Source organism: Hamadaea sp. (assembly GCF_013362815.1).
In the GTDB taxonomy this organism is placed as follows: Bacteria; Actinomycetota; Actinomycetes; order Mycobacteriales; family Micromonosporaceae; genus Hamadaea.
In genome coordinates, this window is sequence record NZ_JABFVK010000006.1 from 1 (window position 1) to 112,526 (window position 112,526).

Genomic DNA, 112,526 nt, shown 5'->3' on the forward strand with positions numbered 1-112,526 from the left:
GCCGGGGCAGAGGCGCGCCGCCGCCCGGGTTGGCGCGGCCGACACGGCATTGCGTGCCGAGGCGGGCGGAATCTAGCGAATTGACCCTAGGCTGGAGCTGTGCCCCAGGCGAACGGGAGGAATCACCGTCGGTGGCTGGCCGCCATCGTGGTGTTCGTCGCGCTGTGTGCCATGGCGGCCATGCCGCTGGTCTCGCATTCGACTCAGCGCGGCATATACCTCGCGTTCACCTGGCTCGCCCTGGTGTGCTCGTTCTACGGATTGCGGCACAGCCCGGCCAACCTGCGCGTCCAGTGGCGGTTGATCTTCGCGGCGATCCTGCTCGGTGCGGCCGGCAACACCTTGCACATCTGGCTGCCCAACCGGGGCCTGATCGACGCCGTCGCCAGTCTCCTGCTTCTCGCCGCCGCCGCGAGCTTGGTGGTCAAACGCGGGGGCAACGACTACAGCGGACTGATCGACGCCAGCCTTGCTGCGGTCTCCCTCGGCGGACTGTTCTGGGTGGTCGTCCTGCAACCACGGATCGCCAAGAACACCCTGACCTCGGCGCAGGCAGCGACCCTCGCCGTCATCATCCTGCTGCTGTGCGGCACCTGGGGCGCGCTGATCCGGCTGGTCGAGACCGACCGCCTGCGTACGCGGGCCCTGCGGCTGCTGCTCGTGGCGCTCACCTTCAACTTGGCGGGGTTCGTGCTGGCCGGATGGGGTGGCGACCCGGCTCGGATCGCTGCCGAGATGTCGTTCATGCTGGCTTACATCTCGTTGTCCGTGGTCGCGTTCGACCCGTCGATGCGCCGGCTCGGCCGACGCGGTCCACACCGGGACGATCGGCTGAGCTGGCCGCGCCTGGCGTTGCTGGGGATGGCGCTCAGCGTACCGGTGATCGTGAACGCGGTGCTGCTGGCGATCGGCAAGCCGGTCGACGCGACCGTCAGCATCCTCGTCGGCGTCGTGATCGTGCCGCTCGTCATGCTGCGTATCGGTCTGCTGGCCGCCAGCCGGGACCGGCTCGCCGCCGCCCTCGCCGTCGAGGCCGACCACGACCCGTTGACCGGCCTGCTCAACCGGCGCGCGTTCACCGAAGTCCTCGACCGCGAGCTCGCGTCCACCCGTGACTGCACCCTGATCTTCAGCGACCTCGACGGGTTCAAGCGGGTCAACGACCGGTTCGGGCACGCCGCCGGGGACCGGCTGCTCGTCGAGATCGCCGATCGGCTGCGGCGGAGCGTACGCGCCGACGACCCGGTCGGCCGCTTCGGCGGCGACGAGTTCCTGGCACTGCTCCGAGACTGTGGCGCCGACCGGGCCGGTGCTGCCGTGGAACGCGTACGCGCAGCCCTCGCCGAGCCTTTCGAGGAGTCCCTGGACGGCGTGAGCGTCGGTGCGAGCCTAGGCGCGGTCGTGAGCACAGCCGACACCCGGGACGGGACCGGAGTCGACGACTTGATCCGAGCCGCCGACGAGGCGATGTACGCCCAGAAGCAGATCGTGGCGATCGACGGCTCGTCCCGGTGACTCCCGTGGCTCAGTGCATACGCGGATCGTGCGTCGGGTCGGCGTACATCGCCGGGCAGCCGTTCTCGATCGCCTCCGGGCGCAGTTCGTAGTGCCACGGCTCGTTGCGATAGATCTGACACAGCCCGTACGCCGAACCGTGCTCGGACAGCCAGGTAGTGGCGGGGGCAGGCCCGAGGTCGACCGCCTTCCCGAGTACGTGCGCCGACTTCTCCGGCGTCGCGACCCAGCGGGCCGCCGCTTCGGCCGAGCCGTACTGCGCCACCGCCTCGCTGAGGAGCCGATCCTGGTAGGCGGGCGACCGCCAGCCGCTGTTGACGCGGAACTCGACGCCCTCGGCGCGTGCGTCCGCTGCCGCCCGGCGCAACGCCCCGAGCAGGTCGGGCTCGAGGTTCGCCACTCCGGGGTAGTCGTCGAACACCGTGGCGGTCTTGGGCAGCCCACCGTCCTCCTGGGCGGTGACGCCCTCGCTGAACGAGGGTGCGGAGGACGACGCCGATTGGTACGCGAGCGTGCCGGCGATCGCCGCGGTGACGACGACCAGGCCGACTCGGGCTGGGGTCTTTCGGTTCATGCCGGTCAGTCAAGGCCGCGGCGTGTTGTGAGCCCGTATGTGTTTTTCCGTATGCGGACGATATGTGCGGCCTCGTAGCATCGAGGGATGCGGGTGTTGATCGTGGAGGACGAGCCTTACATGGCCGAGGCCATCCGCGACGGGCTACGCCTGGAGGCGATCGCGGCCGACATCGCCGGGGACGGCCACACCGCGCTGGAACTGCTGAGCGTCAACGCGTACGACATCGTCGTCCTCGACCGCGACATTCCCGGGCCGTCGGGCGACGAGATCGCCAAAGGCATCGTCGCCTCCGGCAGCGGTACGCCGATCTTGATGCTCACCGCGGCCGACCGGCTCGACGACAAGGCCTCCGGGTTCGAACTGGGCGCCGACGATTACCTCACCAAACCCTTCGAGCTGCTCGAACTCGTACTGCGGCTGCGTGCCCTCGACCGCCGGCGCGCCCACAACCGCCCGCCCGTCCGGGAGCTGGCGGGGCTGCGACTGGACCCGTTCCGCCGGGAGGTCTACCGCGACGGGCGGTATGTCGCGTTGACTCGGAAGCAGTTCGCCGTGCTCGAAGTTCTCGTCGCGGCGGAAGGCGGCGTCGTCAGCGCGGAAGAGCTGCTGGAACGGGCCTGGGATGAGAACGCCGACCCTTTCACCAACGCCGTCCGCATCACCGTCTCGGCCCTGCGCAAACGCCTCGGGGAGCCGTGGGTGATCGCCACAGTGCCCGGGGTCGGCTACCGGATCGACGTCGCCGGCGGAGCCGGCGACGGAGAAGATCGTGGATAGAGCGCCGGGCGTCAGCGTACGCCTCAAACTCACCGTCAGTTACGCCGGATTCCTCATGGTGGCGGGCGCGCTGCTGATCGCCGTGGTGTGGGTGTTCCTGCTGCGCTACGTGCCCGACGTTTCCGGCCGCGGCATTCCCACGCCGACCCGCAGCGACTTGTGGCGCGCGTTCGCGCCGAAAGCCGCCGCCGCATTGGTCTTCCTGCTGTTCTTCGGCCTCGTCGGCGGATGGATTCTCGCGGGCAGCATGCTGGCGCCCCTCAACCGCATCACCGACGCCACCCGCCGGGCCGCCGGCGGTTCGCTCTCCCACCGGATACAGCTGGAGGGCCCGGAAGACGAGTTCCGGGAACTCGCCGACGCCTTCGACACCATGCTCGCCCGGTTGGAGGCCCAAGTCGCCGAGCAGCAGCGGTTCGCCGCCAACGCCTCGCACGAGCTGCGTACGCCGCTGGCCATCACGCAGATGCTGCTGGATGTGGCCGCCCGCAAGGAAACCGACCGGGACACCGGCGAACTCATCGATCGCCTGCACCACGTCAACACCCGGGCGATCGAGCTCACCGAAGCGCTGCTGCTCCTGAGCCGAGCCGACCAGCAGTCGTTCACCCGGGAACAGCTCGACCTCTCCCTCATCGCGGAAGAGGCCGCCGAGACCCTGCTTCCACTGGCAGAGAAGCGAGGCGTCACCATCGAGACCGCGGGCGTGGTCTCGCCCGCCCTGGGCTCCCACGCGCTGCTCTTGCAGCTGGCCACCAACCTGCTGCACAACGCCATCGTTCACAATCTCCCCGAACGCGGCTCCGTGTGGATCACGACCAGCGTCTACGGCAACGCCTCCGTGCTGACCGTCGAGAACACCGGCGAGCGGCTCAGCCCGCAGCTGGTGTCCACCCTCGCCGAGCCGTTCCGCCGGGGCACCGAGCGTATCCGGGGCGACCACGCGGGATTCGGCCTCGGCCTGGCGATCGTCCAGCGGATCACGCACGCCCATGACGGCGCGCTCACCCTCACGGCTCGGCCCGCCGGAGGCCTCCTCGTCACGGTGCGGCTGCCCCTCGGTTAGCTCTCGGTGCACGGTCAGCCGATGGGGAAGTCGAAGTAGGTGTCGGGAAAGGGTTCGTCCCGCAGCGTGTAGTGCCACCACTCGCTGTCGTAGCGGGTGAACCCGCACTTCTCCATGATGGAACAGAGCAGGCGGCGATTGCCTGCCTCGGCCACCGGGACGCCGGCCGCCCCGTGATGCGAGATCGGGTCCATCAGGTCGTGGTCGCCGCCCATCCGGGCCAGCTCGCCGGTGCTCAGGTGATAGAGCGTCAGGTCCACGGCGCTGCCGCGGCTGTGGCCCGATCGGGCGGCCACATATCCCTTCTCGATCATCTGCGAGCGGTCGATGTTCGGATAGTGCCGCCGTTTCGTCCGGCCGTTCTCCGAACGTGCCGACCAGCGCAGGAAGCACTCCACGGCACGCTGCGGCCGGTACGCGTCCCACAGCAGCAACCCGAAGCCGGCCGATCTCGCCTCCTGCTGCGCGTCGGCCAAGGCGTCGCACAACGCCCTCGTGCCGACGATCCGGTTCGCGACGTATCCGTCGACCGGCTTGCCGGTGAAGTTGTCCCAGGTGGCGTACTTCGCGTCCCAGCGAATGCCGGGCAGGAACTCGTCGACGAAGACGAACGCGGAGTTCATCGGCGGTCACCTGGCAACGCCAGGGCGACGATCCGGTCGATCACCTCGGTCAGCGGCATCCCGGCGGCCGCCATCATTCGCGGATAACGGCTGTAGGAGGTCATTCCGGGGAAGGTGTTGACCTCGTTGAGTACCACGGTCCCGTCGTCGGTGAGGAACAGGTCGACTCGGGCCAGTCCGCGACAGCCCAGCGCCCGGTAGAGGGCCTTGGCGGTCTCCGTCACGCGTACGCGTGATTCGGCCGGAATGTCGGCGGGGACGACGAAGGCCGAGTTCTCCGACCCGCTTTCCGGAGCGCTCTCCTGATGGATGCGGAAGAAGCCGTGCGAGAGGTCGATGCGATCGACCTCGCCGGTGATGAGTTCCGCACCGTTGCCGGCGACCGCGCAGCCGACCTCGTGACCGGCGACGGCCTGCTCGATCAGCACCTTCGAGTCGTACTGCCGGGCGGCCGCCAGCGCTTCCGGCAGGTCCGCGGGGTACGCGACCTTGCTGACGCCGAAGGAGGAACCGGAGCGGGCGGGTTTGACGAAGACGGGGTAGGTGAGCGAGTCGGCGTCGACGTCCTCGTCACGGGAAACGACCTGAAACTCCGGTGTCGCCACGCCCGCGCTCCGGGCGACGGCGTACGCCAGGGATTTGTCCATGCAGACGGCGGAGCTCTGGACGTCGCACCCGACGTAGGGAATTCCGGAGAGGTCCAGGAGTCCCTGCATCGCACCGTCCTCGCCGAACCGGCCGTGCAGCACGGGCAGCACGACGTCCAGCCGGACGGTCTCGTACCGTCCCTGTGCGAGGACAAGCAGGCCGTGGATGCTCGGATCGGGCGACAGCACTGCCGGACGGCCGTCGTCGCCGTCCCAGTCCGGGCTCGGCCCGTTGCATAGCCGCCACGCTCCGGTCTTCGTGATCCCGATCCAGAACGGCTCGTATCTGCCGTAGTCGAGGTTCGCCGCGATCTCCCGGGCGGACTTGACGGAGACCGGGTGTTCCTCGGACGCGCCGCCGAACAAGATTCCGAGCCTTGTCTTCACGCTAGCCACGGTGGTACCTGCTTTCGAAGTTCACGCAGTTCATCAGGGAGTTCTCGACGGCGTCCCGCAGCGCGTGGTCTGTGAAGTACGCCGTATGCGGGCTGACGAGCACGTTCGGCAGCTGTTGCAGCCGCAGCAGCGCTCGGTTCGGGACCGGCCGGTGGCGGAAGTCGGCGTAGAAGACGCCTTCTTCGCCTTCGAGGACGTCCAACGCCGCGCCGCCGAGCATGCCGTCTTCGAGCGCCGCCAGGAGCGCCTCGGTGTCGACGAGCCCGCCGCGTCCGGTGTTGACGAGAATCGCGCCGGGCCGCATCAGCCCGATGCGCCGCCGATCCAGCAGATGGCGGGTTTCGGCCGTCAGCGGAGTATGCAGAGTGACGATGTCGCTCTGCCGCACCAAGTCGTCGAGCGACACGTGGTCGGCGCCAGCCCGGGGATTCCGGTCGTGGGTCAGCACCCGGCTGCCGAATCCGGCCAGCCGGTCGATCACGGCACCGCCGATCCGGCCGGTTCCGACGACTCCGACGGTCAGGTCGCGCAGCTCCCGGCCGCGTACGTCGCCGAGCCGGTAGTCGTGCAGGCCGACTCGGCGGATCATGGCTTTGGCCTGGCGCAGCACCATCAGCGTCACCATCACCGTGTAGTCGGCCACGCTGTCCGGCGAATAGGCGATGCCCTCCACGGTCAGGCCGAGGCTCTCGGCGTACGCGACGTCGATGTGGTCCTGCCCGATGCTGCGCGTCGAGATGTACGCGACGCCGGCCAGGCGCAGAGCGCGAAGCGTGGCGTGGCCGACCGGGGTCTTATGGCCGACGCTGACGCACCGTCTGCCGGCCGCCGTGCCTACCGAATCTTCGGCGAGCGCCGCCTCGACGAGGGTCGGCGTGACTCCGAAGCGCGGCGCGAGCTCCCGGAACACCGCGGCTTCGTCGCGGTCGCAGCCGTAGATCGTGATGCCCACCGTCGGGACGGCCGGTGACCGGGTGCGACGGACCGCCGCGTGCGCTGGTTCGCGGTAGATCATGCACCCAGTCAAGGCGACGGCACGTTGTCAGCACGTATGCGCTTTTCGCGACACGGACGATATGTCCCGGCATACGCCGCCGAGGCGTCTCACAGCTCCCAAGTACGCGGCAACTCGCTGATCGCGCTCCGTTCAGCCGACTCCTGAATCGCCGTCATGACGTCCACGACGTGCGCCGCAAGTTCGCCGGAGGCTCGGTGGCGCTCGCCGGTGCGGATCGCGCGGGCGAGGTCGCAGACGCCGATGCCGCGTCCGTCGTCGGCCTGCGGCACAGGGACGTCCGTCCACTCCGGATCCCCAGCGCGCCGGATCTGGACCGGCCCGATGAACTTGTTGGGGTCCGGCGCGGCCAGCGTCGCTTCGGTGCCGGTGATCTCGAAGAAGCCCTGCCGGGACAGCGGCGAGTCGAAGCTGAACACGACGGTGGCGACTTGGCCGCCGGCGTACTCGAGGAGGGCCGTGACGTGGGTGTCCACCTCGACGGGAAAGGCCTGCCCGGCGCGCGGACCCTGCCCGATGACCCGCTCGGCGAATCCCTTGCACGCCAGAGCGGTGACCCGTCTGACCGATCCGAACATGACGGCCAGCGCGGTCAGGTAATAGGGCCCCATGTCGAACAACGGGCCGCCGCCCGGTCCGAACAGGAACTCCGGATCTGGGTGCCAGCGGTGCGGACCCGGCCCCTGCAGCAGGACGATCGCCGAGAGCGGCCGGCCGATCATTCCTTCGCTCACCACCCGCGCCGCCGTCTGAAGACCAGCGCCCAGGAACGTGTCGGGCGCGCCGCCCGTGAGCACTCCGGCGGCTTCCGCCTCCGCCAGCACCTCGGCGGCCTCGGCGGGCGTCGCGGCGAACGGCTTCTCGGTGTAGACGTGTTTGCCGGCCCGGATCGCCGCCAACGCAACCGGCGCGTGTGCGGACGGGATCGTGAGGTTGACCACCAGCTCGACCTCGGGATGGGCCAGCGCTGTCGCGAGATCGCCGTGGACCGGCACCGCGTGATCGAGCGCGACCTTCGCCGCCCGTTCGACGTCGAGGTCGGCGCAGGCGATGAGCCGGACTTCGGGCCGGGCGGCCAGGGTGGTGAGGTATTGGTGGCTGATCGTGCCGCATCCCACGACGGCGACGCCGACCGGCTTCACGGCAGCTCCTTGAGGTAGGCCAAGGACTCGGCGAGCGCGTCGAAGACGTCGCCGTCGCAGCGATCCAGCTCCACGATGCGAAGCGCCTTCGGGCTGGCCGCCAGGATCTCCGGGATGGCGAGGGTGCCCGACCCGACGGCGGTCATCGCGTCGTCGACCGTGGCCGGTCCGTCCTTGACGTGCAGCAGGCGTACGCGGTCACCCAGGTCACGTAAAAGCGCGGGCACGTCCGCACCGCCCACGGCCGCCCAATAGACGTCGACCTCCAGCGCCACCTCGGCCGGCAGCAGCGCGGCCAGCAACTCCAGACCGGCTTGGCCGCCCGGGTGGTTGGCCAGCTCCCAATGATGATTGTGGTATGCGAGCCGCAGTCCGAGAGCGGCGAGCGAGTCCGCCGCCTCGGCCAGCCGTTCCGCCGAGCGGGCCACCCCGGCGGCGGTCACGAAGTCGGCGTCGGGAATCGCCGGCACCACCACCGTATCCGCGCCGAGGACGTGGGCCGCCTCGGCGATTTGGGGACGCAACGGGCCCAAGGCGGGGCCATGGAGGGAGCTCACGGTCAAGCCGTGCTCGTCGAGCAGACGGCGAAAGCCGGGCGCGTCTCCGTTCACGAGCCCGAAGGTGGGCTCTACGAAGCCGTATCCCATTGCCGCCAAGCGCTCCAGCACGTCGTCCGGGCTGCCTTCCTGGAGGGCGGCTCGGACGGAATAAAGCTGTACGCCGATGGTCACTTGCCCGCCTTTCTGCGCGGCGGAGCCGCGACGGTCGTTCCCTCGGACAGCTCGCATTGGATACGAATCTGGTCCGGTTTCGATCCCGGCGCGTCGAGCCGGCGCAGCAGCGTGCGTACGGCCGTGGCGCCGATGAGCCGGCTCGGCGTATGCACGAGGGTCAACGCAGGGTCGGGCGAGAGCACGTTCTGCCGATCGCCGTGGTCGCCCAGCCCGACCAGGCTCAGATCGCCCGGGATACGCACGCCCGCGGCGAGCGCCACCTCGTAGATCCGGTGAATCACATAGGACGATTCCGCGATGACGGCCGTCGCCCCCGTCTCGCGGGCGAACCGTAGTACCTCGGTCTCGTCGGCGAGGCAAGTGGCGTCGGGCAGATCCGGATTGGGCTCGCCGAAGACCACCGTCTGCGCCCGGTCGCCCAGCCGATGCCGTCGTCGCGCCGCCTGGAACCCGGTACGCCGCTCCACCACCGTCTCGTGAGTACGCCTTCCGGCTACCAGCAGCATGGAGCGGTGTCCCAAGGCGTGCAGCCGATCGACGACCATCTGCGTGGCAGCGGCGTAATCGGCGGCGATCCACGAGACCTTCGGCCCGGCGGCGTCGCGCCGTCCGATCATCACGAAGGGATAGCCCTCCTCGGCCAGTCGCCGGATCTCGTCGCCGTCGATGCGGCCGCCGACGAGGATCGCCCCGTCGGCCAGCTCGAGCAGGTTGGCGTTGCGGTTGAAGATCGACCGCTCACCGGCGTCGTTACGCGCTCCGGTGAACAGCAGCAGGTTGTGCCCGGTCTGCTCCGCCTCCTCCTCTATACCGAGCAGGAACTCGTAGTAGAAGTCCCGGCTCTCCCACGGGAAGAGGCGTTGATAGGTGAACGCGCCGATGAGCCGGTTACGCCCACCGGCCAAGCTTTGGGCGGCCGCGTTGGGCACGTAGGCCAGGTCCTGGATGGCCTGCCAGACCCGGGCGCGGGTCTGCTCGCTGACCCGCAACGTGTCGGCCTTGTTGTTCACGACGGTCGAGACGATGGCGGTGGAGACGTTGGCCGCGCGGGCCACGTCCTGCTGGGTCACCCGCCGCCGGCCGACCCGTTGGCGCTCACTCATGCATGCCTGCCTGCTGTCGGGGGTCGCCGTGTCCATTCGGGAGACACGTCTGCATTGACAACGTCATGGGGTGAGCCTAGCATCCGCTAAAGCGCTTTAGCTAAGGGTCGAAGCGCTTTAGCAGCGAGCAGGGCCGAAGGCGGGAGGCTGACAGATGCAGATCGAAACGCCGATCCTGGTGGTGGGCGGCGGCACCGGTGGAGTCGCCGCAGCTCTCGCGGCCTTGCGCCTCGGACAGCGGGTGGTGCTCACCGAGGAGTCGTCGTGGCTCGGCGGCCAGCTCACGTCGCAGGCGGTGCCGCCGGACGAGAACCTCTGGATCGAGACCTTCGGTGGCACCAGCAGCTACCGCACGCTGCGCCGGGAGATCCGAGACTATTACCGGCGCTACTATCCGCTGAGCCGATCCGCTCGGGCGGAGGACGCCCTCAGTCCGGGCGCGGGCCGGGTCAGCCCGCTGTGCTTCGAACCCAAGGCGGCGCTCGCCGCGATCGACGGCCTGCTCGCGCCGTACGTGACCGGCGGCCGGCTCACAGTCCTCACCGGCACTCGACCACAGCACGTCACGACCGACGGTGACCGGATCACGTCCGTCACCTTCGCGTCTGAGGACCGGGACACGGTCACGGTCGTCGCCGATTACGTCCTGGACGCGACCGAACTCGGCGACCTGCTGGAACTGTCGGGTGCCGAATGGGTCACCGGAGCCGAAAGTCGGGCCACCACCGGTGAGCTGCACGCTCTCGAAGGGGAAGCGCAGCCGTTGGACCAGCAGGCCATCACGTGGTGTTTCGCCATGGATTACCGCGACGGCGAGAACTGGACCATCGACCGCCCGGCGAACTACGACTTCTGGCGGAGCTACACGCCCGAATTCTGGCCCGGACCACTGCTGTCGTGGACCGATGTCGTTCCGATCACCCTCGAGGCCAGAACTCAGCCGCTCGTCGCCGAAGCGGCGTCCCTCACCGGCGGTCACGCGATCGACCGCTGGACTTACCGGCGCATCCTGTCGGTACGCAGCCTGGAGCCGGGCTTCCTGACGAGCGACATCACTCTCGTGAACTGGCCGCAGAACGACTACTTCCTCGGCCCGCTGATCGGGGTCGACGCGGCTGAGAAGCAGCGGAACATCGACGCTTCCCAAGAATTGAGCCGGTCACTGCTCTACTGGATGCAGACCGAGGCACCCCGGCACGACGGCGGCACTGGCTATCCGGAGCTCCGGCTCCAGTGGTTCGCCCAGCGTCCGTACGTCCGGGAGGCCCGCCGCATCGCCGCCGAAGTCACCGTCGTCGAGGAGCATCTCGGCGTCGAAGCCCGGGCGGCGTCGGGCCGGCCGGCCGGTTCTGAGCTGTTCGAGGACTCCGTCGGCATCGGCTGCTACCGAATCGACCTGCATCCCAGCACCGGTTCGGGCACCCCACGCACCTATGTGGACATCGCGGTTCACCCCTTCCAGATTCCGCTGGGCGCGCTTCTTCCGGTACGCCTGGACAACCTCCTGCCGGCCGCGAAGAACATCGGCACCACCCACATCACCAACGGTTGCTATCGCACCCACCCGGTCGAATGGAACATCGGGGAAGCCGCCGGGGCTCTGGCGGCGTACTGCCTCACGACGGGGCAGCCACCACGCGCAGTACGCGGCAAGCCGGATCACCTCGCCGACTATCAGCGGGTGCTGACCGGACGCCTCGGTGTCGAGCTCGCCTGGCCGGACCGCGTACGCAAGAAGATCGTCTGACTCTCCGCTCCCTGAACTTCGACATTCCTGGAGTACGCCCATGCCGAAAAACGCCACCGTTTCCCGCCGGACGATGCTGCGGATGGCCGTCGTCCTACCGGCCCTCTATGGAGCCACCCGAGTAAGTGCCGCAGCCGCCGCGCCGGGCCAGGACGCCACCGTCGTCCGCGCCTCTCAGTTCGGCTTCGATCCGATCGACGCCACCGACGCCTTGACCGCCGCCCTGGACAGCGGCGCCGACGTGGTCGTCATCGACAACGTCGGGCAGGACTGGATCACGCGTCCATTGTGGATTCAGCGGGACGATCTCACCGTCATCCTCGCCGACGGCGTGGTGCTGCGGGGTCTGCCGGGTGGCTTCCCCGACACCCGGGACGGCCTCTGGCGCATCCACGGGCGGCACGACGTCAAGCTCGTCGGCTACGGCGCGACCTGCGTGATGAACAAGCCCGAGTACACCGGCGAGTGGCGGGCGATCGTCCGCATGGGCACCAGCGAGTCCGTCACCGTCGAGGGGATGACGCTGCGCGGAGCGCCCGGCGACGGCATCATCCTCGGCACCGGGTCGAAGGACGTCACGATCCGCAACGTCGTCTGCGACGACAACAAGCGCAACGCGATCAGCGTCATCGCCGCCGACGGACTGCTCATCGAGGGCTGTGCGCTGATCAACACCCAGGGCACCGCGCCGGAAGCCGGCATCGATTTCGAACCCGACACGCTGTCTCAGCCGATCCGCAACGTCGTCGTCCGCGACACGGTGTTCGCGGGCAACCGGAAGTACAGCTTCGAGATCAATCTGATGCGCTATCGGCCGGAGAGCACGCCCGCCTCCGTCCTGGTCGAGCGCTGCTACATGGGTCCCACCGGCGACGCGGTCGTGCACGTCCAGCCCGGCGCTCGCGGCCCGGCCGAGCAGGGCACGGTCGTGTTCCGCGACTGCGTCTTCGACGCCGGCGACTCGCCGGGCACCGTCAACATCTACGGACAGCGCGGCTACGACGGGTTGCGCACCACGTTCGAACGGGTCGCCTTCACCGCGCTCAGGGACACACCCCGCACGGATCCGTTCGTCAAGATCTGGTCCGGGCTGGTGACCGTCCTGCCCGAATACGGAAACGTCCAGTTCGACGACGCCGTGGTGCAGGGCAACCTCGCCGGGCCGTTCCTCGCGGGGGTCGAGGGAGCCGGTGACCCGACGTTGTGCAACGTCCAAGGCGATCTCTGGGCGGTCAGCCCGCAGGACCCGATCATCGACACCGCCGGCGTCACCAGGGACGTCGCGCTCGACATCCGCCCGCACACCGGCGCGGCCACGGTCGTGCTGTACGCCGACCGCCGGGTGGTACGCCCCGGCGACACCGCGACGGTAACGATCCGGCGACTGGGGGACGATCTTGCAGCGCCCCTAGTCGTAGGGTATGACCTCGACGGATCCGCCCGCCACCGGGTCGACTACGACGGCCTCAGCGGGACTGCGGTGATCGCTCCCGGCCAGCGCGAGGTGACCGTCCCCGTGCGGTTCCGGCCCACTGCGGCGGCACCGGCGGACCTGAACTTCATCCTGCGTCCGCTGCCGGGCACCACCGTCTCCGGCCGCGACGGCGTGACCGTCTCCCTCACCGCATGACCCGCCCGCACGAGACGAAAGGCAACGGACAGATGACCGACGACGCTCACCGACTGAACCGCCGATCCGTGCTGACGCTGGGCGCTGCCCTCGGCGCAGCCCTCACGACGAACGCCCTCGCCGGCTGCGCCACCTCCTCCGGCGGCGGAACCGGCACCGGCGCGGCCGGCAAACAGGCCGCCGTGACCGCAGAGAACCCGCTGGGCGTACCCGCTGACAAACCATTGGAGACCGTGATCTTCAAGGGCGGTTACGGCGACCAGTACGTGCTCGACGCCCACGCGGTCTACAAGCAGCGCTTCCCCAAGGCGGAGATCAAGCACACCGGTGGCCAGGACCTCGCCAAACAGCTGCAGCCGCGGTTCGTCTCGGGCGACGTGCCCGACCTGATCGACAACTCCGGCTCCGGGTCGCTGGCCTTCGCCCCGCTCGTGGACAACGGCCAGCTGATGGATCTCACCCAGCTCCTGGACGCCCCGGCGATCGACGGCGGCGGCAAGACCGTCCGCGACACGCTGCTGCCCGGGCTCGTCGAACAGGGCTCGTTCAAGGGCAAGCCGCACGTCCTCTACTACACCTACACGGTGCACGGCCTGTACTACAGCAAGTCGTTGTTCGCCGCGAAGGGCTGGACCTATCCGACGACGTGGGCCGAGATGCTCGACCTCTGCGCGGAGATCAAGGGGACGGGCATGTCGCCCTGGACCTACCAGGGCAAGACTCCCAGCTACATCCTCACCCCGCTGATCATGATGGCGATCAAGGCCGGTGGAGCGCCCGTCCGCAAGGCGCTGGACAGCCTGGCGCCGAACAGCTGGAAGCAGCCCGCGGTCCTGGCCGCCGCGCAAGCCTTGTATCAGCTGGCGGAGAAGGGCTACGTCATGCCCGGGACGTCCGGTCTGACGCATGTCCAGGCGCAGACCTATTGGGCCAAGGGCCGGGCGGCGTTCATCCCGTGCGGCTCGTGGCTGGAAAGCGAGCTGGGCGAGGTCACCCCGAAGGGCTTCGACATGGTGATCGCCTCCCCGCCGTCGCTGGACAAGAGCGACGCCCTGCCGCAGTCGGCCATTCGCGGCATGGGCAGCGAGGGCTACATCGTGCCGTCGGCGGCGAAGAACCCGTACGGCGGACTGGAGCTGCTGCGCATCCTGCTCTCACCGACCGCCTCGAAGAACTTCACCAAGCAGACGCAAACCCTCACCAGCCTCGCCGGATACACCCCGGAGCAGGCCGGCAGCGGGTTGCAGTCGATCCGCGACGCGCTCGCCGCGTCGGGCACCAACACCTTCTACTGGCGCTATGGCACCTGGTACGCCAAGCTCCAGCAGGAGGCGTCCGCAGCCACGAGCGCGTTGATGACCAAGGAGATCAACCCGGATCAGTGGGCCGAGCGCTGCCAGAAGATGGCCGACTCGTTGCGCGACGACCCGTCCGTGCCGAAGTACGAGGACGCCTGATCATGCGTGCGGGAAGTCGCGGCTTCATCGTCTCCGCCCTCGCGGTGCCGGTGATCCTCTACTGCGTGCTGGTCGTCTCGCCGTACGCCCAGTCGTTCTACATCTCCATGACCGACTGGAACGGCTTGTCACCGGAGCGGAACTTCGTCGGCCTCGCCAACTACACGCGGCTGGTGAAGGACGGCGTCTTCTGGACTTCGTTGTGGCACAACGTGATCGCCGTCGTCGTGATCCCGGTCGGGACGCTGACGCTCGGGCTGTTCTTCGCGACGATGATCCGGGTCGGGCGTTACCGCGCCCGCGGCGGCACGCTCAACGTACGCGGCGGCGCGTTCTACCGAGTCGCCTACTTCTTCCCGCACGTGCTCTCGATCGCCGTCATCGGCGTACTGTTCGCCAACGTCTACGACCCCACGCCGAGCGGGCTGCTCAACGGCCTGCTCGGCGTGGCCGGAATCGACCCGGTGAACTGGCTCGGCGACAAGTCGACGGCGTACGCCGCCATCCTCGCCGTCATCGTGTGGATGTCGGTCGGCTTCTACGTCGTGCTGTTCACCAGTTCGATGAGCGCGATCCCGGTGGAGCTGTTCGAGGCCGCCCGCCTCGACGGGGCCACCCGGTGGCAGACGTTCTGGCGGCTGACGCTGCCGCTGATCTGGGACACCGTCCAGGTGGCCGGGGTCTACCTCGGCATACACGCCCTGGACATGTTCGCCATCGTCAACGTCATGTCCGCCGCCGGCGGGTCGGGTGGTCCGGACAACGCCACCCAGGTCCTCGGCAACTACCTCTACCTCACTGCCTTCTCCGACAGCGAGTTCGGCTACGCCACCGCCGTAGGCGTCGCGCTGTTGCTGCTGACCCTGTTGTTCGCCTGGGTGTCGCTGCGGCTCACCCGGCGCGAACGCATCGAGTATTAGGAACCGCCATGAGCCTGAACGCACCCTCGGCGCCCGCCGTCGACGAGCGGAATCCCTTACCGCGGGACACTCCTGGCGACCTGAAGCGCCCCGCCGCCGGCCCGGCGAGCGACCGGACCCTCCGCGGCACGGTGCTGAACGTCTTCACCCACGGCATCCTGCTGACCTGGGCGGCGATGGTCGTGCTGCCACTGGCGTGGGCGGTGCTGTCCTCGTTCAAGACCAGCGACGAGGTGCTCGCCAATCCGTGGAGCCTGCCGGCCACCCCCCGGTGGGAGAACTTCGTGGAGGCGTGGACCACGGCCGAGATCGGCCGCTACTTCGTCAACACTGCCGTCGTGGTGACGCTCGGCTCGGCGTTGACGCTGAGCATGGGAGCCCTCGTCGCGTACGTCATCGCCCGCTACTCGTTCCGTGGCAACCGCGCCGTCTACTACTTGTTCGTTCTGGGGATGACGTTTCCGACGTTCCTGGCGATCGTCCCGCTCTTCTTCATCGCCCGCGGGCTCGGCCTGGCCGACTCGCTGATCGGGCTCGCGATCATCTACTCCGTCTACAGCCTGCCGTTCGCGGTGTTCTTCCTGACCGCGTACTTCCGCACCCTGCCCGCCGCGCTGGCCGAGGCCGCCTTCATCGACGGCTGCGGCCACTGGGGGACCTTCCTGCGGATCATGCTCCCGGTCGCCCGGCCGGGGCTGGTCAGCGTCGGCATCTTCGTCGTCCTCGGCCAGTGGAACCAATACCTGCTGCCGTTGATCCTGCAGTCCAGTCCGGACAACTACGTGCTCACGCAGGGCCTGGCCAACCTGGCGGTCAGCCAGGGCTACGCCGGGAACTGGAGCGCGCTGTTCGCCGGTCTCACCATCTCGATCCTGCCCGTCCTCGTCGTCTACCTGAGCTTCCAGCGCCAGATCCAGGCCGGCATGGTCGCCGGCGCGCTCAAGTGAACCGCCTCTTCCGTGTGATGTGCCCACACCCTTTCGAGTCGTGATGGAGGAACCACCTATGGCTGACGCCGAGACGGCGCCAGGGTTCAGCGCGTTCCTCGACGGAATGTGGGATCCGTCGCTCCAGGTCCAGCACAACGTCTATCGCCGGACGAGACAGCGGCTTGCGGCCGGACGCGCGGCCAACGACCAGCTGCTCACCCCGGACGACGTGCTACGGCGGCAGCGGGAGCTCCGCCGGCTGGCCCTGGACGCGCTGGGCGGGGACCTGCCGGGCGACCGGCGGGTCCCCACCGCCCGGCCCGTGGGCTCGGTGTGGGGCGACGGATACCGCGTCGACAAGCTGCTCGTCGACGTGGGCTCCCGAGTCCTCATCCCCGCCAACCTCTACCTGCCCGAGCCGCTCAGCACCCCGGCCGGCGCGGTGCTGTTCCTCTGTGGACATGCCGGCACCGGCAAAGCCGCGCCGCGCTACCAGGCGATGTGCGCCCGGCTCGCCCGCGCCGGCCTGGTCACGCTGACCTTCGACACGATCGGGCAGGGCGAGCGGAAGAGCTATCTCGACTCCGACGGCCGCGAGATCATCCCGGCCAACGTGCCAGAGCATTCGCACGCGGGTGTGCAGTGCTGGTGGGCCGGAGACTCCATCGCGCGCTATTTCGTCTCCGACGCCCGGCGGATGCTCGACTACCTCGCCGCGCGCCCGGAGGTCGACCCCGACCGCATCGGTGTCGCCGGCAACAGCGGCGGCGGCACGCTCACCACCTGGCTCATGCTGACCGAACCACGGCTCGCGGCCGCCGCACCGAGTTGCTTCATCAGCTCCCGGGAGCACTACCAGCGTTCCGGGCAGGCTCAGGATCCGGAACAGATCATCCCCGGCGGCGTACTCCACGGCATCGATCACGAAGACTTCCTGATCGCGATGGCGCCGAAGCCGACGTTGGTGATGTCGGCCAACTACGACTTCTTCCCCATCGAAGGAGCAGTCCGGACGGTGGCCCGCGCCCAGCGGATCTTCGACCTCCTGAGCGCGCCACCGGACACCCTCCGGCACGTACGCGGCGATCACGACCACGGCCTGCACCCCCACCTGGCCACCGCGGCGGTGCGCTTCTTCGCCCGCCACCTCGGTGGGCGGGCGGTGTTTCCGGAGACCGAGCCGTCGCTGCTCAGCACCGCCGATCTGCGCTGTACGCGTACCGGTCAGGTCGCCTGGGACGCGCCCGACAGCCCGGTGGTCTTCGACCTCAACCGCGAACGGCTGGCCCGGGCCGAACCCGGCGAGGGCCTGGCCTGGTTGCGGGAACGCGAACGGTTCGGCCGGGAACCCGGTCCGGAGTTCTATCCACGTTGGTGGCCCGACCGCAGGCCGGGCGTACGCAAGGCGTTCTGGTGGCCGGAGCACGACATCGTCAACGCCGCCGTCGTCTTCGACCCGGCCGGCCCGGCCGACGGCGTCGACATCCTCGTGCTCGACCGCGGCACGGACGACCTCCCCGCGTACCAGGCCGCCTGCGAACGGGCGGCCGCGGCCGGACGGCACGTCGTCGTGCTGGACGTGCGGGCGACCGGTTCGTTGCGAGCGCACCGGATCAACGAATTCGGCTTCGAGGCCACCTACGGCACGACGTTCAAGCTGGTGTCCGACCTGATCAGCCTGGGCGACAGTCTCGGCGCGGCCCGCGTACACGACGTGCTGCGAGCAGTGGAGTTCGTGCGCTCCGAGCCGAGCCTCGGCGGGCCCCGGATACCCGTCCGGCTCGTGGGCACCGGTCATGGCGCGTACTTGTGCCAGCTCGCGGCGGCGCTGGAGCCCCGGGTCGAGCAGCTGATTTGTCTCACGCCACCGCTCGATCCCGTGGCGGTCGTCAACACCCGCTTCTACGGGCCGGAGCGCGATCACCAGTGCCTCATCCCCGGCCTGGCCAAGAACTGCCTGCAGCAGGATCTCGACAAAGCGCTCGGCGACCGTCGCTCCCCCGCCGACAGCTGGTTCACCCCCGCTGCGCTTCCCGTCACGCCGCCGTAGCGTGAAGGGACGATTCGGCCGGACGACGGGGAGCAAGACATGCACCGAGGAAGCCGCACCGAGTTGCTCAGCCGCCTGACCGAGGCGATCACCACCGTCCGAGCCGCCCACCCTACGCGGGTCGCCGTCGACGGACCGCCCGCGGCGGGCAAGACCACCCTCGCCGACGAGCTGGCGGCGATCCTCCGCGAACAGGGTCGCGAGGTCATCCGCGCGACGATCGACGACTTCCTCTTTCCTCGCGTGCGGCGCTATCCGCGCGGCGAGTTCTCGGCCGAGGGCTGTTACTTCGACGCCCACGACTACCAAGCGCTGCACCGGGTTCTGCTCGATCCGCTCGGCCCGGGCGGCGATCGACGGTTCCGAACCGCGGTCTACGACCACGCCGAAGACGCAGTGGTCGCACCGCCGGTGCAGACGGCCGCCGCCGATGCCGTGCTGCTCTTCGACGGCGTCTTCCTCTTGCGCCCAGAGCTGATCGACCGGTGGGACGTACGCGTCTTCGTGTCCACGACACTCGACAAGACCGTGGAACGAGCGTTGATCCGCGAGCGCTTGGCGTCGTCGCGCACCGCGATCGAGCGGCGCTGGCGCGAGCGGTACATCCCCGCTCAACAGCTCTACTCCGCCACCGCCCACCCCACCCGGTACGCCGACTTCGTCGTCCACAACGACGAGCCGCACCGTCCGGGCTGGGAGACCGCAGAACACGAGGTCAGCTGAGCAGCCGCGTGAGCTCCGCTTCGGTGCCGATCACGGCTCGGGCGGCCGGATGCTCCACGTAGTACCGAATGGAGTTCGCCAGGAACGTGCGGTCGACGTCGACGGACAGCGGGATGTCGTGCCGGACGTAGCGCACGGGGCCGGCCGCGTACAGCCAAAGGGTGCGGGACTTCGGCGCGGGCGGCAGCGGACCGCCGGGCGGCAGCAGGGCCCAGGCGATCAACGATCGGCTGCGGAACCGCTGGATCAGTACGCCGTCCGGGCTCAGCTCCACCGAGGGGCGGGGCAGGAACGGCAACAGGATCGCGAACGCCAGGGCCGCACCGGCCATCACCAAGGCGACGAGGCGCAGGCCGGAACCCGCCGACACCATCCCGCCGGCGATGAAGACGACGAGGACGGACCACTGGCCGAGCAAGACCGGACTCGAGGGGGCGACGAATCTGCCGTCGCGGGAACTGAATGTCGAAGGTGGACGGTACTTGCGCACCATCAGGTAGTAGCCACCGAGAGGCACCGCCGCGGTCACCACCGCTCCGGCCGCGTACAGGAGAAAGCCGGCCGCGATCTGGAGATCAAGGGTGAGCGGCTGCCACCAGAACGTCAGGAGGAGCCGCGTGGCGAGCGTCAACAGGCAGAAGCCGAAGACGGCGAAGCGAAGCCCGAGGCGCGACATCCCCGAAGTTTAGGTGGCGGAAGAGTCAGCCTTCACCGTCGTACGCAGCCCGAGCCGCCAGGACTTCATCCATATGGGTCTCGGCCCAGATCTTGACCGCGCGCACCACCGGCATCAGGCTCTCCCCCAAGGCGGTCAGCTCGTAATCGACCCGGACCGGAACGCTCGCGGTGACCGTGCGGATGAGCAGACCGTCTCGTTCGAGCGACCTGAGGCTCTGGGTCAGCATCTTCTGGCTCACCCCCGCGATCTGCCGGGCCAGGTCACTGTACCGCAGCGGACCGTCGGCGAGCGCGGCGAGGATCAGGCAGACCCATTTGTCGCTGAGCGAGTCCAGTAGCTGCCGGGTCGGGCACAGCGCAAGGAACGCGTTGTACTCGAATTTCGCCTGCTCACGGCGTCGCGACGCGGTCGTCGTCGGCATCGGGCTCACCTTCCGGTCGGCTACGCACTCCCAGGTGCCTTCTTTCTGAAGGAGAGTACCTCTCCTACGGTTGGTTGCAACATCACCACGAAGGAGAACTCGCAATGCGCGCAGTCACCGTCACCGGCCCGCAGGGCTTCGACTCGATCGACATCGCCGACCTGCCCATGCCCACTCCCGGCCCGGGGCAGCTGCGGGTCCGCGTACGGGCCAACGCCGTCCATCCCGCCGATCTGGCCGCGGCGAACGGCGCGTTCGCGCACCTCACGCCCCCGGGCGAGCGCCGCGTCCTCGGCTGGGACCTCGCCGGCACCGTCGACGCCGTCGGCTCGGGCGTCCAGCGGTTCCAGCCCGGAGACGAGGTCGTCGGGCTCACGTTCTGGCTCGCCGCCGGGGCAGGCGTACAGGCCGAATACGCGCTGCTCGACGAGTCGGCCACCGCGCTCGCACCGGCCGGCGTCGATCCCATTCTCGCCGCCACGGTGCCGCTCAACGCGCTGACCGCGGCCTACGCGCTCGATCTGGCCGATCTTCCGGCGGGCGCGACGCTCGCGGTGGTCGGCGCGGCCGGTGCGGTCGGTGGGTTCGCCGTCCAGCTCGCGACCGCGCGAGGGTTGCGCGTCGTCGGGGTCGCGACCGCTCAAGACGAGCAACTTGTACGCGATCAAGGCGCGGTCTGGTTCGTCGACCGGTCGGAGCCGCTCGCGGCCCGGATTCGCGCCCTGATCGGCGACGGCGTCGACGGGCTCTACGATCCCGCGTTGGCCGGAGCGGCAGCGCTTGCCGCAGTACGCGACGGCGGCGTCTACGTGAACGGCTACCCGGTCGCTCCCGAGCCGGAGCGTGGCATCCGAACCGAAGGCGTCCAGGTCGCGGCGGACGGCGTACGCCTGGCCGAGTTGGTCGGCCTCGTCGAGCAGAACCGGTTGCGGCTGCGGGTGGCGGAGACCTATCCGCTCGCCGAGGCGGCGACCGCGTACAAGCGGCTGGCCGCCGGTGGCGTACGCGGCGGCATCGTCCTGGCCGGCTGAGGCCGTCTCCCTGTCGGCGGTTTCGGTGCCCTTCCTGTCGGCGGTTTCGGTGCCGATCAAGCCGGGTAGCTGCCCCGGGACTGCCGACAGGGGAGGTCATCATGCGACCGGACGCGGTCCCACCCGACGACGAGTTCACCGAGCAGACGCCGGAGGAGTTCGCCGAGGAGCCCGAGCGCCCCTTCGAACGCAAGCTACGCGAAGATCACGAACGTGAGCAGGCCGAGGACCTGAGCCACTCGGGTTCCGGTAGCCCGGCAACCGAGCCGCCGGATTAGCCGAGGGCGGGCCGGCCTTGCCCTATTAGCTCACCGCTGCCAGAATATTAGCCATGGGAAAGAAGACGATCAAGAGCTTCACCCTCGACAACGACGTGGTCGAGTACCTCGAGCAGACTTCGAACGCTTCCAGCGAGGTCAACACGATCCTGCGTAGGCACATCCTGAACCTGAAGGCAGAGCAGGTTGCCGGTCGGCAGGTCTCCGAAGCCGAACGGGCGTCTGCCCGCCAGTGGGCACGCGAGCAGCTGACCAACGCTCGCCAAGCCGTTGACGACGGGGCATACGACGAGATCCGCCGGCAGATGGGCTGGACCGCATGACCGAGGGCACCGTTCAGCTCATCCTGGACGCCTCGGCGCTCACGGCTTACGGCCGGAACCCTGCCGTCGGCGAACTGCTGACCGAGATCGAGTCGGAAGCAGCCCTCGTGGTCTTCTCGACCGGAAGCCTCGCCCAGGCCGCGGCCGAGGACGCCGACCGCGCGCTGCTGGAGCTCCTCCTGCAACGCGACAGCTGCGAGTCCATCAGCCCCATGATCGAGTGGGAAGCGTTCGGGGACTTCCTCCGCCGGCTCGGCCACCGGCGCGACGCCCACGACGCTTTCCTCGTGTTCTTGGCATTCCTGCACCGGGCGTACATCCTGACCGGCGATCCCGATCGGTACACGGTCATCCACAAGGCGGTGCAGTGCATTCCCCTTCAGCGGCCCTGGAGCGACGGCGACGAACTTCAGTGATGCCGCGTGCGCGGTCGAGTGGCCGCGTACCTTCGGAAGAGTGGCGGACGACGACGTCAAGATCACCCCGATGGGCCTGGAGCACCTGCGCCAGGTACGCGACCTCGGCCGCCAGGTGTACGACGTCACCGTCAAGCCCTACACCTCGTGGTCGCTGACCTCGATCGCGGAACACCTCGACACCGCTGAGGGAGCCTGCTGGGTGGCTCTCGTCGACGATCGGGTCGTCGGCTTCGTCCTCGGATCGATGACCTTCGAGTTACGCGACGACTGGGCGTACCTGGAGTGGATCGCCGTCGCGCCGGATCAGCAGGGCCGGGGCATTGCCCGGCGGCTGGTCGAGATCTGCTGCAACGCACTGTTCGCCGCCGGGGCCAACCGGGTCGTGACCGACGTCGAGGACTCCAATCACGCCTCCGCGGCGCTGATGGAGAGCAGCGGATTCGCCCCGGCCACCACCGTGACCCTCTATACCCGGGCCAACCCGGAGACCGCCGGTATGCCCACCGGCACCGCGCCCCCGGCCGGGAGCCGCCGGGCGCTGATCCGCTCGGGCCGCCTCGTCGGCGACAAGCGCCCCTGAGTACGCCCCGCGCCGGCCCGCTCACGCCGAGCGCAAGATCGTCGGCTTCCGACGATCAGTGCACGAAGGGCCCACGAATGTCGGCTTCCGACGATCAAGGAAGCGCGAACCGCCAAGAATGTCGGAACCCGACGATCAAGGAGCGAGCGAGGCAAGATCAAGGAGCGAGCGAGGCAGCGAGCGCGGCGCGGCGAGAGCGCTGCCGAACGGGGTCGGCGACCGGAGCCGCAGCCAGCAGCCGCCGGGTGTACGGGTCGGAAGGCGTACGCAGCACCACCGAGGTGGGCCCCGTCTCGACGATCCGCCCACGGTGCATGACGGCCACCCGGTCGGCCAGCATCGTCGCGTACACGATGATCGTCGCGGCCAGATTGGGCAGCACCTGGCGGCGGAGCACGTGTCCGGAGCCCGCGCCGAGCGAGACGGACGCGACGACGAAGGTGCGCTGTTTGAGGGCGAGCGTCTGACCGCGGACCACGCGGGCGATACCCGGCCAGCCGAAGAGCCCGATCACCCCGACGACGAGGAGTTGCTTCGGGAAGCGCACGGGTGCGATCGCGCCGAGGGCGATCATCAGGATCAGCGTCGGGAAGCCGAACAGCACGTCGATCGCGCGTCCGACGATCCGGTCGTACCAGCCGCCGAAGAACCCGGCGGTGACTCCGACCAGTGCGCCGAGGAAGACCGACACCATGGTCGCCGCCAGCCCGACGAGGATCGACGTACGCGCACCGTAGACGGTGATGGCGAACAGGTCCCGTCCGGTCAGCGGCTCGACGCCGAACCAGTGCGCCGAGCCGATCCCGCCGCCGAAGCCGACCGGCACCCCGGAGTCGTCCAAGGCGTCCAGGTGATACGTGTACGGGTCCTGCCCGGACAATCCGGCCAGCAGCGGCGCGGCCAGGGCGATCAGCAGCAACGCGGCGACCGTGACGCCACCCGCGACAGCCCAGCGGTCGGTGGTGATCCGCCGCCAACGGGCTCTGCGCTCGGGAAGTACGGCGACGGCGGTCATCTCTTTCCTTCCGACGGACAGGGACGACTATTCGTCCATTTGCGACAGATCACCAGGGCGGCCCGGAGATCGTATGAAGATCACGGACGGCTTGCCTATGGCTGCGCGCACAAAGAGACCCACAACACACATCGGTTTAGTAGGGGATATATCTCCACTAATCCTATCGGCGCACTATGGTATCGGTCTAGACGCCGGTCGCGGGATCGTCGCGCAGCCGCGAGTGCACGTGCATGTCGTGCCAACCGTCCGCGTGGCGGCCCGCTCCCCGCAGTACGCCTTCGGCCAGGAACCCGAGTTTCGCCGCCACTCGGCAGGACGCCTCGTTGCGTACCGAATGCGTGAGCTGCAACCGATGCAGGCCCAGCTCGCCGAGACTCCAGTCGACCATCGCTTCGGTCGCGGTGACCGCCGCACCTCGACCGCGCGCTTCCGGCCGGACCCAGTACGACACGTGGGCGTGCCCCTCGAAGAGGTCCACCTGCCGCAGCCCGGCCTGGCCGAGCGCCACGTCGTCCGGGCCGGTGATCGCCCAGCTCGCCGCCCGTTCGGCCGCCCAGTAGCGGGGCCAGCCCCCGATCCAGTCGAGCGCCTCCCCGGTGGACATCGTGCGTACGTGCCAGTGCTGGATGTCCGGATCGGCGAAGGCGGCCACCACAGCGTCTACATCAGACTCTCGCCACGGCCGCAGCACCAGGTTCCCGGTACGCAGCACCGGCTGAGCCTGATTCCGCATGGCCCCTTCGGGCACGGCGGCAGTCGCAAGCAGTGGCACACGCCCATCATGCCGCAGCAGTCAGGCTCGGGTGACGGCCGCCTCGGCCGCGCAGGCCGCCGCGCACGCAACCGACGATGCCGGGACGAGCGGAAGGCGTACCCGTGGCGAAACGATGCGGCCTCGCGCGTGCAGCACGGCCTTGATCACCGTGGGGCTGGGCTCGGCGAACAGCGCGGCGGACAGGCGCGCGAGCCGGTGGCCGAGTGCGGGCCGCCAGTCGGCGAGAAGGTCGGCGAACGACCGGGTGGCCAGATGCGCGCTGGCCAGGATGCCGCCGTGCGCACCGAGCGCGAGCAGCGGCGAGATGAACTGGTCGTCGCCGCCGAGGACCGTGACCCCCGGATCGGCCATGAACTCCATCGTGGTCGCGTCGATGCCACCGGCCGCGTACTTGAAGCCCACGACGGTGGGAATCGCGGCGAGATCGCGCAAAGCGGCAGCCGACAACGCCTGCCCCGTGCGGTATGGAATGTGGTAGATCACCAGCGGAACCGGGCTGAGCGCCGCGAGCCGTTCGAGGTACGCGACGACGCCCGCCTCGCCCGGCCGGACGAACGGCGGGACCAAGGTGAGCGCGGCGACCGCTTCTGGACGGTCGGCCAGGGCGCGCAGTTCGTCCGGGGAGTTCGCGCCGACGATCATCTCCTTGCCCGACTCCCGGCACACCGCGCTCAAGGTGTCGAGCACCTGCTGCTTCTCGGACGCGCTCAACGCGGACGGTTCGGCGGTCGTGCCGAGCGCGACCAGGCCGGTCGCACCGTCGTCGATGACCTGGGTCGCCAGCTTCTGCAAGCCGCTCAGGTCTACCGCGGCGTCGTGGTCGAAGGGAGTGATCATGGGGACGAACAGGCCACTCAACGTCATGATCCCAGCGTCGCTGCGTTGACTCGGAAGCACCAGTTCGGCTTTCTGCGGTGATGCGTAAGCTGAGCTGATGCTTGACGTCCGGCGGCTGCTCCTGCTGCGTGACCTGGCCCGGCTCGGCACCATCGCCGCCGTCGCCGAGGCGCACTCCTACACCGCTTCTGCCGTTTCGCAGCAGCTCACCGCGTTGCAACGGGAGGCGGGCGTACCGCTGATCGAACGGGCCGGCCGGACCGTCCGGCTGACTGCGGCCGGTCAGGTCCTCGCCCGGCAGGCCGACACAGTGCTGGCCGCGCTCGAATCCGCCGCCGCGAGCGTCGCCGCCGCCGAGGGCAGCCTGCGCATCGGCGCGTTCCCCTCAGCGGTACGCACCCTGCTCCCGCCCGCCCTCGTCCGGCTGGCCGATCAGCATCCCGGCCTCGACCTGACGGTCCACGAACTCGACCCGGCCGCCATGCCCGTACGCCTGCTCGACCGGAGCCTCGACGTCGCTCTCCTGCAGAGCTACGACGGGCTGCCCCTCACCCCCGAGGCCGGAGTGTCCACGGTCGACCTGTTGACCGAGACGGTTCACCTCGCCGGTGCGCCTTCGTTGGCGGACTGCGCCGATCGGGCGTGGATCGCGGGGAGCCCGGGGACCCTCTGTCACTCCGTGACCGTGCAGGCCTGCCACCTCGCCGGGTACGCCCCACGCATTCGCCACCACGTCGACGATTTCACCGCCGTGCTTTCGCTCGTGGCAGCCGGAATCGGCGTCGCGCTCGTTCCTTCGCTCGGCGTCGTCCCGACTCCTGGTGTGACGCTCACTCCGTTGCCGCTGCGACGGCGTACGCACATCGCGTTTCGCTCCGGCTCCGACGCTCACCCCGCGATCGCCGCCTGCGTCGCCGCGTTGCGGGAATCCGCTTCTTAGGCTTTTTGGGTGGTTCCCCGGAATCCATCGGGGTCCAGACCCCACTTGGCGGCGATCTGTGCGTACGTGCCGTCCGCGATGAGCAGGTCGATCGTGTCGCCGATCAGCTTCGCGAAGTCGGCCTGGCCCTTGGGCAAGACGATCCCGTAGTACGCCGAGTCGTACACCGCACTGGAGAGCACCAGCCGGCCGTCCGACTGCTTGACGGCGTACGCCGTCACCGGTGAGTCGGCGAGCATCGCGTCGGCCTGCCCGCCGAGCACCGCCTCGGTCGCCTCGCCTTGCCCGCCGTACTGCTGCACCTCGATGGCGGACTGCCCGGCGTGCTGACAGGCGGCTGAGCGTACGGCGAGATCGTCCACCTGAATGGTGTCGGCTTGCACCGCCACCTTGCGGCCGCAGACGTTCGCCGGGCCGATCTTGTTCCCGGAGCGGGCGGCCCACTGCGTACCCGCGACGTAGTAGGGCACCATCTCCACGACCTTGGCCCGCTCGAGGGTGACGCTGACCGAGGAGACGGCGACCTGGAACCGCCCCTGCCGTACGCCCGGGATGATCCCGTCGAACGAGCTGTTCTGCCACTGCGTCTTGAGGTTCAGCCGGCTGGCGATGGCGTCGAAGAGCTCCACATCGAAACCGGTGATCACACCACCCTTGTCCCGGAACTCGTTCGGGGCGTACGTGGCGTCGGTGCCGATGACCAGCGTGCCCCGGGCCCGGATCTCCGCCGGCACCGCGGCGGCGAGCTGCGCGGCGGACGTCGTCTCCGGCGTCGGCACCACTGACGGCGGCGTCTGCACCGAACAGGCGGTCAACGCGGCGGCCAGCACCAGAGCGGTCACGACTACGCGGACGCGAACCATCAAACCTCCAGGGCAACCGGCCGTACGGGTGCGGCCAACCTAGGTCACTGTCTACGTGGTCGTCTATGCCCCGTACGGCGGACCACCCCTAGTCCTCGCATCGGCCCGCCCCCTCACCGCGCCTCGCCGGCTCGCGCCGGCCGCTTCCTTGATCGCGCCGACCGCTTTCCAAGATCGTCGGATGCCGACGATCAGTGCACGAAAGGCCCACGAATGTCGGCTTCCGACGTTCTTGGCGGAGATCAACGGAGAAAATGTGGGGCTATGGCACCGCGAATCTTCCGCTGATCATGGCCGCCCATGATCATGGTCAATTCGGCGTCGCTATCACAGCCCAGGATTGACCCTGATCATGGAACTCTGACAATTCGGCAACGGCGAACCCCGGCCTCCACTCTCTTCGGTGCGATTTCGGACAGCGCCCACCCAAAACCGCAGCCTTCACCCGGCGACGAAGCAGGCGGCAATGCCCAGTAAGTGTCGATGTGCACCTCGGACCAGGCGACGTCGACGCCGGAGTTGATCAGGGTGCTGGGGAAATGATCAGGGCGTAGGGGACACGACACGCCGGACGAGCACGACCATAGGTTCATGATCAACGCGAAGGGGGGCCAGGGCGACGGGGATCAGAGCGGATCGGAGACGCCGATGGGTGGCCCGACGAAGTCGATCCCGTTCGCCCGTCCCAACTCGGCAAGCACGTCCGCGTCGACAACGCCGGAGGATGCGGCGTACGCCGTGAAGAAGTTCTCGATGCCGGAAGGAGTGGTGACGATCATCAGCCGTCCCGGTGCCGAGCCGACGTTCTGGAAGGCGTGCGGCAGCCCGCGCGGCCCGAAGGCGAATCCGCCCGTCGAGGCGTACAACATCTTGTCACCGGCTTTGAAGCGGAACTCGCCCGCGAGCACGAACCACAGCTCGTCGTCGCGCTGGTGGTTGTGCAGGCCGGGCCCGGCCGCCGGCGGGACCAGAAGTTCGAGCACCGTCATCGAGCCGCCGGTCTGGCTCGTCCCGGCCTTGATCGTCACCTGGCCGCCGATGGGATTGGGCAGGGTCTCGCCATCGCCCGCCGCCATCGCGAACGCACTGGTCATGGCCTCAGCGTAGGCCGCGCGCACAGTCAGAGAGGCGCGATTCGGTAGCCGACCCCCGGAGTGGTGACGATGATCGGCGGGTCGCCGAGCTTTCGGCGCAGTCGCCCGACCGTCACGGTGACGGTGTTGGTGAACGGGTCGGCGTTCTCGTCCCAGACCTGCTCCAGCAGCGTCTCCGCGCTCAGGAAGCCCGGACTCGCCCGCAGCAGCGCTTCGAGGACGGCGAACTCCTTGACCGACAGGTCGAGCGCGCGGCCGTCGCGAACGGCGGTGCGGCGTACCGGGTCCAGGTCGATCCCGGCCACGCGCAGGGTTCTCGGCCGGGCGTCCGGCTTGCGGCGGGCCAGCGCCTGGATGCGCAGCACCAGCTCCGGGAAGTGGAAGGGCTTCGCGAGGTAGTCGTCGGCCCCCAGAGTCAGCCCGCTCACGCGGTCGCCGGGCGCGCTCGCCGCGGTCAGCATCAGCACCATCGGCCGCTCGGCCCGCTCGGTGATCATCTGGCACAGCGTGTCGCCGTGCAGTCCGGGCAGGTCTCGGTCCAGCACCACCACGTCGTACGCCGTGAGGTCGAGCTTGGCGGCGGCGGACAGCCCGTCGCCCGCCTGGTCGACGGCCATTCCCTGATCGCGCAGTCCTTCGGCGACGACTTCGGCGAGCGCGGGATCGTCTTCGACGACGAGAATCCTCATGGGACGGCCACCGTCGCAGCCAACGGAAGCGTCACCGTCGCGCGCAGTCCACCACCCGGCCGTGCGGTCAACGTGAGCCGCCCGCCGTGGGCGGCGGCGACGGCCGCCACAATGGACAGTCCCAGCCCCGACGACCCGGTACGCTCGACGCCCAGCCGCTCGAACGGCCGCCCCAGCCGATCGACCTGACTCTGTTCGAACGCCTCGCCGCTGGTCTCCACCACGAGTTCAGCGTGACCGTCGCGGGTAAACGCGGAGACGGCGATGAACCCCGACGGCTCGTTGTGCACCACCGCGTTGTCGACGAGGTTGCCGACGAGCCGGGCGAGCAGCGCCGGGCTGCCCTCGACCTCGATCCCCTCCGGCACATCTACGGTGACGGTCAGTCCTTCGGCGGGCCGGGCGGCGAGCGCCGCGCCGACCAGGTCGCGGAGACCGACCGGGGCGGTGTCGGCGAGCGCGCCGTGCTGGGCCCGGGCGAGCACGAGGAACCCGTCGAGCAGGTGGTCCACCCGGTCGAGCTGCGTACGCATCCGGTCGGCGAGCGCGACGGTCGCCGGGGGCACGTCGGGTTTGGCGACCGCGACGTCCAGCGAGGCCCGCATCGTGGCCAGCGGCGTACGCAGTTCGTGGGAGGCGTTGGCGACGAACCGGCGTTGGGCGTCGAAGGACGTCTCCAATCGGCCGAGCAGCTCGTCGATCGTGTCGGCGAGATCCTTCACTTCGTCGGCCGGGCCTTCGACGGCGAGCCGCCGGTCGAGGCTGTCGGCCGAGATCCGCCGGGTGGCCGCGGTCAGCGTACGCAGTGGCCGCAGCACGCGCCGGGCCAGCGCGCCGCCGAGCAGCAGGGAGACGCCGGCCATGGCGATCATGGCGATCAGCGCCCCCATGATCAGTTGCCGGTTCTGTTCGTCGTGCACCGAGGCGAGCTGATCCTCCAGTGCGCGGATGTGCTCCTGCAGGTTCGCCGTCGTGGTGGTCCCGTTGGGGGCGGGCTGCGTGGAGCTGACCCCACCGGCCAGCAGGATGGTCAGGCCGAGCAGACCGGCCCCCGACACGAGGAACACCCCGGCGTAGAGCAGCGTGAACCGCCGGCCCACGGTGCCGCCGCGAATCGGTCTGCGCAGCCTGATCATGTCCCAAGGATGCCTCGCCCGACCTAACAGCGGTGTGACAACGCCGGTTCGGCCGGTGTTACGGCGTACGCCGTAGAACGACAGCCATGTCGAAGAAGAGCTTCCTCACCGCAGCCACCCTCGCCTCCGCGGTGGTGAGCGTGGTGGCCCTGGGCCTGCTGTACGCGTTCGGCGTGCAGTCCGACTGCGATGGCCCCTGCCCGAAGACGCCGGTCACCGCTGACGGCGAGATGGTCAGCGACCGGTTCTGGTTCCGCCATCGCGACCTCGGCCCGGCCGGGAGCATCACGGTGCGGCTGACCTCGATGACCGGGACGATCACCTATCCACCGCCGAACCACGACCAGATCGTCCCCGGCCTCACGCCGTGGGCCAAGGTCGGCGTGATCGTCAAGGACGGTGTGCACCCCGGGTCGGCGTACGCCGCACTAGTGCTCACCGGCAGTCATGGGGTCCGGTTCCAGTACGCCTACACCGGCGACGTCGCCGGTAGCACGACCGCCAGCAGCTCGGCGTCGCAGCAGTCCCCGCGTTGGCTACGGCTGACCCGCGACGGCGACAAGATCGAGGGTTACGAGTCGGCCGACGGAACCGACTGGCGGCTGGTCGGCCGCACCACCCTGGCCGGGCTGCCCGCGACGGCCCAGGTGGGCCTGCTCGCGACCTCCCCGGGCGACCTGACGTTGCGCGAGATCGGCCTCGGCGGCGCGATCGAGGAGCTGCGATTCACCCAGGCCGTCGGCGTCTTCGACCACGTGACTACCGAGGGCGCCGGCGGCGACTGGCAGAGCGGTTCGGTCGGCGAGATGAACCACACCGACTGGGAGAAGCTGCACGTGGCGTCCGGCGCGACCGAGCACGATGGCGTCGTCACCATCGCCGGCACCGGAGACGTCGGCCCGATCTCCGAGGACTCCGGGATCACCGCCGACCGGGTGCTCGCCGGCGTGCTGATCGCGCTGATCATCCTGCTGGTGATCGGCGGGCGGCGCGGCGCGCGTACCGCCCGGGAACAGCGGGACGTCCTCCGAGGGGCGGTCCGCACCGGGCTGACCGCGTTCGCCACCGCACTCGTCGCCGTCGGCGTCACCGTGCCGGTCAGCCTCGCCATCCTCGCCGCCAAGGACGTGCCCGTCGATCAGCTGCCGCTGCTCACCGGCGTACGCGTCGTCGTCGGGCTCGCCCTCGTACTGGGGCTCGCCACAGTCTTCGCGTACGCCCTCGGTGTGGTGCTGCGCCGGGCGTGGCTCGCCATCGTCGTCTCGCTGGCACTGATCGCACTGCCGTACGCGATCACGGTGGTGCCGTTCCTCCCCGACGAGGTCGCCGCGTGGCTGCTGCGGCTGACCCCGGCGGCGGGCTTCGCGGTGCGTCAGACGGCGACCGAGTACGCCCAGGTCACCGCCCACTACACCCCGGCGAACGGGTACTACCCGCTGCCGGGGTGGGCGGGACTCGCCGTGCTGTGTGCGTACACGTTGATCGTGATGATTGTCGCGTTGCGCAAGCGAACCAGCGAGCTCAGCTGGCGATGAGCCGAGCTAGACCTCGCGCAGGAAGGCGACCCCGTCGGCCTCCGCGAGGTGCTCGGCGTCCAGTGGGAAGTAGCCCGCGCGGGCCGGGAAACCCTTGCGCGGCACCGTATCCGCCGTCAGCTTGGCCATGTCCGGACCGCGCAGCAGCAGACGGTCGTGACCCAGCGCGGCGAGTCGTCCCTCCACTGTGTCCAGAACCGGTGCGCCGATCTCGCGCTCCCCCAACCTTCCCAGCCCCGTGACGATGCACGCGTAGTCGTCGCCGAGCCGGGTGGCGGCGATCGCGCCGGCGCTCCACCAGGCCAGTTTCGGCCCGGCCAGCTCCCACCGGCTCAGCTGGCGCTGCAGGTGGGCGTTGGCGGAGAAGACTAGCGTGGGCCCGCGCCGCGCCTCTCGCTCCACAATAGACAACAGATTCTCGGCCATGATCGCGTCGCGCAACGCCATCAGCCGATTGATCCGGCCGGGCCAGTCGTGGGCCAGCGCCGCGTGATACTGCAGCAGCCGCGCGGCCATCCGCACGTGCAGCTCAGCGCGCCACCAGGCGTCCGCCGAGGTCGCGGCGATCAGCTGCGGCGCGGCGATGAGCAGCCCCGCCCGCAGGTCGTCGGCGATCACGCGCAGCCGCGTCACCTCCGGCGCCGACCCCACACCGCGCGCCGGCTCCATCGCCGCGGCCGGGTCCTCCCAGCGTGCGTCATCGCCGCACAGGCCCTCGATCTCGGCGCGGCCGCCGGGCACGAGTTCCATTTCGGACAGATATTCGTACGCATAGAGCAGCGGACCGCGTGGGCTTCGGGCGTACATGTTCTCGGTCGGGGCGTCGAACCCGTAGAACCGGACTTCGGTGTCGCAGTCGCGCAGCCACTCGACCAGTTCCCGGTTGGCGGCGTACGCACCCCAGCCGTGGCTGATGCCTTTCGACAGCACGTCGTCGAGGTCTCCGGTCCCGCTGCGGACGTAGTCCTCGACGAGCAGCCCGGCCAGGCAGTCGCTCTCGATGGCGATCGATCGGAAGCCGGCGTCTTCCACGAGATAGCGCAGCATCTCGTTGCGCAGCCGGGGAAAGACCTGCGGTCCATGGGTGGGCTCGCCGAGGCCGAGGATCCGGGGTGGGCGCGGGAGCGTACCGAGGAAGTCGAGAATGCCCTCCCGGGTCAGCGGGCGGGCGGCAGCGGCGAGAGCGTCCAAGTTCGTCATGCATTCAACCGTATCGTTGAATCGCCGGTTGAGACTTTACCCGCCCTTCACGCAGTGGATCGGCCGATAAGCTTCAAACCGTGAGTTCACCCCGACTGCGCCCGGTCGACCTCCGCCCGATTGATCTCGCGCGCGAACACGGTCTGTCGACCCAAGCCGTCCGCAACTACGAAGATGCCGGGATCCTGCCACCGGCCCGGCGCTCCGCGACCGGCTATCGGGCGTACGCCCCGGCTCACGCCGAAGCGCTGCGCGCGTTCCTCGCCCTGGTGCCCGGCTTCGGGCACGCCGCCGCGACGGAGATCCTGCGAGCGGTCAACGACGACCGGATCGAGCACGCGCTGGAGGTGATCGACGCCGGGCACGCCCAGCTCCGGCAGGACCGGCTGACTCTGACCGCCGTCGAGCACGCGTTGCGCGACCTGGCCGCACCGGAACCGGCGACCGGCGGCACCTTCGTCGGCCCGCTCGCCCGGCGGCTCGGCGTACGCCCGGCGACCCTGCGCAAATGGGAGCGCGCCGGTCTGCTGCGGCCCCGCCGGGACCGCACGACCGGCTACCGGGTGTACGCCGCCGCCGACATCCGCGACGCTCAGCTGGCCCATCAACTCCGCCGGGGCGGCTATCCCCTGGACCGCATCGCCCTCCTGCTCGACCAGGTACGCACAGCGGGCGGCGTCGAACCCCTCGAAGCCACCCTGGCCGACTGGCGTACGCGGCTGACCCGGCGCGGCACCGCGATGCTCGCCGGAGCAGGTCAGCTGCATGCGTATCTGTCGATTCGACAACCGGACGGACCGGCCAGCCCCTAGAGATCCACGGAGCGGAGCAACTCGACCAGCAAGTCGGTGTTGTCGACCGCCGCTTGCAGGACTTTCCGGGCCTCTCGGAGCTTGCGGACCTGAGCAGCGAGCGTGGACACGTCTCCGGCTGCAACCGCCCCATGTGTCGCCGCGCTGACCGCGAGGAGGATCTGGAGTCCCTCTGCGGCCTGCCCGGCAGCCAGCGGAATCGGATCAGTCGGGCTTTCCCGAGCGATCGCCGGAAGCGGCGCACATGCTCGCCGCACCTGCGGGAGGATGAGGTCTACCCGGGCCGCCGGGTCTCCGGATCGCGCGTCGGACTCCATGCAGGAACACTACGATGCGGAGAGCGCCTCGGTGCACTGGCGACTGCCTGCACCGGGTCACTCATCCGGTGACAGCGCTGCGCGTACCAGATCACGAAACTCGCTGTCGTCGATCGCAGCCGCCGCCTCCGGGCGCAGCTTGATCGTCCCCTTGCCGGCCAGGAGTTCGGGATGGCGCGTGAGGAAGCCGCCGTCACGGCCTGCGGCCCCGTAGAGCGAGACGCCGTGCTGCCAGGAGCCGACGTAGAGCCGGCGCTTGCCCACCTGGTAGGTGGGCATGTCGTAGGAGAGCGTCAACTGGGCGTCGGGATGTTCCGCCGTGATGATCCGATGGATCCGGTCGAAGAGCGGCCGGTTCTCGGCGGGAATGGCCTCGACGTAGTCGCGCACGGCAGCGTCCACCATCGCATCATCCCAGGATCGCCTGGACCAGGAGGCGGAACATCGGGCGCGGGTCGTCGTCCGCGCCGCGCGCGATACGATGCAGGATCAGGCCTTCGCTCATCGAGATGAGCGCGCTCGCGGCGGTCGCCGGATCGGGCGCGCCGAGGTCGGTCAGCACCGAGTCCGCCCACGTACGCATCAGCTCGTGACCGCGGGAGATCGCCGCCCGGACCTGATCGTCGTGCGCCGCCTCGCTGAACAGGGCCAGCCGGGCGGCGGTGACGGTGCGGTTGGGGCCGGTCGTGAAGTCGAGCAGCCCGGCCAGCATCTCGACGAGCTCGTCCCCCGTACGCGGGGCGGCCGGCGGGGTCAGCTCGCTCAGTTCTTTCTGCGCCATCCACTCGACCACGCCGACCGTGAGGGCGTCCCGCGTACGGAAGTAGTTGGAGGTCGAGCCCTTGGGCAGGCCGGCCCGGGAGTCGACCTTCGCGTGCGTCAGCGATCGCAGTCCCTCGGTGCCGACCAGCTCGATCGCGGCATCGAGCGCGCGTTGTCTGGTGCTCGTCACGTGATCACTATAATCATAGTGACTTCGCACTATGATCGTAGTAGCCTGAGGTCATGACCAGCGAACTTCCGTCCCTACCCGGGGTCGAGCATCGCTACCTCGACCTTCCCGGTCTGCGCATGCACATCGCCGAAGCCGGCCAGGGTTCGCCGGTCGTGCTGCTGCACGGCGTACCGCAGAACTGGTGGGAGTGGCGCGACGTGCTACCGGTGCTCGCCCAGCAGTACCGCGTGATCGTTCCCGACCTGCGCGGAGCGGGCTGGACCGAAGCGCCGCGAACCGGCTACGACGGAGCCACCCTGCTCGACGACCTCCTCGCCCTCCTCGACGCATTGGGACTGGATCGGGTCCGGCTCGTCGCGCACGACTGGTCGGCGATCCTCGGCTTCGAACTCTGCCTCTCGCACCCGGACCGCGTGCAGGCTTACGCCAGCCTGTCGATCCCCCACCCGTACTTCCGACTCGACCACCGCATGCTCGGCCGAATGCGGATCGCCTGGTATCAGCTGCCACTCGCCCTTCCAGGCGTGGGCGTCCGGGGCGTATCCCGCGGTCGCCAGTGGCTGGCCCGCCACATGCTGCGCTACACCGTCCAGCCGGACGGCATGCCGCCGGACGAGCTTGAGTTCTACCTCAAGCCGTTGCGCGACCCCGCGCACGCCCGCGCCGTGGCGTTGATCTACAGCCGATACATCCGGCGAACAGGGCTACGCATGTTGGCGGGCGGCTACCGAGACACCCACCTCACCACACCCACCCTGCTGCTCACCGGTGCCCAAGACCCGGTCGTGCGGCCGGACATCCTCGGCGGGCACGAAGGCCACGCCGACGACCTCGAAATTCGCGAGATCGCAGGCGCGTCGCATTTCATGGTCGACGACCAGCCGGAAGCGATCGCCAAGCACCTGCTGGAGTTCTTCGCCCGCCACTGACCGCCCTCGCCCCGCCGTTCTTGGCGGAGCCCCGGAGCGCTGACGTTCTTGGCGGAGATCAACGGAGAAAATGTGGGGTTATGGCACCGCGAATCTTCCGCTGATCATGGCCGCCCATGATCATGGCCAGTCCGCCATCCGATCCAGCAGCGCAGATGCAAGGTAGGGCGACCTGTACAGCTCGCATCTGCGAGTCGTAGGGTGTCCGTCATGAGACTCCGCGCGCTCGCCGCGCTGCTGACCGCCGCCCTGGCCCTGACGGCCTGCTCCGGGGGGAGCGGTGACGCCGGGACGTCCGCGTCGTCGGGACGTTCCGGCGTCACCGGCGAGGTCACCGTCTTCGCGGCGGCCTCGCTGACCGAGTCGTTCACCCGGATCGGCCGGGACTTCGAGGCGGCGTACCCGGGGACGAAGGTGACCTTCAACTTCGGCGGGAGCTCGGCGCTGGCCGCGCAAATCACCCAGGGCGCACCGGCGGACCTGTTCGCGGCGGCGAGCCCGGCCACCGTGAAGACCGTCACCGACGCCGGTCTCACCGACGGCGAGGCGGTCACCCTCGTCCGCAACGAGCTCGTCATCGTGGTCGCGAAGGGCAATCCGAAGGGCATCACCGGGCTGGCCGGGCTTACTCAGCCGGGTTTGAAGGTGGCCCTCTGCGCCGAGCAGGTCCCGTGCGGGGCCGCCGCGAAGAAGGCGTTGGACGCGGCGTCGGTCAAGGTCACGCCCGTGACGTTGGAGCAGGATGTGAAGGCGGCGCTGCAGAAGGTCAAGCTGGGCGAGGTCGACGCCGCTCTCGTCTACCGCACCGACGCGCAGGCGGCCGCCGCCGACGTCGCCGCAGTGGAGTTCCCCGAGTCGGCGAAGGCCGTCAACGACTACCCGATCGCCGTGCTGAAGGACGCTCCCCACAAGGCCGCCGCGCAGAAGCTGCTGGCCTGGATCCGGTCGGACAAGGGCATGGCCGTTCTCACCCAGGCCGGTTTCCAGACTCCGTGATCGGGCATGCTGATCGGGTGAGCGACGCTGCTTCAGCGCCCAGAAGACGGAGAGGCTCCCGCGCGCCGGTGGCTTTGCTGATCCCGGCCGCAGCCGGATTGGCGTTCCTCGTACTGCCACTGGCCGGGCTGCTCATCCGGACACCCTGGCGCAGCCTGCCCGAGCGGCTCGCCGCGCCCGGCGTACTCGCGGCTTTGCGGCTCTCACTGTTCACCGCGACGCTCGCCACCATCGTGTGCGTCCTGCTCGGCGTACCGCTGGCGTGGTTGCTCGCGCGGACGGAGTTCCCCGGACGGCGGCTGGTCCGGGCGCTGGTCACCGTGCCGTTGGTGCTGCCACCGGTGGTCGGCGGCGTCGCCCTGCTGCTCGTGTTCGGGCGGCGAGGGCTGATCGGTCAGTGGCTCGACAGCGCCTTCGGGATCACGCTTCCGTTCACCACGGCAGGCGTGGTGGTGGCCGAGGCGTTCGTCGCGATGCCGTTCCTCGTCATCGCGGTCGAAGGAGCCCTCCGGGGTTCCGACACCCGTTACGAGGAGGCGGCGGCGACCCTCGGGGCCGGCCGCTTCGCGGTGTTCCGCCGCGTCACGCTGCCGCTGGTCGCGCCGGGCGTGGCCGCCGGAGCCGTGTTGTGCTGGGCCCGCGCTCTCGGCGAGTTCGGTGCGACCATCACGTTCGCGGGCAACTTCCCGGGGCGTACGCAGACCATGCCGCTCGCCGTGTATCTCGCCTTGGAGACCGATCTGGACGCCGCTCTCGTACTCAGCCTGATGCTGCTCACCGTCTCGGTCGGCATCCTGGCGGCCCTGCGCGACAAATGGATCACGAGCCCGTGAAGGGATTGGACGCGCAGCTGATCGTGCGGCGGGCCGGCGGCTTCCGGCTCGACGTACGCCTGACCGTCGCGCCCGGCGAAGTCGTGGCCCTGCTCGGCCCCAACGGCGCGGGCAAGTCGACCGCCCTCCGGGCGCTGGCGGGACTGCTGCCGCTCAGTGACGGGCACGTCATCCTCGACGGACGGGTGCTCGACCGGCCGGCGGATCGCGTGCTCGTGCCCCCGGATCGGCGACCGGTCGGCGTGGTCTTCCAGGATTACCTGCTCTTCCCGCATCTGACCGCATTGGACAACGTCGCCTTCGGCCCGCGTCACCACGGCCGGGGCACCGCCGACGCCCGGTCGATCGCGGCAGGCTGGCTGGATCGGGTGGGCTTGGCGGCGTACGCCCGCAGCAAGCCGCGCCGGCTCTCCGGTGGGCAGGCGCAGCGCGTCGCCCTGGCCCGGGCGCTCGCCGTCGAACCGGCGTTGCTGCTGCTCGACGAGCCGCTGTCCGCCCTCGACGCGCGTACGCGGCTGGACACCCGGGCGCAGCTGCATCGCCATCTCGGCGAGCATCCCGGAGCGACGCTGCTCGTCACGCACGACCCGCTCGACGCTTTGGTGCTCGCCGACCGGCTGATCATCGTGGAGGACGGCGTCGTCGTGCAGGAGGGTGACGCCGCGACGATCACCGCCCAGCCCCGGACCGATTACGTCGCCCAGCTCGTCGGGCTGAACCTCTATCGCGGGCAGGCCGACGGCCATGTGATCACCGTGCCGGGCGGGTTCACCTTGACCGCCGCCGACACCGTACGCGGAGACGCGTTCGTCGCGTTCCCGCCCAGTGCGCTCGCCCTCTACCCGAATCGGCCCGACGGGAGCCCGAGCAACACCTGGCCCGCCACCATCACCGGCGTTCAGCAGCATGGCGACTATCTGCGGGTTCAGCTGTCCGGGCCGATCGAGGCGGCGGCCGACATCACGCCGGCCGCCGCCATCCGTCTCCAGCTGTCACCGGGCCAGCCGGTGTGGGCCGCGCTGAAGGCGACCGAGACTCGCGCGTACCCGGCCTAGGCCGTGATCGTGAGCTGGTCGATCTCGGCCGGGTCCAGCAGGCCTTCCTTGCGCAGTGCGCGCTGGGTCAGTTCCTCCAGCAGGCGCCCGGCCGTCGCGATCCCCGCCACCGGGTCGTCGAGGTCGTCGGCGTCGTAGAAGTCGTCGAGCAGGTAGCAGACGCTCGCCAGCGGGTCCTCGTCCGGTTCGGTCCCGAAGCGTTCAGTGCCGAATCGAAGTACGCCGTCCTTAGACGCCTTGAAGGTCATAGTTCTTCTCCGGAAGCTGCTCGCGAACCTGCCAGCCGATGCTGTTCGAAACGGTCGGGATCAAGTTGAGAATGGACACCGTTCCCCGGGCCGACAACAGGATCCAGCCTAGTTTGGCCACGTTCTTGATGATCTTGAGTTCGAGGATGGCGAGACCGACGTCGGCGAACAAGCCGCCCTTCTTGGTCTTCAGCAGCGCCTGCGCGCCGATGTCGATGAGCATCTTCAGCACGTCGGAGACCACACTGGCGACCGTGAAGACGAACTTCGCGTACGCCTTGTACGCGTCGGCCAAGTCGCCGAAGTTCTTCTTGAGACTGGCGAGCGTGGACTGCATCTGATCGAAGTAGTGGAAGGCCTCGCCACCGGCGATCCCCTCCCAGGCGTGGCTCATGGTGATCGCGCCGCGGTTGATGTTCTCGGCGATCTGCGCCAGATAATCGCCGACCTGCCGCCAGCCGATCGAGCAGGCGCCCCACGCCTCCCAGTCCCCGGCGAACGTGTTGGCGACGTCTTCCAGCGGCTTCTTGCCCGTGAGCAGCTCGATCAGCCGGAAGATCAGTCCGGAGATGCTCGCCATGTCGCCGACGCTGTCGAGGAACGCCTGGATGTGGTACGGGTCGCCGTACTCCTCGGCGTACGGGGTCGGCAGCCCGCCGCTCAGGTCGTGCACGTCCTTGTAGCCGTACGAGCTGTGGTCCGGCGAGGTACGCGCGAGGAACGAGTAGGACGCCTCCTCAATGCGTTCGCGGGCGGCTTCGTCGGCGTGGTCGTAGAACTTGGCCGCCGCCTCCAGCTCGGTCGCCGATCCCCGCATCACCTTGCTGAGATGCGTGAGCATCTCCGTCACCGAGCTGACCGCCTTACCGTGGAAGCCCAGCGCCTTGCCGAAGAGCCCGGCGTCGGTCGCCCCGCTCAACGCGTCGCCGGCGAAGTCCTGCACGTGTTTCAGCACGTTGTCGACGTATCCGGCGTTCGCCTTGAGCTGGCCGGCGAATCCGCGCAGATCGGCGGTCTTGACCTGCACCGTCGTCATCGGCCGGGCTCCGCCCGCTGCGATTCCTCGAACTCGGCGGCACGCTTTCGCAGCTGATCGCGCTCCTCCGGCGTACGGTCCTCCCACGGAATCACGCCGGCCCGTTCGATCTCCGCCAGGCCCTGGGCGAACACCTCGCCGTACGCCCTCGACCCGAGCGCCTCACGCAGGGTCACCGAGCCCGACAGCAGATCGCGGGCGAGGTCGCGGGCCAGCGGATCGGCAGTGTCCCCGGCCATCTCCCGCAGCGTCTCGCGCATCATCCGCTCCATCGCGGGGTCGCGAAGGCTGCGGAGCATCGGTCGGTCGGTCTCGTCGATGTCCATAGGCCCGAAGTTAGAGATTCCCGGCGGCCGGGGAATCCCGCCGATGTTGGATCATTCGCTACAACTTCTGCGGTACGCCGCCCGCCGCCCTGCCACCGCAGGCCACCGTTGGCCACCAATACGGAGATCTCCTGTTATAACCCCGCACAATGGACGAATGACCGCCGACGCTGACGCCGTCCTCGCCCTCACCACCCGGCTCGCCCGCGCGCTCGTCGCGGGGAGTTTCGAGGGAACGCTGCTGGCCGAGCGCCGGCTCCGGGCGGTCGCCGCCGCGTACGGGCAGCAGGCCGAGGTGGCGGTGCTGCCCGAGTCGGCGACCGTGGCGCTGGACGGGCGGACTCATGTGGTGACTGCGATCCCCGCAATTCCCCTCCTGAATCGGGCGTCCGCGGTCAAGCAGTGGTTCGCCGACGTCACTTCCGGACGGTCCACGATCGACCAGGCCGACCGGCAGCTCGCGGCGATCCAGCAACTGCCGCCGCCGTACGGCCGAATGCTCAAAGTGCTCGGAGTCGTGTTGTTCAGCGTCGGGTTCGGGGTGTCCATCCAGGCCACCTGGCAGCAAGTCGTCTTCACCGCCGTCGCCGGCACGCTGATCGGGCTGCTGGTGGTCGCCACCGACGCCTGGCCGCGGCTCCGGTGGATCGCACCGCTGATCGCCTCGACCGTCGTGGCGATCGCCGCGCTCGCCGCCACGCAGCACGGCTGGATCAGCGGCGGCCCGATACCGTTGCTGCTCCCAGCGCTGTTCGTCTACATTCCGGGCGACTCGATCACCATGGCCATGCTCGAACTCTCCTCGGGGCGCGCGACCGCGGGCGCGGCACGCTTCGCGCAAAGCCTGGCCGCGCTCGCGGTCCTCGCGTTCGGTCCGGTTGCGGCTCTCGTGCTGCTCGACCTGCCGTCGAGCTCCCTCACCGACGTCTCGCCCGCCGCGACGCTCGGCCGGGTCGCGGGGTGGCTCGGCTGGATCGTCTTCACGGTGGGCGTGCTGCTGGTCTTCGGCATGCGGGCACGCGATCTGCCGTGGGCGCTCGCTGTCGTCCTCAGCACGTACGCCGTGCAGCTGCTCGCCGTCCGGGCGGTGGGTGACGTGGCTGGCACGTGGTTCGCGGCCGCTGCGATGACGGTCCTCTGCTGGCTGCTGGACCGGTGGCCGGGCAGTCCGCCGCCCTACGTGATGTTCCTGGGCGCCTTCTTCGTGCTGACCCCGGGCTCCCACGGACTGCGGGGTCTGGACTCCTGGATCGGCGGGCACCCCATCCAGGCCGTGCAGAGCCTGACCGACATGCTCGGACTGCTCGCCGCGATCGCCCTCGGCATCCTCACCGCCGCGACCATCGTGCCCGCGCCCCGGACGCTCATTTCTCGCTGAACGTACGCGTCTCGGCCACGATCGACGCCGTCACCTTGTGCAGCCCCTTGCCGGAGCTCAGCGCCCGTCGCTGCCGTTCGGCCGAAGTCCCGCGCTTGGCGAGCTGCTGCAACGCCTCGTCGACGTACGCGTCGTCCCCGGTGGCTTCCAACGCCGGGCGCACGTGACGCAGGAAACGGCGTACCAGATCATTGGACGCCACCGCGTCACCCGCGACCGCGTCGACCAGCTTGCCCCGCAGCCCTGATCGCGCCGCCCGCCAGGTCGCGCCGCGGAGCAGCTCGTCGGCGACGTCGGGGATCGGGTCGCCGCGCTGCTCCTCCTCGGCCGCGGTGACGACGAGCGCCCGCGCAAGCGCGGCGATGAGCAGCACGTCGTCGAGCATGGGGCAGGCGTCGGCGATCCGGATCTCGAGCGTGGGATAGCGCTGGGACGGCCGGACGTCGTAGTAGATCATGCCGTAGTCGCCGATCACCCCGGCCTCGATGAGCTTGTCCACGCGGCGGTGGTACTCGCCGCGGTCGGCGAACAGCGGCATCGGGCCCGAGGTCGGCCACCGGGACAAGACGATCGCCCGGTAGGAGGCGTAGCCCGTGTCCTGGTTCTGGAAGTAGGGCGAGCCGGCCGAGAGCGCGAGCAACACCGGCAACCAGCCGCGGATGCGCCGGATCAGGTGGAAGGCGAGCTCCTCGTCCGGTACGCCCACCTGCACCTGACAGGCGCAGACCTGCTGCTCGACGGCGAGCCGCCGGTACTCGTCGGAGATGCGGCGGTAGCGCTCGTCGGGGTAGACCGGCGCGGTGACGATCCCGCAGTCGGGCACCGTTCCGGCGGCGGCGATCCACAGCCCGACCTGGTCGCCGGCCCGGATGAGGGTGGAACGCGTGGCCACCAGTGCCTGCCGCAGCTCGGTCAGGTCGTGGCAGACCGGCGTCGCCGTCTCCACCATCGCCTGCTGGAACTCCTGATTCGGCAGCCCGAACACATCGTGCGCACCGAAGGCCGCCAGCAGCTGCCGGGCGCCCGGCGCGAGGCGTCCGGTCGCCGGGTTGAGCAGGTGGAACTCCTCTTCCACCCCAAAGGTCAGCCCGACGCCGCGGTCCATGACTCAACCATGTCAGGTGGGGTCGCCGCGTTCACGCCCAATGCCGGATTCATACCTCGAGACCAGCTTTTATGGTATTAATGCGTCCTCCCCGCGGTCACGCCGGACGAAGCGGAAACGGCGACACCGGCGGCCGCCTCGAAGGCGGCGGCGCGCCGGTGCCCACATCCGTCCATAAAGGATACATAGACGGATCTCACATTGCAATTGCGCGCTCACGTTCGGTGGGCGTCGCCGCGACCGTCGTTTCCATCGGCCTCTTCGTCGCCGGCCTTGCCGCCAGCAGGCCCGCGTACGCCAGGAACGCCAGTCCGCTCAGCAGGAAGCAGTTCGCCACCGCGGTGACCCAGCCGTGCCAACCGTATTCGCCGGGTTCGCCGAAATGCGGAGTCCACCACATCGGCGCGAGGACGAAGATCGCGTACGCCCCCGCCGCAATCCGTCGCCAGCCGTCGCGGATCAGCACGGCGAGGGCCGGCACCACCCAGACCCAGTGATGCGCCCAGGAAATCGGCGACACGAGCAGGCCCGTCATCCCCGTAGTCGCGACGGCGGCCAGCCAGTCCCCCCGCCGAGCCAGCGTTGCGGCGATCGTGAGCCCGACCAGCCCGATCAACAGTGGGATCACCGGATACCAGGAGTCGATGGCGGGATCGTTCGTGAACAGCCGGCGCAGCATCCCGTACGGGGACTGGTTACTGACGTAGGGGGCGCCGACGCGGGACGTGTCGTAGAACAAGTGCAGCCAGTACATCCGGGAGGCGTCCGGCGCGACGAGCAGCCCGAGCAGTCCACATCCCACGAACGTCACCGCGGCGGTCAGTGCGGCTCGCGTACGCCCGGCGACGAGCAGGAACACGATGAAGATCGCCGGAGTCAACTTGATCGCAGCCGCGACGCCGATCCATACGCCGCCGAACCGGCTCGCGGGCCGGCTACGCGACACCAGCCAGACGTCGAGCAGGATCATCGCGAACAGCAGCAGATTGATCTGCGCCTGAAACAGCGTGTGATACACGGGCTCCAGCAGCAATCCGGCGGCAACCGCACTCGCCAGTGACAACCGGGTGACCGGCCGTCCCGCCAGCCGGAGCACGACGGCACACGCCCCGGCGAACGCCGCCACCGAGAGCAGCTGCCAGAGCAGCCGGGCCGGCGTCAACGGCACCACCGACCACGGCGCGAACACGAGCGCGGCGAACGGCGAGTATGTGAACCAATGCGCCAGCGCCTGCTCGGTGTACAGGCGCGCATCGTCCACGATGGCCTGACCACCCCACATGTAGACGGAGAAGTCGAGCGAATCCCAGACGAGGGTGAAGACCACGAGGGCGGCTATCTCGACCGCCAGGACGGCGTACACGGCTCGCTTGATCATGCGAGCCACCCTACACTGCGCGTATACTCTCGGTGTATACGCGGGACGAATAATGCCCTGACCAGTGCGTACGCGCTAGATCAGGGCTTCTCGGTCAGCAGCTGCGAGAGGCGTACGACCCGGACGGGGACGTACGAGCCGCTGCGCAGCCGATAGATCTCCACCGACGCGTCCAGCGGGTCGTCGGCCGTCTCGTCGATGATCCAGTACTCCGGGATGCCCGCCAACGCGTACTCCCGGAACTTGAGCTCTCGGTCGCGGTTCACCGACAACTTGTCCTTGGCCGGATCACCGTCGTGCGAAATGATCTCCACAGCGACCTCGATGGCGGCCGGGTAGAGCTTCCTCGCCCGCGACCGAAGGAGCTCCTCACGGGAGACGGCGACCGCGACGACGTCGGGCCGCCAGATGTTGTCGCCGACCACGACGACCATGTCCTCGGCCGCCCAGGCGTGGCGCCGCTTCAGATAACCCCGGACATCGTCGGAAGTGGCGTCGTGCCACGCGCTGGGGGGCGCCATGATCAGCAAGTCACCGTCTTGGATTTCGAAGGGGACATCGAGATCGATGCTGTCGATGTCGTCAGCCGTCAAGAACCCGGCAGGCACCCAGCCGTGAATCTCGTAGCCGACACGGTCGACCTCCGGCATCACCGCGGTCATGGGCTCCTCCTCCCGGCGCTCCGACGACATGTCCACCCTTCCGAGTCCTCCGACCAGCGGAACCGCGTTGTCAGGTGTCCGACAGAACACCCGTGCGATAACCGGGGTACTTGCTACTCATAGCGTACGTCCAGCTACGACGCGCGGCCGGTCAGGATTCGTCCTCGGTGGCTAGCCGCTGGAACAGGATGTGGTCCTGCCACCGGCCGGCGATCTTCAGGTAGCGCCGCGCCAGCCCGATCCGCTCGAATCCGTTGCGCCCCAGCACTTTCTGCGATCCCGCGTTGTGCAGCATCGTGCAAGCCTCCAGCCGATGGAGGCCCATCTCGCCGAACGCGAGGTCGATCATCGCGGCGACGGCCGCGGTCGCCACACCGCGGCCGTTGGCCGACTGAGCCACCCAATAGCCGAGGTGCGCCGCCTCGACCGGGCCACGCTCGATCATCGTCAGCGAGATCATGCCGACGATCTCGTCCGCACCCTCCCCGGGCTCGCTCTCGGCCGCACCGCTTCGGGCCGCACCGCTTCCGGCGGCACCGCGTTCGGCGGAGCGACTTTCGGCGAGGCCGCCGGCGGGGGCCAGGATGACGCAGCGGTTCTCGGTTCCGGCCGCGCGATTGGCTTCCATGACGGCCAGCCGCAGCTCCGTGCCCTTCTGCGTGAAGAAGGAGTCGTCGCGTACGGGTTCCCAGGGCTGCAAGAAGTCGCGGTTCTCCCGGTAGGCCCGGAGCAACTCCGGAGCGTCGGCCAGCACGGCCGGACGAATCTTGATCATGGGCCGAGCGTACCCCGAAGCTCCTTCGCGTACGCGTCGTGCAAGTCCTGCCAACCGTGTCCCAGGGCGGCCTGCCCCCGGATCGGCGGAACGGGACGGCCGTCGAGCAGCCGTTCGCACACGTCGAGGCAGAGGTGCCAGCCGGCCGCCGCGCGCGGGAGGTCCTCCGATCCTACGACCGTGTGCTTCAGCGTCAGCCGCGTCCCCCACGGAGTCGCCGTGAGTTCCCAGCGCAGCAGGTCGTCATGCCAGGCGTACTCCAGCAACGTCGGCGGTTCGGCGCGCAGGACCGTCGCAGGCAGGTCGACCGCAAGGTCGCCGTCGATCATCGCGAGTGTCGTGGAACCGAGTTCACCCAGATCCCGCTCGGCTCGGAACGGCGCCCACTCGGCCAGTTGAGCCGGGTCGGTGAGAGCGGCCCACACCCGCTCCGGCGGATGATTCAAGTCGCGGACGAATTCCAGGGTCCACCGGCCGTCGTCGGCCCGCGTGGCCGTGGCCTCGCGCATCGGGCCGGGTTCGAAAGTGGTCATCACTCCTCCAGTGCATTCGGATCAAGAGCCGTCCCATCGATCGCTTTCCGATCGAGGTGGCGCTCCAGCGCGTCGAGATGCCGGGGCCACAGCTCGCGATAGGGCGCGAGCCACTCGTCGACGGTCAGCAACGGGGCCGGTTCGATCCGGTACACCCGGGTCTGCGCCGCGATCCGGCTCGTCACGAAACCGGCATCGCGCAGCACCTTGAGATGCTTCGACACCGCAGGCTGGCTCATCGCCAGCGAACCGACCAGGTCCCCCACCGTGCGGGGCGACCGGCGCAACTCGTCGAGGATCCGGCGCCGGGTCGGCTCGGCGAGAACGGCGAACGCGTCAACTGCCACGCCACCTAATATGCCCGCAACGTTATATGCCCGTCAAGGCATGTCCCCCGTTGATCATGAACCTAGGGTTCCGGCCGACGGCGCGCCGGACCTCCTAGGTTCATGATCAACGCGGGAGACGTCAGGGGGTCCAGACGACGTTCGGGTTGATGTGGCCGGTCCAGTTGAAGATCGCCATGTTGTCCCACTCGTCGCCGGTGCCGTTGATGTTCGCCGGGTCCCAGCCGTTGCCGGAGACGGCGTACCAGGTCGGCTCCCAGTAGAAGACCCCGATCGCCCCGGCGTTGCGGGCGGTGTTCTGCACGTGCGTGAACTCGGTGGCCTGCCCCGACCAGGTCGCCGAGTATCCGCTGCACGGCGTGGAGCTGGACACCGCGTTCGCCTGGCTGTCGGCGTTGGCGGAGGTGAACGGGTACGCCGTCTCCATGATCGAGACCGGCTTGCCATACCGGGTACGCGCATCGACGATGACGTTGTACAGATTGGTCAGCGAGCCGTGCCAGAAGCAGTAGTACGACAGGCCCGTGATGTCCCAGGCGACACCCTTGGCCGTGATGCCGTCGTAGAACCAGCGCATGTTGGCGTCGCTGTCGGCGTCGGCCGTGTGGATGATGACCTTGGTCCCGCTGTTGCACGCCTTGGTCGCGTTGTACCCGGCCTTCAGCAGCAGACTCAGGTTGGTGAAGTCGTTGTTGACCACCTTGCCGTCGTTCCAGAGCATGCCGACGTTGATCTCGTTGCCGATCTGGACGCTGTCCGGCGTCGTGCCCTGCGCCTTGAGGCTGTTGCAGACGTCGTAGGTGTAGTTGTACACATCGGTCTGCAGCGTGCTAATGCCATGGCCGGCCCAGGCCGCCGGCTTGTACTGCTTGCCCGGGTCGGCCCAGGTGTCGGAGTAGTGGAAGTCGACGAGCAGGCTCAATCCCTTGGCCTTCACCGTCTTCGCGTACGCCAGCACCTTGGCCTTGTTGTTGTAGCCGCTGGCCGGGTTGTTCCAGATGCGCAGCCGGACGTAGTTCACGCCGAGCGCCTTGAGGATGTCGAGCGGATCACGGGCGACTCCGGATGCGTCGTAGTACGGCGCACCGAGGTCGATCGCGCGCTGCACGGACGAGACGTCCGCGCCGCGCATTGTGAGGGTGTTGGCGGCCGCGGCAGGGGCCGGGGCGGTGAGTGCTCCCGCCGCGACGGCGACAGCTGCCGCGGCGGCGGAGAACGCTCGAGCGAGAGTGGGTCGGAGCATACGGGGAACTCCTCGACAGGGACGGAAGACGCCTCCCGGGCGAGAGGCTTCTGTGAACGTTCACAGTCAAGGAACCAGGGTGGTGGACCGACACCAAGAAATCAATACCGATTTACCTGCACTAATGCCAACGGCCTGCCTGTGCACGTTCACAGAAATGTGCAGACGCGAAGCGTCGCGCCGACGATGGCGAAGTCGATCAGGTCCCCCCGGAGTCGATCAGGGTCCGAGGGACACGACACGCCGGTCGATCACGACCATAGGTTCATGATCAACGGCAAAAAGGGTCAGGCGGGGACGACGGCGACTCCGCCGGCGGGCACGGTGACCCCGTACGCGGTGACCCCGTCCGATCCGTGGTTCACCAGGAATCGCTGCGATCCGCGTACGACCACTTCGAGGGTGTCGGGCAGACCGATCGGCACGTCCACGCCGGCTTCGTCCAGCACGGAGCCGAGCAGGTCGCGCAGGTCCGACGGAGCAGTCGCGACGTACCAGGCGTGGCCGTCGCCGACCGCATGCCGGGTGACGGCCGGGCGGCCCGCGTCGGGTCCACTCGCGAACATCTGAATCTCCGACGCACCGGTGAGATGGACGTGCTCGGACCAGATCCGTCCCACGCCGCCGCCCGACAACGCCACCTGTTCCGCCGTACGCAGCGGATGGAACTCCTCCACCCACAGTCCGAGCGTGTCCCGGAGCGCCCCCGGGTAGGGCCCGACCGGCACGGTGTCGTGCTCGTCGACGATGCCCGAGAAGTACGAGACGACCAGCGTCCCACCACTGTGGACGTACGCGTGGAGGTTCTTCGCCCCGGCCTCCCCCAGCAGATACAGGCTGGGCGCCACGACGACCTTGTACGCCGTCAGGTCCGACTCGGGGTGGACGAAGTCGACGGTGACGTGCTCCCGCCACAGCGCCTCGTAGTACGCGTTGACGCGCTCCCGGAACGCGAGATCGACCGACGGCCGCCAGTCGAGTTCGAGCGCCCAATAGGACTCGAAGTCCCAGACGACGGCCACCTCGGCCGGGACCTGCTCTCCGCGTACCCGTGAAAGGGCCGGAAGCTCCGCGCCCAGCGCGACCACGTCCCGCCACACCTGCGTGCCCGTCCCACCTTGCGGGACCATCGCGGAGTGGAACTTCTCCGCACCGAAGCGCGAGGCGCGCCACTGGAAGAACAGCACGCCGTCCGCGCCGCGCGCAACATGCGTGAGGCTGTTGCGCCGCAGCTCGCCGGGGCCCTTCGCGAGGTTGCGCGGCTGCCAGTTCACCGCGCTGGTCGAGTGTTCCATGATGATCCACGGCCGGCCGCCGCCCAGCGACCGCGCGAGATCGGCGGACATCGACAAGATGATGTGGTTGTCCGGCTCTTCGGCGTTGAGATAGTGGTTGTTGGAGACCACGTCGACCTCGCGGGCCCACTTCCAGAGATCCATGGACTTGCAGTTGGTCGTCATGAAGTTCGTGGTGACCGGAATGTCCGGAGTGATCCGCCGCAAGATGTCACGTTGCAGGGTGTAGCAGGCCAGGTGCTCGTCGCTGGTGAAACGGGCGAAGTCCAGACGCTGTGCGGGATTGACGGCCGTGTGGTTGTGCCGCGGAGCGTCGATCTGCGCCCAGTCGGTGTAGCGCTGGCTCCAGAAGATCGTGCCCCACGCCTCGTTGAGCGCCTCGAGATCGCCGTACCGGGCACGCAACCAGTCCCGGAAGGCGAGAACACTCGTCGGGCAGTAGCACTCGCCGAGGGGCGCGCCGTACTCGTTGTGGACGTGCCACAAGACGACCGCGGGATGGTCGCGGTAGTGCTCGGCCAGGGCCGTCGCGAGACGCGCGGTGGCCGCGCGGTACTCGGGCGAGCTCGGGCACGAGTGTTCCCGCCCGCCGAATCCGACTTGTACGCCTTCGCGCGTGACCGGCAGACTTTCCGGGTACGCCTGGACGAACCACGCGGGCGTGGCCGCCGTCGGTGTGGCGAGATCGACGGTGATCCCGTTGGCGTGCAAGCGATCCACGATCTCGTCGAGCCAGCCGAACTCGTACCGGCCTTCGGCCGGCTCCAGCAGGGCCCAGGCGAAGATGGCGAGGCTGACCATGGTCACCCCGGCCTCGCGCATGAGCTCGACGTCTTCCAGCTGCACCTCTCGGGGCCACTGCTCGGGGTTGTAATCGCCGCCGTAGGCGATTCCCGCAGGGCGTGCCGGAAAACGTGCCGTCACGGCACCCTCCTCGTTCTGATCCAGCCGTGGTGAAACGCTGCTCTGTTCTGTGAACGTGCACAGTAGCGAACGAGCCGCTCGGGCGGTAGATCAGGTCGGAGCCTCCCAGCTCACATTGTGCTTGAGCTGCGAACTTAACGGCTTCGCAACGCCCGCTTGACTCGGCCGAAGCGATGACACACACTGTTCGGCACCTGTGAACGTTCACAGACGCAGATTCTGGCTTCGCATCTCCCCTAGCCCCCTCTCTCATGCCGGAGGAACAATGCCCTACGGACTCCCCCGCCGTTCTGCGCTGGGCCTGCTGCTCGGCGCCGCGGGCGCGGTCGCTCTCGGTGGCGTCGCCGCCTGTTCCAGCGACGACGACAAGTCTGCGACCACCCCCGAGGAGACCGGTCCGGTCGAGCTCACCTATTGGACCTGGGCGCCGAACATGGACAAGATCGTCGAGGTCTGGAACAAGGCGAACCCCAACATCAAGGTCACGATCAGCAACCAGGGCGGCGGCAACGAGTCGGCGGCGAAGTTCCTGACCGCGGCGAAGGCCGGCAACGCGCCCGACATCATGCAGGCCGAGTACCAGATGCTGCCGTCGTTCGTCGCCGCCGAGGCGGTCGCGGACATCAAGTCGCTGGTCAGCGGCGCGAAGCCGGCCTTCAGCGACGGCCTCTGGGGGCTGGTGACGCTGGGCACCGACGCCGTCTACGGCCTTCCGCAAGACAGCGGCCCCATGGGTCTGTTCTACCGGGTCGACCTGCTGGAGAAGTACGGCGTCGCCGTCCCGAAGACCTGGGACGAGTACGCTGCCGCCGCCCGCAAGGTGCACGCGGCCGACAAGTCGGTCTACTTCGGCGGGTTCTCCAACAAGGACGGCGGCTGGTTCGCCGGCTTGTCCCAGCAGGCCGGCGGCCAGTGGTGGTCGATCGCGGGCGACACCTGGAAGGTCGGCATCAACGACGCCGCCACCACGAAGGTCGCCGACTTCTGGGGCGGGCTCGTCAAGGACGGCGTCGTCGACACCCAGGCCTGGTGGTCCAACGAGTGGAACGCCGCGTTCACCAACGGCAAGCTGCTGACCTGGTGCTCGGCCGTCTGGGCGCCGGGTGTCCTGTCGAGCAACGTGCCCAGCACCAAGGGCAAATGGGCGATGGCCCCGCTGCCGCAGTGGAACGCCGGCGAGAGCTTCAGCGGATTCTGGGGCGGTTCGGCGGCGTCGATCTCGGCCTCGTCCAAGCACAAGAGCGCCGCCGCCAAGTTCCTGACCTGGCTCAACACCGACCCCGCAGCGGTGGACCTGCTCGTCAAGCAGGCTCAGGTCTACCCGGCCGCCACCGCCGGGCAGTCGTCGCTGTCGACTCCCCCGGAGTACTTCTCGAACCAGGCGAGCTTCTGGTCCGACGCCGCCGCGATCTCCTCCGGTGCCCGGGGCTTCACCTTCGGCCCGGACGTCAACGCCGCGTATACCGCGTACGAGGACTCCTTCGGCAAGGCCATCCAGGCGAAGTCGTCGTTCACCGACGCGCTCACGTCGGTGCAGCAGGCGACGATCGCCGACATGACCAAGGCCGGGTTCAAGGTCGCTTCCTGACATGTCGCCGCGCACTCCACGGACCGGCGCCCGCTTTCGGGCGGGCGCCGTCCCCTATGTCTTCCTCACCCCGGCGATGGCGCTGTTCGTCGCGTTCTTCGCCGTCCCCATCGGGTACACGCTCTACCTGGGCACCCGGGGGACCAAAATCAGCGGCCTCGGTCTCGGCAAAGGCTCACGCCGCGAGGTCTCGGTCGGCTTCGACAACTACAAAGCCACGCTGACCGACCACGAATTCTGGGCGGGCTGGCTGCGGGTCCTCGGCTACGGGGTGGTCGTCCTCACCGTGATGCTCGGGCTCGCAGTCCTGTTCGCCCTTCTGCTGGACTCGGCGCACGCCAGGCTCAAACGCCTGTCCCGCATCGCGATCTTCCTGCCGTACGCCGTGCCAGGCGTGGTGGCCTCGTTGCTCTGGGGTTTCCTGTACCTGCCGAGCCTGAGCCCGATCCACACCGTGCTGCACTGGTTCGGCATCCAGGCGGACTTGTTCGATCCCGACGTCGTGATGTTCTCGATGGCCAACATCGCCGTCTGGGGCGGCACCGGGTTCAACATGCTCGTCCTCTACACCCACCTGCGCTCCATCTCGCCGGAGTACTACGAGGCCGCCCGGCTCGACGGCGCGAGCGAGTTCCAGATCGCCACCCGGATCAAACTGCCGATGCTTGTGCCGTCCCTCATCCTGACCACGGTGTTCTCCATCATCGCCACCTCGCAGGTGTTCACCGAGCCCATGACGCTGCGGCCCATCTCGAACACCATCAGCTCCACCTGGAGCCCGCTGATGACGGTCTTCACCCAGGCGTTCAAGAACCTCGACCTGTACTCGGCCGCGGCGACCTCGATCGTGATCGCGGCGATCTCCCTGGTGTTGTCCTTCGGCTTCCTGCGCGTCGTCCGCAAGCGAGCCTTCAGCGAGGAGTCCTGATGCGCCGCCGGATCGGCCTCACCCCCACCGTCCTGCTCCTGCTCGGCGCGGTCTACAGCCTGCTGCCGGTGGCCTGGGTGCTCGTCGCCGCCACCAAGTCACGCGCCGAGCTGTTCTCCAGCAACGCGTTCCAGCCCGGCACGGGCCTGTGGGACAACCTCGTCGAGCTCAGCAATCACCGCGACGGCATCTTCTGGCGCTGGACCCTGAACACCGCCTTGTACGCCGGCGTCGGCGCGCTGCTCTCCACGATGGTCAGCGCACTGTCGGGATACACGCTGGCCAAGTTCAGCTTCCGCGGCCGGAACCTCATCTTCAACCTGCTCATCGGCGGCATCCTGGTGCCCGCGGTCGTCCTGGCGATCCCGCAGTACCTGCTGCTCGCCAAGATCGGGCTGGCCAACACCTACTGGTCGGTCCTGTTACCCGGCATCCTGCACCCCTACAGCATCTACCTCGCCCGGGTGTACGCCGGCGCAGCCATCCCGGACTCGATGCTCGAAGCGGCCCGGATCGACGGAGCCGGCGAGTTTCGGCTGCTCAACCGGATCGCGATGCCCATGATGGTCCCCGGGCTGGTGACGATCTTCCTCTTCCAGTTCGTCGCGATCTGGAACAACTTCCTGTTGCCGTTCATCATGCTCGCCGACGACACGAAGTTCCCGCTCACCGTCGGCCTCTACACCTGGCTCGCGACCGGCGCCAACCAGCCCGCGCTGTACACCCTCGTCATCACCGGCGCGCTCCTGTCGATCATTCCCCTGATCGCACTCTTCCTGACCATGCAACGCTACTGGCGTACCGACCTCACGAGCGGAGCTGTGAAAGGCTGATGCACGTGAGCCCACGCGCCTCCCGTCCCACCATCCACGACGTCGCCCGCGTCGCCGGAGTATCCCGCGGCACCGTGTCCCGGGCGCTCAACGGCGACGCATACGTCAGCGCCGCCGCGCTGGCCGCCGTCCAGCGAGCGGTCGCCGAGACCGGCTACGTCGTGAACCGAGCCGCCCGCAGCCTGGTCACCCGGCAGACCGGCTCGGTGCTGATGGTGCTCTCGGAACCGCAGGAGAAGCTGTTCGAAGACCCGAACTACAGCACCCTCATGCGAGTGGCGATGCGCCGCCTCGCCCAGCGCGACATCTCACTGGTCATCATGTTGTCGGCCAACGACGGCGACCGCGACCGCGTGATCCGCTACGTTCGCGGCGGGCACTGCGACGGCGTACTGCTCGTCACGACGCACTCCGGCGACCCGCTGCTGGACGAGCTGGGCCGCGCTCACATCCCGGCCGTGACCTGCGGCGAGATCCCGGGCGGGCGGCATCAGGTGCCGTACGCCGCAGCCGACGACCGCGGCGGCGCCCAACGGGTGACCCAGTACCTCGCCGACTCCGGCCGCCGCCGGATCGCCACCATCACCGGCCCACTCGACACCCCCGGCGGACTCCTACGGCTCGAAGGGTTCTGCGACGTCCTCGGGCGCAAGGCCACCAAGAAGCTCATCGCGTACGGGGACTGGACCCGCCACAGCGGCGAAGTCGCCATGACCGAACTGCTCGAACGGTCGCCCGACCTCGACGCCGTCTTCGTCGGCAACGATTTGATGGCGGCCGGCGCCCTCGCCGCGCTCCGGGCCGCCGGTCGCCGGGTGCCCGAAGACGTGGCGGTGGTCGGGTTCGACGACTCCTCGGTGGCCATGTCGACCCATCCGCTGCTGACCACCATGCGCCAGCCGCTGGAGCAGGTCGCCGAGGAGACCGTACGCCTCCTGCTCGAGCTGATCGACGGAGCCGAGACCGTCGAGTCCGTCGTTCTGCCCACCGAGCTGATCGTCCGCGAATCCGCCTAGCCCTCCTCCTGCTTGTTCCCTGCGCGCTTTCCCTGCGGATCACGGTTATGCATGCCATCGGGGGCAGGTTTAGCCTGCATATCCGTGATCCGTCGGTCGCCTCAGCGGATTTGCGGTAGACGAGGCGGCACGCCGCGTGACGGTAACCTTCGACGTGCTGACGCTCCCGGTGGAGGGCCCCGCACCGGAATCTGCGCTCACCGCGCTGGTCCTCGATGGAGTCAGCCGCATCGCCGCGTCGCTTCGGAACGGCCTCTGGAACGACCTCACAGCGCCCGTTGAATCGCTGGAGCTGGCAGAGCTCTCGGCGACGGTGGACAGGCTCGGCGGTCACCTGATCTACGGCTGCGAGTTCATCGACCCACCCGAGAGCAGCTGGCTGCCCTGGCGTCACCGCCTCAGCCTCGACGCGCGCTTGGCTGAGTCGCCGGGCGGGCATGTTCTCGAGCTGTTCCAGGAACCCGGTCCGTTCCCCCGCCATCTCGACGTACGCATCTGGTTCGACACGCTTCGCGTGACGGACCTCAACGGCGTAGAAATACCGTTACAAGATTCATCGACGGCGGAACGCGCTGGTGGAACGGTCTGTTCGCGCGCGATCCGCGTACGGGTGGCACAGGTATCGTCGCCTAATCCGCTCAGGCCCTCGGCTCGACGAGCCAGTCGTAGTACGGCCACTCTTCGGTCCCGACGTCCACCGTTCGCGAATGCCGCCAGCGCAACAGCTCACGGCGATCGTCCGCCGACAGCTCACTAGCCTCGGCGGTCTTGCTCAATCGGGGATCGAGGCGGACACCCACGTTGTAGTGCAGCTCGTCCCCGACGACGTAGTCGCGCCGGAAATCGGTGCCCCACTGAGAGCTGCCGCCCCAGCCATGCGAGTTGTCACGGACCAGCCGATTCCGCCGCCACCACGCCCAGTACAGGCAAGATTTGGCCGCGACTGTCGGGTCCAGCGCGCTCGCGCCTGCGCGTACGACGACACCGGAGCGAGCCAGCACCATGCCGCCGACGAGAGCACCAGGCCACACTTGCTCAACCATTGACACCGGCTCGTCCGGATCATCGGCCGGCACGACGCGTACGACCTCGTGGAAGAACGGATGGAAGGCGTCCTCGGCGATCTCGACCGCGCCGACGGCCCGCCGGAACTCCGCCCAGGCCGTCGCCGACGGGATCGGCCCACTCCACCAAGGCTTGCCGGTCGTCCACGCGAGCAGCGCCGGATCGTCCACGACGGGCTGAAACGGCGAGATCAGAATCTCCACCAACCTCGACACGGCGTACAGCCCGAACGAGACTTCGTCGTCGACAGCGCGGCGGTGACTCTCCGGCCGGCCGATCTCCTGGAGCTCGGCGATGACTTCCGGATGCGCAGCTAACCAAGGCAGCAGCTCGTCGGCGCCGAACCCTGGGGTGCCTTCGTCACGTAGGCCCAGGATCAGCGGTTGCGCCTGCCATAGATGAGTCTCGTCCACGCCCGAGACGGTAGAGCCTGAGGTCGTCGCGGTCGCGGGGATTTCGGCGTGATGGGCGGCTTGGTCGCTACATCGTCCTAGGAGCATGGGTCAGATTCGCTCTTCATACTGTCCGATGTGGATGGGTCAAGAGGTTGATCGTTTATCGGCATCTTGTGTGCCGGTTGGGTTTTCCCCGGTTAGTGGTCCGACAGGCGTTCTAAAATTGGGTCATGAACACGGGGGTGTTGGAACAGGCGGAGGCGGATGTCGCCGAGCTTGCTGCTGGTCCCCTGTGGACGTTTTCCGACGCTGAGATCACCGATGAGGTGCGCCGTACGTTTGCGTTGGTGCAGCGGTTGTCGGCCCGGCTGCTCGCGTTGGTGGGGACGGCCGAGGGGCGGGAGGTGCCGTACAACGCTGGGGCCACTGGGACGGCGAACTGGTTGACGTTTCTGCTGGCGGTCAAGCACACCACCGCCAAGGACATGGCCAAACTGGCGAAGTTGCTGCCGACGGTGCCGGTGCTGGAGGAAGCTCTCGCCGCTGGGCGGGTGAACGTCGAGCAGGCGCAGGTGATCGCGTCGACGGTGCACGGGCTGCCGAACGCGGTCGGTGAGCAGGGCAAGGCCAAAGCAGCCGAGGTGCTGACCAAGCTGGCCGTCGAGCAGCGGGAACGGCCCGACGTGCTGGAGCGGCACAAGCGGCAGATCTTGGAGCTGGTCGCTCCGGAGATCGCCGAGGAGCGCCTGCGTCGGGAGTTGGAACGGGCCGAGCGGTCGGCGCACGACCGGCGTGACTTCACCCTGATCCCGAACGGTGAGGGCGAGTACCGCATCCGCGGAGTCTTGGACGCGGAGATGGCTGCCATCCTGCGCGCGGCGTTGGTCCGCTGTCGGCACCGCGCCGTCCGGCACCCACCGCTGCGGCAGACCAAACGCTGAGCGGCGACCACCCAGACCTCCCGGACCATAGCAGCGGCCAGCCGGACTTCAGCGGCAGCCGTCAGAATCTCGGCGGAGCGTTCGGCGGGCCCGACTCGGCACCGGCAGACGGCGGCGTGGCGACCGCGACGGGCGGCGCGATCGCGGCTGGCGGCTTAGGCGTGGCTGGCGGCGCGACCGTGGCAGGTGGCGCGCGTTCGGTAGGTGGCGGCACGGTACCCGGCGTGGCGACGGCGGCCGAGGCGGATCCGGCAGGCGGTGCGGCCACGGCATCCGGTGACGCGATCGGGGCAGCCAAGCGGGTGTTGCCGGGTGATCCGGATCTGCGGTCGGCTGGTGCCCGCCGCGCCGACGCGCTCATCGAGCTGTGCGAACGGATCCTGCACACCGGCGAACTGCCCGACAACGGCGGCCAGAAACCGCACCTCACGATCACCCTGCCCTGGGAGCAGCTGAAAGCCAAAGTCGGCGCCGGACTGCTCGACACCGGTGACCTGCTCACCCCGGAAACCGTCCGCCGCCTCGCCTGCGACGCGATCATCATCCCCGCCGTCTTGGGCGGCGACGGTCAGGTCCTCGACGTCGGCCGCGCCCGCCGCCTCATCGACGGCCCACTACGCCGCGCGCTTGTGTTGCGAGACAGGGGATGCGCGTTCCCCGGATGCGATCGCCCACCCCAGTGGTGCGACGGCCACCACGTGACCGCGTGGGCAGACGGCGGAACCACCTGTTTAGCGAACTCTGTCCTGCTTTGTGGCTTCCACCACCGCGAAATCCACCACGGACACTGGCAAGTACGCATCAGAACCGACGGCTTCCCCGAATTCCTCCCACCAGCGTTCATCGACCCACTACGCAGACCCGTGCAGAACACCCTGCACAGACGCTGCTGACCGACGAGGTCAGATGGATAGCGGGCTGAGCTGGTAGTCGCCGACGTCGGGGTTCCAGCTCAAGTCGATGACGCCGCTGGTCGCAGCCGCCTGGCAGAACTGCAGAAAACTCCGGTAGCCGAGCTTCTTCTCGCTGAAGTCTGGGCGTACGCGGCGCAGCTGGTTCTTCAGACCGGACAGGGCGACGGCGGACCCGCCCCGGGACAGGTCGCTGACGACCGTGCGGAGCAGCGCGAACGCCTCTTCCCGGTCGCCGTGCTCCGGCAACGACACCTCGGGATCGCCCTTGGCCGGTCCGTCGGTCAACTCGACGATCTCGTGCTGGGCCAGGAAACGCAGCAGTTCGCCGAAGGCGCGGAAACCGTAATCGGCTTCGTTGAAGGTCGGATCCTTTCGGAGCAGCGTTCGCTTGAGCGTGGAGGCGGTGACCGAACCGCTGCTGCTCCGTTGGAGGCCGGCGACCGTCTGGGCAACCTGGACCGACAGGGAGTCGATGTCCCGTGTCGCGGGTTCGGTCTCCGTAGGCTCCGCTTCGGCGGCCTCGATGGGCGGCACCAGTGAGACCGGTGTCGTGGCCTCTGCGGGTTCGGGATGTTTCGCCGGCTGGGCGGATTTCGCGGATGAGGGTCGGGTCGGGATCTCCACGCCTTCGAGCCGGTCGTAGAAGAGGAACTCGTCGCAGGCCGGCGGCAGCAGCGCCGAGGTGGTCTTTTCGACGCCGACGCCGATCACCCGCTTGTTGAGCTCACGGAGTTTGTGCACCAGCGGCGTGAAGTCGCTGTCGCCGGTGCAGAACACGAAGGTCGAGATGTAGTCCCGCTCGAAGGCGAGTTCCATCGCGTCGACCGCCATCTTGATGTCGGCCGAGTTCTTCCGGGAGGCGCCCATCCGCTGCGGGATGTCGATCAGCTCGACGTGCTGCCGGGTCAGCCGTCGCCGGTCCTCGTCGAAGTAGGACCAGTCCGCGTACGCCCGGCGCACGACGACACGACCGCGCTCGGCCAATGCGTCGGCCACCGGTTTCAAGTCGAAGGCCATGCCACCCAGATGGTCGCGAGCGCCGATCGCCAGGTTCTCGTAGTCGAGGAACAGCGCGATGCGCTCTTCTTGATCCACTGCAGCTCCCGATTCACCGGCCAGAAGACCTTTGTATCAGCTGGCGGTGGACTCCGCGCGGAACAGTCAGTATCCGATCGCCGTGGCGGCGACGGAGCGGAGGTAGGCCGCGGTGTCAGCGGGCAGGTACAGGCTGGGCAGGTCGCGTGGAGACGCGGCGAAGAGGATCCCGAACAGCGTGACCGCGTCGAGGTACACGGCGACTTCGGTGGGGTGCTTGCCGTCGGGCACGATGAGGTGGGAAGCACCCTTCGCTGAGATGACCGTTTCGAACTCGTCGCCGATCGGAGCGAGGAGATTCGGGGTGGCCAACGCGGCGGACAGGGCCGCGTAGTTCGCGTCGAGCGCGGTTTTCGCCGCTGCGCGGGACCGGAACGGGGATGGATTCTTCAACACCCAGTTCTTGAAGAGGACCACCCGTCCGCCCGGCTTCAACGCGCGGCGAAAGGTCGGGGCGTACAGGTTGAGCAGGGTGTCCGTCGCCGCAGGCAGGTTGGTGACCACGAGGATGCTCAATTCCTGCAGCACGATGAAGTCGTACTGCTTACGGCCGTCCAGCGCGCTCGCGGCAAGTCCGTCGCTCCAGGTATGCCGAAGGGTGTAGCCGAAGTGGATGACCTTGGTGACGTTCACCGGTCGGCCTTCGATCGCCGCGAGGTGGCTCAGCACGTCGGGCGTGTCCTCGCCGGTGGCTTCGGTCGTCGTCCCGATCAGGCTGTTGCCGACGAACAGCACGTCGAGGGGTGGGGCAGCGGTGGCCGCCGACGAAGCCGACGCGACAGTGAACCGAACAGTCAGCGCCCTGCCGGTTGGCGTACCGGTGGCGCTGAGCGCCTGAGCCGTGAGGCTGTAGTCGTCCGGTGTCGCCAGCAACGGGCAGTCCACGTAGTCACCGCAGAGGAAGTACGGCGCTCGGGACTCGGTCCGCGTAAGGCTGCTGCCCGACGCGCCGGACAGGGTGAAGGCGACGCCGGCGAGATGCGCTCCAGGAGCGACCGTGGCCTGCAGGCTGAGCCGGTGGTGGGTCAGCCGGCCGAGGTCGATCACGGTGCCGTCGGTCACCGGGCTCAAGCCCAGAATCGGCCGGCGACTCACGTCGTTGACAAGCTGAACACCGCTGAAGACGCGGACCTCATCGTCGCCGCTCGCGGAGACGCGCGGCGCCGCCCAGACGAAGGCGACGGCCATGGTTGCCAGCGCGAGGACGGCGCGCGACCGACGGGCGTAGGGCATTTCCGTAGTGACTCCCCCGAAACGGAAAACCGAAGTGTTCGCCCAGGGTGAGGACCACGACGTGCGCTGTCAATCAGCGGGCCGACCTATTGCCCGAATAGCGACGATGTCGACCCGTTCATCGGCTCCGTCGCTTGCTGTGCTGGGACTTAGAACGTGGCGATCGGGTTGACCGGGCTGCCGGAAGTGCCCGCGAGGCGTACCGGCGCGACGGCGAGCTGGAAGTCCCATTGGCCCAGCTCGGCTGCGGTTGCGGCACACAGCTCCAGGTCACAGTTGTCGAGCAGCCAGAGACCCATCGCGACCAGGCTCACGGCGTGCACCGGCATCAGGATGTCGTCGTACCCCGACGGCTGAACGTCTTGCGGTGTGTCCGCGGCGATCAGCGCGACCTGCCGTTCCTGCAGCCAGGGCAGGCAGGACGCGTGCCAGCCCGCCTGGGTGAAACTGAAGGCCGCGCCGGACTCGTGCCGGACGCGGCCGTAGCCGGTCCGCAGGAGGACCGCGTCGCCGGATCGCACCCGCACCCCTTGACGACGCTCCGCCTCCTCGAGGTCTTCGGGGAACACCGGCTCACCCGAGTCGAGCCACGGCACATCGCGTACGGCTGCGATGTCCAGCAGGACACCGCGTGTGACGATCCCGTTCGCAGCTGCGGTGACGGCGGCCCAGGCCGATCCGGTCTCGGCGTCGACCAGCGAGTGCGGCCGCCCGTTGTACATCTTGCCGTCCCAGTAGAGATGGCACGGCGAGTCCAGGTGGGTGATGGTGTTGCCGTGGAACATGAGACCGAGCTGCTCGTTCGAGAAGCCCCAGCGCCGGTCGTTGTGGAAGGCGGGCACCGGGATGTTCTCGGCGCCGGGCATGTCGGCCGCGCACGGGCAGGTGTTGGTCGACCGCTCCATCTCGTCTGGTACGCCGATCTCCCAGGCGCAGGACAAGCTGCGGCCGTGGCGTACGGCCCGGGCTGCGGCCAGCCGGACGTCGTCGGTGATGTGGTTCAGCGTGCCGAGCTCGTCGTCGTCGCCCCACCGTCCCCAGTTCGACAATGTGTCGAAGTACGCGAAAACCTGGTCCTGGGTGGGCATCGGCCGGTCAGCAGTCATCACCAGGCAGCGTATCGCGGCTCACGGCTTCGCTCTGCGTGGAGCGAGCGTGTAGCTGAACGAGATGAAGAAGTCGATGATCACGACGACACCCCAGCCACCCATCGGTCCCCACATGGGTAGCACCCGCTCATAATCCCCGACGAGCAGGGTGAACAGTCCCATGACCGCTGCCGCGACGGCGTACGCCAGGAGGTGGCGTAGCCACTGCCGACGTTCGTAGGCGGCGTGCTCCGGGCCGTGCTTCGGTGGGCGTACGGGAGCGGGCCCGCCCGCGAAACGATGGGCGAACCGCTGGTCGGCCCAGCGGACGAGCTGCCCGCCGAAGGCGACCGACACTCCGATGTAGATCGCTGCGAGACCGTGCGCGATCGTCGCGGTCCCCCCGCCGCGCAAGTCGATGACGGACGCGGCCAGCAGCACGACGTCCACCAGCGGTACGCAGATCAGCAGCACTGTGCTGAGCGTCTTCGCCTTGAGCAGATAGCGGGCGGCGAGCCCGGCCAGCAGCAGCACCCAGAAGCCGACCTCACACGCGATGATCAGCGGAATCACGACACCACCTCCCCCAGTTTTTCACACGCTCGTGTCATAATAGCGCGGTGCCCAAAATCGTGGACCACGAACAGCGCCGACGCGAGCTGGCCGCCGCCGTCTGGCAGGTGATCGCCGACCACGGCGTGGCTGAGGTGTCGATCCGTATGGTGGCCGCGGCCGCAGGCTGGTCGACCGGCGCGCTCCGGCATTACTTCGCGACCCGTGGCGAGTTGCTCGCCTTCGCCTGCGAGCAGGTCATCGACCAGGTGACCGAGCGCATCCAGGCACTGCAGGTTCCCGCCGACCCCGTACGCGCGGTCAGGGCGATCCTGCTGGAGACGATGCCGGTCGACGAGCGGCGGCGTACGGAGGATTCGATCGCCTTCTCGTTCCTGGCACTCGGCCTCGGCGACCCCGAGCTGGCCCGGGTTCAGCGACGGCATTTCACCTCGATGTACGGGCTGTGCCTACAGCTGATCGAAGGGCTCGCCGCGGCGGGCGCGCTCGCAAAAACATCGGAGAGCCTGCCGACGCTGGCCCGCCGCCTGCACGCGGTCGTCGACGGGCTCACCGTGCATGTCCTGGCCGGCCACCTCACGAGTAGCGAAATGGTGGCACAGCTCAACGCGTACCTCATGGAATTGACCGGGACCGCCGCGGACTTGAGCTAAATGATCAACGCTGTGTCATCAACGCTGTGTGATCAAGAAACCGGTTGCCGAGTCCCGCCTCGACCGGACAGGGTTGGGCCATGACAGAAGAGCGGACGTTCGGCTGGTCCAACATGTTCGTCGCGCCCGCGGACGACCCGCGCGGCCAGGACGGCTACCGAGGCGAGCGCGCGGTGCTGGCCGGTTACCTCGGGGACTACCGCAAGACGCTCGAGCTCAAGTGCGCCGGGCTGGACGCCGAGCAACTCGCCCGGCGATCGGTCGAGCCCTCGACCATGTCCCTGCTGGGCCTGATCCGGCATCTGGCCGGAGTCGAGCATTACTGGTTCCGCATCCACATGGCGGGCGAGAATGTCTCCCGGCTCTATCGGTCCGGCGACGACCGCGACGAGGACTTCAACGGCGCGGTCGGCGATCCCGTCGTCGTCGACGAGGCCTGGGCGACCTGGCGGACGGAGGTCGCGTACGCCGAGCAGTATGTCGAGGCGGCTCCGAGCATGGACTTCGTCGGCGCGAAGGGCGACGAACTCCGCGACATACTGGTCCACATGATCGAGGAGTACGCCCGCCACATGGGCCATGCGGACCTGCTCCGTGAGCGCATCGACGGCCGGGTCGGCCAATAGCGCAAGTTATCTGAATTCAGTCCAAAACGGAGATCTCGCCAGTAGAGTCACGGGCAGCGGAAGGGGCCCGTACGCATGCAGGTCGAGACCAAGCCCGAAGCTTCCGGCGCTCCAGCGTCCGTCAAGCTGACCTTCTGGACCATGACCGCCATGGTCGTGGGGTCGATGGTCGGTGCGGGTGTGTTCTCCCTGCCGCGGCGATTCGCGCAGGAGACCGGGGTTGCCGGCGCGCTCATCGCCTGGGCGGTCGCCGGCACCGGCATGCTGATGCTGGCCTTCGTCTTCCAGATGCTGGCCGTACGCCGTCCGCACCTCGACGCCGGTGTCTACGCGTACGCGAAGGCTGGGTTCGGCGAGTATCCCGGCTTCTTCTCCGCCTTCGGGTACTGGGCGAGCGCCTGCGTCGGCAACGTCACCTACTGGGTGCTGATCATGTCCACCGTGGGCGCGATCGTGCCCGCGCTCGGCGACGGTGACACCATCCTGGCGATCGTGCTCTCCTCGATCGGCCTCTGGGCGTTCTACGCCCTCATCAGCCGGGGCGTACGCGAGGCCACCGCGATCAACCGGATCGTGACTGTGGCCAAGCTGGTTCCGATCATCGTCTTCATCCTGCTCGCGGTGTTCTACCTGGATCCGAAGGTGTTCGCCGAGAACTGGGGCGGGGCAGATTACGCCGGATCACTGTTCAGCCAGGTCAAGGGCACGATGCTGGCGACCGTCTTCGTGTTCCTCGGCGTCGAGGGGGCCAGCGTCTACTCGCGGCACGCGAAGCGGCGCGAAGACGTCGGACGCGCCACCATCCTCGGCTTCCTGAGCGTCTTCGCCATCTTCGCCTCGGTCACCATCGTCTCCTACGGCATCCTGCCGATGAGCGAGATCGCCGAGCTGCGCCAGCCCAGCATGGCCGGGGTGCTCGAAGCGGCCGTCGGCACCTGGGGCGAGGTCTTCGTCAGCATCGGGCTGATCATCTCGGTGCTCGGGGCGTACCTGGCGTGGACGCTCATGGCGGCCGAAGTGCTGCTCGTCGCGGCGAAGGACGACGACATGCCGCGCTTCCTGCGCCGCACCAGCTCCGCCGACGTGCCGATCCCGGCGCTCGTCCTGTCGACGGCGTTGTCCCAGCTCTTCCTCATCGTCACGTACTTCTCCGAAGACGCGTTCTCGTTCGCCCTCGACCTCACCAGTGCGCTCACGCTCATTCCGTTCCTGCTGGCGGCGGCGTACGCGGTCAAGGTGATGCTGGGCTGGGACGGCGACCGCCGCCGGGGCTCCGGCGGGCAGCTGCTCGTCGCCGCACTGGCCACTGTGTACACACTGTTCCTGCTGTTCGCGGCGGGACTGAAGTTCGTGCTCGTCTCGTTCGTCGTGTACGCCCCGGCCACGATCCTGTTCGTGATGGCGCGCCGGGAGCAGGGTCGTCGGCTGTTCTCGCCGGGCGAATTCGTTCTGCTGGCGATCTCGATCGCGGGTGCGGTGCTCGGCATCGTCGCGCTCGCGGCCGGGTGGATCAGCTTGTAGAGCTGGGGGATTTCATGACTGAGTCCGGCAAGCCCGCCTCCGCCGCGTACGGCGTGCACTCCGAGGTCGGCAAGCTCCGCAAGGTGCTGGTCTGCCGTCCCGGGCTGGCCCATCGGCGGCTGACCCCGACCAACAGCGACGACCTGCTCTTCGACGACGTCATGTGGGTGGAGAACGCGCAACGCGATCATCTCGACTTCGTCAACAAGATGCGTACGCGGGGCATCGAGGTGGTCGAGCTGCACGACCTGCTGACCGAGACCCTGGCTCTCGGGGACGCCAAGAGCTGGCTGCTCGACCGCAAGATCACCCCGAACGAGGTCGGTCTCGGGCTGGTCGAGCCGACTCGGGCGTACCTGGACAGCCTGGATCCGGCGAAGCTGGCCGAGCACCTGATCGGCGGCCTGGCCACAGCCGACCTGCCCGACGAGTTCCGCTCACCGTACCTGGCGCTGGTCCGCGAGTCGGCAGGCATCCGCGAGTACCTCATGCCACCGCTGCCGAACACTCTCTACACCCGCGACACCACCTGCTGGCTCTACGGCGGCCTGACGATGAACCCGCTCTACTGGCCGGCCCGCCATGACGAGACCATGCTCATGAAGGCGATCTACACCTTCCATCCGGACTACGTCGGCTCGAAGGTCTGGTGGGGCGACCCCGAGAAATCCTGGGCGCAGGCCACCTTCGAGGGCGGCGACATCATGCCGGTCGGCAACGGCGTCGTGCTCATGGGCATGAGCGAGCGCACGTCGCGCCAGGCGATCACCCAGGTCGCGGCCGCGCTGTTCGAGAACGGGGCGGCCGACCACGTGGTGGTCGCGGGCATGCCGAAGCTCCGCGCCGCGATGCATCTGGACACCGTGTTCACCTTCGCCGACCGTGACGTCGTCACCCTCTACCGCAAGATCATGGAGTCGGTCCACACCTTCTCGTTGCGGCCGTCGGACGCATCGCCCGGCGTCGAGGTCATCGACCACGGCGACGAGGCATTCGTCGACGTCGTGGCCAAGGCGCTCGGTCTGCCCAAGCTCCGCGTCATCGAGACCGGCGGCGACGTGTACGCCTCGGAGCGGCAGCAGTGGGACAGCGGCAACAACGCCGTGTGCCTCGAACCCGGGGTCGTGGTGACCTACGACCGCAACACGCAGACGAACACGTTGCTGCGTAAGGCGGGCATCGAGGTGATCACGATCGTCGGCGCGGAGCTGGGCCGGGGCCGCGGCGGCGGGCATTGCATGACCTGCCCGATCGTCCGCGACCCCGTGGAGTTCTGAGTTACCTGATCGCGCCGAGATCCAGCACGACGGTCGCGTCGCTGTCGGCCGGGTCCGGCCAGCTCAAATAGGTCAGCTGCGGCGAGAACTGGAACGTGTAGGCCGAACCGACGATCGCGATCTTGCCGGTCGTACTGTCGATGAGATAGTCCGGCTGGCTGCTCCCCGCCGTGCGGCCATGCCCGCCGATGAACCGCCCGCCGAGGACCGATCCCGATTCGAACGACCCGACCTGCGTACGCTCGCTGCCGTCGAGGTGCTGGACGACGACAGCCGGCCCGCCCGCGATCTGCGTCGCGCCGGAGCAGAGCGTCGCGGTGCAGTCGGTCGGCCCCAGCTCGCTGGCGGCGACCGCGACCCGCTGTCCGGTGAGGACGTTGCGCAGCTCCGTCACGGGGCTTCGGGCGACGACGTCGAAGTCGACCACCGGCGCAGTCGCGGCCCACGGCCAGGACATCACGGTGAGCCCTTCGAAGCCGGCCAGCGACTCGACGGCCGCCCCGTCCCGCACGGCGACCCGGAAGATGCCCAGCCGGTAGGTGTCCCAGTACACATGGTCGGCGGTGGCGTACAGGCCGACGATGCCGATCTGCTCCTGAGCGGCCAGCAGCCGAGGCCGTCCACCGGACCGCGGGAGCGCCCAGATCATCTCCATCACGGTGCCGTCGGTGAGCCGGCCCTTGGCCCACCAGTAGACGGCGTCGTCGCTGACCGTGAAATCCTGCGGGAAGTACTCGGCCGCGTCGGCCGGACCGGTCAGGTCGGCCAGCAGCGTCGTCGCCCGGGTCTTGGTGTCGAACGCGTACAACCGGGTCACCCGCTCGAAGGCGGGCAGATAGCCGAGCAACAGGTGGTTCGCGTCGAGCACGCCCTCCAGCTGGAACTCCGCACCGTCGAGCGCGTGGGTGGGGAACTTCGAGATCGCCTCCGGCCAGACCATGGCCGCCGGAAGCGCCTGCCCGACGTCGCCGGGCACGGTGATGCGGTTGGTCGGCACCGAAACCGGCGACCCGCTCGGCGTCGTCTTGACCGTCCTCGTGGGCGACGGGGTCGTCGCCGGCGTCGGTGGCGCCGTCGGGTCGTTGCCCGTCAGGACCAGCCAGGCCAGCCCGAGGACGAGGACGATCGCCGCCGAAACCGTGACGAGCATGCGCTTGCGGCGGCGCGTGTGGCGTACCTCGACGAGGCCCACGAGGTCGGCCGGTGCTTCCGCGCGCTCGCCCAGAGCCACCAGCTCTTCGCGCAACCGATCCAGCCCCCGCGAGGCCTGGCTGCGTACCGTGCCCTCGGTGACGTTCAGGCATTCGGCGATCTGACGGTCACCGAGACCCTCGTAGTAGCGCAGCACCAGCACCGCCCGCTGTCGCGCAGGCAGCCCGGCCAGGCTGCGCAGCAGGTCGGTGTCGCCCTCGACCCGGTCCAGCCCGGGATCGGTCCGGCCGCGGTCGGGCACGGCGTCGGTCAGGCGCTCGCGGCGGCGCTTCCGCCAGATGCTGATGTGCAGACGCGCCATCGTCGTGCGGACGTAGCCCTCCGGCTCGTTCTGCCGATGCACCCGATGCCAGGCCACCCGCAGCCGGACCAGCGCCTCCTGCACCAGGTCGTCGGCGTCGTGCTGATTGCCGGTCAGCACGTACGCGTACCGGTACAGGGCCGGCCCGCGCTCGCGGACGAAGTCGGTGAACTGGTCGGTAAACTGCTCGGTGAACTGCGCCGTGTCGGTCATGCGGCCTCCTCATGACCCAGGACGCACGACCCCCGTGCGTTGTTGCACGAATATCATCCCGGTCAGGTGGACCGGGCGCTCAACGATCGGTTCCAGCGCAGGGACAGCACCACCGCGGCGATGGCCAGCAGCGTACCGAGCAGGACGAACCACACGCTGACCTCGACCAACTTCTGCTGCCCGACGAAGTTGCTCGGCAGGTCGGTCAGCACGTCCTGAAGCTGGTCGGCGTCTTCGGCCCGGAAGTACTCGCCGCCGGTGATCTCCGCGACCTTCTCCAGGGTGTCCTCGTCGATCTGCTGGACGCGGCCGCCGCCACCGCCGAAGCCGCCGCCGAACCGGCCGCCGTCGTTGCCGAACGCCGAACCCCCGCTGATCTGGTCAGCGGTGCAGACCATGGGCGCGGGCTGCGTAGTGCCGAAGCCGATCGGGTAGACCCGCAGGCCACGGGCCGATGCCTGCTCGGCGGCGGTCACCGGCTCGACGCCTTGCGTGTTCGCGCCGTCGGTCAGCACGACGATCGTGTCGGCCTGGTATTCGGCCGGTGCGCCCGAAGGCGCCGGTGACGCTTCACCCGACGTCACGCCGGTCGGCGGCACCGCCGGATTGGTTTCGGCGATCGCGTCGATCGAGGTCAGAATGGCCTGCCCGATCGCGGTGCCCCGGCCGGTCCGCAGTTCGTCGATCGCCTTGAGCAGAGCTTCTTGGTCGGTCGTGGGCTCGACGAGCAAGGCCGCGATGCCCGAGAACGTCACCAGCCCGATCTTCGTCTCGCCGCCCTGCGCCTTGATGAATTCGCGCGCGGCCGCCTGGGCCGCCGCTATCCGGTTCGGCTGCACGTCGGTCGAGCACATCGATCGGGAGACGTCGATCGCCAGCAGGATCGAGGTCGCGTTGGACGGTACGCGTACCGACGCCTGTGGGCGTGCCGCCCCGACGGCGAGGAACACCAGAGCGGCCACGAACAGGATCACCGGGATACGCCGCCGCCACGCCGTCCGGCCCGGGACGGCCGCCCGAATCAGGGCGACGCTGGACACGCGGACGGCCACCTTGCGCCGCCGCCGGTTGGCCCACCAGCGAGCCAGCAGCAACAGCGGGACGACGAGCAGGGCGGCGAGCGCCCACGGCCAGCTGAGCGACATCAGACGATCCTTCCGTGCCAGCTGATCATCAGCAGCCCGCCCGCCGTCAGCAGGAGCAGAGCCGCGACGGCGAGCACGCCGGTCAGCTCGACGGTCTCCGGGCGGCTGGTGAGCCGCAGGTCGATGGAGCGGTGGATCTGGTTGAGCTGGTCGGCGTCGGACGCCGGATGATAGGAGCCGCCGGTCGTCGCAGCGAGGTTGGTCAGCACGTCCTCGTGCAGTGCTGTCGCGACCTGATAGCCGTCGGCCTCGACGATGGCGCCCTGAGCGGTGCCGATGCCCACGGTCTCGATGCGTACGCCGGCCGTGGCGGCCAAGTCGGCGGCGGTCTGCACGCCACCCGTGGTGTCACCGCCCGCGCCGCCACTGCCACCACCGCCGCCGCCCGACGTGTCCTCGCCGTCGGAGAACAGCACGATCGTGGCCGAACCCCAATAGCCGAGGTCGGGAGCCTGCCCGTCGGCGGGCAGCGCGACCTGCTTGCCGACGATGGCGGTCAGCGCGACGAGGATGGCCTGCCGCAACGACGTCCCACCGGAAGCCGAGGCGCGGTCGATCGCCGCCAGCACCGCCTGGTGATCGGCGGTCGGAGCCTGCGTGGCCAGCCCGTCGGGCCCGAACACGACGACGCCCATGTCCACAGTGCTCGGTTGGGCGGCGGCGAAACCCGCGGCGGCCGACTTCGTCGCGGCCAACCGGCTCGGCTTCACGTCGTCGGCCGTCATGCTCTGCGACACGTCGAGGACGAGGATGACCGTCCCCGATACGCGCGGCACCTTGATCTCCGCCGTCGGCCGGGCCAGCGCCAGCAGCAACAACGGCAGCGCGGCCAGGAACAAGGCGTACGGGAGATGGCGTCGGCGGCCGGACAACGCGGCCAGCGCGAACGCGCCCAGACCGGCGTTTCGCAGCGCCGCCGACCGGCGGCGCGCCAGGACCACGTACGCCGTGATCGCGCCCGCCGCGAGCAGCACCGCGACGACGACGAGAAGCGGGTACATCACGGTCATGGGCGTCTCCGATGCGAGTCCTGGACCATCTCCACCAACGCCCGCAGGAGGTCGGAGTCCGTCGTGATCCGGTGCGCGGTGACCCTGGCCTGCCGCATCGCCTCGGCCAGCGCCGTCTCACGCGCGTCCACCTCGGCGGCCAGCCGTCGGCGCAACAGCGGATCGCTGGTGTCCACCAGGATCTGCTCGGCCGTCTCGGCGTCCTCGACGACGACGAGACCCACGTCGGGCAGGTCGAGCTCGGCCGGGTCGACCAGGCGTACGACCACGACCTCATGGCGATGAGCCAATTGCCCCAGCGCTCGTTCCCAGCCCGCCTCGCCGATGAAGTCGGACAGGACGAAGACGAGGCTGCGTCGGCGCGCCGCCGTCGCCACGGTACGCAGCATCGCCGCGAGGTCGGTCGTGGTTCCCCGAGTCTTGCCCTCGTGGGCCGGAGCGGCGGCCGTCCGGTCCAGCTCGTGCGCGATACGGAGCGCCTGCGTGCGCCCGGTCTTGGGCCGGATCACGTGTTGGAAGTGGTTGTCGTAGAACACCGCGCCCACCCGGTTGCCGTTCTGCGACAGCAGCCGGGCCAGGCAGATCGCCAGGTCACCCAGGACGGATTCCTTGCCTCCGCCGAGGCCGCCCGCCATCGAGGCGGAGCGGTCGAGGACCAGCCAGGCGGTCAGGTCTCGTTCCTCGGTGTATTGGCGGACGAAGGTCTCGTCCATGCGCGCTGTGACGTTCCAGTCGATGTGCCGGACGTCGTCTTCGGGCGTGTAGGTACGCAGGTCGGTGAAGTCGATGCCGGCGCCGTGCCAGACCGTGCGGTTGGCGCCCTGGAGCCGCCCGTCGAGCTTGCGGACCACCTGCCATTCCAGGCGCCGCAGCAATCGGTCGGAGGCCAGGCTCATGACTACCGGCCCTGCATCGCGAGGTCGGGCACCGGCAGGGCCAGCAGGATCTCGGTGAGGATCACGTCGGCGCTCACTTCGTCGGCGAGCGCCTCGTAGGACAGCACGAGGCGATGACGCAGGACGTCCAGCGCGAGATCCGTGAGGTCCTGCGGCACCGCGTAATCCCGCCCCCGCAGGAACGCCAGCGCCCGAGCGGCCAGCACCAGGTTGATCGAGGCCCGAGGACTCGCCCCGTAGGTCACGTAGCGGCTCAGCTTGTCGAGCCCGACGACCGCGGGCGTACGCGTCGCGGTCGTGAGGCGTACGGCGTACTCGATGAGGGCGGGGTCGACGTAGACCCGGTCCACCTGCTGCTGCAACCCGACCAGTTTCGCGGGGTCGATGATGCTCTGGATCGCGGCGGCCGCCTTGAGCGCGCGCTCGACGACGACGAACTCTTCGGTGGCGCTCGGATAGCCGACCAGGACCTTCATCATGAACCGGTCGACCTGGGCCTCCGGCAGCGGATACGTGCCGTCGGACTCGATCGGGTTCTGCGTCGCCATGACCAGGAACGGCTCCGGTACGCGATGCGTCTCGCGCCCGATGGTCACCTGCCGTTCCTGCATGACCTCCAGCAACGCGCTCTGCACCTTCGCCGGGGCCCGGTTGATCTCGTCGGCGAGCAGCAGATTGGTGAAGACCGGGCCGAGCGACACCTGGAACTCGCCGCTGTGCTGGTGATAGATGCGAGTGCCGACGATGTCGGCCGGGACCAGGTCCGGCGTGAACTGCACCCGGTGGAACTGCCCGCCGATCGCCTCGGCCAGCGACTTGACCGCGAGGGTCTTCGCGAGCCCGGGCACGCCTTCGACCAGGATGTGCCCGCGCGCCAGCAACGCGACGACGAGCCGCTCCAGCAGGACGTCCTGGCCCACGATCGTCTTCTTGACCTCGTAGAAGACCTGTTCGACGAGGGTCGAGCCGGGCGCTGCGGAACCGTTGGGCTGCAAAGCTTCCTCCTGCGGAGTTTCAGACTGCGGGGGTCAGATCTGAGGTGGCCGGTCGCCGCCGGCGCCGACCGCGGTGCCGATGGGCACGGCGAAGCCGATGCCGATGAAGGTGCCGTCCCGGGTCGGATTCGCCAGCGCCACGACCACGCCGATCACCTGGCCGGTCGCGTTCAGCAGCGGACCGCCGGAACTGCCCGGGTTGACCGCCGCGTCGAACTGGATGAGGCCCTTCAGGTCGGTCTTGCCCGCCCTGGTCAGCGACCGATTCAGCCCCGAGACCACACCGGTGCTGGTGCTGAGGGTTAGGCCGAGCGGATTGCCGATCGCGATGACGCCGTCGCCGATCGCCGCGCCACCGCCCAGGACCGCCGGCACCACGACCGACGGCAACTGGTCCGGCAGCAGCACGGCGATGTCGCTGGCGGCGTCGGCCGCGACGACCTGCGCCTTCGCCTGGGTGCCGTCGGCGAAGGTGACTTGGACGGCGGTAGCGCCGTCTACCACGTGCAAAGCGGTCAGCACGTTGCCATCGGCGTTGACGACTACTCCGGTGCCGGACGCGGACCCGGCCTTCGACACCGACGTGATCGAGACGATGGAGGGAGCGAGGGCCGTGTAGACCTGGTTGACGGTCGGCGGAGCGGTCGAGCTCGGCGACGCCGACGGCTTGGCCGCCGGCGTCTCGTCGCGCGCGGCCGACCCCCACCGGTACGCGATCAAGGCGGTTCCCACCAGCGCAACGACCAGAACAGTGGCCAGCCGCGCACTTCGGAGTCGCAGCGCCCTTCCGAGTCGCCCTCGCATCCTTCGAGACTAGATCGGCGACCTCAAAGCCCGGTAGGAGACGGCTTTGCCAATTACAACTTTGCCGATCACAAAGGGGACCCGCTCACACCGGTGATTTTGCGCGCGACGATCATCCCGCGCGGAATGTTCTCCCCGGCCTGCGTCTTGCGGCGTACCGTGATGTGCACGTCGAAACCGTTGCGCTCCAACACTTCCGTCATCACCTCCGGCGACCGGAAGTAGTAGTTCAACTCGAACGTCAGACCGAAGGCCTCGGTCCGCAAGACGTGCTCGTCGCGATCCATGAAGAACAGCAGCAACTCGCCACCCGGCCGCAGCACGCGGTGAAACTCGGCGAGCACGCTCGGTAGTTCCTCGTCGGGAATGTGGATGATCGAGTACTGGGCCGAGACACCAGCCAGCGATCCGTCCGCGACCGGCAGTGCCGTCATCGACGCCTCGGTGAACGACAACTCCGGGTAGCGATCGCGAGCGAAGGCGAGCATCCCCGGCGACAGATCCACCCCGAACACGTCCAGCCCGAGTTTGCGCAGGTCCGCCGTGCCGGTCCCGGTACCGCAGCCGACGTCGGCGACCGGGCCGGAACCGGCGGCGCGGACGAGATCGGCGAAGACGCCGAGCAGGGCCCGTTCGACCGGGATGTTCGCCAGTCCGTCGTGGAAGTTCTCGGCGTACGCCGGGGCGATGGTGTCGTAGGCGGCGCGGGTGCTCTCCAGAAAAGTCACCCGCCGAGCCTAGTGATCGGGGCTGACATCGGCGCTGACATCGGGGCTGCGGATCGTCAGGACGCCGGCCAGGTCGATGTCGTCGGACCGGCCGCCGAAGCCGGACTCGGAGATCAGCCGCGCGCCCAGCACCGTGCTCCAGAACGTCCGCGTCTCGGCTTCCGGAGTGCGGTCCACCACCCACCCCCGCCGATGCAGCACGCCGGCCAGATAGCGGTCGGCCTGCCGGAACAGGATCGCCAGGTTGTGCTCGGCGACCGGGCGCAACTCGGGGCGCCGGCCCGCGATCGACATCGCGCGTACGGCGAGCGGCACGGTGGGCAGCGCCAACGCCGCCCGGGCGAGCACCAGGCGGAACGACTCGGGCGTGCGCTGGCGGCGGCCCAACGGCTCCAACCGGGCCGCGTCTCGCAGGAGAAGCCGGAACGCGGCGTGCACGAACAGGCCGTCCTTCGAGGTGAAGTAGTAGGTGATCTGGTTCGGATGGGCCCCGGCCGCCGCCGCGATCTCCGCCACGCTGACCGCGTCGTCGCCCCGAGCTGCGAACAGCTCGGCGGCCCGTTCCAGGATCAGGGCGCGGGTACGCCGGCCGCGGGCTCTGGGCGGTTCGCCGACGCTGGCCTCTGCGGGCTTCGCCGGCCGATAGGCGGTGGACACTCGTTAGTTGTATGCGATACAACTAACAGAACGCAACTTTCGCCGTGCGGAGGACACCACGATGAACTCGCAGGATGTCGTCGTCACCGGACTGGGGGCCACCACCCCGCTCGCCGGAGACGTCGAAGGACTCTGGGCCGGACTGCTCGCCGGGCGGTCCGGCGTACGCCGCATCGACGACCTGCTCGACGGAGTGCCGTCCGGCGAGGACCTGCCGACCCGCATCGCCGCACCCATGGCGGTCTCCCCCGCCGACGTGCTGCCGCGCGTACAGGCTCGCCGGATGGACCGCTGTCAGCAGGCCGCCCTCGTCGCCTCGCAGCAGGCCTGGGAGGACGCGGGCTTGCCCGAGGTGGATCCGCTGCGCCTCGCCGTCGTGATCGGCACCGGCATCGGCGGCGTCGGGACGCTCCTGGCGCAGGACGACCTGCTGGAGGAGAAGGGTCCGGGCCGGATCTCGCCGCTGACCGTGCCGATGCTGATGCCGAACGGCCCGGCGGCCTGGGTCAGCCTCGAGTACGCGGCCCGCGCCGGCGTCTACACGACCGTGTCCGCCTGCGCCTCCGGTGCCGAGGCGCTCGCGCTCGGCGCCCGGTTGATCCGCGAGGACGAGGCCGACGTCGTGATCGCGGGCGGTGCCGAGGCGGCCATCAACCCCTTGACCATCGCCGGGTTCGCCCAAGCGCGTACCCTCTCGAAACGAAACGACGACCCCGCCCGAGCCTCGCGGCCGTTCGACACGGGCCGGGACGGGTTCGTGCTGGGTGAGGGCGCGGGCGCGATGATCCTGGAGCGCGCCGACTTCGCCGCGGCGCGCGGGGCTCGCGTCCTGGGCCGGCTGGCCGGATTCGGCATCACCGCGGACGCGCACCACATCACCAGCCCCGACCCGACCGGCGCGGGCCAGATCCGCGCGATCCGCAAGGCCGTCCGCGACGGCGGCCGGCAACCATCCGATGTGGACCACGTGAACTGCCACGCGACCTCGACCGTGGTGGGCGACGTCTACGAGGCGCTCGCGATCAGGGAGGCGCTGGGCGACCGGCCGATCCTGACCGCACCGAAGTCGAGCCTCGGCCACCTGGTCGGCGCGGCCGGAGCGGTCGAGTCGATCATCACGCTGCTGTCGGTGGCCCGCGGCGTGATCCCGCCGACGCTCAACCTCGAGGACAAGGCGGCCGATGTCACGCTGGACGTGGTGACCGGGGCCCCTCGCGAGATGAATGTCCGGGCCGCCATCTGCAACTCGTTCGGCTTCGGCGGTCAGAACGTGTCGCTGCTGTTCACGCCCGCGTAGTTCTCAGCGCGGCGTGACCGTGAGCAACAGGCCGTGCACGAAGCGGTAGACGACGTCCGGCGTCTCCACCCGCCAATGCGCGGCCGTCTGCGGATCGACCTGCTTCGCGTCGGGATGAGCGGCGAGGACGTCGCCGATGACGCATCGCCACGGCGTCAGGTCGTCCGGCTGTGGTGCACCGGTGCGTACGAGCTGGCCGCGGAGCACGAAGCCCTCGTGCCCCGTTATCGCCTCCCAGGAGAGCTCCGGCCACAGCCCGCCGAGGTGCCACAGATGGGCGGTGACCTCGGCGTCTCCCACGCTGATCAGGCGCGCGGCGTCGGACGGGCCGAGCACCGCCCGCAACAGCTGCAGACCCTGCGGCGCCGTACGCGATCGCAGCATCCGCTGCCAGCGGGTGTTCGCCGCCACGTACTGGGCTTTGCTCGCCCCGAGTTGCCGGTACGCCTCCTCGACCAGGTCAGGCCGCAGATCCGCCATGCGGCGCAGCAACATCAACTGGAACTCGCGGCGTGCGTACCCGATCACCCGAGCAGCCTATGACGGGCCGAGACCGCCTTGCCGGGGTTGACTAGCATGCTCCCCATGTCACGGACACTCCGCGCGGTAGCCGCGCTGTCTTTGCTCGCGATCGTCGTCAGTGGATGCTCCAAGAAAGACGACCCCACGCCGACGCCGTCGGCGAGCACGCTGCCCAACGGGGCCACCCTGCTCACCGAGGCGGCCCTGGCGATGGCGACCGTGAAGACGGCCCACTTCGCCCTGACCGTCGACGGTGACATCGAGAACCTGGCGATCAGCAAGGCCGACGGCGACCTGACCCGCGAGGGCAACGCCAAGGGCACGGCCACGCTCACCCAGAGCGGGCTCAAGGTCGAGACCGAGTTCGTCATCGTCGGGCAGGACGCGTACCTGAAGGGCCCGACCGGAGGCTTCACGAAGGTGCCGCTGTCGTTCGCCGCCACCGTCTACGACCCGTCGGCGATCCTCGACCCGACCCGGGGCGTGGCGAACCTGCTGAAGGCCGCGAAGAACCCGCAGACCGTGGGCCAGGAGGGCACCGCGTACAAGGTGACCTTCGAGCCGGACGCGGCGGCGCTGGCGGCCGTCATCCCGACCAAGATCACCGGGATCACCGCCGCCGTCTGGATCGACGCCTCGACCAAGCAGGTCACGAAGGGCGCGTTCACGGTACCGGCTTCGGGCGGCAAGCCCGGCGGCACGATCACCGTCGTGTTCTCCAACTACGACGCGCCCGTCACGGTCAGCGCACCGTAGTGCGTCCCCGGCTCACCCTGGGCGCCGGCGGCCTGGCCGTCCTGCTCGGCGCGCTCGACGCGTACGTGCTGGTCTCGCTGCTGACCGCGGTCGTCACCGACCTCGACATCCCGATCAACCATCTCGAGCGGGCGACCCCGGTCATCACCGGATACCTGCTCGGCTACGTGGCGGGCATGCCGCTGCTCGGCCGGTTGTCCGACCGCCACGGCCGCCGGGTGGTCATCCTGGTCTGCCTCGGGGTGTTCGCCCTCGGGTCGGTCGCGACCGCGCTCGCGACCGGGATCGTCCAGCTCGTCGCCGGCCGGGGCCTGCAGGGCCTGGCCGGCGGCGCTCTGCTGCCCGTGACGATGGCGCTCGCGGCGGACGTCTTCGGCGACCGCCGCCGCGCCGCCGCGCTCGGGTGGATCGGCGCTGCTCAAGAGCTGGGTGCGGTCCTGGGACCGCTGTTCGGGGCGGTCGTCGGCGGATGGCTCGGGTGGCGGGGCGTCTTCTGGCTCAACGTTCCGCTCGCCGCGCTCTGCGCGCTCGCTGTCTGGTTCGCGCTGCCTGCCCGGTCTTCTGGCACCGAGGCGGGCGAGCGGCCGCGAGTCGACGTAGTGGGCGGCGTACTGCTGGCGATAGCGCTTGGCCTGCTCGTGGCGGGCCTCTACAACCCCGAACCGGAGCGCCAGGTGCTTCCGTCGTGGGGCCTTCCGGTGCTCGCCGCCGGAGTGCTGGCGTTGATCGCATTCGCCGTCTGGGAGTCCCGGGCGAAGGTCAAGCTCGTCGACCTCGCCGGGGTGCGGCGTACGCCGTTCCTCGGGTCCCTCCTCGCCAGCTTGTGCGCCGGGGCGGCCTTGCTGGTGACCCTGGTGGACGTTCAGCTCGTGGCGCAGACCGTCTTCGGGAAGTCCGCGTGGGACGGCACGTTGCTGCTCACCCGTTTTCTCGTCGCCCTGCCGATCGGCGCGGTCCTCGGCGGGCTGCTGCTGCGGTTCGCCGGAGAACGCCTGATCACGGTGCTCGGCCTGCTGGCCGGCGGTGGGGCGTACGCGCTGATCGCGGGCTGGCCAGCCGACGCGCTCGCCGCCCACCATCCGCTCGGGCTGCCAAGGGTGGACACCGACCTGGTGCTCGCCGGGCTGAGCCTCGGCCTGGTGATCGCGCCGTTGTCGGCGGTCGTCCTCAGGGTGGTCCCCGCCGCGCAACGTGGTGTCGCCTCGGCCGCGCTGGTCGTCGCCCGAATGATCGGCATGCTGCTCGGCGTCGCCGCGCTGTCGGCCTGGGGATTCCACCGGTTCCGGGAACTCACCGCCACGCTGAACACCCCGCTGCCGTTCGGAGTGTCCGAAGAGGACTTCCAGCGTCAGATGACCGCGTATGAGCAGGCATTGCAGGCCGCGCTGCGTACCGAGTATCGGGAGATCTTCCTCGCGACCGCGGTGATCTGCGTCGTCGGCGCGCTCGGCGGCCTGCTGCTCGGCGGCGGCAGTTCAGATCAACGTCGCCTGGAGGTCACCGCGGACCACTAGACCAGGTGTTCAGGCGCCGTCCGCCGCAGGTTCCTCACGGTGGGCGGCGCCTCGCCGTGTGCGGAGGATTTGCCAGGCCACTACCGCGATCCATCCCGCCCCGGTCGCGGCGAGCAGGCGCTCCAAGAGACCGCCGACGGCGGACTCGTTCGCCACGACCAATCCGATCAGCAGCAGGACGAAGCCGACTCCGGTCAGCCGGCTCGGCCGGGCCAGGTGCTCCCAGCCCGGCGTACGCCGCATCGCCGACGCCGCGACGAACAGGGTCGCGAGGAAGACGAAGATGCCGGCCGTGCTGAGGATCGAGTCGAGCGCGCCGCCCGAGTTGGCCACCTGATCCGCACTGGTGCAGCCCGGATCGGCCAATCGGCACGCCTCCCGTTCGAACGGCGAGAGCAGGTCGCCGAGCCCGAAGATGGACAGCGTCAGAAGTACGGCCGTGACGGTGCCCCAACCCTGGGCGGCGGCCAGCGCCGGGCGTACCGCCAGAAGTCCGAACAGGACGGTGGCCAGCCCGCACAAGGTCAGCACGACCACGAGGATCACCCCGTGCGGTGCGGTAACGGCGTACATGTCGCTGATGGTGTGGGCGAGCGCGTCGTAGCCCGGCCCCTGCCACAGCGCGGCGACCAGCCAGCTCACCACGAAAAGCAGCTGTGCGAGCAAGCCCGCCGACGCACTCCACCGAACAACGCGACTGTCCACGCGCACACGATAGGCGCGTGCGGGCCGTCGGCGCTGACCCGGTCAAGGCCGAGAACGCAGGACCTTCCACACGATGCGCGGCTTGAACAGCGCACTCGGCGGCAGCACCAGATGTTGTACGCGGTTGAACGTGAGCCGGATCTCAGAGTCGCGCATGGCGGCGCGCAGCATCCGCTTGGAGTAGCCGTTCAGCAGGTCGATGAGCGGCGGCTTCGGGCCGGTCGTCTCGGGGAAGGCGAAGTCTCCGCCCGCGGCGAACCGCCACGGGACCGCGAGGATGCCGGCCGCGCGACGGTAGTACTCCGTGGCGAGGTCGGCCGACACCGTCGTCGCCTTGTCCAGCGCGGCACCGAGTTCGACCGCTTCCAACGCGGCACAGGTCATGCCCTGGCCGTAGATCGGGTTGAAGCTGCACAAGGCCTCGCCGAGGGTGACATAGCCGGCCGGGTGGCGGTCGAGCTTCTCGAAGTACCGACGGCGGCTGGCCGGGAAGGTGTGGACGTACACCTCCGACAGCGGTTCGGCGCGGCCCACCAGGTCGGCGAAGGCCGGATGCGGCAATGCTTTCAGGTGCTCGAGGAAGCCCGCCTCGTCGCGCGGGTACGCACCATGCCAGGCTCCGGCCATGACGAGCCACCGGTCCCCCTCGATCGGCAGCAGGAGCCCGGTGAGGTAGGCGTACGGGGGTGTCGGGAAGGCGAAGACGGCCGCGCCGTCGGCCACGTCGTCCGGCTTTCGCGGATACACGCGGGTGGCGTACCCGACGCCGACCTTCACCTCCGCCGTCTCGGGGCTGGGAAAGCCCAGCTCAGCGAGCCAGCGATCGGATCGGGAGCCGCGGCCCGAGCAGTCGGCCACCAACGACGCCGCCAGTTCGTCGCCGTTGTCCAGGCGTACACCTTGGACTTTGCCCGAACCGATCAGACCGGAGACCGCCACCCCGGTCCGGACCTCGACGTTGGGCCGCAGCCGATCGCGCAGCGTGTGCTCCAGGAGCGGACGGCTGAACGACACCAGCCGCAACCCGCTGTCGACGCGGGGCCACAGCTCGCCGAAACGGTGCACGCGCAGGTCCAGGCCCGGGTCGAAGGGCACCGCGCCCGCCGCGACGAGCGCGTCGGCGAAGCCCGGGAACAGCCCGCTGAGCGCTTCCTGTCCGGCCGCGAGCAGCACATGTCCGTGATTTCCCTGTGGTACGCCACGGCGCGCCCGTGGTTCGTCGGGCAGGGTGTCCCGTTCGATCAGGGTGACCCGGCCGAACCGGCCGGCGAGCGACTGTGCGGCGGCGAGCCCCGCCACCCCCGCTCCGATGACGACGGCGTGCTCTTGCGCAAACGACACGGCCTCACGGTACCAGGAATCGACCGTCGGATATGGACGCCGACTATCCTGTGCGAATGGACCTGGTCGACCGCGTACGCGCGTTGTTCATGGCGTTCCCGGAGGTCACCGAACGCCCCAGCCATGGTGCTCCGACGTGGTTCGTCCGGGACAAGAAGTCGATCGCGACGTTGTGGCCGGACGGGCACCACGACGACGACTTCCCGCACCTGTGGGCGGCCGCCCCGCTCGGCGCGCAGCAGGAGCTGATCGCCATCGACCCGGAGCGCTATTTCCGGCCGCCCTACGTGGGCCACCGCGGCTGGGTCGGCGTACGCCTCGACGGCGAGATCGCCTGGGACGAGCTCGCGGAGATCGCCGAGGATGCGTTTCGGGTGGTCGCACCGAAAACGTTGATCGCGAAGTTAGACGCGCGCTGACGCGAGCACGGCGTACGCCTCCTTCGGCCGCCACGTGCCGTCGGGGCGCACGGCGACGACGCCGTATCCGGCGGTGTCTAGGTTGTGCTCCGGGCGGTCGTCCCAGGCGTACAGGTAGCTGGCCCAGGTGAAGACGAAGGCTCCGTCGACGGGCTCGTCGCGGTAGATCGCCAGCAGCTCGGTCAGCTCGTCCGCCTGTTCGGTCTCGTCCCGCACGATCCCGTCGGCGAGCCGGGCCGGGGTCGTGGACCGGTCGATCGCCGTCCAGCCGAGACCGCCCCGATCGGCCGCCCCGCGATAGGTGCAGCAGCCGAACTCGGTCAGCACCACCGGCTTGCCGTGTCGCTGGTAGTCCCGGAGCAGCTCCCGATACTTCGCCCGGTTCTTCGCACTGCGATAGAGGTTGACGCCGACGACGTCGAACGGCGTCCAGTCGACGCGTTCCCAAGAGCCGCTCGCGTACGTGACCGATCCGCCGAACCGCTCCCGAGTCAGAGCGACCGCCTTCGCCAGGTACGCGTTGAGCCGCTTCTGCGGATCACCGGTCCGCAGCATGCCCAGGAACATCCGCCAGGGTCGAGCGGCGAGCCGGATCCGATCGAGGGTGGTGTCACCGGGGAAGAAGCCGTGCTGGAACAACGTGGCTTCCAAGCCGACCACGAAGACGACCTCACCACCGGACCGCAACTCTTCGGCCAGCGCGGCTGTCTCAGCCACGTACGCCAACGCGTCGGCCTCGCGCAGGTTGCCCCGCACCGGCGAAAAGTACACGGCCAGACCCAGCTCATGGGCGATCCGGGTGGCCGATGCCAGGCGCGCGGGGTCCTCGCCGGAGATGCGTACCGCGTCGCAGTGCAGCTCACCCGCGATCGCCGCCAGCTCGGCCCGCGCCGTCGTCTCGTCGAATTCGGGCCGGGACAGCCGTCCGGCGATCATCTCCGCTCCGACGTCGTAGTTCAACCCCCGGAATGCCACGTCAACCTCCGTCCAGTAAACGATACACCGTATCGCCACGATACACTGTATCGCATGGCCTTGATATGGGAGCGTCCGGTCGCCGACCGTCGCCGCAGCGTCCGGCTCGACCGCGACCGGATCGTCGCGACCGCCGTGGCGCTCGCCGACCGGGACGGGCTGGACGCGGTGACCCTGCGACGGGTGGCCGCGGACCTGGAAGTCCTGCCGATGCGGTTGTACACATATCTGGCCACCAAGGACGACCTGCTAGACCTGATGGCCGACTGGGCGTACGGGCTGATCGAGCTGCCTGGCCCGAAGACACCGTGGCGGTCGTCGCTACGCAAGATCGCGCAGGAACTGCGGGCCGTCGCCGGGGGTCATCCGTGGGTGATCACGCTGCTCGGCTCGCGCTCGCCGTACGGCCCCAACGGCCTGCGCCTGGTCGAACGGGTCTGGTCGGCGCTCTACGACCGGGCCCCCGACCCGGCGACCGCGGCCGCGGCGTGCACCGCGTTCATCGCGTACGCCACCGGCGCGCTCGCTCAGGAGGCGGGCGCTCCCGACAGTCCTGACGTCGAGCGGTACCTGGCCACAGCGGTCAGCGGTGGGGCGTACCCCACGTTGGCGCGCGCCTTCGCCGACCTCGGGCCGGCCGACACCTTCGACGGCGGACTGGAGGTCGTGCTGGACGGCATCGCCGCCCGCCTCACCGCGTAGTCGCCGCCGAGGCCGGGTGGGTGAAGAAGAGGACGGCGAGTTCGGGGGCCAGGAGCAGCGGCACGACGAGGAAGGTGGCGTACTGGAGCGGCCAGGCCGTCGGGACCGCCACGGGGACGCCCGCCACCCAACCGCCGGGCCAGTTCTGGTACGCCCAGAACCGGTGCACGGCGTTCTGCACCTCCATCAGCACACCGACGACCGCGGACGCACCGACCATCGCGGCGAGCGGAGTCCAGTAACGGCGGCGCATCGCACCGAGCAGCGACGGCCGGCCCCACCGGGTCAGCAGCGCTTCCACGGTCACCCACACGCCCAGGAACGCGATTAGGGCGTACCAGAACGGGGGTGCGTGGACCGTCGGGTGCTGAACGGCCAGAACGTAGCCTTGTGCGTACCAGTTGAGGTAGAGCAGCAGCGCCGTGGTGAGCGCGGCGACCCCGATGAGCAACAGCCCTCCAGGCCGGGCCGGGGCCACGGAGCGTGACGGTCGCGCCAGCCGGTCGAGGACGGCCTTGACCGCGAGATAGCTCTCCACAATGGACATCCAGTAGAACGCGAAGCCAGGCACCACGATGAGCGCGTAGAGCCAGACCGTCCAGAAAGGATAGATCCACAACCGGCCGAGCCATTGCGCCACGACCTCCATGACCAGGCCCGCCGCCGCCCCGCCGAGCAGGACGCGGACGAAGCGGGCCGGATCGGCGACAGCCGCCGTCCACAGTGACGGAGCACCGAGACGCTTGCAGATCCCCTCGCCAAGGAGGATGACACCGGTCGTGAGCAGGACCGCCGAGAACCCAAGGAGCACGACGGGGACGACGGGCAGGCCGAGCACGAAGTCGGTGGGCTGGGTGTAGACGCGCGACGGCACCAGGAACTGGCCGCAGGACGCAGCCACACAGAACAGGCCGACCCAGCTGGCGGCGTTCATACTCACCAGTCTGCTCCGGTTTGGGAGCGGTACCCCGGTGAAGTCAGGGAACGGTTAAGTTGGAGCACAGAAGCGGTGGAGGTGACGATGCGTTACGAGATGGCAGAGGAGCTGGGGCAACCGCGGCTCGATCAGGCCTGGGCGGCGTACTCGGCCGCGTTCGACGAGCTCCGGGCGGCGACGGTCGAGCGGAATGTCCTCTATCGGCACGAGTTCGAGGCCGTCATGATGGACAAAAGGATCGAAAAGCACTATGCGATCGATCCGGATCTCGACGAGGTCGTCGCGCTGGCGACGTTCACGAACGCGCTGGAAGCGCTGAGCTGGCTGTCCCCCGAGTACTTCGCCGCGCGATGGCCGGACCAGTTCGCCAACAAGCAGATCTGGTACCTGGGGTTCTTCGCGATCCACCCGGACTACCGGCACAGCGGCATCTTCGAGGCGGTCATCAGTCAGATGTGGCGGCCGATCCAGGCCAACGGCGGAATCGCCGCCCTGGACATCTGCGGCGTCAACATCTCGCTCGGGCTGGCCGGCGCCATCTCGCGTACGCTCAAGGACCTCACCCCGGCCATGGTGACCGAGGAGATCGACGTGCAGACCTACTGGGCGTTCAGCCTCGACGCGCCCGCCTGAAGTTTGAGCGGCGGCGTCACCGACCAGCGGCGCGCGAAGTCCCCGGCGCTGACCGCGTGGCCCCAGAGCCACCCCTGCCCGTAGGTGACGCCGATCCGGGACAGCAGCTCCCGCTGGGTTTCGTCCTGCACACCCTCGGCGACCACGCTGAGCTGCAACGCTTCGCTCATCGCCGCGACCGCGCGGACGATCGCCTCGTCCTCCGGATTGTGCCCGAGCCCGACCACGAACGACTTGTCGATCTTCACCCCGGTGACCGGGTAGTTCCGCAGGTAGCCGAGCGCGGAGAAGCCGGTGCCGAAGTCGTCCACCACCAGACTCACGCCCAGTTCGCGCAGCTCCCGCAGGGTCTGGTCGACGGTGCCGGACGACTCGATCATGACCGATTCGGTCAGCTCGATCGCCACCGCCGACGGGGGCAGGCCGTATTCGCGCAGCGCCGAGGCCAGCTCGCCGGGCAGCCGCGTATCGCGCAACTGCCGGGGCGACACGTTGATCGAGAGCCAGAACCGCTCGGCCACCACGCCGTCGGCCCGCCATTGGGCCAGCTGGTACAGCGCCTCGTGCATCACCCAGCGCCCGATGTCGATGATCAACCCGGACTCCTCGGCGACCGGGATGAAGGTCGCCGGGCCGATCAGGCCCCGATCCGGATGCGTCCAGCGGAGCAACGCCTCCGCGCCGACGATCCGGCCGCTGGGCATGTGCGCCACCGGCTGGAAGGCCAGGTGCAGCTGCCCCAACGCCATCGCCTCGCGCAGCGCAAGGTCGATGTCGATGCGTTCGCGTACGCGATCGCGCATGACCGGGTCGAAGATGACCCAGCCGTCGCGCCCGTTCGCCTTCGCCTGATACATCGCGGTGTCGGCGTCGCGCAGCAAGTCCTCCGCAGTGACTTCGCCGTCGCGGGTGTGCCCGGCCTTGGTCGCGGCGGAGCGGGTCGAGCTGGAGATGCCGATCGAGACGCTCACGACGACGTCCGCCCCCGGCATCCGCAAGGTCTGCCGCATCGTCTGCAGGATCACCTCGGCCAGCGCCAGCGCGCCCTCCCGGGTCGCCCGGTACGCCACCACGAACTCGTCCCCGCCGACCCGGGCGATCATCGCCGCGTCCGGGGCACAGCCGCGCAGGCGCCCGGCCACCTCGGCGATGACCTGGTCACCGGCCATGTGACCGCGGGAGTCGTTGACGTACTTGAAGCCGTCCAGATCGAGGAAGTAGACCCAGACCTCCTCGCCGTCGACCGGCTGGGCCAGCATCTCCCGGACCTCGGTGAACCACAGCGACCGGTTGGCCAGCCCGGTCAGGGAGTCGTGGGTCGCCTGGTGCTCGTAGCGGTGCTGCGCGGCGGCGTACCCCCGCACGGCCGAGACGGCCCGGGCCAGCAGCAGCGCGACGATCGCGGCCCCGCCGACGGCCAGCAGCACCCGGTCGAACGGGGTCGGCTTCTCGATCAGGACACCGAGGACGAACGGGACGGCGAGCGCGGGCGCGATGAGGAACAGCCGGCGCGCCGACCAGGCCTGGATCGGCAGGCTGGCCTGCCGCCCGATGTCGGCCATCGAGGGATGCAGCCCGGAGGCTCCGATCAGCGTGAAGCCCAGCAGGAACGGCAGGTCCAGCAGCGGCGAGCCGACCAACTCACCTTCGTTGCCGATGATGGCGTACGCGACGTCGCCGGTCAGCAGCAGCGCCATGCAACCCAGCAGCATCGTGAAGGCAGGACCGCGCCGGGTCGCGAAGGCCAGATTGGCGACCAGCAACACCAGTACGCCGTCCAGCAGCGGATACACCCCGGCGAGGGCCGAGACGGCCGCCTCCCGCCCGGCGATCGAGGCCGCGGGGACGGCGAAGAACATGGTGAACACGATGGTCACGCCGACCCCGATGAGCAGCCCGTCGATGACCGCGTGCCGCTTGTCGCCCACCCGGGCCCGCAGGAAGCCGCCGAGCGCCAGGAACATGCACAGGTAACCGGGGATGGTGAAGCAGTCGGGCAGCACCCCGCCGAGACCGGAGTGCTGGTCGAGCATCGTACGCAGCAGCGCCCCCGCCAGGAACAGGAAGCAGGCGGCCGACAGCAGCCGCCACGGCCAGGCCGGCTGGGGCCGGTGGCGGCGGATGCCGGTGATTATCGCGGTCCCGGCTCCGATGCCGACCGCGCTGAACGCAAGCCCGCTGACGATCTCGTTCGGGACGAAGGCGTACAACGCCGCGGCGAGCAGCCCGCCCGCCAGGAAGACGCTCCAGGCCTGCATCGAAGACTTATGGGGCATGGGCACACCCCCCTGGTGGCAGGCTCGCGGAGCGGCGGATGAGAAACGATATCAACGTCCGCCCAACGATAGCGAGGGTTCCAGCAGTCGCCGCAAATACGACATTTCACCCTTTCCGCCAGGTTGGCCCCGGCTGGGTTCCGTTGAGCCCGGGTTCGGGTTCCCAGCCCGGGTTCGGGTTCCCAGCCCGGGTTCGGGTTCCCAGCCCGGGTTCGGGTTCCCGCCAGATCACGGTTATACCTGTGATCTTGGCCCAAGATCGCATGGATATCCATGATCTGGCGGAAAACACCGGCGCACCCTCGCGGAAAACACCGGCGCACCCTGGCGGAAACACCGGCGCACCCTCGCGGAAAACACCGGCGCACCCTCGCGGAAATCAAGGCGGCGAACTCCGCCGGAAAAAGTTCGGGCGTAGTGTCGATTCCGGCGAGCCGAGCGCGTCGGAGTTTCGAACGACCCGATTCGGCGGGTCACCGAGTGGAAGGGCCACGACCATGGCCAGGTACCTCATTCTGATCCACGGCGACGAGCAGGCCGACGAGAGCGCCACCCAGGCCGACTTCGACGCCTTGATGGCCGCGCACAACGCCTTCTCGGCCAAGCACGGACCGGCGATCCTCGGCGGCGAGGCGCTGCAGTCCACGAAGACCGCCACGAGCATCCGATCCGACGGGACCATCACCGACGGGCCGTTCGCCGAGGTCAAGGAAGCGCTGGGCGGGTACTACCTCGTCCAGGCGGCCGACCTCGACGAGGCGATCGCCATCGCCAAGGACTGCCCCGCGCCCAACGGCGGCGTCGAGGTGCGCCCGATCATGGAATTCGAGTAGGGCCGGAGTTCGTGACCGCGATCCGTCTGCCGGCTCCGGCCGAGGTCGCGGCCGCCGTCGCCGAGGCGCACCGTCGCGAATGGGCCTTCGTGCTCGCCGCGACGGTGCGCGTCACCCGCGACCTGGATCTCGCCGAGGAGTGCGTCCAGGACGCGTACGCCGGCGCTTTGTCGGCCTGGCCTGCGTCGGGCATCCCGGCGCGTACGGGCGCTTGGCTCACGACGGCCGCCCGCAATCGCGCACTCGACCTGCTGCGCCGGGATCAGACGGCGCGCCGTCATCTCCCGTTGCTCCTCGACGATCCCACGCTGCCCGGCCCGGAGAGCGCGCTGGACGCTCCCGACATCCCCGACGACCGGCTGCGGCTGATCTTCACCTGCTGTCACCCCGGGCTCGCGGTCGAGGCCCAGGTCGCGCTGACGTTGCGGCTGCTCTGCGGGCTCACCACCGCCGAGGTCGCGCGGGCGTTCCTCGTCAGCGAGGCGACCATGGCCGCCCGCATCACCCGGGCCAAGAAGAAGATCGCCACCGCGCGCATCCCTTACCGCGTACCGTCCGCGGCCGATCTGCCCACCCGCGTCGAGGCGGTGCTGACCGTCGTCCACCTCCTCTACACGACCGGCCACACCGCGCCGTCCGGCACCGGCCTCATGCGCGCCGACCTCGTCCAGCGCTCCCTCGACCTGGCCCGCATGCTGCGCGAACTGCTGCCACGAGACGCGGGCGTCGCCGCGCTGCTCGCCCTCATCCTGCTCACCGACGCGCGCAGCGGCGGGCGCACCGACGACTCCGGCCGCCAGATCCTCCTGGCCGACCAGGACCGCTCACTCTGGGACCGGCACGCCATCATCGAAGGAACTCATCTGGTACGCGAGGCGCTGCGTAGCCGCCCACCGAGCCGATACGCCTTGATGGCCGCCATCGCAGCGGTCCACAGCGAGGCCCCGAGCTGGGAGGCGACCGATTGGGCGGAACTCGTCGGCCTCTACGACCATCTGCTGGCGACCTGGCCCTCCCCGGTCGTGGCCCTGAACCGGGCGGTCGCCGTCGGCTTCGCCCACGGCCCGCTCGCCGGGCTGCTCGCCGTCGACGAGTTGAGCGCCGAACCCCAGCTCGCCCGGTACGCCTACCTCGCGGTAGCCCGGGCGGAGTTCCTGGAACGCCTCGGCCGGACGGTCGAGGCGCGGCTCGCGTTCACCGAGGCGCTCATGCTCACCGAGAACGAGACCGAACGCTCGTTCCTCGCCGACCGCCTCGCCGCCCTCCCCCACTAGGCAGCAACAGCCACAGCGCTCCGCTCTCCTCCCGCAGATGCGGCGCGACGAGGAACTTCGGGCGGTTGACCGCCACGATGAGCCCGATCAGTGGGAAGGCGGCCAACGCCACCAGGCAGACCGCTGCGAGGGGGCGGCGCAGCGCGTCTTGTTCGCCCAGCGCCCAGCCGACGACGTCTGCCGAGCCCGCACCGGTCAGCAAGGTGACGGCCGCGAAGACGACCGGGTTGCTGCGGCGGAGTGCCCGGGCCAGCCACCGCGGGTAGTAGCTGGGCGTGGCCCTCAGATCGGATCTGCGCGTACTCCCTGCCCAATGGCGCGGGATGTAGAAGATCCAGGCCAGAATGCACGCGGCGAACCCGCCGAACATGACGACGGACTGCGCCAGCATGGCGGCCGTTTCCTGCACGTCTGTAGCTCCGAGGGGTGAGCAGTGGGTCCGACGAAGATATCCGCAGGTCAGTGGCGTATGCAAGGCGGGCCGGGACAGGGTTGCCGGGGATGGTTACCTTCGTGGATATGACGTTGTTCGCCCCGTTCACGGGGACGCTCTACCTTCCCGACAAGGAGTTCCTCGCCGCCAGTACGCCGGTCCTGCTGCCCGACGGCCGCCCCGTCGCCGGAGTCGTCTGGCACACCTGGACGCAGCGCTTCGAGATCACCGACGCGACCGGCTCGATCGTCGCCGAATGCCGGCCCGAGGGGTTCTTCCGGCGGCGGTTCCCCGTGCGTACGCTCGACGGCCGGCGCGTGATCGAGCTGGTGCCGGGCGCTTGGCGGCCGTTCAACGGAGCCGAGCTGACCCTGGCGTCGGGTGGGCGGCTGGCGGTGCGGCAGATCAGCCTCTGGTCCGACCGCAAATTCGAGTTCTATGGGCCGCAGGGCCTCGTCGGGCGGATTCTGCCCACCACGGGCACGTTCACGTTCCGCCCCGACTCGTACGCCTTCGAAGTGCTGATGCCGGTGATGTCAGCCTTGGAGGCGGTCTCGATCGCGCAGGCGCTCCGGCTCGTGGCGCGCGGCAACCGGTCCGCTGCGGCGGCGAGCGTCTGAGGGGCAGCTGATGAAACCGCGGTTGCTGCTGCTGCACGGGGTGGCGCGTACTGGGCAGAGCTGGGCGGCCCACCGGCCGCTGCTCGCAGAGAAGTTCGACGTCGTGACGCCGGACCTGCCCGGGTTCGGCGACGCTCCCGGGCCGTTCCGGCTCGACTCGGCGGTCGCCGGGATCGCCGATGCTCTTGATGACGAGACCGATGCGGGCGGCGTGCGTACCACTATCGTGTGTGGACACTCCGCGGACGCGATGGTGGCGCTCCGGCTGGCGGCCCGGCGCGCGGCGGCCGGAATCGGCGGTGCGGAGCTGCACCTCCAGCCCGGCGGCGACCACCTGTGGAGCGAGAGCGAGCCGACGGCGTTCAGCGGACTGCTCGTGACCCGGGCTTGTCGGACCCGTCTGGCATAGTCGGCGGCGTGGATCTGACGCCGCGCGAGCTCGTCGAGTCGGAGTGCCGTCGCCGGGGCAAGGCGGCCGTGCTCGCCGACTGTCTCGCGTTGCTCCGGGGCGAGACCGATCTGCGGCTGCTCCGGTCGGTCGCCGGACGCGGCGCGGACAAGTACTTCGACGGCAAGGAACATCTCGACACGTACTGGTTCCGGGTCTGGGCGATGCGGGCCCTGCTCTGGTCGTGGGACGACAGCGCGACGAGCGCCGTCGTCGATGCGTTCGGCGACGAGGCTTGGCGCGTACGCGAAATGGCGGCGAAGGTCGTGGCGCGGCACCTGGTGGCCGAGGCGGGACCGGCGGTGGCCGAGCTGAGAGACGACCCGGTTCCCCGAGTACGCGCCGCGGCCGAGCGGGCGGTCGCGAGGCTGATCTCGGCTCGGGCATGATCTCTGCCGTGAAGAAGATCCCTTGGCTGACCGGGACGGTTCTGGTCGTCACTGCCGCCGTCAACCTGTGGGCCGCCGCCGATGCCGACGTGATGCGGAAGCTCGGCCGCGATCCGGCCGGCTTTTCCGCCGACGGTTGGTGGCATCTGTTCAGCTCGCTGTTCGTCCAGTCCGACGGCTGGGCCCAGCTTGTGTTCAATCTGCTCACCCTTGCCGTCTTCGGCTACCTCGTCGAGGTTCACCTCGGGCGTTGGCGCTGGTCGGTGCTCTATCTCGGCGCGGGTCTGCTCGGACAGGCGCTCGGGTACGCCTGGGAGCCACCCGGCGGCGGCAACTCAGTGGCGGTCTGCGGTCTCGTCGGCGGGCTCGCCACGGCGGTGCTCCTCGGCCGGGGCGCGTTGCCGTCCAACGCCGGGCTCTTCGCTTCGCTGTACGCAGTGGCGCTAGCCGGTTCGCAGCTCTTCGGGTGGATCGCCCTCGCGATCGGGGTCGTACTGGTCACGGTGGTCAACGGCGTACTGGAGAAAACCGGCCGCGGCACCCGGATTCTGGCGGTCCTGGTGCCGCTGGCCGGCCTGGTCCTGCTGGCAGGGCAGGACCATCACGGGGCATCTCTGCTGTTCGGCGTGCTCGCCAGTGGGCTCATGCCGGTGCGGGTTGCTCGGTCCGCTCCGACGCCGTGACCTGGAAGTCGAGCTTGCCGTCGGCGACCGCGACCGTGACCGTGTCGCCCTCTTTGACCTGACCGCCGAGGACCATCTTCGACAGCGGCCCGTCCAGTTCCCGTTGCAACGCCCGGCGCAGCGGGCGCGCGCCGTACTCGGGTTGGTGCCCGCGCTCGGCCAGCCAGTCGACCGCCTCGGGCGTGACCTCCAGCGTGATGTCCTGCGACTTCAGGCGGCGTTTCGTGCTGTCCAGTAGCAGCCCGGTGATCTGCCGGAGCTCGGTCTGGGTCAGGCCGCTGAAGATGATGACGTCGTCGATCCGGTTCAGGAACTCCGGCCGGAACCGCTGCCCCAGCAGCTCCATCAGCTCGTCCCGTAGCGCGTCCAGGTTCTTGCCCGCGGTCTGCGCGGCCAGAATCCGGTCCGCGCCGATGTTGCTGGTCATCACCACGACCGTGTTGCTGAAGTCGACGGTACGCCCTTGGCCGTCGGTCAGCCGACCGTCGTCCAGCAGCTGCAACAAGATGTTGAAGACGTCCGGGTGAGCCTTCTCGATCTCGTCGAACAGCAGCACGCTGTACGGGCGGCGGCGGACCGCCTCGGTCAGTTGCCCCGCGTCGTCGTAGCCGACGTAGCCGGGTGGCGCGCCGACGAGTCGGCTGACCGTGTGCTTCTCCTGGAACTCGCTCATGTCGAAACGGACCATGCCGTCCTCGTCACCGAAGAGCGCTTCGGCGAGCGTACGGGCCAGCTCGGTCTTGCCGACCCCGGTCGGGCCCAGGAACAAGAACGACCCGTCCGGTCGCTTCGGATCACCGAGTCCGGCGCGGGCTCGGCGTACCGCCTCGGCGACGGCCGTGACCGCCTCGTCCTGGCCGATGACCCGCTGATGCAGGTGCTCCTCCAGTTTGAGCAGCCGGTCCCGTTCCGCCTCGGTCAGCTGAGCCACCGGGATTCCGGTACGCCGGGCGACGACATCGGCGATGTCCGGCACACCGACCTCGGGCACCTCGCCGGTCTGCCCCTTGAGCCGGGCGACGTGTTCCTCGGCGTCGGCGATGGCCGCCTTCAGCTGATCCGCCTTGGCGTACTCCTCGTTGCGAACGGCGGCGTCCTTCTCCCGTTGCAGCTTCGCCACCTGCTCCTCGGCGTCCCGGGTGTCCGCCTTCGGCATCTTCGCCTTCAGGCGTACGCGGGCTCCGGCCTGGTCGATGATGTCGATCGCCTTGTCCGGCAGGAACCGGTTGGTGATGTAGCGATTGGACAGATCGGCGGCTGCGGTCAACGCCGCGTCGAGGATGCGTACCTGGTGATGGGCCTCGTAACGGTCCCGCAGTCCGCGCAGGATCGCGATCGTGTCGTCGACGCTGGGCTCCGGGACCAGCACCGGCTGGAAACGGCGTTCCAGCGCCGAGTCCTTCTCGATGTACTTCCGATACTCCTCCAGCGTCGTCGCGCCGACGACGTGCAGCTCGCCTCGGGCCAGCGCCGGCTTGAGCATGTTGCCCGCGTCCATCGCGCCTTCGCCGCCGGCGCCCGCCCCGACGACGGTGTGCAACTCGTCGAGGAACAGGATCACGTCGCCCTCGGCCGCGCGTACCTCGTCGATGACCTTCTTGAGGCGTTCCTCGAAGTCGCCCCGGTACTTGCTGCCCGCCACCATGCTCGCGAGGTCCAAGACGATGACCCGCTTGCCGGACAGCGTCTCCGGGACGTCGCCGTTGACGATGCGCTGCGCGATGCCCTCGACGATCGCGGTCTTGCCCACGCCGGGATCGCCGATCAGCACCGGATTGTTCTTGGTACGGCGGGAGAGGATCTCGACGGTGTCCTGGATCTCGGCTTCCCGCCCGACGACGGGATCGAGTTCGCCGGCTTCGGCGCGGCTGGTCAGATCCTGCCCGTACTCGTCCAGCGTCGGTGTGGTGCTCGGTGGCTTGGCCCCGGGCGTCCGCCCCGGCGCGGCCGGGCTGACGAGCGTACGCAGAGCCTGGCCGGCGACGGTGTCCGGGTTGGCCGCGATGCCGAGCAGAATGTGCTCCGGCCCGATGTAGGAAGAGCCGGCCTGCCGGGACTGAGTATGCGCGTCGAGCAGCGCCCGCTTCGCCGCCGGCGTCAGCTGCGACGCCGGTCCGCCCGACGGGCCGTGCTCGTGCGCCTGGGCCATCTGCTCGGCGAGCTGATCCGGATCGGCGCCGGCGGTGCTCAGCAGTCGCCGCGTGGGATCCTGCTGGGTCGCCGCCCAGAGCAGATCCGTCACGTCCATCTCGTGCGAGCCCCAGTGCCCGGCCTGAGTGGCGGCCAGTTCGACCAGCTCCCGGGCCTGATCGGAGAGCAGCCGCGACAGATCCACCCGTTGCACGGGCCGGGCCGCGAACGGATCACCGCCGAAGAACCGGTTGACGAGATCGTCGAAGCCCCGCCCGGTCAGCCCGGACATTCCGTCGATCGACATGTCACTGCGGATCGTTAACGCCGTGCGCCAGCTCGGCGACGGACCCGGTCATCGGTTCGGGAGCGTTCAGCTCGACGCCCCCGGCTCCCCGCATCCTGGCGTCCAGCGGCATCGCGTTCGACGTCATGCTGTCCGGCGACATCGTGTTGTCCAGCGAGATCGTGTCCGGCGGCGCGGAGGCGAGACCGAGCATCGTCTCCTCATCGAGCATGCCGTCGTTGCCGTTGCGGCGACGACGATAGGCGAGGTACGCCGCCCCGGCCGCCAATCCGGTGGCGGCGACTCCCGCGACCGCCATCTTCCTGCCCCGCCCAGCGGCCGGGGTTGCCTTCTTCGTGGACTTCATCGCCGACTCCCCGCGTAGCTGATCGACGGACGCGCTTGGCCGCGTCCCTCGACGCCAACGCTAGTAGCGGGGACCACCGACCGGGCAGAATCCGGGATATCCGGAAAATACTCCGAAAGTTGCACATACGCTGACGCCATGAGTCAGCATCGACTGCCGAACGACCAGGCGGACCAGGTCGGCTCGGGCGGCTTCGGCGAGGCGATGTTCGCCGTGACCCGGGTCGCCATCGGATTCATCTTCTTCTGGGCCTTCCTGGACAAGCTCTTCGGCCTCGGCAAGTCGACTCCGAGCGAGAAGAGCTGGATCAACGGCGGCTCCCCCACCAAGGGATACCTCTCCGGCCTCAAGGGCACCTTCGCCGACACCTTCACCGACATCGCCGGCAAGGCCTGGGCCGACTGGCTGTTCATGATCGGGCTCTGCGGCATCGGCCTGGCCCTGATCCTCGGCATCGGCATGCGCATCGCCGCCGTGACGGGCACGATCCTGCTCTTCCTGATGTGGCTGACCGCGCTGCCGATCAGCAGCAACCCCTTCCTCGACGAGCACCTGATCTACGCGTTCGCGATCATCGCCATCGCGGTGACCGGCGCGGGACTGCGCTACAGCCTCGCGCCTTGGTGGCGGAAGCTGACCGCCAAGGCCCGCTGGCTCTGGTAGCTGTTCGCCCCGGCGCGGGCACGCTCGATCGAAAAAGTTAAGTGTTGCGAGAATATTTCCGGTCGGCTATGTTAGCGCTCACATGGCCGGACCGCCGTCCCCAGGACCGACCACTTGCGCGGGTGAACCAGCTTCGGTTCGCCCTCCACCGCCCCGCAAGGAGGTCACCACCCATGGCCCTATTCGGCCGTCCACGTCCCGCCGTCCTCGCCCTCACCGCCACGGCCGCGCTCGTCGCGAGCCTGTTCGCCGGGGGTGGAACGTCGCAGGCCGCCACCACCGGCCCGTGCGACATCTACGCCTCCGGCGGCACGCCCTGCGTCGCCGCGCACAGCACGACCCGCGCGCTCTACGGCTCCTACAACGGATCGCTCTACCAGGTACGCCGTTCCTCCGACAACGCCACCCTCAACATCGGACTGCTCAGCGCCGGCGGGTACGTCAACTCTGCTCCGCAGGACTCGTTCTGTGCCGGGACGTACTGCGTCATCTCCGTGATCTACGACCAGTCGGGCCGGGGCAACCACCTGACGCAGGCCCCGCCCGGCGGGTTCAGCGGACCGGCCGCCGGCGGCTACGACAACCTCGCTCCGGCGACGATGGCCCCGATCATGGTCGGTGGGCACAAGGCGTACGGGGTGTTCGTGTCGCCTGGCACGGGCTACCGGAACAACGCCACCAACGGCGTCGCCAAGGGTGACCAGCCCGAGGGCATGTACGCCATCTTCGACGGCACGCACTACAACGGGGGATGCTGCTTCGACTACGGCAACGCCGAGACCAATAGCCGCGACAACGGCAACGGCACCATGGAGGCCATCTACTTCGGCAACATCAAGGTCTGGGGCTACGGCACCGGAAACGGGCCGTGGATCATGGCCGACCTGGAGAACGGCCTGTTCTCCGGCGTGAACGCGGGATACAACTCGAACGACCCGACCATCAACTACCGGTTCACCACCGCGATCGTCAAGGGCGAGCCGAACCACTGGTCGATCCGCGGCGGCAACGCCCAGTCCGGCTCACTGTCCACCTTCTACAACGGCGCACGCCCCAACGTGTCGGGCTACAACCCGATGAAGAAGGAAGGCGCGATCATCCTCGGCATCGGCGGCGACAACAGCATCGGTGCCGCCGGAACCTTCTACGAAGGCGTCATGACCTCGGGATACCCGTCCGACGCGACGGAGAACTCGGTGCAGGCGAACATCAATGCGGCCGGGTACGCCACCGCGGCTCGGGTCGGCCCGGCGAACGGGTCGGTCGTGTCCCTGCGGGCCACCACGGCGTGCTGCACGACGCGGTACATCTCGCACTCCGGCGCCACCACGCTGACCTCCGCGGTGACCTCGTCCAGCTCGTCGACCGACAAGGCGAACGCGACCTGGATCGTCCGGGCCGGGCTGGCCAACAGCGCCTGCGTTTCGTTCGAGTCGAGGAACACAGCGGGCAGTTACCTGCGCCATCAGAACTACCAGCTGTACTTGCACGCCAACGACGGCAGCGCGTTGTTCGCCAACGACGCGACCTTCTGCCCGACGACCGGCGTGAACGGGCAGGGCATCTCGCTCCAGTCCTACAACTTCTCCAACCGCGACATCCGCCACTACAACAACAACCTGTACATCGCGAGCTACGGCGGTTCGAACACGTTCGACGCGAGTTCGCTGTGGGGCGACGACTCAAGCTGGGTCGTCACCTCCCCCTGGACGCCGTAAGTCACTGGTGGGGCTGGACCCGCCTGCTCTAGGGCCGGATCAGGGTTCCGGGTCGAATCTTGAACGGTGATTCGACCCAGAACCCTGATCCGCCGCGCTGGCAGCCACGGTCGCGCTGGCAGCCACGGCCGCGCTGGCAGCCACGGTCGTGCGACCGGCGCGCTCCCGGCGGATTCGGACAATCTGCGTACAACGGGGGCATCGACCAGCCATGATCGGAGCATGACGACTGCCACGGCCGATGCCGCCGACGCCATCGAGAGCCCGGCGGCCTCGCTGAGCCCTGGACGGCGGAACGCGATCTTCGTGACGATCGCGCTCGGCATGCTCCTCGCGGCGCTGGACCAGACGATCGTCAGCACCGCGTTGCCGACCATCGTCGGCGACCTCGGCGGCGCGACCCACCTGTCCTGGGTGGTCACCGCGTACATGCTCGCCGAGACCGTGGCGACCGCGATCGTGGGCAAGCTCGGCGATCTGTTCGGCCGACGGCTCATCTTCCAGGTCAGCGTGGTCGTCTTCGTCGTCGCCTCGGCGCTCTGCGGCCTGGCGAACTCGATGATCTGGCTCATCGTCTGGCGGGCGGTCCAAGGTGTCGGCGCGGGCGGTCTGATGGTCACGGCGATGGCGCTGATCGCGGACTACATCCCGCTTCGCGAGCGGGGCAAGTACCAAGGCGCGATGGGCGCGGTCTTCGGCCTGTCCTCGGTCTTCGGCCCGCTGCTCGGCGGGCTGTTCACCGACCACCTGTCTTGGCGCTGGGCGTTCTACGTCAACGTCCCCATCGGCATCATCGTCATGATCGTCTCGTTCACCACAATGCCCAAGATCGCCCGCGGCGTGAAACCGATCATCGACTACCTCGGCATCTTCGTGATCGCGGCCGCGTCCAGCGCTGCCATCCTGCTGACCAGCTGGGGTGGCGTGGAGTACGACTGGAACTCGCCGGTCATCATCGGCCTCGGCATCGCCGCGATCGTCGGCTTCGTCCTCTTCGTCTTCGTCGAGCGCCGGGCGAAGGCGCCCATGCTGCCGATGCGATTGTTCGCCAACCCGGTGTTCACCGTATGCGGAGCGCTGAGCTTCCTCGTCGGCTTCGCGATGTTCGGCGCGCTCACCTATCTGCCGACCTTCATGCAGTTCGTGCAGGGCGTATCGGCGACCGAGTCCGGGCTGCGCATGGTGCCGATGGTCGTCGGTCTGCTGATCACGTCGATCATGTCCGGCACGATCGTGGGACGCACCGGCCGCTACAAGATCTTCCCGATCCTCGGCAACGTCGTGACCGCCCTCGGCCTCTTCCTGCTGTCGACCATGGGCTCCACGTCGTCCGTCTTCGTCGTCTCGCTCTATCTGTTCGTGCTGGGTCTCGGCATCGGGCTGAGCATGCAGGTGCTGACGATCGTCGTGCAGAGCGCCGTCCCGTACGCCGACCTCGGGGTGGCCACCTCCGGGGTGAGCTTCCTGCGTACGCTCGGCAGCGCCTTCGGCGTCGCCGTCTTCGGCACGATCTACAGCAACTCTCTGTCGGACAAGGTCGACTCGGCGGCGACGCAGATCCCGGCCGGCGTAAATCCGCAGCTGCTGTCCACTCCGGAGGGTGTGAACTCGCTGCCGGAGCCGTTCAAGTCCGTCGTCGTCGACGCGTACGCGACCTCGCTCCAGACGGTGTTCCGCTGGGCGGTTCCGATCGCCGTCCTGGCGGTCGTCATCGCCTTGCTGCTCAAGGAGGTCCCGCTTCGCGACACCGCCCGGGCGGCCGCGAGCGACCTGGACGAGGGGTTCGCCACCCCGCGCAGCTCCGACCGCGTACCGATCCTGGAGAAGGCGATCTCCCGGATCTGGCTCGCCAAGGGCCCGGCCGCCGCGCCCGGGATCGTGGCCGCGTCGGGCAGCACGATGGACACCGCACAAGCCTGGTGCGTCGCCCATGTGGCGTTGTTCGACCAGCATCGCGGGGGTGCCCGGATCTCGGCCATCGCGCGCAGCCACGACCTGCCCGACGCGATCTTGGAGCCGAGCGTACGCGGCTGTGCGGAGGCCGGCCTGGTCACGGTCGACGGCGACGACCTGGAGTTGACGACCGTCGGGCGGGCCGAGTTCGACCGGCTCGCCGAAGCGTGGGCGGCCTGGCTGCAGGACGAGGTCGGCGACACCAATGTGGGCAGTGAGATGTCCAACGACGAGTTCCGGGCCGCGCTCCGGTTGGCCGCCCGGGAACTGGTCACCAGCGACCAGCGCGACGAGCTGGCCCTGTCAGGCCGCCGTTGACCTGCGAGAACCCGCATTTGCGCCGCCGGCACGCCTGGCAAACTTTGCCAAGTTCTGCGTCCGCGTCTTCCGACTGACGAGTAACAACAGCACACTCGATGACAAGGGGGAGGACCCATCCAATAGCGATCTTCGCGAGCACTTCCCCTTCATCTCGTCAGTCGAGGAGGGAGAATGCGGACCTTCTATCGAGGCCCCTCGGTGCACGTCAGCGATGAGGTCTTCCTGGTACGCGAGACCGCGGTCAAGGCGTTCTCGATCAACCAGTTGCGCGACGTGTTCGTCGAGATCCACGGGCGGCGCGGCCCGGTCTACGAACTTCGGGCGGTCTACTACGGACAGTTGATCAGCCTGTTCCGGACCACGGATCAGCGGCTGTTCGGGCAGATCAAACGGGCCCTGATCCGGGCGCTGGAGAACAGCGACCGCGTGTGACGTCCCCATTCGAGCCCGGCCGAAGATTCGGCCGGGCTCGAACCATGTGCGGGTTCAGCCGAGGATCTGGTACGCGAACTGCACCTCCAGGTCGCTCGCCGAAGCGGCGTTCAGCACTCGCAACCGCAGGCGCAACGGCGTACCGCTGCCGTCCACAGTGAACGGCGAGGTCAACGCCGTCGTCTGGGTGGTCGTGGTGACGCCGATCGCGTTTCCGCCCGCGCTCTGGGTGTCGGCGTCGAGGCGTACGTCGGCGGAGCCCACGCCGAGCTTCCGGCTCACCTTGACGATCCGAATCCGCTGACCCTCCAGGTAGAGCAGGTTGCCGAAGTCGTACAGGCCGTCGGCGACCGCGCCGCCGACCCGGGCGACCAGGCGGCCGTCGATCTGCTCGACGCCCTTGTTCCCGGTGAACCGGGTTTGCCCGGTGATCGACCCGACGATCGAGTACGGTCCGGCCACGTTGCCGTTCAGGTCGTTGTCGGCGACCAGCACGTCGGGCGAGGCGCTGACGATCCCGTAGTCCTGCCGGTTGATGCCGTCGGCCAGCCCGCCGATCGCGTTGCCGACCACGACGACGCGGGTGGCCGCCGACCGGATGTTGATCCCGGTTCCGTGCCGATAGGTGCTGCCGCCTCCGGCGTACGCGTGGGTGAACTGGACCGGGATCTCGAAGGCCGTGGGGCTGACGACGTCGATGGACCACTTGCCGTTGGCCTCGGTTGTGCCCGTGACGTCCAGGACGCTGACCCGGTCGCCGGTCTCCCAGCCGTGCTCGGCGCCGGTGGTGAGCCGGACCTTGCCGCCGCTGCCGGACGAGGCTCCGGTGATCGTCCGGGCGAAGGCCGGATGCGCCGTACGCCCGTTGTTGCCGATGACGCAGCCGGTCACGGTGACCCGGGTGGAGGCGATGTCGAGCCCGTTGTGGCCGCAGCCCCGGACGATACAGCCGGTGAAGGTGGCGGTGCTCGTGAAGCCCTCGGTGATCCGGACGTTGCTGAGTTCGTTGTCGGCGGAGATGTAGACGTTGGCGAACTGGGCCTGCGCGCCGGCCTCGAGCAGCACCGGGTAACCGTGGCCGTTCTCGAAGCCGCCGCCTTCGAAGTAGAGGAACTTCGGGTAGGAGCCGCCGGTGGTGTTCTTCAGCCAGATGCCGTGCCGGCCGAAGAGGACGGCGACGGCGAAGAACTTGATCGACCCGCCGAGCCCGTCGATCACGATGTTGTCGACGCCGGTGTTCGCCGGTCCGGCCGCGATGCCGCACTGCACGAACTCGATCGGGTCGGCCCGCGAGGTGTCGCCGACCCCATTGAGCAGGATGACGTACTGCCCGTTGAACCCGTTCCAGACGCAGTTGCGGAACCGGATCGTGTTGCACGAACGCAGCGTCATGCCGTTGTAGCCGTCCTTGAACCGGACGTTGATGAACGACACCATGTAGTTGCGGTCAGTGCCGGCCGCCTCGGTCGCCACCAGGCTGCCGCCGGTCAGGCCGGAGCCGCGGACGACGAGGTCCCGCATCCCTCCACCATGGACGTTCTTGAGCCGGAAGCCGTCGGCGTTCCCGGTCGCCACCACGTACTGCGTCGAGTAGTCGTCGACGTCGGTGGCTCCGGCTCCCTGGAACAGGATCGGAATGGAGGTGATCTCGATCGTCGACTCCAGGCGTACCTTGCCGGGGCCGGTCTCGATGATGCCTCCGGTGGGCAGGGCGGCCACCGCCGCGCGTACCTTCGGCGAGTCGTCGACGTCGCCGACCCCGGTCCAACCGAACCAGGCCAGGTCGATCCGGGCCTCGACGGGGCGCTTCCAGCGTCCGGTCGCCACACCGGTCGGTGCGATGACGGTGCCGCCGTTGTCGGCCTCGGTCGCGTCGGCGTCCCAGTAGAAGAGGCCGCCGCCGACCCCGGGCCGGTCGGCGGCGTAGCCGACCAGGTGTACCTGCTGGCCGTCGACGGTTCCGGGGTTCGTCCGCAGTTCGTCGACGCTGCCGTAGCCGTCACCGGCGTCGAGCTTCTTGGGCGGCCCGGCCTGGGCGATCCCGGGCAGGGCCTGGCTGCCGGCCAACGCGGCCCCGGCGAAGCCGAGCGCGGCGAGCGCCTGCCGGCGTCCGGTCCGGCGGGTTCCCGTAGGCTCCGGGGTGAGCATGGCCGCCTCGGCGGCGGCGAAGGCGTCAGCGGCAGGCGAGCCGGCTGGGGAGCGGTCGTGCATCAAAGCCTCCTGAAGGTGAGCAGGCGGCAGCGCGGCGGGACGACTGAGCCCGGCCGGGTGCGGCTGCGAAGGATGGAGTGAGCGGGGTCAGCCCTTGACGGCTCCGACGACCACGCCCTTGGCGAAGTGCTTCTGCAGGAACGGGTAGACCAGGCAGATGGGAACGAGCGAGACGACCAGGATCGCCATCTGCAGGGACTGCTGTGGCGGGACGACCTCCCCCGGCAGGTCCGTCCCGATGGCCGTGTTGTCCACGACGTAGGTGCGCAGTACGAGGCTCAACGGCCACTTGTCGGGGTCGTTGATGTAGAGCAGCGCGTTGAAGAACGCGCTCCAGTAGGCCACCGCCTGGAACAGGCCCACGACCGCCAGCACGGCCTTGGACAGCGGCAGCATGATCCGGGTGAGGATCTGCAGCTCACCGGCACCGTCGATGCGAGCGGCGTCGATGATCTCGCGCGGCACCTCCATGAAGAAGGCGCGCACGATGATGACCTGGAAGGCGGAGACGACGGGCGGCAGGATCAGCGCCCACCAGGAGTCGATCAGGCCGAGCTGTTTGATGAGCAGGTAGTTCGGGATCATGCCGGCGTTGAACAGCATCGTGATCAGCACCAGCATGAGCAGCGGGCGGTGGCCGAAGCTGCCCGGCCGGGACAGCGAGTACGCCAGCAACGCGACGACCGCCATCGACAACAGCGATCCCACCAGCGTGATCCCGATGGATACGAGGGTGGCCCGGGTGACCGCGCCACCCCGGAAGATCGCCGCGTACGCGTCGAAGGACGGATGCGATGGCCACAGGACGTAACCGCCGGCCTTCGTGATCTGATCCTGGTCGGCCAGCGACGTCGAGATGACCCCGATGAACGGGATCGCCACGGCGGCGCAGCAGATGAGCAGCACGATTCCCTTGAGCGCCCGGACGACCGGGTTGGGCGCGGGCGCGCCGTTGACCAGCTTCGGCTTGTTCGCCGTACGCCGGACGCTCCGGGACCGGGAAGCCAGAGTCACCATCGTGAGTAGATCCCTCTCTCCCCGAACAGGTGCGCGACCTTGTTGGCGATGAGCACGAGTGCCAATCCGACCACGCCCTTGACCAGCCCGACCGCGGCGGCCATGCCGAAGTTGCCGTCGAGAATGCCGCGGTTGTAGACGTAGGTGTCGAGCACCTCGGAGACGTCTTGCCCCACGGCGGCCTGTTGCAGATAGATCTGCTCGAAGCCGACCGAGAGGACGTCGCCGAGACGCAGGATGAGCAGCAGCACGACCACCGACCGGATGGCCGGGAGGGTCACGTGCCACAGCTGCCGGAGCCGGCCGCCGCCGTCCACGGCGACCGCCTCGAACAGTTCGGTGTCGACGCGGGAGATCGCGGCGAGGAAGATGATCGTGCCCCAGCCGACGTCCTTCCAGATCGCCTGACTGGTGATCAGCGGCAGGAACAAGTCGGAGTTGCCGATGATGTGGAGCAGCGGCAGGTCGTGTACGCGGGCCCAGGTGTTGTAGAGCCCGGCGTTGCCGAGCATCTGCTGGAACAGCGCGACCACGATCACCCAGGACATGAAGTGCGGCAGGTAGAGCACCGACTGCACGACCCGCTTGATCTTCTCCGAGAGCAAGCTGTTGAGCAGCAGCGCCAGCGCGATCGGGATGGGGAAGACCACCACGACCTGGATCAGCGAGATGATCAAGGTGTTGCTCAGGGCGTTGAGGAAGGCCGGGTCGCCTTCGTAGATCACGCGGAAGTTCGTGAAGCCGACCCAGGGCGCTTCCCAGATCGTCAGGTAGGGCCGGTAGTCCTTGAACGCGATGACGTTCCCGGCCAGCGGCACGTAGTGGAACAGCACCACCAGCAGAAGGCCGGGCAGGCCCAGCATCAGCAGGAACCAGTCCCGCCGCAACCGTCGCCACGGACTCGCGGGTGCCGCCATGTCACACTCCTGTTCTCGCTCGCCTGTCCTAACCGGCCGACCCTCGCTGGCCGACGCTCACCGGCCGACTCTCACCGGCAGCGTTGATCATGAACCTAGGGGCGCCGACACGCCGTCGGGCGGGACCCTAGGTTCATGATCAACTCGACACGGCCTTCTCGTACTCGGCTCGGGCGGCGTCGCCGCCGGCCTTCTTCCACGCGGCCACCGCCTCGTCCCAGTACGCCGCGGGTTTGCGGCCGGAGACGATGTCGAGTTCGGCGGCGTCGATGATCTTGCTCATCTCGCCGGCCTTGTCCACCGCCGTCGCCGAGTAGAGACCGTCGGCCGGGCTGCGCAGCATCGTCGGGACGACCTTCTCCTGATACGCCCGCTGAGCGTCCACCCGCGCCTTGTCGCCGGGACCGAGGACGGGCGGCGCGTCGATCACGTACTCCAGGGGCAGCTTGACCTCGACCTTGCCCTTGTCGGTCAGCACCGGCTTGCCGTTCTGCATCGTGTAGTGCGTGCCCTCGATGCCGAACTTGCGGAACATGTACTCCGTCGTCCCGAGCGGGGCGGCCAGCCAGTCGCAGATCTTCAGCAGCTGCTTGATCCGGGCCTTGTCGCCCTTCTTGACCGCGGTGATCGCGAACGCCGCAGCGCCGGCCGGGTGCTGGGCGATGCCGCCGCCCTCGGCCTTCGGGGCCGGCATCGCGCCGATCTCCGCCGCCTTGTACGCGGCCGCCATGGTGTCCCAGGCGGCGTACCCGTCACCGTGGAGCGCGATCGTGCCGTTGCCGAACAGGTCGCGTACCTGCAGTTTCCCGCCGAGGCTGTCCGGGTGGAACAACCCCTTCTTGTACAGCTCGGCCGTGCGAGCGACCGCCTCCTTGCGCTGCTCCGTCTCGAACTCGGAGACGAACTTGCCGCCCTCGGCCTTCCAGGTGTTGGGCACGCCCAGCATGGTTCCGACGAAGACGATGACGCGCTTGATGCCGCCGAACGCCCATCGGTTCGCCTTGGCGTCGGTCAGCCCCTCGGCCAGCGTGACGAACTCGGCATAGCTGGCCGGAGCGTTGTTCAGGCTCCGAGCCCGGATGAGGTCGTTGCGCGAGAAGAAGATCGTCCCGGCGATGCCGCGCGGGATCGGCACGCCGTAGATGCCGCCCCCGTACGCCGTCGGCAGCCAGGCGTCCCTGGGGATGTTGGCCAGGAACGGGTAGTCCTTGACCGCCGAACCCGAGACGAACTCGCTGAGGTCGGCGCACATCCGGGTCAGCACGTCGGCCCGGTGGGCGAGCTTCGAAGAGATCAGCGTCAGGTCGGGCAGCTGGCCACCGGCGATGATGGTGGACAGCTTGCTGAGGTAGTCGGCCGACGGCGTCATCGTGATGTCGAGGGTCGCCCCAAGCCGGTTGTTCACCTCCTGCCAGTACGCGTTCGACCCCGCGCTCGGCGGCACCGGGTTGAACATGTTGGTCAGGACGGTCACGTTCCCGAGGCCCTCACCGGGCTTGCTCGTGAACGCGGTCGCCAGGTTCGCCGGGTACTCGTAGAAGCCGGCCATCACGCCGTCGGCGGTGGCGGGCAGATCCGGCTTGACCAGGGTCGCCGGGGCGTACTCGGGGAAGGTGACGCTGCCCGCGCCACCGGTGGTCGGGGTGGTCGAGGTGCCGCAGGCGGCGAGCAGGCCGGACCCGGCGACTGCGGCGGCCGCGCCGCCCGTCAAAGTCAGGAATCTGCGTCTGGTCAATGCGCTATTTGCCATGATCAATCCTTCGGGGAGTCCGTCGGGACGGGATGCAGGATCAGCGAGACGACCCGCCACGGTCCGATGTCGACGGTCGGGAGACCGCCGTCGTCGCGGGGCAACGGGCCGATCTCGCGTTCGTCGGCGGTGCACAAGGTGACGTCTCCGGCCACCGGCAGCACGACGCGTACTGCCCGGCCGGCGAGGTCTTGCAGGCGCAGCAGCAGTCCGTCACCGGTCCGCGGCTGGGCGACGGTGGCGTGCACCGTCTCCGGCAGGTCCAGGTCCAGCAGCGATCCGGTGTCCGGCAACGGCCGCGGATCGACGTCGAACTTGTCCAGCCAGGTGATTTCGGTGGCGGTGGCGGCCGCGCGTACCTCCCGGCCGAAGCGCCCGGCCGCCACCGGGTCGAACGCCGGCAGGGGCGTGAAGGCGTACCGGAGGGTCAGGGTTCCGTCCTGCTCCGGCGGGGTGTTCGTCGGCCAGTAGTTGTTGAGGACCCAGGAGAACACGCTGGACCCCGGCCGGAACCGCTCTCGCCATTCGCCGCGGACGATGTCGCCCACGGTGAACAGCGGCGCGTCCGCCGAACTCCACGCGATCGCCGGGCCGCCCCCTTCGGACACCACGACCGCATGCTGCGTGGTGAACCAGTCGTGGCACGCGCCCGGCGCGGTGTCGGCGGCCGGATCGATCCAGCCCTGCTGCCGGTCGTAGCGCAGCACGGGATCGGTTGCCGCGAACGGAAACGCCACGTACACCGACTCCTTGGCCAGCACGCGTACCTTGTCGACCTCGACCGTCACGTCCACCCGGTCGGAGTCGTCGCGCAGCAGCACGTCGACCTCGACCCGGGGCAGGCTCGGTCCACTCCCGACGGTGCGCAGCCGCCAGCCGTCGTAGGTGCGGCGCAGCCCGATCGGCCGCATCTCAGCCGCGGTCACGGTGAGCTCCGGCGGGTCCGCCTTCGGACGACGGCCGAACAGCGTGCTGCGCGGCGCGGGCTCGTGCCTATGCGGCTCGCCCGAATGTTCAGGCTGATCACCGCGGGTCAGCGACACCGGGCCGTTGAGCGCGTACAAGACCTGGCCGAGCGTCCACTCACGACTGTCCAGCAGCTCCCGCCCGCTCGCGCGGTGGCGCAGGCCCCGGATCGCCCCGGTCGCGGGGTCGAAGGCCACCTCCCACCGCGCGGTGGTCAAGCTCGCGGGCACGGTCTGCCACTCGTCTCGGCCCGCGGCCGGCTGCCCGGTGGATCCGTCTTCCTCGCCAGGCGTGAGGGTACGCCCAACGCCGAGCCCGATTGCCCGATAGCCGAAGGGGGGCACCCCGGGAACGGTGACGCGCACTCGTTTGAGGCCGTTGCAGTCCGCCATCACCTCGCCGGGAAGACCGTCCGGGCTGCCGTGCAGGGTCTCCAGCTCGACGTCGACGTCGCGCGCCCAGCCGAGCGGGTTGTGCACGAGCAACGTCGGCCCGGCCGTGCTGACGAGCTCGCCGAGCTGGCTGAGCGCCCGGCGAGTCTCGTCCGTCGCCACCCGGTACGCCGAATGCACCTGATGCCGCTTCCAGTCGAGCTGGTCGCCGACCTGGTGGCCGTGCGGATGCGCGTTGCCGTGTGCCCACGTCCAGGTGTGCTCGCAGCCGTAGAGCGCGCCTTCCCAGGCGGCGTCCAGGGCGGCGCGATGCGGCCGGTAGCCGGGTTCGGCGAGGCTCACCAGCGCGGCGAGCCCTTCCGCGGCGGGCAGGGTGGACTGCGTACGCCGATGCTCGGCGGCGACGGCGGCTCCGGTGCCGACGCCGTCCTCCCAGTAGGAGCCGCCGTCGCCGCGCCAGACGGGCAGCCGATCCGCCAATGGGCGTACGGCGTCGAGGTAGCCCGCCATCGTCGACACCACCAGCCGCGGGTACGCGTACCGCTCGTTCCAGCGGGCGGCGAACCCGGCGTCGCCGTCGCCGAGATCCTCGTTGTCGGCGTGCGTGCCGATGACGGCCAGGTCGGCCGGGAGGTAGTCGGGCCGGTCATACCGGGCGAGGAGGCGGCAGAACGCGTGCGCTCCCCCGGCGACGGTCTGCGGGTCGCCCACCATGAACCGCAGCTGCGAGTAGGTGTCGGAGAAGTGGGTCAGGACCTGGGAGCCGTCCACGCCTTCCCACATCACCGGGCTGGCCAGGTGCTGGGCGTCGCTGTCGGCGTTGCCGCCCCGGTGGTGGTTCTCGATTCCGACGAAGGCGTCGAGGCCGAGCGCCCGCAGCATCGACGGGAGCGCCGCCGAATACGACGGAACGTCGGTGAGGTTGGCGTACTCGATCGGGATCGCATGCTCTTCCCGCAGGCGCGCCGCCGCGTACGCCGCCCGGTAGACCTCTTCGAGGCTGGCGATGCCGGACAGGAACAAGCTGTGGAAGGCGTTGACCGACAGCCGGCCCGACCGCAGCGCCGCGAGCACCTGCTCCGAGCGCTTCGCCGACCGGGTCGCGAGGTACTCCCCCACGATCAGCGAGCCGTCGACCGAGAAGGCGAAGCCGGGGTCGCCGGGATGAGCCGCGAGCGCGTCGAGCGCCCGATCGAGGTTGCGGCTGTGCAGCTCCAGCACCTTGCCCTGCACGTCGGTGTAGCCGACATCGAGGTGCACGTGCGGAATCAGGTGCAACGTCCACTTACGAGCAGGACGCAGCTCGAACGTCTGCGCAGGTCCACTATCGACGGTGACCGTCGCAGTCACCGGCTCGGTGAACTCCGGCACTGGGAACCGTACGCGGACGTCACCGAAATCGCGGTCACCCCGCTGCAGGCTGACCGGATACGTCTGCTGCTCCAGGCGTACCAGTGCTTGGGCGGCACTGGACTGGGCCGGAACCGAGACGGTCAGCTCTACCAGGACAGAGCCGTCGTGCAGGTAGAGCGGGGTGGCGGCGAGCGCGACGTCCGGTGTGGCCGGACGGTCCGCAGGCCGGAGGGTGATCTCGTGCCATACGACGCCGCTGCCGAAGTGGTGGCCGAACTGCTCGCGATGACGCGGGCGAGGGCCTTGCTCAGGCGTGATCGGACCGGTCGCCGCGGCTTCGTCGAGCGTGGTCGTGATCGATATCGAGTGATCACCCGGGCCGAGCCAGGCGGCGGGCAGCCACACGTCGAGCGTCACGTCTCCCGCGATGGGGCCGTGCCGATAGGTTTCCGAGCGGTCCTCCCGGCGCACAGCGGGATGGAAGAACCCGCGATGCGCGCCGTCGACCACGATGGACAGATCGGGGCAGGGACCGTGACCCGCCGCGAACTCCAGACGCAGTACGCACCCCTCGGCCGGCACCGGCTCTCCGATGTGGAACCCGAGCTCGACGGTGTGCGGCTGCCAGCCGGATGACGCGTCGAGTGGACCCGGCTGGAAGGCCGGATCGGGCCGGGCGAGCGTGATCGGCCGCACGGCTACTCCAGCCCGGGGAGGGTCAGAACGCTGCCGTGCTCCCGCAAGGCCGCCGCCAGCTGGGGATAGTCGTAGTCCTGCACGGCGCGCCCGGTGCCCAGCGATTGCGCGGCCAGTTCGCCCGCGGCCTCGCCGAGCATGCCGTAGTTGGGCTCCATGCGCGGTGAGCTGTAGCCGACGTGGCTGGCCGAGAAGCACAGCGGGACCGCGATGTTCTCGACGCCTCCGCGTGCGGGGAACAGCACTTCGGCGGGGATCTGGTAGAGATCGACCGGCGGGTTGCTCTCGGTGCCGGACAGCGTGCCTTCGCCCACGATGGTGTCGTCGCCCTCGGCGTAGTACTGGACGATGTGGCTGTCCATTCCGTACTTCCAGCAGCAGACCGGCGTCGCCTTGGTGTTGCCCGGCTTCAGCAGGTCGTGCTGGGTCAGCACGTGCGCGCCCCGGAGCCGGCGGGCCTCACGGATGTAGAGCGCGTGCGGGAAGCCCGTCCCGTGTGGACTGTCCACGAACTCGTCGGGCGGCAGGCCGAACGTGCGGGTGTCGGCCCGGAAGCTCGCCGGCAGCGACGGGTCGTTGGCCAGCCAGTAGAGCATCCCCTGATGCCAGCGGACGTGTTCGGCGATTACCTCGTCCCGCCGCGCCCAGGTGCCGTCCGGGTAGTCCCACGACGCGCCGGGCAGGTCGAACCCGATGAACAGCGCCTGGTTGGTCTGGTACTTGCCGTTCGGCAGCAACGCCGTGTGGGTCACGATGTCGGACAGGCCCTTGACTCCACGCTGTTCCAGGAGCTGTCCGAGGTACGCGTAGAGCTTCGGGTCGTAGTCCGCGGGTTTCGGGAAAGGCAGCCGGTCGGCATTGGTCGAGAGCACGCCCCGGAAGTTGTAGGCCTGCGTCTTCTCGTCCGCCTCGCCCGCCTGCTGCGGCGGGACCGGCTTGACCGGATAGAGATCGGTGGGCCGGAAGCTGCGCCGCCGGTACGCCTGCACGGGCTGGAAGCCGGCGAGCGGCTCGCCGTACTTCTCGTGCCCTTCCCGCCCGTACGCGTACGGCACACCGGCCGCCGCCATCAGGTCGCCCTCGTAGGAGGCGTCGATGAAGAACCGCGCCCGGATGCCCTTCACCCGCTCGATCCGGCCGCCTCGAACATCTACATCGGACGGACCGTGGATGCGTTCGCCGGTGAGCACCGTCGCGCCGGCGTCGTTGATGAGATCCCAAGCGACCTGTTCGGCCACCTTCGGCTCGAACCGGTACGCCGCCTCGTCGAGCCCGTACGCCCGCCCGATGCCCTCGAAGAAGCGGGTGAGGGTGAGCCCGGCCAACGCCTCGATCACGTTGGGGCAGTCCGACTTGACCAGGCCGCCCGCGACGATGCCGCCGACGTGCCGGGTCGGCTCCAGAATGACGGTGCGATAGCCGCGCATTCGCAAGCGCAGCGCCGCCATGATTCCGGCGAGGGTAGCGCCGTAGACGACGACGTCGGTCGGCTGGTGCTGAGTCATCGGATCGTCGGTCATGATGTGACCTTCACGCGGCGTTCGGGCATGGCCAGGACCGGCGTGGAGTTCTTCGACGCCTGCGAGGGGCGGGTTCGGCGTACCTCGTCGGGCCAGGCGATCGGGATGCCGAGCGTCTCCGACAGCAGACTCTGGTAATCCTCGGTGAGCCGGGGCGAGTCGGCCACCGCGTGCGGCTCGGTGCCCTGCCGCAGGCAGTACGCCGCCAGCGCCCCGACCGCCTCGCCGATGCTCCACTCCACAGGGTGCAGGCGATAGCAGCCGTTGGTGATGTGCGTGGTCCCGATGTTCTTGCAGGCCGGCAGGAGGTTGCGCAGGCGTACCGGGATCAGCGCGCCCAGCGGGATCTGGAACGGGTAGCACTCCAGGTTCACGTAGTTCACGCCGGCAGTGCTCGGATGCAGGTCGATGTTGTAATGCCCGACGCCGACCGCGTCCGCGAACACCTCCGAGCCGCTGTCCGTTGGCCGGTCCACCACGGCGACATGCTGCTCCAGCACGGTGAACCGGGCCTTGATCCGGCGCGACTCCCGGATGTAGACGTACTTCGCGAGGCCGTCGTCGGTGCCCGTGAGATCGGGGCGCAGCTTCAGCCCGGGGTAGCCGTGGCCGCCGTCGTGCCGGGGCGCCTCGGTCTGCATCCAGTGCAGATAGGACAGGGAGAGTTCCTTGCACCGCTGAAGCGCCCGGGCCCGGGCGGCATCGTCGACGCCCGGGCCGATCAGGGGCGCTTCCCAATAGTCGATGTTGGGCCAGTTCACCAGCGTGATGTCGGTGTCGACGAGGTCACGGCGGAACTGGCTGCGCGCCCGGATGCGCCGGAAGTGCCAGAGGTCCGGCAGGCGTACGCCGTCGAGGTCGCCCTCGAAGATCCGGTTCTCCTTGCCCGCGTTCGTGTGGATGTCGATTTTGAACCAGGACAACTGCGGTCCCGGCCAGAACGGGTCGACGTGGGTCTTCCAGTGGTCGTAGGAGGCCGGCTTGTCGATGACGTGGTCCTCGCCCGGCCGGTACTCCAGCGGGAAGGTCCAGGTGATGGACTGCTGATCGGTCCAGTCCGGCTCGGGCGCGGCGAACGGCTCCCCGGTCTGGTCCTGCGACTCCGCGCCGATGACGTGCTCGACCCCGGCCAGCTCCAGCAGGTCGCCCAGCTCGGTGGCGTCCGCGACGAGCTTCGCGGTCACGGTGCGTTGCTTTCCGGTCACCTCGTCGCGCAGAGTCACCGCCTTGATACTGTCGCCGTCCGTGTCAGCGCTGACCGGAACGTGGCGGTACAGGATCGTGATCCGCCCGGCCGACACGTAGCCGGCGAGCATCTCGTCGATGACGGCCACGCCCACGCGGGGTTCGTGGCAGAGCCGGCTCACGTTGCCCAGGCCCGGGTTGAGCGTCGGATCCGCCGCCGCCTCGGGCAGCAGCGGGTAGTTGCGGCGATAGTAGTCGCGAACGCGTTCGCGCAGCTCACGGTACCCAGGCGAGATGTAGTCCGTCTCGATCCAGGGGTGCTCGTCGGACGGCACCGCCTGCGCGGTGAGCTGCCCGCCGAGCCAGTCGGTCTCCTCGGTCAGGACGACGCGGCGGCCCAGCCGCGCGGCGGTCAACGCCGCGGCGACGCCGCCCAAGCCTCCGCCGACCACCAGGAGGTCGGTCTCCAGCTCGGTCGCCATGCTCATGCCGGTGTCCCCTAACTTGCTAATATATTGGCGGCCACCAGGCTCGCCCAAGATTGCGGCTACGTTACATCGCTTTGTCGCGGTGCTGTCAAGACGTTGGTACGCAGCAACTTCGGGCACGATTCGGTTGCGCAGAATTAGCAAATATTAGCTATGTACAGCGCTCGGATCGGGATGTTAGAAATCCGGGCATGACTTCGCCGCTTCCCGGACTGCGCTATCACCTTCCGGCCGCCGTCACGTCTCGCGTGACGTCCGCGGACGTCGTGGTGTACGGCGCGACCTCGGGCGGCGTGACGGCGGCCGTCCGGGCGGCCCGCGACGGGCGCTCGGTGACCCTGCTCGCCTTCGACGATCACGTGGGCGGCCTCAGCAGCGGCGGACTCGGCGAGACGGACGTCGGGCGGGCATCCACTGTGGGCGGTCTGGCCCAGGCGTTCTACCGGGCGGTCGGGGCGGCGTACGGAGTCCCCGATGTGCACTGGCGAGTGGAGTCGCACGTCGCCGAGTCGATCTTCGTTCACTGGCTGGCCGACGCGGGTGTCACGGTGCTCCACCGGCAGCACCTCAGCGGCGTCGCCATGTCCGGGTCGTCGCTGGCCGAGATCCGCACCGACGACGGCGGACGCCACCAGGCCAAGGTTTTCGTCGACGCCTCCTACGAGGGCGACCTGATGGCGGCGGCCGGGGTGTCGCACGCCATCGGCCGGGAGGCGTCGGCGGTCTATGGGGAGCCGCTCGCCGGTGTGCAGCCCAGCTCCAGCCACCAGTTCACCGTCCCGGTCGATCCGTACGTCGTCCCCGGTCGGCCCGCCTCCGGCTTGCTCCCGGGGGTGTCCGCCGACGCGTACGGGACGATCGGCGACGGCGACGAACGGGTGCAGGCGTACAACTTCCGGCTGCACGTGACCGACGCGGCCGGCCGTCTGCCCTATCCCGAGCCCGACGGCTACGATCCCGGCCGATACGAGCTGCTCCGGCGCTACGTCGAGGCGGGTGTCTTCGAGCTCTACGGGCGGACGACACGCGTACACGGCGACGTGTTCGACATGAACAACCACGGCGCGTTCTCGTCCGACCACATCGGAGCAAACTATGCGTGGCCGTCAGCCGTGTCGTTGTCGGCCGCGTCCTCCCTGGACGAGCAAGCAGCCGCCGCCGCAACCGGGTACGCCTTACGCGAGGAGATCTTCGCCGATCATGTCCGCTATCAAGCCGGTCTCCTGCACTACCTGTGCTTCTCTCGCTCCCTGCCGTCCGCCGTCCGTTCCGCTGCGCAGGCCTATGGGCTTGCGCCCGGCGAGTTCGGCGAGACGTCGCTTTGGCCGCATCAGCTCTACATCCGGGAGGCTCGCCGGATGGTGTCCGACTACGTGATCACGCAGCACGACGCGGCATCGTTGTCGGGAGTGGACGATCCGGTCGCGCTCGCCTCTTACGTGATGGACTCGCACAACGCCAAACGAGTCGTGGTCGACGGCCGTCCGGTCAACGAGGGGAACGTCCAGCAGCCACTGGCCGCACCGATGGGGGTACCCTATCGCGCGCTCGTCCCGCGTACCGGGGAGTGTTCGAACCTGCTGGTGGCGTCGGCGATCTCGGCCTCCCATGTCGCCTTCGCCTCCGTGCGCATGGAACCCGTCTTCATGATGCTCGGCGAGGCGGCCGGGTGTGCCGCCGG

The 112,526-nt window shown here is 69.0% G+C and carries 110 protein-coding genes (1 of these 110 running past the window's edge); 50 read left to right on the forward strand and 60 right to left on the reverse strand.

Annotated elements, in window-relative coordinates; translation table 11 throughout:
- Window positions 1-99: 99 nt before the first annotated feature.
- Window positions 100-1,515, forward strand: a complete 1,416-nt coding sequence (locus tag HOV77_RS02495) for a GGDEF domain-containing protein (RefSeq protein WP_290856943.1) — start codon at window positions 100-102, stop codon at window positions 1,513-1,515.
- Window positions 1,516-1,525: 10 nt separating this feature from the next.
- On the opposite strand, the gene HOV77_RS02500 is transcribed toward HOV77_RS02495, so the two are convergent.
- On the reverse strand, window positions 1,526-2,089 hold the full coding sequence (locus HOV77_RS02500; RefSeq protein WP_290856945.1) for a M15 family metallopeptidase: 564 nt from the start codon (window positions 2,087-2,089) through the stop codon (window positions 1,526-1,528).
- Between the two features lie 87 nt (window positions 2,090-2,176).
- Here HOV77_RS02500 and HOV77_RS02505 point away from each other — a divergent pair, with 87 nt between their 5' ends.
- Both HOV77_RS02505 and HOV77_RS02510 read left to right on the forward strand, forming a co-directional pair.
- Window positions 2,177-2,869 carry a response regulator transcription factor gene (locus tag HOV77_RS02505; RefSeq protein ID WP_290856948.1) on the forward strand — a complete coding sequence of 231 codons (693 nt, stop codon included), beginning with the start codon at window positions 2,177-2,179 and terminating at the stop codon, window positions 2,867-2,869.
- Entirely contained in the window at window positions 2,862-3,935 is a 1,074-nt protein-coding gene (locus HOV77_RS02510; RefSeq protein ID WP_290856950.1) for a HAMP domain-containing sensor histidine kinase, read from the forward strand. Before HOV77_RS02505 ends, HOV77_RS02510 begins: the two co-directional genes overlap by 8 nt.
- Window positions 3,936-3,949: 14 nt before the next feature.
- Here the strand turns inward: HOV77_RS02510 and vanX are convergent, their stop codons facing one another.
- The 6 genes from vanX to HOV77_RS02540 form a co-directional block, all read right to left on the reverse strand.
- Entirely contained in the window at window positions 3,950-4,558 is a 609-nt protein-coding gene (gene vanX / locus HOV77_RS02515; protein ID WP_290856952.1) for a D-Ala-D-Ala dipeptidase VanX, read from the reverse strand.
- Window positions 4,555-5,592 carry a D-alanine--(R)-lactate ligase gene (vanA, locus tag HOV77_RS02520; RefSeq protein WP_290856955.1) on the reverse strand — a complete coding sequence of 346 codons (1,038 nt, stop codon included), beginning with the start codon at window positions 5,590-5,592 and terminating at the stop codon, window positions 4,555-4,557. Before vanA ends, vanX begins: the two co-directional genes overlap by 4 nt.
- Before the next feature lies 1 nt (window position 5,593).
- Complete coding sequence (locus tag HOV77_RS02525) at window positions 5,594-6,616, reverse strand: NAD(P)-dependent oxidoreductase (protein ID WP_290856957.1); 1,023 nt, start codon at window positions 6,614-6,616, stop codon at window positions 5,594-5,596.
- Window positions 6,617-6,705: 89 nt separating this feature from the next.
- Window positions 6,706-7,758, reverse strand: coding sequence for a Gfo/Idh/MocA family oxidoreductase (locus HOV77_RS02530; protein ID WP_290856959.1), 1,053 nt, complete (start codon window positions 7,756-7,758; stop codon window positions 6,706-6,708).
- The gene (locus HOV77_RS02535) at window positions 7,755-8,489 is read right to left on the reverse strand and encodes a sugar phosphate isomerase/epimerase (RefSeq protein ID WP_290856961.1); all 735 of its coding nucleotides are present in this window, start codon (window positions 8,487-8,489) and stop codon (window positions 7,755-7,757) included. Before HOV77_RS02535 ends, HOV77_RS02530 begins: the two co-directional genes overlap by 4 nt.
- Entirely contained in the window at window positions 8,486-9,595 is a 1,110-nt protein-coding gene (locus HOV77_RS02540; protein ID WP_290856963.1) for a LacI family DNA-binding transcriptional regulator, read from the reverse strand. Before HOV77_RS02540 ends, HOV77_RS02535 begins: the two co-directional genes overlap by 4 nt.
- A gap of 154 nt (window positions 9,596-9,749) precedes the next feature.
- On the opposite strand from HOV77_RS02540, the gene HOV77_RS02545 reads away from it, so the two are divergent.
- The 7 genes from HOV77_RS02545 to HOV77_RS02575 are packed head-to-tail and all read left to right on the forward strand — an operon-like array spanning window position 9,750 to window position 19,051.
- A complete protein-coding gene (locus HOV77_RS02545) occupies window positions 9,750-11,342 on the forward strand; it encodes an FAD-dependent oxidoreductase (RefSeq protein WP_290856965.1) in 1,593 nt (530 codons plus the stop codon).
- A gap of 40 nt (window positions 11,343-11,382) precedes the next feature.
- On the forward strand, window positions 11,383-12,972 hold the full coding sequence (locus HOV77_RS02550) for a right-handed parallel beta-helix repeat-containing protein (RefSeq protein ID WP_290856967.1): 1,590 nt from the start codon (window positions 11,383-11,385) through the stop codon (window positions 12,970-12,972).
- Window positions 12,969-14,429, forward strand: coding sequence for an N-acetylglucosamine/diacetylchitobiose ABC transporter substrate-binding protein (ngcE, locus tag HOV77_RS02555; RefSeq protein ID WP_290856970.1), 1,461 nt, complete (start codon window positions 12,969-12,971; stop codon window positions 14,427-14,429). Before HOV77_RS02550 ends, ngcE begins: the two co-directional genes overlap by 4 nt.
- A gap of 2 nt (window positions 14,430-14,431) precedes the next feature.
- Window positions 14,432-15,349 (forward strand): sugar ABC transporter permease, encoded by a 918-nt coding sequence (locus HOV77_RS02560; protein WP_290856972.1) that lies wholly within the window; start codon window positions 14,432-14,434, stop codon window positions 15,347-15,349.
- Window positions 15,350-15,357: 8 nt separating this feature from the next.
- Window positions 15,358-16,296, forward strand: coding sequence for a carbohydrate ABC transporter permease (locus HOV77_RS02565; protein ID WP_290856976.1), 939 nt, complete (start codon window positions 15,358-15,360; stop codon window positions 16,294-16,296).
- 58 nt (window positions 16,297-16,354) lie between these two features.
- The gene (locus HOV77_RS02570) at window positions 16,355-18,328 is read left to right on the forward strand and encodes a prolyl oligopeptidase family serine peptidase (protein ID WP_290856979.1); all 1,974 of its coding nucleotides are present in this window, start codon (window positions 16,355-16,357) and stop codon (window positions 18,326-18,328) included.
- Between the two features lie 39 nt (window positions 18,329-18,367).
- Window positions 18,368-19,051 (forward strand): AAA family ATPase, encoded by a 684-nt coding sequence (locus HOV77_RS02575; protein WP_290856981.1) that lies wholly within the window; start codon window positions 18,368-18,370, stop codon window positions 19,049-19,051.
- On the opposite strand, the gene HOV77_RS02580 is transcribed toward HOV77_RS02575, so the two are convergent.
- Both HOV77_RS02580 and HOV77_RS02585 read right to left on the reverse strand, forming a co-directional pair.
- Window positions 19,044-19,727 carry a hypothetical protein gene (locus HOV77_RS02580; RefSeq protein WP_290856984.1) on the reverse strand — a complete coding sequence of 228 codons (684 nt, stop codon included), beginning with the start codon at window positions 19,725-19,727 and terminating at the stop codon, window positions 19,044-19,046. The two genes, HOV77_RS02575 and HOV77_RS02580, sit on opposite strands and share 8 nt — an antisense overlap.
- A 25-nt stretch (window positions 19,728-19,752) precedes the next feature.
- Window positions 19,753-20,151, reverse strand: coding sequence for a helix-turn-helix domain-containing protein (locus HOV77_RS02585; protein WP_290856986.1), 399 nt, complete (start codon window positions 20,149-20,151; stop codon window positions 19,753-19,755).
- Window positions 20,152-20,255: 104 nt separating this feature from the next.
- Here HOV77_RS02585 and HOV77_RS02590 point away from each other — a divergent pair, with 104 nt between their 5' ends.
- The 5 genes from HOV77_RS02590 (at window position 20,256) to HOV77_RS02610 (ending at window position 22,782) form a co-directional block, all read left to right on the forward strand.
- The gene (locus tag HOV77_RS02590; RefSeq protein ID WP_290856988.1) at window positions 20,256-21,182 is read left to right on the forward strand and encodes an NADP-dependent oxidoreductase; all 927 of its coding nucleotides are present in this window, start codon (window positions 20,256-20,258) and stop codon (window positions 21,180-21,182) included.
- Window positions 21,183-21,283: 101 nt separating this feature from the next.
- The gene (locus HOV77_RS02595; protein ID WP_290856990.1) at window positions 21,284-21,460 is read left to right on the forward strand and encodes a hypothetical protein; all 177 of its coding nucleotides are present in this window, start codon (window positions 21,284-21,286) and stop codon (window positions 21,458-21,460) included.
- Between the two features lie 53 nt (window positions 21,461-21,513).
- Window positions 21,514-21,783, forward strand: a complete 270-nt coding sequence (locus tag HOV77_RS02600) for a hypothetical protein (protein WP_290856992.1) — start codon at window positions 21,514-21,516, stop codon at window positions 21,781-21,783.
- On the forward strand, window positions 21,780-22,199 hold the full coding sequence (locus HOV77_RS02605) for a hypothetical protein (protein WP_290856994.1): 420 nt from the start codon (window positions 21,780-21,782) through the stop codon (window positions 22,197-22,199). The genes HOV77_RS02600 and HOV77_RS02605 overlap by 4 nt, the downstream gene beginning before the upstream one ends.
- 40 nt (window positions 22,200-22,239) lie before the next feature.
- Window positions 22,240-22,782, forward strand: a complete 543-nt coding sequence (locus HOV77_RS02610) for a GNAT family N-acetyltransferase (protein ID WP_290856997.1) — start codon at window positions 22,240-22,242, stop codon at window positions 22,780-22,782.
- Between the two features lie 157 nt (window positions 22,783-22,939).
- Here HOV77_RS02610 and HOV77_RS02615 read toward each other — a convergent pair whose 3' ends face one another.
- The 3 genes from HOV77_RS02615 to HOV77_RS02625 form a co-directional block, all read right to left on the reverse strand.
- Window positions 22,940-23,797, reverse strand: coding sequence for an ABC transporter permease subunit (locus HOV77_RS02615; protein WP_290856999.1), 858 nt, complete (start codon window positions 23,795-23,797; stop codon window positions 22,940-22,942).
- A 187-nt stretch (window positions 23,798-23,984) separates the two neighbouring features.
- Window positions 23,985-24,572 carry a GNAT family N-acetyltransferase gene (locus HOV77_RS02620; RefSeq protein ID WP_290857001.1) on the reverse strand — a complete coding sequence of 196 codons (588 nt, stop codon included), beginning with the start codon at window positions 24,570-24,572 and terminating at the stop codon, window positions 23,985-23,987.
- Window positions 24,573-24,593: 21 nt separating this feature from the next.
- Window positions 24,594-25,439 carry a dihydrodipicolinate synthase family protein gene (locus HOV77_RS02625; RefSeq protein WP_290857005.1) on the reverse strand — a complete coding sequence of 282 codons (846 nt, stop codon included), beginning with the start codon at window positions 25,437-25,439 and terminating at the stop codon, window positions 24,594-24,596.
- 70 nt (window positions 25,440-25,509) lie between these two features.
- Between HOV77_RS02625 and HOV77_RS02630 the strand changes: the two genes are divergently transcribed.
- Entirely contained in the window at window positions 25,510-26,352 is an 843-nt protein-coding gene (locus HOV77_RS02630; RefSeq protein ID WP_290857011.1) for a LysR family transcriptional regulator, read from the forward strand.
- Here the strand turns inward: HOV77_RS02630 and HOV77_RS02635 are convergent.
- From HOV77_RS02635 to HOV77_RS02650, 4 genes are all read right to left on the reverse strand, one after another.
- Window positions 26,349-27,215, reverse strand: coding sequence for an ABC transporter substrate-binding protein (locus HOV77_RS02635; protein ID WP_290857013.1), 867 nt, complete (start codon window positions 27,213-27,215; stop codon window positions 26,349-26,351). The genes HOV77_RS02630 and HOV77_RS02635 overlap by 4 nt on opposite strands.
- 626 nt (window positions 27,216-27,841) lie before the next feature.
- The gene (locus HOV77_RS02640) at window positions 27,842-28,309 is read right to left on the reverse strand and encodes a cupin domain-containing protein (RefSeq protein ID WP_290857016.1); all 468 of its coding nucleotides are present in this window, start codon (window positions 28,307-28,309) and stop codon (window positions 27,842-27,844) included.
- A 26-nt stretch (window positions 28,310-28,335) separates the two neighbouring features.
- Window positions 28,336-28,998 (reverse strand): response regulator transcription factor, encoded by a 663-nt coding sequence (locus HOV77_RS02645; RefSeq protein ID WP_290857018.1) that lies wholly within the window; start codon window positions 28,996-28,998, stop codon window positions 28,336-28,338.
- Window positions 28,995-30,134, reverse strand: coding sequence for a HAMP domain-containing sensor histidine kinase (locus HOV77_RS02650; protein ID WP_290857021.1), 1,140 nt, complete (start codon window positions 30,132-30,134; stop codon window positions 28,995-28,997). The genes HOV77_RS02645 and HOV77_RS02650 overlap by 4 nt, the downstream gene beginning before the upstream one ends.
- 86 nt (window positions 30,135-30,220) lie before the next feature.
- On the opposite strand from HOV77_RS02650, the gene HOV77_RS02655 reads away from it, so the two are divergent.
- Window positions 30,221-31,669, forward strand: a complete 1,449-nt coding sequence (locus tag HOV77_RS02655) for a hypothetical protein (protein ID WP_290857023.1) — start codon at window positions 30,221-30,223, stop codon at window positions 31,667-31,669.
- A 6-nt stretch (window positions 31,670-31,675) separates the two neighbouring features.
- Here HOV77_RS02655 and HOV77_RS02660 read toward each other — a convergent pair whose 3' ends face one another.
- Window positions 31,676-32,869, reverse strand: coding sequence for an erythromycin esterase family protein (locus tag HOV77_RS02660; RefSeq protein ID WP_290857025.1), 1,194 nt, complete (start codon window positions 32,867-32,869; stop codon window positions 31,676-31,678).
- Window positions 32,870-32,949: 80 nt separating this feature from the next.
- Between HOV77_RS02660 and HOV77_RS02665 the strand changes: the two genes are divergently transcribed.
- A complete protein-coding gene (locus tag HOV77_RS02665; RefSeq protein ID WP_290857028.1) occupies window positions 32,950-33,681 on the forward strand; it encodes a TioE family transcriptional regulator in 732 nt (243 codons plus the stop codon).
- Here HOV77_RS02665 and HOV77_RS02670 read toward each other — a convergent pair.
- Genes HOV77_RS02670 through HOV77_RS02680 form a run of 3 tightly spaced genes read right to left on the reverse strand, consistent with a single transcriptional unit; the run spans window position 33,678 to window position 34,950 of the window.
- Window positions 33,678-33,998: a DUF6245 family protein gene (locus tag HOV77_RS02670; protein WP_290857034.1), complete on the reverse strand. Its 321-nt coding sequence runs from the start codon at window positions 33,996-33,998 to the stop codon at window positions 33,678-33,680. The two genes, HOV77_RS02665 and HOV77_RS02670, sit on opposite strands and share 4 nt — an antisense overlap.
- A gap of 57 nt (window positions 33,999-34,055) precedes the next feature.
- Window positions 34,056-34,403 (reverse strand): DUF1801 domain-containing protein, encoded by a 348-nt coding sequence (locus HOV77_RS02675; protein ID WP_290857039.1) that lies wholly within the window; start codon window positions 34,401-34,403, stop codon window positions 34,056-34,058.
- Between the two features lie 4 nt (window positions 34,404-34,407).
- The gene (locus tag HOV77_RS02680) at window positions 34,408-34,950 is read right to left on the reverse strand and encodes a TetR family transcriptional regulator C-terminal domain-containing protein (RefSeq protein WP_290857041.1); all 543 of its coding nucleotides are present in this window, start codon (window positions 34,948-34,950) and stop codon (window positions 34,408-34,410) included.
- Between the two features lie 53 nt (window positions 34,951-35,003).
- Between HOV77_RS02680 and HOV77_RS02685 the strand changes: the two genes are divergently transcribed.
- The 4 genes from HOV77_RS02685 to HOV77_RS02700 all read left to right on the forward strand — a co-directional run bounded on the left by HOV77_RS02685 (window position 35,004) and on the right by HOV77_RS02700 (window position 38,766).
- Entirely contained in the window at window positions 35,004-35,882 is an 879-nt protein-coding gene (locus tag HOV77_RS02685) for an alpha/beta fold hydrolase (RefSeq protein WP_290857043.1), read from the forward strand.
- A gap of 201 nt (window positions 35,883-36,083) precedes the next feature.
- A complete protein-coding gene (gene modA / locus HOV77_RS02690; protein ID WP_290857045.1) occupies window positions 36,084-36,878 on the forward strand; it encodes a molybdate ABC transporter substrate-binding protein in 795 nt (264 codons plus the stop codon).
- A 17-nt stretch (window positions 36,879-36,895) separates the two neighbouring features.
- Window positions 36,896-37,711: an ABC transporter permease gene (locus HOV77_RS02695; RefSeq protein ID WP_290857048.1), complete on the forward strand. Its 816-nt coding sequence runs from the start codon at window positions 36,896-36,898 to the stop codon at window positions 37,709-37,711.
- Window positions 37,693-38,766: an ABC transporter ATP-binding protein gene (locus HOV77_RS02700; protein ID WP_290857051.1), complete on the forward strand. Its 1,074-nt coding sequence runs from the start codon at window positions 37,693-37,695 to the stop codon at window positions 38,764-38,766. The genes HOV77_RS02695 and HOV77_RS02700 overlap by 19 nt, the downstream gene beginning before the upstream one ends.
- On the opposite strand, the gene HOV77_RS02705 is transcribed toward HOV77_RS02700, so the two are convergent.
- From HOV77_RS02705 to HOV77_RS02715, 3 genes are read right to left on the reverse strand one after another with little or no spacing between them, the layout of a single operon-like run.
- On the reverse strand, window positions 38,763-39,014 hold the full coding sequence (locus HOV77_RS02705) for a hypothetical protein (RefSeq protein WP_290857053.1): 252 nt from the start codon (window positions 39,012-39,014) through the stop codon (window positions 38,763-38,765). The two genes, HOV77_RS02700 and HOV77_RS02705, sit on opposite strands and share 4 nt — an antisense overlap.
- A complete protein-coding gene (locus HOV77_RS02710) occupies window positions 38,995-40,050 on the reverse strand; it encodes a hypothetical protein (protein WP_290857060.1) in 1,056 nt (351 codons plus the stop codon). The genes HOV77_RS02705 and HOV77_RS02710 overlap by 20 nt, the downstream gene beginning before the upstream one ends.
- Window positions 40,047-40,376 carry a hypothetical protein gene (locus tag HOV77_RS02715; protein WP_290857065.1) on the reverse strand — a complete coding sequence of 110 codons (330 nt, stop codon included), beginning with the start codon at window positions 40,374-40,376 and terminating at the stop codon, window positions 40,047-40,049. The genes HOV77_RS02710 and HOV77_RS02715 overlap by 4 nt, the downstream gene beginning before the upstream one ends.
- A gap of 157 nt (window positions 40,377-40,533) precedes the next feature.
- Between HOV77_RS02715 and HOV77_RS02720 the strand changes: the two genes are divergently transcribed.
- Window positions 40,534-41,754, forward strand: coding sequence for a threonine/serine exporter family protein (locus HOV77_RS02720; protein WP_290857067.1), 1,221 nt, complete (start codon window positions 40,534-40,536; stop codon window positions 41,752-41,754).
- On the opposite strand, the gene HOV77_RS02725 is transcribed toward HOV77_RS02720, so the two are convergent.
- From HOV77_RS02725 to HOV77_RS02760, 8 genes are all read right to left on the reverse strand, one after another.
- Entirely contained in the window at window positions 41,741-42,859 is a 1,119-nt protein-coding gene (locus HOV77_RS02725) for a glutamate--cysteine ligase (protein WP_290857069.1), read from the reverse strand. The two genes, HOV77_RS02720 and HOV77_RS02725, sit on opposite strands and share 14 nt — an antisense overlap.
- 196 nt (window positions 42,860-43,055) lie before the next feature.
- On the reverse strand, window positions 43,056-44,237 hold the full coding sequence (locus HOV77_RS02730) for a glycosyltransferase 87 family protein (protein ID WP_290857071.1): 1,182 nt from the start codon (window positions 44,235-44,237) through the stop codon (window positions 43,056-43,058).
- Between the two features lie 80 nt (window positions 44,238-44,317).
- Window positions 44,318-44,899, reverse strand: coding sequence for a Uma2 family endonuclease (locus HOV77_RS02735; protein ID WP_290857074.1), 582 nt, complete (start codon window positions 44,897-44,899; stop codon window positions 44,318-44,320).
- 151 nt (window positions 44,900-45,050) lie between these two features.
- The gene (locus HOV77_RS02740; RefSeq protein ID WP_290857077.1) at window positions 45,051-45,674 is read right to left on the reverse strand and encodes a GNAT family N-acetyltransferase; all 624 of its coding nucleotides are present in this window, start codon (window positions 45,672-45,674) and stop codon (window positions 45,051-45,053) included.
- A complete protein-coding gene (locus tag HOV77_RS02745; RefSeq protein ID WP_290857079.1) occupies window positions 45,671-46,207 on the reverse strand; it encodes an SRPBCC family protein in 537 nt (178 codons plus the stop codon). Before HOV77_RS02745 ends, HOV77_RS02740 begins: the two co-directional genes overlap by 4 nt.
- A complete protein-coding gene (locus HOV77_RS02750) occupies window positions 46,207-46,554 on the reverse strand; it encodes a metalloregulator ArsR/SmtB family transcription factor (RefSeq protein ID WP_290857087.1) in 348 nt (115 codons plus the stop codon). The genes HOV77_RS02745 and HOV77_RS02750 overlap by 1 nt, the downstream gene beginning before the upstream one ends.
- Before the next feature lie 121 nt (window positions 46,555-46,675).
- Window positions 46,676-47,797, reverse strand: coding sequence for a glycosyl hydrolase 53 family protein (locus HOV77_RS02755; RefSeq protein ID WP_290857088.1), 1,122 nt, complete (start codon window positions 47,795-47,797; stop codon window positions 46,676-46,678).
- Between the two features lie 287 nt (window positions 47,798-48,084).
- The gene (locus tag HOV77_RS02760) at window positions 48,085-50,016 is read right to left on the reverse strand and encodes a beta-galactosidase (protein WP_290857089.1); all 1,932 of its coding nucleotides are present in this window, start codon (window positions 50,014-50,016) and stop codon (window positions 48,085-48,087) included.
- A 265-nt stretch (window positions 50,017-50,281) separates the two neighbouring features.
- Between HOV77_RS02760 and HOV77_RS02765 the strand changes: the two genes are divergently transcribed.
- Genes HOV77_RS02765 through HOV77_RS02780 form a run of 4 tightly spaced genes read left to right on the forward strand, consistent with a single transcriptional unit; the run spans window position 50,282 to window position 54,381 of the window.
- Window positions 50,282-51,604, forward strand: a complete 1,323-nt coding sequence (locus HOV77_RS02765) for an extracellular solute-binding protein (RefSeq protein WP_290857090.1) — start codon at window positions 50,282-50,284, stop codon at window positions 51,602-51,604.
- Between the two features lies 1 nt (window position 51,605).
- On the forward strand, window positions 51,606-52,532 hold the full coding sequence (locus HOV77_RS02770) for a sugar ABC transporter permease (RefSeq protein ID WP_290857091.1): 927 nt from the start codon (window positions 51,606-51,608) through the stop codon (window positions 52,530-52,532).
- A complete protein-coding gene (locus tag HOV77_RS02775; RefSeq protein WP_290857092.1) occupies window positions 52,532-53,365 on the forward strand; it encodes a carbohydrate ABC transporter permease in 834 nt (277 codons plus the stop codon). Before HOV77_RS02770 ends, HOV77_RS02775 begins: the two co-directional genes overlap by 1 nt.
- Window positions 53,365-54,381, forward strand: a complete 1,017-nt coding sequence (locus tag HOV77_RS02780; protein ID WP_290857093.1) for a LacI family DNA-binding transcriptional regulator — start codon at window positions 53,365-53,367, stop codon at window positions 54,379-54,381. Before HOV77_RS02775 ends, HOV77_RS02780 begins: the two co-directional genes overlap by 1 nt.
- 638 nt (window positions 54,382-55,019) lie before the next feature.
- On the opposite strand, the gene HOV77_RS02785 is transcribed toward HOV77_RS02780, so the two are convergent.
- Window positions 55,020-55,859 carry a hypothetical protein gene (locus HOV77_RS02785; RefSeq protein WP_290857094.1) on the reverse strand — a complete coding sequence of 280 codons (840 nt, stop codon included), beginning with the start codon at window positions 55,857-55,859 and terminating at the stop codon, window positions 55,020-55,022.
- Window positions 55,860-56,071: 212 nt separating this feature from the next.
- Between HOV77_RS02785 and HOV77_RS02790 the strand changes: the two genes are divergently transcribed.
- A complete protein-coding gene (locus HOV77_RS02790; protein WP_290857095.1) occupies window positions 56,072-56,782 on the forward strand; it encodes a DUF222 domain-containing protein in 711 nt (236 codons plus the stop codon).
- Window positions 56,783-57,006: 224 nt separating this feature from the next.
- Complete coding sequence (locus HOV77_RS02795; RefSeq protein ID WP_290857096.1) at window positions 57,007-57,675, forward strand: HNH endonuclease signature motif containing protein; 669 nt, start codon at window positions 57,007-57,009, stop codon at window positions 57,673-57,675.
- A gap of 9 nt (window positions 57,676-57,684) precedes the next feature.
- On the opposite strand, the gene HOV77_RS02800 is transcribed toward HOV77_RS02795, so the two are convergent.
- The 4 genes from HOV77_RS02800 to HOV77_RS02815 form a co-directional block, all read right to left on the reverse strand.
- Window positions 57,685-58,791 carry an NYN domain-containing protein gene (locus tag HOV77_RS02800; protein ID WP_290857099.1) on the reverse strand — a complete coding sequence of 369 codons (1,107 nt, stop codon included), beginning with the start codon at window positions 58,789-58,791 and terminating at the stop codon, window positions 57,685-57,687.
- Between the two features lie 66 nt (window positions 58,792-58,857).
- On the reverse strand, window positions 58,858-60,024 hold the full coding sequence (locus HOV77_RS02805; RefSeq protein WP_290857101.1) for a hypothetical protein: 1,167 nt from the start codon (window positions 60,022-60,024) through the stop codon (window positions 58,858-58,860).
- 149 nt (window positions 60,025-60,173) lie between these two features.
- The gene (locus HOV77_RS02810; protein WP_290857102.1) at window positions 60,174-61,130 is read right to left on the reverse strand and encodes a cyclase family protein; all 957 of its coding nucleotides are present in this window, start codon (window positions 61,128-61,130) and stop codon (window positions 60,174-60,176) included.
- A gap of 21 nt (window positions 61,131-61,151) precedes the next feature.
- Entirely contained in the window at window positions 61,152-61,685 is a 534-nt protein-coding gene (locus HOV77_RS02815) for a hypothetical protein (protein WP_290857105.1), read from the reverse strand.
- Window positions 61,686-61,732: 47 nt separating this feature from the next.
- Here HOV77_RS02815 and HOV77_RS02820 point away from each other — a divergent pair, with 47 nt between their 5' ends.
- From HOV77_RS02820 to arcA, 4 genes are all read left to right on the forward strand, one after another.
- Complete coding sequence (locus HOV77_RS02820) at window positions 61,733-62,338, forward strand: TetR/AcrR family transcriptional regulator (protein ID WP_290857107.1); 606 nt, start codon at window positions 61,733-61,735, stop codon at window positions 62,336-62,338.
- A gap of 80 nt (window positions 62,339-62,418) precedes the next feature.
- On the forward strand, window positions 62,419-62,964 hold the full coding sequence (locus HOV77_RS02825) for a DinB family protein (protein WP_290857109.1): 546 nt from the start codon (window positions 62,419-62,421) through the stop codon (window positions 62,962-62,964).
- 75 nt (window positions 62,965-63,039) lie between these two features.
- The gene (locus HOV77_RS02830) at window positions 63,040-64,485 is read left to right on the forward strand and encodes a basic amino acid/polyamine antiporter (RefSeq protein WP_290857112.1); all 1,446 of its coding nucleotides are present in this window, start codon (window positions 63,040-63,042) and stop codon (window positions 64,483-64,485) included.
- A 14-nt stretch (window positions 64,486-64,499) separates the two neighbouring features.
- Window positions 64,500-65,762, forward strand: coding sequence for an arginine deiminase (gene arcA, locus HOV77_RS02835; RefSeq protein WP_290857118.1), 1,263 nt, complete (start codon window positions 64,500-64,502; stop codon window positions 65,760-65,762).
- Between the two features lies 1 nt (window position 65,763).
- Here the strand turns inward: arcA and HOV77_RS02840 are convergent, their stop codons facing one another.
- The 8 genes from HOV77_RS02840 to HOV77_RS02875 form a co-directional block, all read right to left on the reverse strand.
- Window positions 65,764-67,488: a SigE family RNA polymerase sigma factor gene (locus tag HOV77_RS02840; protein ID WP_290857122.1), complete on the reverse strand. Its 1,725-nt coding sequence runs from the start codon at window positions 67,486-67,488 to the stop codon at window positions 65,764-65,766.
- A 62-nt stretch (window positions 67,489-67,550) separates the two neighbouring features.
- On the reverse strand, window positions 67,551-68,633 hold the full coding sequence (locus tag HOV77_RS02845; RefSeq protein WP_290857125.1) for a VWA domain-containing protein: 1,083 nt from the start codon (window positions 68,631-68,633) through the stop codon (window positions 67,551-67,553).
- A complete protein-coding gene (locus HOV77_RS02850; RefSeq protein WP_290857128.1) occupies window positions 68,633-69,643 on the reverse strand; it encodes a VWA domain-containing protein in 1,011 nt (336 codons plus the stop codon). Before HOV77_RS02850 ends, HOV77_RS02845 begins: the two co-directional genes overlap by 1 nt.
- Window positions 69,640-70,539, reverse strand: coding sequence for a DUF58 domain-containing protein (locus HOV77_RS02855; RefSeq protein ID WP_290857130.1), 900 nt, complete (start codon window positions 70,537-70,539; stop codon window positions 69,640-69,642). The genes HOV77_RS02850 and HOV77_RS02855 overlap by 4 nt, the downstream gene beginning before the upstream one ends.
- Window positions 70,540-70,541: 2 nt before the next feature.
- Window positions 70,542-71,534 carry a MoxR family ATPase gene (locus HOV77_RS02860; protein WP_290857132.1) on the reverse strand — a complete coding sequence of 331 codons (993 nt, stop codon included), beginning with the start codon at window positions 71,532-71,534 and terminating at the stop codon, window positions 70,542-70,544.
- 33 nt (window positions 71,535-71,567) lie between these two features.
- On the reverse strand, window positions 71,568-72,338 hold the full coding sequence (locus tag HOV77_RS02865) for a trypsin-like peptidase domain-containing protein (RefSeq protein WP_290857134.1): 771 nt from the start codon (window positions 72,336-72,338) through the stop codon (window positions 71,568-71,570).
- 68 nt (window positions 72,339-72,406) lie between these two features.
- On the reverse strand, window positions 72,407-73,066 hold the full coding sequence (locus tag HOV77_RS02870; RefSeq protein WP_290857136.1) for a class I SAM-dependent methyltransferase: 660 nt from the start codon (window positions 73,064-73,066) through the stop codon (window positions 72,407-72,409).
- A gap of 9 nt (window positions 73,067-73,075) precedes the next feature.
- On the reverse strand, window positions 73,076-73,723 hold the full coding sequence (locus HOV77_RS02875) for a TetR/AcrR family transcriptional regulator C-terminal domain-containing protein (RefSeq protein ID WP_290857139.1): 648 nt from the start codon (window positions 73,721-73,723) through the stop codon (window positions 73,076-73,078).
- 61 nt (window positions 73,724-73,784) lie between these two features.
- On the opposite strand from HOV77_RS02875, the gene HOV77_RS02880 reads away from it, so the two are divergent.
- Entirely contained in the window at window positions 73,785-75,020 is a 1,236-nt protein-coding gene (locus HOV77_RS02880) for a beta-ketoacyl-[acyl-carrier-protein] synthase family protein (RefSeq protein WP_290857146.1), read from the forward strand.
- A 3-nt stretch (window positions 75,021-75,023) separates the two neighbouring features.
- Here HOV77_RS02880 and HOV77_RS02885 read toward each other — a convergent pair whose 3' ends face one another.
- Window positions 75,024-75,548: a hypothetical protein gene (locus HOV77_RS02885; protein ID WP_290857151.1), complete on the reverse strand. Its 525-nt coding sequence runs from the start codon at window positions 75,546-75,548 to the stop codon at window positions 75,024-75,026.
- Between the two features lie 57 nt (window positions 75,549-75,605).
- Between HOV77_RS02885 and HOV77_RS02890 the strand changes: the two genes are divergently transcribed.
- Together HOV77_RS02890 and HOV77_RS02895 are read left to right on the forward strand one after the other, a co-directional pair.
- Complete coding sequence (locus tag HOV77_RS02890; protein WP_290857153.1) at window positions 75,606-76,298, forward strand: LppX_LprAFG lipoprotein; 693 nt, start codon at window positions 75,606-75,608, stop codon at window positions 76,296-76,298.
- The gene (locus tag HOV77_RS02895) at window positions 76,298-77,812 is read left to right on the forward strand and encodes an MFS transporter (RefSeq protein WP_290857156.1); all 1,515 of its coding nucleotides are present in this window, start codon (window positions 76,298-76,300) and stop codon (window positions 77,810-77,812) included. The genes HOV77_RS02890 and HOV77_RS02895 overlap by 1 nt, the downstream gene beginning before the upstream one ends.
- Window positions 77,813-77,821: 9 nt before the next feature.
- Here HOV77_RS02895 and HOV77_RS02900 read toward each other — a convergent pair whose 3' ends face one another.
- Window positions 77,822-78,517 carry a DUF998 domain-containing protein gene (locus tag HOV77_RS02900; protein WP_290857158.1) on the reverse strand — a complete coding sequence of 232 codons (696 nt, stop codon included), beginning with the start codon at window positions 78,515-78,517 and terminating at the stop codon, window positions 77,822-77,824.
- A 42-nt stretch (window positions 78,518-78,559) separates the two neighbouring features.
- Window positions 78,560-79,858, reverse strand: a complete 1,299-nt coding sequence (locus HOV77_RS02905) for a hypothetical protein (protein WP_290857160.1) — start codon at window positions 79,856-79,858, stop codon at window positions 78,560-78,562.
- A gap of 56 nt (window positions 79,859-79,914) precedes the next feature.
- Here HOV77_RS02905 and HOV77_RS02910 point away from each other — a divergent pair, with 56 nt between their 5' ends.
- Window positions 79,915-80,277, forward strand: coding sequence for an MmcQ/YjbR family DNA-binding protein (locus HOV77_RS02910; RefSeq protein WP_290857162.1), 363 nt, complete (start codon window positions 79,915-79,917; stop codon window positions 80,275-80,277).
- On the opposite strand, the gene HOV77_RS02915 is transcribed toward HOV77_RS02910, so the two are convergent.
- Window positions 80,263-81,252, reverse strand: coding sequence for a hypothetical protein (locus HOV77_RS02915; RefSeq protein WP_290857164.1), 990 nt, complete (start codon window positions 81,250-81,252; stop codon window positions 80,263-80,265). The two genes, HOV77_RS02910 and HOV77_RS02915, sit on opposite strands and share 15 nt — an antisense overlap.
- A gap of 54 nt (window positions 81,253-81,306) precedes the next feature.
- On the opposite strand from HOV77_RS02915, the gene HOV77_RS02920 reads away from it, so the two are divergent.
- Window positions 81,307-81,954 carry a TetR/AcrR family transcriptional regulator C-terminal domain-containing protein gene (locus HOV77_RS02920; protein ID WP_290857166.1) on the forward strand — a complete coding sequence of 216 codons (648 nt, stop codon included), beginning with the start codon at window positions 81,307-81,309 and terminating at the stop codon, window positions 81,952-81,954.
- Here the strand turns inward: HOV77_RS02920 and HOV77_RS02925 are convergent.
- A complete protein-coding gene (locus tag HOV77_RS02925) occupies window positions 81,944-82,888 on the reverse strand; it encodes a hypothetical protein (protein WP_290857168.1) in 945 nt (314 codons plus the stop codon). The two genes, HOV77_RS02920 and HOV77_RS02925, sit on opposite strands and share 11 nt — an antisense overlap.
- A gap of 81 nt (window positions 82,889-82,969) precedes the next feature.
- On the opposite strand from HOV77_RS02925, the gene HOV77_RS02930 reads away from it, so the two are divergent.
- The gene (locus HOV77_RS02930; RefSeq protein WP_290857170.1) at window positions 82,970-83,524 is read left to right on the forward strand and encodes a hypothetical protein; all 555 of its coding nucleotides are present in this window, start codon (window positions 82,970-82,972) and stop codon (window positions 83,522-83,524) included.
- Here HOV77_RS02930 and HOV77_RS02935 read toward each other — a convergent pair.
- Entirely contained in the window at window positions 83,491-85,800 is a 2,310-nt protein-coding gene (locus tag HOV77_RS02935; protein WP_290857172.1) for an EAL domain-containing protein, read from the reverse strand. The two genes, HOV77_RS02930 and HOV77_RS02935, sit on opposite strands and share 34 nt — an antisense overlap.
- 497 nt (window positions 85,801-86,297) lie before the next feature.
- On the opposite strand from HOV77_RS02935, the gene HOV77_RS02940 reads away from it, so the two are divergent.
- Window positions 86,298-86,633 (forward strand): YciI family protein, encoded by a 336-nt coding sequence (locus HOV77_RS02940; protein WP_290857174.1) that lies wholly within the window; start codon window positions 86,298-86,300, stop codon window positions 86,631-86,633.
- 89 nt (window positions 86,634-86,722) lie between these two features.
- Window positions 86,723-87,907: a sigma-70 family RNA polymerase sigma factor gene (locus tag HOV77_RS02945; protein ID WP_290857266.1), complete on the forward strand. Its 1,185-nt coding sequence runs from the start codon at window positions 86,723-86,725 to the stop codon at window positions 87,905-87,907.
- On the opposite strand, the gene HOV77_RS02950 is transcribed toward HOV77_RS02945, so the two are convergent.
- A complete protein-coding gene (locus HOV77_RS02950) occupies window positions 87,846-88,316 on the reverse strand; it encodes a hypothetical protein (protein WP_290857177.1) in 471 nt (156 codons plus the stop codon). The two genes, HOV77_RS02945 and HOV77_RS02950, sit on opposite strands and share 62 nt — an antisense overlap.
- 110 nt (window positions 88,317-88,426) lie before the next feature.
- On the opposite strand from HOV77_RS02950, the gene HOV77_RS02955 reads away from it, so the two are divergent.
- The 4 genes from HOV77_RS02955 to HOV77_RS02970 are packed head-to-tail and all read left to right on the forward strand — an operon-like array spanning window position 88,427 to window position 90,480.
- Complete coding sequence (locus HOV77_RS02955; RefSeq protein ID WP_290857179.1) at window positions 88,427-88,960, forward strand: hypothetical protein; 534 nt, start codon at window positions 88,427-88,429, stop codon at window positions 88,958-88,960.
- Between the two features lie 10 nt (window positions 88,961-88,970).
- Entirely contained in the window at window positions 88,971-89,369 is a 399-nt protein-coding gene (locus tag HOV77_RS02960; RefSeq protein ID WP_290857181.1) for an alpha/beta fold hydrolase, read from the forward strand.
- Between the two features lie 8 nt (window positions 89,370-89,377).
- Window positions 89,378-89,797 carry a HEAT repeat domain-containing protein gene (locus HOV77_RS02965; protein ID WP_290857184.1) on the forward strand — a complete coding sequence of 140 codons (420 nt, stop codon included), beginning with the start codon at window positions 89,378-89,380 and terminating at the stop codon, window positions 89,795-89,797.
- Between the two features lie 8 nt (window positions 89,798-89,805).
- Entirely contained in the window at window positions 89,806-90,480 is a 675-nt protein-coding gene (locus HOV77_RS02970) for a rhomboid family intramembrane serine protease (protein ID WP_290857186.1), read from the forward strand.
- Here the strand turns inward: HOV77_RS02970 and HOV77_RS02975 are convergent.
- Together HOV77_RS02975 and HOV77_RS02980 are read right to left on the reverse strand one after the other, a co-directional pair.
- Window positions 90,440-92,917: an ATP-dependent Clp protease ATP-binding subunit gene (locus HOV77_RS02975; RefSeq protein ID WP_290857188.1), complete on the reverse strand. Its 2,478-nt coding sequence runs from the start codon at window positions 92,915-92,917 to the stop codon at window positions 90,440-90,442. The two genes, HOV77_RS02970 and HOV77_RS02975, sit on opposite strands and share 41 nt — an antisense overlap.
- Window position 92,918: 1 nt before the next feature.
- Window positions 92,919-93,263: a hypothetical protein gene (locus HOV77_RS02980; protein WP_290857190.1), complete on the reverse strand. Its 345-nt coding sequence runs from the start codon at window positions 93,261-93,263 to the stop codon at window positions 92,919-92,921.
- 138 nt (window positions 93,264-93,401) lie between these two features.
- Here HOV77_RS02980 and HOV77_RS02985 point away from each other — a divergent pair, with 138 nt between their 5' ends.
- The 4 genes from HOV77_RS02985 (at window position 93,402) to HOV77_RS03000 (ending at window position 98,350) form a co-directional block, all read left to right on the forward strand.
- A complete protein-coding gene (locus HOV77_RS02985) occupies window positions 93,402-93,926 on the forward strand; it encodes a DoxX family membrane protein (protein WP_290857192.1) in 525 nt (174 codons plus the stop codon).
- 173 nt (window positions 93,927-94,099) lie between these two features.
- Window positions 94,100-95,644 (forward strand): alpha-L-arabinofuranosidase B, encoded by a 1,545-nt coding sequence (locus HOV77_RS02990; protein WP_290857195.1) that lies wholly within the window; start codon window positions 94,100-94,102, stop codon window positions 95,642-95,644.
- 222 nt (window positions 95,645-95,866) lie between these two features.
- Window positions 95,867-97,915, forward strand: a complete 2,049-nt coding sequence (locus tag HOV77_RS02995) for an MDR family MFS transporter (protein WP_290857197.1) — start codon at window positions 95,867-95,869, stop codon at window positions 97,913-97,915.
- A gap of 174 nt (window positions 97,916-98,089) precedes the next feature.
- On the forward strand, window positions 98,090-98,350 hold the full coding sequence (locus HOV77_RS03000) for a DUF6232 family protein (RefSeq protein WP_275978387.1): 261 nt from the start codon (window positions 98,090-98,092) through the stop codon (window positions 98,348-98,350).
- Between the two features lie 54 nt (window positions 98,351-98,404).
- Here the strand turns inward: HOV77_RS03000 and HOV77_RS03005 are convergent, their stop codons facing one another.
- From HOV77_RS03005 to HOV77_RS03035, 7 genes are all read right to left on the reverse strand, one after another.
- The gene (locus HOV77_RS03005) at window positions 98,405-100,561 is read right to left on the reverse strand and encodes a ubiquitin-activating E1 FCCH domain-containing protein (RefSeq protein WP_290857199.1); all 2,157 of its coding nucleotides are present in this window, start codon (window positions 100,559-100,561) and stop codon (window positions 98,405-98,407) included.
- A gap of 87 nt (window positions 100,562-100,648) precedes the next feature.
- Window positions 100,649-101,575, reverse strand: coding sequence for a carbohydrate ABC transporter permease (locus HOV77_RS03010; protein ID WP_290857200.1), 927 nt, complete (start codon window positions 101,573-101,575; stop codon window positions 100,649-100,651).
- Entirely contained in the window at window positions 101,572-102,495 is a 924-nt protein-coding gene (locus HOV77_RS03015) for an ABC transporter permease subunit (RefSeq protein WP_290857201.1), read from the reverse strand. The genes HOV77_RS03010 and HOV77_RS03015 overlap by 4 nt, the downstream gene beginning before the upstream one ends.
- A gap of 139 nt (window positions 102,496-102,634) precedes the next feature.
- Complete coding sequence (locus HOV77_RS03020; protein ID WP_290857202.1) at window positions 102,635-104,230, reverse strand: extracellular solute-binding protein; 1,596 nt, start codon at window positions 104,228-104,230, stop codon at window positions 102,635-102,637.
- A gap of 17 nt (window positions 104,231-104,247) precedes the next feature.
- The gene (locus tag HOV77_RS03025) at window positions 104,248-107,652 is read right to left on the reverse strand and encodes a hypothetical protein (protein ID WP_290857203.1); all 3,405 of its coding nucleotides are present in this window, start codon (window positions 107,650-107,652) and stop codon (window positions 104,248-104,250) included.
- Window positions 107,653-107,654: 2 nt separating this feature from the next.
- Entirely contained in the window at window positions 107,655-109,172 is a 1,518-nt protein-coding gene (locus HOV77_RS03030) for an FAD-dependent oxidoreductase (RefSeq protein WP_290857204.1), read from the reverse strand.
- Window positions 109,169-110,845 (reverse strand): FAD-dependent oxidoreductase, encoded by a 1,677-nt coding sequence (locus HOV77_RS03035; RefSeq protein WP_290857206.1) that lies wholly within the window; start codon window positions 110,843-110,845, stop codon window positions 109,169-109,171. The genes HOV77_RS03030 and HOV77_RS03035 overlap by 4 nt, the downstream gene beginning before the upstream one ends.
- Window positions 110,846-111,036: 191 nt before the next feature.
- On the opposite strand from HOV77_RS03035, the gene HOV77_RS03040 reads away from it, so the two are divergent.
- A protein-coding gene (locus HOV77_RS03040) for an FAD-dependent oxidoreductase (protein ID WP_290857208.1) crosses the window boundary here: on the forward strand, window positions 111,037-112,526 show its 5' portion. Its footprint extends 103 nt past the window's final position; the window shows 1,490 of its 1,593 coding nt (coding positions 1-1,490); it begins with the start codon at window positions 111,037-111,039; its stop codon lies beyond the right edge, outside the window.

Excerpts from the sequence above, each read along its gene's own strand:
- HOV77_RS02990 (WP_290857195.1), top strand. The coding sequence starts at position 94,100 with ATGGCCCTATTCGGCCGTCCACGTCCCGCCGTCCTCGCCCTCACCGCC.
- HOV77_RS02980 (WP_290857190.1), bottom strand. The coding sequence starts at position 93,263 with ATGAAGTCCACGAAGAAGGCAACCCCGGCCGCTGGGCGGGGCAGGAAG.
- HOV77_RS02705 (WP_290857053.1), bottom strand. The coding sequence starts at position 39,014 with ATGACCTTCAAGGCGTCTAAGGACGGCGTACTTCGATTCGGCACTGAA.
- HOV77_RS02855 (WP_290857130.1), bottom strand. The coding sequence starts at position 70,539 with ATGAGCCTGGCCTCCGACCGATTGCTGCGGCGCCTGGAATGGCAGGTG.
- HOV77_RS02575 (WP_290856981.1), top strand. The coding sequence starts at position 18,368 with ATGCACCGAGGAAGCCGCACCGAGTTGCTCAGCCGCCTGACCGAGGCG.
- HOV77_RS02805 (WP_290857101.1), bottom strand. The coding sequence starts at position 60,024 with ATGCCCTACGCCCGTCGGTCGCGCGCCGTCCTCGCGCTGGCAACCATG.
- HOV77_RS02755 (WP_290857088.1), bottom strand. The coding sequence starts at position 47,797 with ATGCTCCGACCCACTCTCGCTCGAGCGTTCTCCGCCGCCGCGGCAGCT.
- HOV77_RS02615 (WP_290856999.1), bottom strand. The coding sequence starts at position 23,797 with ATGACCGCCGTCGCCGTACTTCCCGAGCGCAGAGCCCGTTGGCGGCGG.
- HOV77_RS02985 (WP_290857192.1), top strand. The coding sequence starts at position 93,402 with ATGAGTCAGCATCGACTGCCGAACGACCAGGCGGACCAGGTCGGCTCG.
- HOV77_RS02940 (WP_290857174.1), top strand. The coding sequence starts at position 86,298 with ATGGCCAGGTACCTCATTCTGATCCACGGCGACGAGCAGGCCGACGAG.
- HOV77_RS02770 (WP_290857091.1), top strand. The coding sequence starts at position 51,606 with ATGTCGCCGCGCACTCCACGGACCGGCGCCCGCTTTCGGGCGGGCGCC.
- HOV77_RS02830 (WP_290857112.1), top strand. The coding sequence starts at position 63,040 with ATGCAGGTCGAGACCAAGCCCGAAGCTTCCGGCGCTCCAGCGTCCGTC.
- HOV77_RS02745 (WP_290857079.1), bottom strand. The coding sequence starts at position 46,207 with ATGACCACTTTCGAACCCGGCCCGATGCGCGAGGCCACGGCCACGCGG.
- HOV77_RS02580 (WP_290856984.1), bottom strand. The coding sequence starts at position 19,727 with ATGTCGCGCCTCGGGCTTCGCTTCGCCGTCTTCGGCTTCTGCCTGTTG.
- HOV77_RS02655 (WP_290857023.1), top strand. The coding sequence starts at position 30,221 with ATGTCGAAGAAGAGCTTCCTCACCGCAGCCACCCTCGCCTCCGCGGTG.
- arcA (WP_290857118.1), top strand. The coding sequence starts at position 64,500 with ATGACTGAGTCCGGCAAGCCCGCCTCCGCCGCGTACGGCGTGCACTCC.
- HOV77_RS02685 (WP_290857043.1), top strand. The coding sequence starts at position 35,004 with ATGACCAGCGAACTTCCGTCCCTACCCGGGGTCGAGCATCGCTACCTC.
- HOV77_RS02740 (WP_290857077.1), bottom strand. The coding sequence starts at position 45,674 with ATGATCAAGATTCGTCCGGCCGTGCTGGCCGACGCTCCGGAGTTGCTC.
- vanX (WP_290856952.1), bottom strand. The coding sequence starts at position 4,558 with ATGAACTCCGCGTTCGTCTTCGTCGACGAGTTCCTGCCCGGCATTCGC.
- HOV77_RS02585 (WP_290856986.1), bottom strand. The coding sequence starts at position 20,151 with ATGCCGACGACGACCGCGTCGCGACGCCGTGAGCAGGCGAAATTCGAG.
- HOV77_RS02570 (WP_290856979.1), top strand. The coding sequence starts at position 16,355 with ATGGCTGACGCCGAGACGGCGCCAGGGTTCAGCGCGTTCCTCGACGGA.
- HOV77_RS02780 (WP_290857093.1), top strand. The coding sequence starts at position 53,365 with ATGCACGTGAGCCCACGCGCCTCCCGTCCCACCATCCACGACGTCGCC.
- HOV77_RS02775 (WP_290857092.1), top strand. The coding sequence starts at position 52,532 with ATGCGCCGCCGGATCGGCCTCACCCCCACCGTCCTGCTCCTGCTCGGC.
- HOV77_RS02715 (WP_290857065.1), bottom strand. The coding sequence starts at position 40,376 with ATGGACATCGACGAGACCGACCGACCGATGCTCCGCAGCCTTCGCGAC.
- HOV77_RS02630 (WP_290857011.1), top strand. The coding sequence starts at position 25,510 with ATGCTTGACGTCCGGCGGCTGCTCCTGCTGCGTGACCTGGCCCGGCTC.
- HOV77_RS02730 (WP_290857071.1), bottom strand. The coding sequence starts at position 44,237 with ATGATCAAGCGAGCCGTGTACGCCGTCCTGGCGGTCGAGATAGCCGCC.
- HOV77_RS02910 (WP_290857162.1), top strand. The coding sequence starts at position 79,915 with ATGGACCTGGTCGACCGCGTACGCGCGTTGTTCATGGCGTTCCCGGAG.
- HOV77_RS03015 (WP_290857201.1), bottom strand. The coding sequence starts at position 102,495 with ATGGCGGCACCCGCGAGTCCGTGGCGACGGTTGCGGCGGGACTGGTTC.
- HOV77_RS02840 (WP_290857122.1), bottom strand. The coding sequence starts at position 67,488 with ATGACCGACACGGCGCAGTTCACCGAGCAGTTTACCGACCAGTTCACC.
- HOV77_RS02925 (WP_290857168.1), bottom strand. The coding sequence starts at position 82,888 with ATGAACGCCGCCAGCTGGGTCGGCCTGTTCTGTGTGGCTGCGTCCTGC.
- HOV77_RS02865 (WP_290857134.1), bottom strand. The coding sequence starts at position 72,338 with ATGCGAGGGCGACTCGGAAGGGCGCTGCGACTCCGAAGTGCGCGGCTG.
- HOV77_RS02810 (WP_290857102.1), bottom strand. The coding sequence starts at position 61,130 with ATGACTGCTGACCGGCCGATGCCCACCCAGGACCAGGTTTTCGCGTAC.
- HOV77_RS02525 (WP_290856957.1), bottom strand. The coding sequence starts at position 6,616 with ATGATCTACCGCGAACCAGCGCACGCGGCGGTCCGTCGCACCCGGTCA.
- HOV77_RS02765 (WP_290857090.1), top strand. The coding sequence starts at position 50,282 with ATGCCCTACGGACTCCCCCGCCGTTCTGCGCTGGGCCTGCTGCTCGGC.
- HOV77_RS02850 (WP_290857128.1), bottom strand. The coding sequence starts at position 69,643 with ATGACCGTGATGTACCCGCTTCTCGTCGTCGTCGCGGTGCTGCTCGCG.
- HOV77_RS02890 (WP_290857153.1), top strand. The coding sequence starts at position 75,606 with ATGTCACGGACACTCCGCGCGGTAGCCGCGCTGTCTTTGCTCGCGATC.
- HOV77_RS02605 (WP_290856994.1), top strand. The coding sequence starts at position 21,780 with ATGACCGAGGGCACCGTTCAGCTCATCCTGGACGCCTCGGCGCTCACG.
- HOV77_RS02975 (WP_290857188.1), bottom strand. The coding sequence starts at position 92,917 with ATGTCGATCGACGGAATGTCCGGGCTGACCGGGCGGGGCTTCGACGAT.
- HOV77_RS03005 (WP_290857199.1), bottom strand. The coding sequence starts at position 100,561 with ATGCACGACCGCTCCCCAGCCGGCTCGCCTGCCGCTGACGCCTTCGCC.
- HOV77_RS03035 (WP_290857206.1), bottom strand. The coding sequence starts at position 110,845 with ATGAGCATGGCGACCGAGCTGGAGACCGACCTCCTGGTGGTCGGCGGA.
- HOV77_RS02725 (WP_290857069.1), bottom strand. The coding sequence starts at position 42,859 with ATGGACCGCGGCGTCGGGCTGACCTTTGGGGTGGAAGAGGAGTTCCAC.
- HOV77_RS02550 (WP_290856967.1), top strand. The coding sequence starts at position 11,383 with ATGCCGAAAAACGCCACCGTTTCCCGCCGGACGATGCTGCGGATGGCC.
- HOV77_RS02635 (WP_290857013.1), bottom strand. The coding sequence starts at position 27,215 with ATGGTTCGCGTCCGCGTAGTCGTGACCGCTCTGGTGCTGGCCGCCGCG.
- HOV77_RS02995 (WP_290857197.1), top strand. The coding sequence starts at position 95,867 with ATGACGACTGCCACGGCCGATGCCGCCGACGCCATCGAGAGCCCGGCG.
- HOV77_RS02650 (WP_290857021.1), bottom strand. The coding sequence starts at position 30,134 with ATGATCAGGCTGCGCAGACCGATTCGCGGCGGCACCGTGGGCCGGCGG.
- HOV77_RS02660 (WP_290857025.1), bottom strand. The coding sequence starts at position 32,869 with ATGACGAACTTGGACGCTCTCGCCGCTGCCGCCCGCCCGCTGACCCGG.
- HOV77_RS02955 (WP_290857179.1), top strand. The coding sequence starts at position 88,427 with ATGACGTTGTTCGCCCCGTTCACGGGGACGCTCTACCTTCCCGACAAG.
- HOV77_RS02560 (WP_290856972.1), top strand. The coding sequence starts at position 14,432 with ATGCGTGCGGGAAGTCGCGGCTTCATCGTCTCCGCCCTCGCGGTGCCG.
- HOV77_RS02710 (WP_290857060.1), bottom strand. The coding sequence starts at position 40,050 with ATGACGACGGTGCAGGTCAAGACCGCCGATCTGCGCGGATTCGCCGGC.
- HOV77_RS02545 (WP_290856965.1), top strand. The coding sequence starts at position 9,750 with ATGCAGATCGAAACGCCGATCCTGGTGGTGGGCGGCGGCACCGGTGGA.
- HOV77_RS02880 (WP_290857146.1), top strand. The coding sequence starts at position 73,785 with ATGAACTCGCAGGATGTCGTCGTCACCGGACTGGGGGCCACCACCCCG.
- HOV77_RS02640 (WP_290857016.1), bottom strand. The coding sequence starts at position 28,309 with ATGACCAGTGCGTTCGCGATGGCGGCGGGCGATGGCGAGACCCTGCCC.
- HOV77_RS02790 (WP_290857095.1), top strand. The coding sequence starts at position 56,072 with ATGAACACGGGGGTGTTGGAACAGGCGGAGGCGGATGTCGCCGAGCTT.
- HOV77_RS02920 (WP_290857166.1), top strand. The coding sequence starts at position 81,307 with ATGGCCTTGATATGGGAGCGTCCGGTCGCCGACCGTCGCCGCAGCGTC.
- HOV77_RS03000 (WP_275978387.1), top strand. The coding sequence starts at position 98,090 with ATGCGGACCTTCTATCGAGGCCCCTCGGTGCACGTCAGCGATGAGGTC.
- HOV77_RS02540 (WP_290856963.1), bottom strand. The coding sequence starts at position 9,595 with ATGAGTGAGCGCCAACGGGTCGGCCGGCGGCGGGTGACCCAGCAGGAC.
- HOV77_RS02935 (WP_290857172.1), bottom strand. The coding sequence starts at position 85,800 with ATGCCCCATAAGTCTTCGATGCAGGCCTGGAGCGTCTTCCTGGCGGGC.
- HOV77_RS02735 (WP_290857074.1), bottom strand. The coding sequence starts at position 44,899 with ATGACCGCGGTGATGCCGGAGGTCGACCGTGTCGGCTACGAGATTCAC.
- ngcE (WP_290856970.1), top strand. The coding sequence starts at position 12,969 with ATGACCCGCCCGCACGAGACGAAAGGCAACGGACAGATGACCGACGAC.
- HOV77_RS02670 (WP_290857034.1), bottom strand. The coding sequence starts at position 33,998 with ATGGAGTCCGACGCGCGATCCGGAGACCCGGCGGCCCGGGTAGACCTC.
- HOV77_RS02595 (WP_290856990.1), top strand. The coding sequence starts at position 21,284 with ATGCGACCGGACGCGGTCCCACCCGACGACGAGTTCACCGAGCAGACG.
- HOV77_RS02600 (WP_290856992.1), top strand. The coding sequence starts at position 21,514 with ATGGGAAAGAAGACGATCAAGAGCTTCACCCTCGACAACGACGTGGTC.
- HOV77_RS02960 (WP_290857181.1), top strand. The coding sequence starts at position 88,971 with ATGAAACCGCGGTTGCTGCTGCTGCACGGGGTGGCGCGTACTGGGCAG.
- HOV77_RS02625 (WP_290857005.1), bottom strand. The coding sequence starts at position 25,439 with ATGACGTTGAGTGGCCTGTTCGTCCCCATGATCACTCCCTTCGACCAC.
- HOV77_RS02645 (WP_290857018.1), bottom strand. The coding sequence starts at position 28,998 with ATGAGGATTCTCGTCGTCGAAGACGATCCCGCGCTCGCCGAAGTCGTC.
- HOV77_RS02505 (WP_290856948.1), top strand. The coding sequence starts at position 2,177 with ATGCGGGTGTTGATCGTGGAGGACGAGCCTTACATGGCCGAGGCCATC.
- HOV77_RS02675 (WP_290857039.1), bottom strand. The coding sequence starts at position 34,403 with ATGGTGGACGCTGCCGTGCGCGACTACGTCGAGGCCATTCCCGCCGAG.
- HOV77_RS03030 (WP_290857204.1), bottom strand. The coding sequence starts at position 109,172 with ATGACCGACGATCCGATGACTCAGCACCAGCCGACCGACGTCGTCGTC.
- HOV77_RS02845 (WP_290857125.1), bottom strand. The coding sequence starts at position 68,633 with ATGTCGCTCAGCTGGCCGTGGGCGCTCGCCGCCCTGCTCGTCGTCCCG.
- HOV77_RS02720 (WP_290857067.1), top strand. The coding sequence starts at position 40,534 with ATGACCGCCGACGCTGACGCCGTCCTCGCCCTCACCACCCGGCTCGCC.
- HOV77_RS02700 (WP_290857051.1), top strand. The coding sequence starts at position 37,693 with ATGGATCACGAGCCCGTGAAGGGATTGGACGCGCAGCTGATCGTGCGG.
- HOV77_RS02825 (WP_290857109.1), top strand. The coding sequence starts at position 62,419 with ATGACAGAAGAGCGGACGTTCGGCTGGTCCAACATGTTCGTCGCGCCC.
- HOV77_RS02500 (WP_290856945.1), bottom strand. The coding sequence starts at position 2,089 with ATGAACCGAAAGACCCCAGCCCGAGTCGGCCTGGTCGTCGTCACCGCG.
- HOV77_RS02565 (WP_290856976.1), top strand. The coding sequence starts at position 15,358 with ATGAGCCTGAACGCACCCTCGGCGCCCGCCGTCGACGAGCGGAATCCC.
- HOV77_RS02590 (WP_290856988.1), top strand. The coding sequence starts at position 20,256 with ATGCGCGCAGTCACCGTCACCGGCCCGCAGGGCTTCGACTCGATCGAC.